126 protein-coding genes and 1 tRNA gene are annotated in these 106,673 nt (G+C 64.8%); 74 read left to right on the plus strand and 53 right to left on the minus strand.

Annotated elements, in window-relative coordinates; all coding sequences use genetic code 11:
- From C0V78_RS00005 to C0V78_RS00015, 3 genes are all read right to left on the minus strand, one after another.
- Positions 1 to 538: transposase (locus C0V78_RS00005; RefSeq protein WP_101795851.1), on the minus strand; the 538-nt coding region annotated here is incomplete at its 3' end.
- Between the two features lie 55 nt (positions 539 to 593).
- Positions 594 to 1,565 carry a PD-(D/E)XK nuclease family protein gene (locus C0V78_RS00010; protein ID WP_101795852.1) on the minus strand — a complete coding sequence of 324 codons (972 nt, stop codon included), beginning with the start codon at positions 1,563 to 1,565 and terminating at the stop codon, positions 594 to 596.
- A gap of 97 nt (positions 1,566 to 1,662) precedes the next feature.
- Entirely contained in the window at positions 1,663 to 2,304 is a 642-nt protein-coding gene (locus tag C0V78_RS00015; protein ID WP_144039809.1) for a hypothetical protein, read from the minus strand.
- A gap of 139 nt (positions 2,305 to 2,443) precedes the next feature.
- Between C0V78_RS00015 and C0V78_RS00020 the strand changes: the two genes are divergently transcribed.
- Entirely contained in the window at positions 2,444 to 2,656 is a 213-nt protein-coding gene (locus C0V78_RS00020) for a helix-turn-helix domain-containing protein (RefSeq protein WP_101795854.1), read from the plus strand.
- 3 nt (positions 2,657 to 2,659) lie between these two features.
- Here C0V78_RS00020 and C0V78_RS00025 read toward each other — a convergent pair whose 3' ends face one another.
- From C0V78_RS00025 to C0V78_RS14820, 6 genes are all read right to left on the minus strand, one after another.
- Positions 2,660 to 3,037, minus strand: a complete 378-nt coding sequence (locus C0V78_RS00025; protein ID WP_101798104.1) for a DUF3768 domain-containing protein — start codon at positions 3,035 to 3,037, stop codon at positions 2,660 to 2,662.
- Between the two features lie 91 nt (positions 3,038 to 3,128).
- Complete coding sequence (locus tag C0V78_RS00030; protein WP_101795855.1) at positions 3,129 to 3,743, minus strand: hypothetical protein; 615 nt, start codon at positions 3,741 to 3,743, stop codon at positions 3,129 to 3,131.
- On the minus strand, positions 3,740 to 4,318 hold the full coding sequence (locus C0V78_RS00035; RefSeq protein ID WP_101795856.1) for a site-specific integrase: 579 nt from the start codon (positions 4,316 to 4,318) through the stop codon (positions 3,740 to 3,742). Before C0V78_RS00035 ends, C0V78_RS00030 begins: the two co-directional genes overlap by 4 nt.
- 89 nt (positions 4,319 to 4,407) lie before the next feature.
- Positions 4,408 to 5,622, minus strand: a complete 1,215-nt coding sequence (locus tag C0V78_RS00040; RefSeq protein WP_101795857.1) for an integrase arm-type DNA-binding domain-containing protein — start codon at positions 5,620 to 5,622, stop codon at positions 4,408 to 4,410.
- A 167-nt stretch (positions 5,623 to 5,789) separates the two neighbouring features.
- Positions 5,790 to 5,876, minus strand: a tRNA-Leu gene (locus C0V78_RS00045).
- Between the two features lie 326 nt (positions 5,877 to 6,202).
- A complete protein-coding gene (locus C0V78_RS14820; protein WP_158241441.1) occupies positions 6,203 to 6,376 on the minus strand; it encodes a hypothetical protein in 174 nt (57 codons plus the stop codon).
- Between the two features lie 320 nt (positions 6,377 to 6,696).
- Between C0V78_RS14820 and rpsL the strand changes: the two genes are divergently transcribed.
- From rpsL to rpmD, 25 genes are all read left to right on the plus strand, one after another.
- Positions 6,697 to 7,068: a 30S ribosomal protein S12 gene (rpsL, locus tag C0V78_RS00055; RefSeq protein ID WP_028639302.1), complete on the plus strand. Its 372-nt coding sequence runs from the start codon at positions 6,697 to 6,699 to the stop codon at positions 7,066 to 7,068.
- 139 nt (positions 7,069 to 7,207) lie between these two features.
- Positions 7,208 to 7,678, plus strand: a complete 471-nt coding sequence (rpsG, locus tag C0V78_RS00060) for a 30S ribosomal protein S7 (protein ID WP_101795859.1) — start codon at positions 7,208 to 7,210, stop codon at positions 7,676 to 7,678.
- A gap of 78 nt (positions 7,679 to 7,756) precedes the next feature.
- Entirely contained in the window at positions 7,757 to 9,829 is a 2,073-nt protein-coding gene (gene fusA / locus C0V78_RS00065; protein ID WP_101795860.1) for an elongation factor G, read from the plus strand.
- Between the two features lie 90 nt (positions 9,830 to 9,919).
- Positions 9,920 to 11,110, plus strand: coding sequence for an elongation factor Tu (tuf, locus tag C0V78_RS00070; RefSeq protein ID WP_101795861.1), 1,191 nt, complete (start codon positions 9,920 to 9,922; stop codon positions 11,108 to 11,110).
- 86 nt (positions 11,111 to 11,196) lie between these two features.
- Positions 11,197 to 11,547: a hypothetical protein gene (locus C0V78_RS00075; protein WP_101795862.1), complete on the plus strand. Its 351-nt coding sequence runs from the start codon at positions 11,197 to 11,199 to the stop codon at positions 11,545 to 11,547.
- Between the two features lie 219 nt (positions 11,548 to 11,766).
- Positions 11,767 to 12,078 (plus strand): 30S ribosomal protein S10, encoded by a 312-nt coding sequence (gene rpsJ, locus C0V78_RS00080; protein WP_101795863.1) that lies wholly within the window; start codon positions 11,767 to 11,769, stop codon positions 12,076 to 12,078.
- A 236-nt stretch (positions 12,079 to 12,314) separates the two neighbouring features.
- Entirely contained in the window at positions 12,315 to 13,070 is a 756-nt protein-coding gene (rplC, locus tag C0V78_RS00085) for a 50S ribosomal protein L3 (RefSeq protein WP_101795864.1), read from the plus strand.
- Positions 13,071 to 13,073: 3 nt separating this feature from the next.
- Entirely contained in the window at positions 13,074 to 13,700 is a 627-nt protein-coding gene (gene rplD / locus C0V78_RS00090; RefSeq protein ID WP_101795865.1) for a 50S ribosomal protein L4, read from the plus strand.
- Positions 13,693 to 13,998 carry a 50S ribosomal protein L23 gene (locus C0V78_RS00095; RefSeq protein ID WP_101795866.1) on the plus strand — a complete coding sequence of 102 codons (306 nt, stop codon included), beginning with the start codon at positions 13,693 to 13,695 and terminating at the stop codon, positions 13,996 to 13,998. The genes rplD and C0V78_RS00095 overlap by 8 nt, the downstream gene beginning before the upstream one ends.
- A gap of 11 nt (positions 13,999 to 14,009) precedes the next feature.
- Positions 14,010 to 14,846, plus strand: coding sequence for a 50S ribosomal protein L2 (gene rplB / locus C0V78_RS00100; protein WP_101795867.1), 837 nt, complete (start codon positions 14,010 to 14,012; stop codon positions 14,844 to 14,846).
- Between the two features lie 6 nt (positions 14,847 to 14,852).
- Positions 14,853 to 15,131, plus strand: coding sequence for a 30S ribosomal protein S19 (gene rpsS / locus C0V78_RS00105; RefSeq protein WP_101795868.1), 279 nt, complete (start codon positions 14,853 to 14,855; stop codon positions 15,129 to 15,131).
- Positions 15,131 to 15,508 carry a 50S ribosomal protein L22 gene (rplV, locus tag C0V78_RS00110; RefSeq protein WP_101795869.1) on the plus strand — a complete coding sequence of 126 codons (378 nt, stop codon included), beginning with the start codon at positions 15,131 to 15,133 and terminating at the stop codon, positions 15,506 to 15,508. Before rpsS ends, rplV begins: the two co-directional genes overlap by 1 nt.
- Positions 15,509 to 15,511: 3 nt before the next feature.
- A complete protein-coding gene (rpsC, locus tag C0V78_RS00115; protein ID WP_101795870.1) occupies positions 15,512 to 16,222 on the plus strand; it encodes a 30S ribosomal protein S3 in 711 nt (236 codons plus the stop codon).
- Positions 16,223 to 16,225: 3 nt separating this feature from the next.
- Entirely contained in the window at positions 16,226 to 16,660 is a 435-nt protein-coding gene (gene rplP, locus C0V78_RS00120) for a 50S ribosomal protein L16 (protein WP_101795871.1), read from the plus strand.
- Positions 16,657 to 16,878: a 50S ribosomal protein L29 gene (gene rpmC / locus C0V78_RS00125; protein ID WP_371514407.1), complete on the plus strand. Its 222-nt coding sequence runs from the start codon at positions 16,657 to 16,659 to the stop codon at positions 16,876 to 16,878. Before rplP ends, rpmC begins: the two co-directional genes overlap by 4 nt.
- Positions 16,879 to 16,890: 12 nt before the next feature.
- Positions 16,891 to 17,160, plus strand: coding sequence for a 30S ribosomal protein S17 (gene rpsQ / locus C0V78_RS00130; protein ID WP_101795872.1), 270 nt, complete (start codon positions 16,891 to 16,893; stop codon positions 17,158 to 17,160).
- Positions 17,161 to 17,220: 60 nt separating this feature from the next.
- Positions 17,221 to 17,589 carry a 50S ribosomal protein L14 gene (gene rplN, locus C0V78_RS00135; RefSeq protein ID WP_101795873.1) on the plus strand — a complete coding sequence of 123 codons (369 nt, stop codon included), beginning with the start codon at positions 17,221 to 17,223 and terminating at the stop codon, positions 17,587 to 17,589.
- Positions 17,589 to 17,903: a 50S ribosomal protein L24 gene (rplX, locus tag C0V78_RS00140; protein ID WP_101795874.1), complete on the plus strand. Its 315-nt coding sequence runs from the start codon at positions 17,589 to 17,591 to the stop codon at positions 17,901 to 17,903. Before rplN ends, rplX begins: the two co-directional genes overlap by 1 nt.
- A complete protein-coding gene (gene rplE / locus C0V78_RS00145) occupies positions 17,896 to 18,477 on the plus strand; it encodes a 50S ribosomal protein L5 (protein ID WP_101795875.1) in 582 nt (193 codons plus the stop codon). Before rplX ends, rplE begins: the two co-directional genes overlap by 8 nt.
- 20 nt (positions 18,478 to 18,497) lie before the next feature.
- Positions 18,498 to 18,803, plus strand: coding sequence for a 30S ribosomal protein S14 (gene rpsN / locus C0V78_RS00150; RefSeq protein WP_101795876.1), 306 nt, complete (start codon positions 18,498 to 18,500; stop codon positions 18,801 to 18,803).
- Between the two features lie 12 nt (positions 18,804 to 18,815).
- Entirely contained in the window at positions 18,816 to 19,211 is a 396-nt protein-coding gene (gene rpsH / locus C0V78_RS00155; protein WP_101795877.1) for a 30S ribosomal protein S8, read from the plus strand.
- Entirely contained in the window at positions 19,211 to 19,744 is a 534-nt protein-coding gene (rplF, locus tag C0V78_RS00160) for a 50S ribosomal protein L6 (protein WP_101795878.1), read from the plus strand. The genes rpsH and rplF overlap by 1 nt, the downstream gene beginning before the upstream one ends.
- A complete protein-coding gene (gene rplR / locus C0V78_RS00165) occupies positions 19,744 to 20,094 on the plus strand; it encodes a 50S ribosomal protein L18 (RefSeq protein ID WP_101795879.1) in 351 nt (116 codons plus the stop codon). Before rplF ends, rplR begins: the two co-directional genes overlap by 1 nt.
- 2 nt (positions 20,095 to 20,096) lie before the next feature.
- Complete coding sequence (gene rpsE / locus C0V78_RS00170; RefSeq protein ID WP_101795880.1) at positions 20,097 to 20,819, plus strand: 30S ribosomal protein S5; 723 nt, start codon at positions 20,097 to 20,099, stop codon at positions 20,817 to 20,819.
- Positions 20,820 to 20,824: 5 nt separating this feature from the next.
- Entirely contained in the window at positions 20,825 to 21,001 is a 177-nt protein-coding gene (gene rpmD, locus C0V78_RS00175) for a 50S ribosomal protein L30 (protein ID WP_101795881.1), read from the plus strand.
- A gap of 179 nt (positions 21,002 to 21,180) precedes the next feature.
- Here the strand turns inward: rpmD and C0V78_RS00180 are convergent, their stop codons facing one another.
- The gene (locus tag C0V78_RS00180) at positions 21,181 to 21,867 is read right to left on the minus strand and encodes an O-methyltransferase (RefSeq protein WP_101795882.1); all 687 of its coding nucleotides are present in this window, start codon (positions 21,865 to 21,867) and stop codon (positions 21,181 to 21,183) included.
- A gap of 203 nt (positions 21,868 to 22,070) precedes the next feature.
- On the opposite strand from C0V78_RS00180, the gene rplO reads away from it, so the two are divergent.
- The 9 genes from rplO (at position 22,071) to C0V78_RS00225 (ending at position 30,533) form a co-directional block, all read left to right on the plus strand.
- Positions 22,071 to 22,550, plus strand: coding sequence for a 50S ribosomal protein L15 (gene rplO, locus C0V78_RS00185; protein ID WP_101795883.1), 480 nt, complete (start codon positions 22,071 to 22,073; stop codon positions 22,548 to 22,550).
- Between the two features lie 119 nt (positions 22,551 to 22,669).
- Positions 22,670 to 24,019: a preprotein translocase subunit SecY gene (gene secY / locus C0V78_RS00190; RefSeq protein ID WP_101795884.1), complete on the plus strand. Its 1,350-nt coding sequence runs from the start codon at positions 22,670 to 22,672 to the stop codon at positions 24,017 to 24,019.
- 25 nt (positions 24,020 to 24,044) lie between these two features.
- Complete coding sequence (locus C0V78_RS00195) at positions 24,045 to 24,692, plus strand: adenylate kinase (RefSeq protein WP_101795885.1); 648 nt, start codon at positions 24,045 to 24,047, stop codon at positions 24,690 to 24,692.
- 69 nt (positions 24,693 to 24,761) lie between these two features.
- Positions 24,762 to 25,505, plus strand: a complete 744-nt coding sequence (locus C0V78_RS00200; RefSeq protein ID WP_101795886.1) for a hypothetical protein — start codon at positions 24,762 to 24,764, stop codon at positions 25,503 to 25,505.
- Positions 25,506 to 25,763: 258 nt separating this feature from the next.
- Entirely contained in the window at positions 25,764 to 26,132 is a 369-nt protein-coding gene (gene rpsM, locus C0V78_RS00205) for a 30S ribosomal protein S13 (protein WP_101795887.1), read from the plus strand.
- Between the two features lie 57 nt (positions 26,133 to 26,189).
- A complete protein-coding gene (gene rpsK / locus C0V78_RS00210) occupies positions 26,190 to 26,579 on the plus strand; it encodes a 30S ribosomal protein S11 (RefSeq protein ID WP_007011846.1) in 390 nt (129 codons plus the stop codon).
- A gap of 107 nt (positions 26,580 to 26,686) precedes the next feature.
- Positions 26,687 to 27,745 carry a DNA-directed RNA polymerase subunit alpha gene (locus C0V78_RS00215; RefSeq protein ID WP_101795888.1) on the plus strand — a complete coding sequence of 353 codons (1,059 nt, stop codon included), beginning with the start codon at positions 26,687 to 26,689 and terminating at the stop codon, positions 27,743 to 27,745.
- A 109-nt stretch (positions 27,746 to 27,854) separates the two neighbouring features.
- A complete protein-coding gene (gene rplQ / locus C0V78_RS00220) occupies positions 27,855 to 28,271 on the plus strand; it encodes a 50S ribosomal protein L17 (protein ID WP_101795889.1) in 417 nt (138 codons plus the stop codon).
- A 108-nt stretch (positions 28,272 to 28,379) separates the two neighbouring features.
- Positions 28,380 to 30,533: a prolyl oligopeptidase family protein gene (locus tag C0V78_RS00225; RefSeq protein WP_101795890.1), complete on the plus strand. Its 2,154-nt coding sequence runs from the start codon at positions 28,380 to 28,382 to the stop codon at positions 30,531 to 30,533.
- A 7-nt stretch (positions 30,534 to 30,540) separates the two neighbouring features.
- On the opposite strand, the gene C0V78_RS00230 is transcribed toward C0V78_RS00225, so the two are convergent.
- Complete coding sequence (locus C0V78_RS00230; protein WP_101795891.1) at positions 30,541 to 31,299, minus strand: sterol desaturase family protein; 759 nt, start codon at positions 31,297 to 31,299, stop codon at positions 30,541 to 30,543.
- Positions 31,300 to 31,473: 174 nt separating this feature from the next.
- On the opposite strand from C0V78_RS00230, the gene C0V78_RS00235 reads away from it, so the two are divergent.
- Positions 31,474 to 32,064: a hypothetical protein gene (locus C0V78_RS00235; protein WP_101795892.1), complete on the plus strand. Its 591-nt coding sequence runs from the start codon at positions 31,474 to 31,476 to the stop codon at positions 32,062 to 32,064.
- 69 nt (positions 32,065 to 32,133) lie between these two features.
- Here the strand turns inward: C0V78_RS00235 and rnhA are convergent, their stop codons facing one another.
- The 3 genes from rnhA to ispH are packed head-to-tail and all read right to left on the minus strand — an operon-like array spanning position 32,134 to position 34,516.
- The gene (gene rnhA / locus C0V78_RS00240) at positions 32,134 to 32,577 is read right to left on the minus strand and encodes a ribonuclease HI (RefSeq protein ID WP_101795893.1); all 444 of its coding nucleotides are present in this window, start codon (positions 32,575 to 32,577) and stop codon (positions 32,134 to 32,136) included.
- Positions 32,574 to 33,551 carry a homoserine kinase gene (thrB, locus tag C0V78_RS00245; RefSeq protein WP_101795894.1) on the minus strand — a complete coding sequence of 326 codons (978 nt, stop codon included), beginning with the start codon at positions 33,549 to 33,551 and terminating at the stop codon, positions 32,574 to 32,576. Before thrB ends, rnhA begins: the two co-directional genes overlap by 4 nt.
- 2 nt (positions 33,552 to 33,553) lie before the next feature.
- Positions 33,554 to 34,516 carry a 4-hydroxy-3-methylbut-2-enyl diphosphate reductase gene (gene ispH, locus C0V78_RS00250; protein ID WP_101795895.1) on the minus strand — a complete coding sequence of 321 codons (963 nt, stop codon included), beginning with the start codon at positions 34,514 to 34,516 and terminating at the stop codon, positions 33,554 to 33,556.
- 71 nt (positions 34,517 to 34,587) lie between these two features.
- Here ispH and C0V78_RS00255 point away from each other — a divergent pair, with 71 nt between their 5' ends.
- From C0V78_RS00255 to tatC, 9 genes are all read left to right on the plus strand, one after another.
- Complete coding sequence (locus C0V78_RS00255) at positions 34,588 to 35,238, plus strand: hypothetical protein (RefSeq protein ID WP_101795896.1); 651 nt, start codon at positions 34,588 to 34,590, stop codon at positions 35,236 to 35,238.
- Positions 35,239 to 35,300: 62 nt separating this feature from the next.
- Complete coding sequence (argS, locus tag C0V78_RS00260) at positions 35,301 to 37,046, plus strand: arginine--tRNA ligase (protein ID WP_101795897.1); 1,746 nt, start codon at positions 35,301 to 35,303, stop codon at positions 37,044 to 37,046.
- Positions 37,047 to 37,076: 30 nt separating this feature from the next.
- Positions 37,077 to 37,790, plus strand: coding sequence for an SPOR domain-containing protein (locus C0V78_RS00265; RefSeq protein WP_101795898.1), 714 nt, complete (start codon positions 37,077 to 37,079; stop codon positions 37,788 to 37,790).
- 64 nt (positions 37,791 to 37,854) lie between these two features.
- Positions 37,855 to 38,877, plus strand: coding sequence for a beta-N-acetylhexosaminidase (gene nagZ, locus C0V78_RS00270; RefSeq protein ID WP_101795899.1), 1,023 nt, complete (start codon positions 37,855 to 37,857; stop codon positions 38,875 to 38,877).
- Between the two features lie 32 nt (positions 38,878 to 38,909).
- A complete protein-coding gene (locus C0V78_RS00275) occupies positions 38,910 to 39,680 on the plus strand; it encodes a ScpA family protein (protein WP_254049919.1) in 771 nt (256 codons plus the stop codon).
- On the plus strand, positions 39,677 to 40,306 hold the full coding sequence (gene scpB / locus C0V78_RS00280; protein WP_101795900.1) for an SMC-Scp complex subunit ScpB: 630 nt from the start codon (positions 39,677 to 39,679) through the stop codon (positions 40,304 to 40,306). Before C0V78_RS00275 ends, scpB begins: the two co-directional genes overlap by 4 nt.
- Before the next feature lie 55 nt (positions 40,307 to 40,361).
- Positions 40,362 to 40,595 carry a twin-arginine translocase TatA/TatE family subunit gene (locus C0V78_RS00285; protein ID WP_101795901.1) on the plus strand — a complete coding sequence of 78 codons (234 nt, stop codon included), beginning with the start codon at positions 40,362 to 40,364 and terminating at the stop codon, positions 40,593 to 40,595.
- A 15-nt stretch (positions 40,596 to 40,610) separates the two neighbouring features.
- Positions 40,611 to 40,985 (plus strand): Sec-independent protein translocase protein TatB, encoded by a 375-nt coding sequence (gene tatB, locus C0V78_RS00290; RefSeq protein ID WP_101795902.1) that lies wholly within the window; start codon positions 40,611 to 40,613, stop codon positions 40,983 to 40,985.
- 13 nt (positions 40,986 to 40,998) lie between these two features.
- The gene (gene tatC / locus C0V78_RS00295) at positions 40,999 to 41,826 is read left to right on the plus strand and encodes a twin-arginine translocase subunit TatC (RefSeq protein WP_101795903.1); all 828 of its coding nucleotides are present in this window, start codon (positions 40,999 to 41,001) and stop codon (positions 41,824 to 41,826) included.
- Positions 41,827 to 42,010: 184 nt separating this feature from the next.
- Here tatC and C0V78_RS00300 read toward each other — a convergent pair whose 3' ends face one another.
- The 3 genes from C0V78_RS00300 to C0V78_RS00310 all read right to left on the minus strand — a co-directional run bounded on the left by C0V78_RS00300 (position 42,011) and on the right by C0V78_RS00310 (position 45,079).
- Positions 42,011 to 42,229 carry a hypothetical protein gene (locus C0V78_RS00300; protein WP_144039810.1) on the minus strand — a complete coding sequence of 73 codons (219 nt, stop codon included), beginning with the start codon at positions 42,227 to 42,229 and terminating at the stop codon, positions 42,011 to 42,013.
- 283 nt (positions 42,230 to 42,512) lie between these two features.
- The gene (locus C0V78_RS00305) at positions 42,513 to 44,183 is read right to left on the minus strand and encodes an amidohydrolase (RefSeq protein WP_101795905.1); all 1,671 of its coding nucleotides are present in this window, start codon (positions 44,181 to 44,183) and stop codon (positions 42,513 to 42,515) included.
- Complete coding sequence (locus tag C0V78_RS00310; RefSeq protein WP_101795906.1) at positions 44,180 to 45,079, minus strand: NAD(P)-dependent oxidoreductase; 900 nt, start codon at positions 45,077 to 45,079, stop codon at positions 44,180 to 44,182. The genes C0V78_RS00305 and C0V78_RS00310 overlap by 4 nt, the downstream gene beginning before the upstream one ends.
- 57 nt (positions 45,080 to 45,136) lie before the next feature.
- Between C0V78_RS00310 and C0V78_RS00315 the strand changes: the two genes are divergently transcribed.
- From C0V78_RS00315 to C0V78_RS00330, 4 genes are all read left to right on the plus strand, one after another.
- Entirely contained in the window at positions 45,137 to 45,502 is a 366-nt protein-coding gene (locus C0V78_RS00315) for a hypothetical protein (protein ID WP_101795907.1), read from the plus strand.
- 42 nt (positions 45,503 to 45,544) lie between these two features.
- A complete protein-coding gene (locus tag C0V78_RS00320) occupies positions 45,545 to 46,792 on the plus strand; it encodes a threonine ammonia-lyase (RefSeq protein WP_101795908.1) in 1,248 nt (415 codons plus the stop codon).
- Between the two features lie 94 nt (positions 46,793 to 46,886).
- Positions 46,887 to 47,753, plus strand: a complete 867-nt coding sequence (locus C0V78_RS00325) for a TauD/TfdA family dioxygenase (RefSeq protein WP_101795909.1) — start codon at positions 46,887 to 46,889, stop codon at positions 47,751 to 47,753.
- 117 nt (positions 47,754 to 47,870) lie between these two features.
- On the plus strand, positions 47,871 to 48,719 hold the full coding sequence (locus C0V78_RS00330) for a TauD/TfdA family dioxygenase (protein WP_101795910.1): 849 nt from the start codon (positions 47,871 to 47,873) through the stop codon (positions 48,717 to 48,719).
- An 11-nt stretch (positions 48,720 to 48,730) separates the two neighbouring features.
- Here the strand turns inward: C0V78_RS00330 and C0V78_RS00335 are convergent, their stop codons facing one another.
- Positions 48,731 to 50,266 (minus strand): DHA2 family efflux MFS transporter permease subunit, encoded by a 1,536-nt coding sequence (locus C0V78_RS00335; protein WP_101795911.1) that lies wholly within the window; start codon positions 50,264 to 50,266, stop codon positions 48,731 to 48,733.
- Positions 50,267 to 50,424: 158 nt separating this feature from the next.
- Here C0V78_RS00335 and C0V78_RS00340 point away from each other — a divergent pair, with 158 nt between their 5' ends.
- Both C0V78_RS00340 and C0V78_RS00345 read left to right on the plus strand, forming a co-directional pair.
- Positions 50,425 to 51,678, plus strand: a complete 1,254-nt coding sequence (locus C0V78_RS00340) for an MFS transporter (RefSeq protein WP_101795912.1) — start codon at positions 50,425 to 50,427, stop codon at positions 51,676 to 51,678.
- Entirely contained in the window at positions 51,671 to 52,522 is an 852-nt protein-coding gene (locus C0V78_RS00345) for an SMP-30/gluconolactonase/LRE family protein (protein WP_101795913.1), read from the plus strand. Before C0V78_RS00340 ends, C0V78_RS00345 begins: the two co-directional genes overlap by 8 nt.
- A gap of 6 nt (positions 52,523 to 52,528) precedes the next feature.
- On the opposite strand, the gene C0V78_RS00350 is transcribed toward C0V78_RS00345, so the two are convergent.
- Positions 52,529 to 53,083 carry a nuclear transport factor 2 family protein gene (locus tag C0V78_RS00350; protein ID WP_101795914.1) on the minus strand — a complete coding sequence of 185 codons (555 nt, stop codon included), beginning with the start codon at positions 53,081 to 53,083 and terminating at the stop codon, positions 52,529 to 52,531.
- Positions 53,061 to 54,371, minus strand: coding sequence for an MFS transporter (locus tag C0V78_RS00355; protein ID WP_101795915.1), 1,311 nt, complete (start codon positions 54,369 to 54,371; stop codon positions 53,061 to 53,063). Before C0V78_RS00355 ends, C0V78_RS00350 begins: the two co-directional genes overlap by 23 nt.
- 177 nt (positions 54,372 to 54,548) lie before the next feature.
- Between C0V78_RS00355 and C0V78_RS00360 the strand changes: the two genes are divergently transcribed.
- The 6 genes from C0V78_RS00360 (at position 54,549) to ligA (ending at position 62,479) form a co-directional block, all read left to right on the plus strand.
- Positions 54,549 to 55,343, plus strand: a complete 795-nt coding sequence (locus C0V78_RS00360; protein WP_101795916.1) for an outer membrane protein assembly factor BamD — start codon at positions 54,549 to 54,551, stop codon at positions 55,341 to 55,343.
- Between the two features lie 72 nt (positions 55,344 to 55,415).
- Positions 55,416 to 55,862: an Rrf2 family transcriptional regulator gene (locus C0V78_RS00365; RefSeq protein WP_101795917.1), complete on the plus strand. Its 447-nt coding sequence runs from the start codon at positions 55,416 to 55,418 to the stop codon at positions 55,860 to 55,862.
- 99 nt (positions 55,863 to 55,961) lie between these two features.
- Entirely contained in the window at positions 55,962 to 56,141 is a 180-nt protein-coding gene (locus C0V78_RS00370; protein WP_101795918.1) for a YezD family protein, read from the plus strand.
- A gap of 107 nt (positions 56,142 to 56,248) precedes the next feature.
- Positions 56,249 to 58,696 (plus strand): TonB-dependent receptor, encoded by a 2,448-nt coding sequence (locus C0V78_RS00375; protein ID WP_101795919.1) that lies wholly within the window; start codon positions 56,249 to 56,251, stop codon positions 58,694 to 58,696.
- A 64-nt stretch (positions 58,697 to 58,760) separates the two neighbouring features.
- Positions 58,761 to 60,425, plus strand: coding sequence for a DNA repair protein RecN (recN, locus tag C0V78_RS00380; RefSeq protein ID WP_101795920.1), 1,665 nt, complete (start codon positions 58,761 to 58,763; stop codon positions 60,423 to 60,425).
- Positions 60,422 to 62,479 carry an NAD-dependent DNA ligase LigA gene (ligA, locus tag C0V78_RS00385; protein ID WP_101795921.1) on the plus strand — a complete coding sequence of 686 codons (2,058 nt, stop codon included), beginning with the start codon at positions 60,422 to 60,424 and terminating at the stop codon, positions 62,477 to 62,479. Before recN ends, ligA begins: the two co-directional genes overlap by 4 nt.
- A gap of 13 nt (positions 62,480 to 62,492) precedes the next feature.
- Here the strand turns inward: ligA and C0V78_RS00390 are convergent, their stop codons facing one another.
- Genes C0V78_RS00390 through C0V78_RS00400 form a run of 3 tightly spaced genes read right to left on the minus strand, consistent with a single transcriptional unit; the run spans position 62,493 to position 65,087 of the window.
- Complete coding sequence (locus C0V78_RS00390) at positions 62,493 to 63,449, minus strand: 50S ribosomal protein L11 methyltransferase (RefSeq protein ID WP_101795922.1); 957 nt, start codon at positions 63,447 to 63,449, stop codon at positions 62,493 to 62,495.
- Entirely contained in the window at positions 63,446 to 64,375 is a 930-nt protein-coding gene (bla, locus tag C0V78_RS00395) for a subclass B3 metallo-beta-lactamase (RefSeq protein ID WP_254049763.1), read from the minus strand. Before bla ends, C0V78_RS00390 begins: the two co-directional genes overlap by 4 nt.
- Positions 64,365 to 65,087 carry an SDR family NAD(P)-dependent oxidoreductase gene (locus C0V78_RS00400; RefSeq protein WP_101795924.1) on the minus strand — a complete coding sequence of 241 codons (723 nt, stop codon included), beginning with the start codon at positions 65,085 to 65,087 and terminating at the stop codon, positions 64,365 to 64,367. Before C0V78_RS00400 ends, bla begins: the two co-directional genes overlap by 11 nt.
- A gap of 136 nt (positions 65,088 to 65,223) precedes the next feature.
- On the opposite strand from C0V78_RS00400, the gene C0V78_RS00405 reads away from it, so the two are divergent.
- The 5 genes from C0V78_RS00405 (at position 65,224) to creD (ending at position 71,311) form a co-directional block, all read left to right on the plus strand.
- Positions 65,224 to 66,900, plus strand: a complete 1,677-nt coding sequence (locus tag C0V78_RS00405) for a tannase/feruloyl esterase family alpha/beta hydrolase (protein ID WP_144039811.1) — start codon at positions 65,224 to 65,226, stop codon at positions 66,898 to 66,900.
- 122 nt (positions 66,901 to 67,022) lie between these two features.
- Complete coding sequence (gene sdhC / locus C0V78_RS00410) at positions 67,023 to 67,466, plus strand: succinate dehydrogenase, cytochrome b556 subunit (protein WP_101795926.1); 444 nt, start codon at positions 67,023 to 67,025, stop codon at positions 67,464 to 67,466.
- Between the two features lie 12 nt (positions 67,467 to 67,478).
- Positions 67,479 to 67,862, plus strand: a complete 384-nt coding sequence (gene sdhD, locus C0V78_RS00415) for a succinate dehydrogenase, hydrophobic membrane anchor protein (RefSeq protein WP_101795927.1) — start codon at positions 67,479 to 67,481, stop codon at positions 67,860 to 67,862.
- Position 67,863: 1 nt separating this feature from the next.
- The gene (gene sdhA, locus C0V78_RS00420; protein WP_101795928.1) at positions 67,864 to 69,672 is read left to right on the plus strand and encodes a succinate dehydrogenase flavoprotein subunit; all 1,809 of its coding nucleotides are present in this window, start codon (positions 67,864 to 67,866) and stop codon (positions 69,670 to 69,672) included.
- 184 nt (positions 69,673 to 69,856) lie between these two features.
- Positions 69,857 to 71,311, plus strand: a complete 1,455-nt coding sequence (gene creD / locus C0V78_RS00425; RefSeq protein WP_101795929.1) for a cell envelope integrity protein CreD — start codon at positions 69,857 to 69,859, stop codon at positions 71,309 to 71,311.
- A 30-nt stretch (positions 71,312 to 71,341) separates the two neighbouring features.
- On the opposite strand, the gene C0V78_RS00430 is transcribed toward creD, so the two are convergent.
- Genes C0V78_RS00430 through C0V78_RS00440 form a run of 3 tightly spaced genes read right to left on the minus strand, consistent with a single transcriptional unit; the run spans position 71,342 to position 74,169 of the window.
- Complete coding sequence (locus C0V78_RS00430; protein WP_101795930.1) at positions 71,342 to 72,490, minus strand: alpha-hydroxy acid oxidase; 1,149 nt, start codon at positions 72,488 to 72,490, stop codon at positions 71,342 to 71,344.
- A gap of 50 nt (positions 72,491 to 72,540) precedes the next feature.
- A complete protein-coding gene (locus C0V78_RS00435) occupies positions 72,541 to 73,209 on the minus strand; it encodes a hypothetical protein (RefSeq protein ID WP_216822149.1) in 669 nt (222 codons plus the stop codon).
- Positions 73,210 to 73,260: 51 nt separating this feature from the next.
- Positions 73,261 to 74,169, minus strand: coding sequence for a neutral zinc metallopeptidase (locus tag C0V78_RS00440; protein ID WP_101795931.1), 909 nt, complete (start codon positions 74,167 to 74,169; stop codon positions 73,261 to 73,263).
- 90 nt (positions 74,170 to 74,259) lie between these two features.
- On the opposite strand from C0V78_RS00440, the gene C0V78_RS00445 reads away from it, so the two are divergent.
- Complete coding sequence (locus C0V78_RS00445; RefSeq protein WP_101795932.1) at positions 74,260 to 75,015, plus strand: 3-hydroxybutyrate dehydrogenase; 756 nt, start codon at positions 74,260 to 74,262, stop codon at positions 75,013 to 75,015.
- 100 nt (positions 75,016 to 75,115) lie between these two features.
- Positions 75,116 to 76,600, plus strand: a complete 1,485-nt coding sequence (locus C0V78_RS00450; protein ID WP_101795933.1) for a M20/M25/M40 family metallo-hydrolase — start codon at positions 75,116 to 75,118, stop codon at positions 76,598 to 76,600.
- On the opposite strand, the gene C0V78_RS00455 is transcribed toward C0V78_RS00450, so the two are convergent.
- Genes C0V78_RS00455 through C0V78_RS00465 form a run of 3 tightly spaced genes read right to left on the minus strand, consistent with a single transcriptional unit; the run spans position 76,593 to position 78,645 of the window.
- Positions 76,593 to 77,477, minus strand: a complete 885-nt coding sequence (locus tag C0V78_RS00455; RefSeq protein WP_101795934.1) for an alpha/beta fold hydrolase — start codon at positions 77,475 to 77,477, stop codon at positions 76,593 to 76,595. The two genes, C0V78_RS00450 and C0V78_RS00455, sit on opposite strands and share 8 nt — an antisense overlap.
- The gene (locus C0V78_RS00460; protein ID WP_101795935.1) at positions 77,474 to 78,370 is read right to left on the minus strand and encodes a pirin family protein; all 897 of its coding nucleotides are present in this window, start codon (positions 78,368 to 78,370) and stop codon (positions 77,474 to 77,476) included. The genes C0V78_RS00455 and C0V78_RS00460 overlap by 4 nt, the downstream gene beginning before the upstream one ends.
- Positions 78,367 to 78,645: a BolA family transcriptional regulator gene (locus C0V78_RS00465; RefSeq protein ID WP_101795936.1), complete on the minus strand. Its 279-nt coding sequence runs from the start codon at positions 78,643 to 78,645 to the stop codon at positions 78,367 to 78,369. Before C0V78_RS00465 ends, C0V78_RS00460 begins: the two co-directional genes overlap by 4 nt.
- Positions 78,646 to 78,684: 39 nt before the next feature.
- On the opposite strand from C0V78_RS00465, the gene C0V78_RS00470 reads away from it, so the two are divergent.
- Positions 78,685 to 79,263, plus strand: coding sequence for a J domain-containing protein (locus C0V78_RS00470; RefSeq protein WP_254049764.1), 579 nt, complete (start codon positions 78,685 to 78,687; stop codon positions 79,261 to 79,263).
- Here the strand turns inward: C0V78_RS00470 and C0V78_RS00475 are convergent.
- From C0V78_RS00475 to C0V78_RS00510, 8 genes are read right to left on the minus strand one after another with little or no spacing between them, the layout of a single operon-like run.
- Positions 79,260 to 79,700 carry an SRPBCC domain-containing protein gene (locus C0V78_RS00475; RefSeq protein ID WP_101795938.1) on the minus strand — a complete coding sequence of 147 codons (441 nt, stop codon included), beginning with the start codon at positions 79,698 to 79,700 and terminating at the stop codon, positions 79,260 to 79,262. The two genes, C0V78_RS00470 and C0V78_RS00475, sit on opposite strands and share 4 nt — an antisense overlap.
- A 22-nt stretch (positions 79,701 to 79,722) precedes the next feature.
- Positions 79,723 to 80,382 (minus strand): glutathione S-transferase family protein, encoded by a 660-nt coding sequence (locus C0V78_RS00480; protein WP_371514408.1) that lies wholly within the window; start codon positions 80,380 to 80,382, stop codon positions 79,723 to 79,725.
- Positions 80,382 to 80,858 (minus strand): VOC family protein, encoded by a 477-nt coding sequence (locus tag C0V78_RS00485; protein WP_101795939.1) that lies wholly within the window; start codon positions 80,856 to 80,858, stop codon positions 80,382 to 80,384. The genes C0V78_RS00480 and C0V78_RS00485 overlap by 1 nt, the downstream gene beginning before the upstream one ends.
- Positions 80,855 to 81,481 (minus strand): glutathione S-transferase family protein, encoded by a 627-nt coding sequence (locus C0V78_RS00490; protein ID WP_101795940.1) that lies wholly within the window; start codon positions 81,479 to 81,481, stop codon positions 80,855 to 80,857. Before C0V78_RS00490 ends, C0V78_RS00485 begins: the two co-directional genes overlap by 4 nt.
- A 57-nt stretch (positions 81,482 to 81,538) precedes the next feature.
- Positions 81,539 to 82,321: a VOC family protein gene (locus C0V78_RS00495; RefSeq protein ID WP_101795941.1), complete on the minus strand. Its 783-nt coding sequence runs from the start codon at positions 82,319 to 82,321 to the stop codon at positions 81,539 to 81,541.
- Positions 82,322 to 82,332: 11 nt separating this feature from the next.
- Positions 82,333 to 82,692 carry a DUF1428 domain-containing protein gene (locus C0V78_RS00500; protein ID WP_101795942.1) on the minus strand — a complete coding sequence of 120 codons (360 nt, stop codon included), beginning with the start codon at positions 82,690 to 82,692 and terminating at the stop codon, positions 82,333 to 82,335.
- A 3-nt stretch (positions 82,693 to 82,695) separates the two neighbouring features.
- Complete coding sequence (locus C0V78_RS00505; RefSeq protein WP_101795943.1) at positions 82,696 to 83,136, minus strand: VOC family protein; 441 nt, start codon at positions 83,134 to 83,136, stop codon at positions 82,696 to 82,698.
- Positions 83,133 to 83,777 (minus strand): TetR/AcrR family transcriptional regulator, encoded by a 645-nt coding sequence (locus tag C0V78_RS00510; protein WP_101798108.1) that lies wholly within the window; start codon positions 83,775 to 83,777, stop codon positions 83,133 to 83,135. Before C0V78_RS00510 ends, C0V78_RS00505 begins: the two co-directional genes overlap by 4 nt.
- A gap of 185 nt (positions 83,778 to 83,962) precedes the next feature.
- On the opposite strand from C0V78_RS00510, the gene C0V78_RS00515 reads away from it, so the two are divergent.
- A complete protein-coding gene (locus tag C0V78_RS00515; RefSeq protein ID WP_101795944.1) occupies positions 83,963 to 84,955 on the plus strand; it encodes an AAA family ATPase in 993 nt (330 codons plus the stop codon).
- Positions 84,952 to 85,485, plus strand: a complete 534-nt coding sequence (locus tag C0V78_RS00520; protein WP_158241442.1) for a co-chaperone YbbN — start codon at positions 84,952 to 84,954, stop codon at positions 85,483 to 85,485. The genes C0V78_RS00515 and C0V78_RS00520 overlap by 4 nt, the downstream gene beginning before the upstream one ends.
- Here C0V78_RS00520 and C0V78_RS00525 read toward each other — a convergent pair.
- Complete coding sequence (locus C0V78_RS00525; RefSeq protein WP_101795946.1) at positions 85,482 to 87,317, minus strand: tetratricopeptide repeat protein; 1,836 nt, start codon at positions 87,315 to 87,317, stop codon at positions 85,482 to 85,484. The genes C0V78_RS00520 and C0V78_RS00525 overlap by 4 nt on opposite strands.
- Before the next feature lie 258 nt (positions 87,318 to 87,575).
- Between C0V78_RS00525 and C0V78_RS00530 the strand changes: the two genes are divergently transcribed.
- Positions 87,576 to 89,342, plus strand: a complete 1,767-nt coding sequence (locus C0V78_RS00530) for a DUF3604 domain-containing protein (protein WP_158241443.1) — start codon at positions 87,576 to 87,578, stop codon at positions 89,340 to 89,342.
- Positions 89,343 to 89,346: 4 nt separating this feature from the next.
- On the opposite strand, the gene C0V78_RS00535 is transcribed toward C0V78_RS00530, so the two are convergent.
- The 3 genes from C0V78_RS00535 to fmt all read right to left on the minus strand — a co-directional run bounded on the left by C0V78_RS00535 (position 89,347) and on the right by fmt (position 92,193).
- A complete protein-coding gene (locus tag C0V78_RS00535; protein WP_101795948.1) occupies positions 89,347 to 90,456 on the minus strand; it encodes an alcohol dehydrogenase catalytic domain-containing protein in 1,110 nt (369 codons plus the stop codon).
- Between the two features lie 91 nt (positions 90,457 to 90,547).
- On the minus strand, positions 90,548 to 91,294 hold the full coding sequence (gene truA / locus C0V78_RS00540; protein ID WP_101795949.1) for a tRNA pseudouridine(38-40) synthase TruA: 747 nt from the start codon (positions 91,292 to 91,294) through the stop codon (positions 90,548 to 90,550).
- Positions 91,291 to 92,193: a methionyl-tRNA formyltransferase gene (fmt, locus tag C0V78_RS00545; RefSeq protein WP_101795950.1), complete on the minus strand. Its 903-nt coding sequence runs from the start codon at positions 92,191 to 92,193 to the stop codon at positions 91,291 to 91,293. The genes truA and fmt overlap by 4 nt, the downstream gene beginning before the upstream one ends.
- Positions 92,194 to 92,235: 42 nt before the next feature.
- Between fmt and recR the strand changes: the two genes are divergently transcribed.
- The gene (gene recR, locus C0V78_RS00550; RefSeq protein ID WP_101795951.1) at positions 92,236 to 92,832 is read left to right on the plus strand and encodes a recombination mediator RecR; all 597 of its coding nucleotides are present in this window, start codon (positions 92,236 to 92,238) and stop codon (positions 92,830 to 92,832) included.
- A gap of 31 nt (positions 92,833 to 92,863) precedes the next feature.
- Positions 92,864 to 93,433, plus strand: coding sequence for a peptide deformylase (def, locus tag C0V78_RS00555; protein WP_101795952.1), 570 nt, complete (start codon positions 92,864 to 92,866; stop codon positions 93,431 to 93,433).
- A gap of 7 nt (positions 93,434 to 93,440) precedes the next feature.
- Here the strand turns inward: def and C0V78_RS00560 are convergent, their stop codons facing one another.
- Positions 93,441 to 93,851 (minus strand): four-helix bundle copper-binding protein, encoded by a 411-nt coding sequence (locus C0V78_RS00560; protein WP_101795953.1) that lies wholly within the window; start codon positions 93,849 to 93,851, stop codon positions 93,441 to 93,443.
- A 107-nt stretch (positions 93,852 to 93,958) separates the two neighbouring features.
- Between C0V78_RS00560 and rmuC the strand changes: the two genes are divergently transcribed.
- Positions 93,959 to 95,314 (plus strand): DNA recombination protein RmuC, encoded by a 1,356-nt coding sequence (gene rmuC / locus C0V78_RS00565; RefSeq protein WP_101795954.1) that lies wholly within the window; start codon positions 93,959 to 93,961, stop codon positions 95,312 to 95,314.
- Here rmuC and C0V78_RS00570 read toward each other — a convergent pair.
- The 8 genes from C0V78_RS00570 to C0V78_RS00605 form a co-directional block, all read right to left on the minus strand.
- A complete protein-coding gene (locus C0V78_RS00570) occupies positions 95,311 to 95,718 on the minus strand; it encodes an META domain-containing protein (protein ID WP_101795955.1) in 408 nt (135 codons plus the stop codon). The two genes, rmuC and C0V78_RS00570, sit on opposite strands and share 4 nt — an antisense overlap.
- Positions 95,719 to 95,766: 48 nt before the next feature.
- Entirely contained in the window at positions 95,767 to 96,567 is an 801-nt protein-coding gene (locus tag C0V78_RS00575; protein ID WP_254049765.1) for an RNA methyltransferase, read from the minus strand.
- Between the two features lie 4 nt (positions 96,568 to 96,571).
- Positions 96,572 to 96,850 carry an HPr family phosphocarrier protein gene (locus C0V78_RS00580; protein ID WP_101795957.1) on the minus strand — a complete coding sequence of 93 codons (279 nt, stop codon included), beginning with the start codon at positions 96,848 to 96,850 and terminating at the stop codon, positions 96,572 to 96,574.
- A gap of 5 nt (positions 96,851 to 96,855) precedes the next feature.
- On the minus strand, positions 96,856 to 97,260 hold the full coding sequence (locus tag C0V78_RS00585; protein ID WP_101795958.1) for a PTS sugar transporter subunit IIA: 405 nt from the start codon (positions 97,258 to 97,260) through the stop codon (positions 96,856 to 96,858).
- Between the two features lie 64 nt (positions 97,261 to 97,324).
- Positions 97,325 to 98,266: an RNase adapter RapZ gene (gene rapZ / locus C0V78_RS00590; RefSeq protein WP_101795959.1), complete on the minus strand. Its 942-nt coding sequence runs from the start codon at positions 98,264 to 98,266 to the stop codon at positions 97,325 to 97,327.
- A 66-nt stretch (positions 98,267 to 98,332) separates the two neighbouring features.
- Entirely contained in the window at positions 98,333 to 98,752 is a 420-nt protein-coding gene (locus tag C0V78_RS00595; protein WP_101795960.1) for an HPr kinase/phosphorylase, read from the minus strand.
- Positions 98,749 to 100,254: an ATP-binding protein gene (locus C0V78_RS00600; protein WP_101798109.1), complete on the minus strand. Its 1,506-nt coding sequence runs from the start codon at positions 100,252 to 100,254 to the stop codon at positions 98,749 to 98,751. Before C0V78_RS00600 ends, C0V78_RS00595 begins: the two co-directional genes overlap by 4 nt.
- A gap of 46 nt (positions 100,255 to 100,300) precedes the next feature.
- Positions 100,301 to 101,032, minus strand: coding sequence for a response regulator transcription factor (locus tag C0V78_RS00605; RefSeq protein ID WP_101795961.1), 732 nt, complete (start codon positions 101,030 to 101,032; stop codon positions 100,301 to 100,303).
- Between the two features lie 205 nt (positions 101,033 to 101,237).
- Between C0V78_RS00605 and C0V78_RS00610 the strand changes: the two genes are divergently transcribed.
- Positions 101,238 to 102,833, plus strand: a complete 1,596-nt coding sequence (locus tag C0V78_RS00610; protein WP_101795962.1) for a phosphoenolpyruvate carboxykinase — start codon at positions 101,238 to 101,240, stop codon at positions 102,831 to 102,833.
- A gap of 120 nt (positions 102,834 to 102,953) precedes the next feature.
- Positions 102,954 to 103,316, plus strand: coding sequence for a hypothetical protein (locus C0V78_RS00615; protein ID WP_101795963.1), 363 nt, complete (start codon positions 102,954 to 102,956; stop codon positions 103,314 to 103,316).
- A gap of 90 nt (positions 103,317 to 103,406) precedes the next feature.
- On the opposite strand, the gene C0V78_RS00620 is transcribed toward C0V78_RS00615, so the two are convergent.
- Both C0V78_RS00620 and C0V78_RS00625 read right to left on the minus strand, forming a co-directional pair.
- On the minus strand, positions 103,407 to 105,242 hold the full coding sequence (locus C0V78_RS00620; protein WP_101795964.1) for a DUF885 family protein: 1,836 nt from the start codon (positions 105,240 to 105,242) through the stop codon (positions 103,407 to 103,409).
- Positions 105,243 to 105,340: 98 nt separating this feature from the next.
- Positions 105,341 to 105,640 carry a hypothetical protein gene (locus tag C0V78_RS00625; protein ID WP_101795965.1) on the minus strand — a complete coding sequence of 100 codons (300 nt, stop codon included), beginning with the start codon at positions 105,638 to 105,640 and terminating at the stop codon, positions 105,341 to 105,343.
- 117 nt (positions 105,641 to 105,757) lie between these two features.
- On the opposite strand from C0V78_RS00625, the gene C0V78_RS00630 reads away from it, so the two are divergent.
- On the plus strand, positions 105,758 to 105,955 hold the full coding sequence (locus C0V78_RS00630) for a hypothetical protein (RefSeq protein WP_371514409.1): 198 nt from the start codon (positions 105,758 to 105,760) through the stop codon (positions 105,953 to 105,955).
- 22 nt (positions 105,956 to 105,977) lie between these two features.
- Here C0V78_RS00630 and C0V78_RS00635 read toward each other — a convergent pair whose 3' ends face one another.
- A complete protein-coding gene (locus C0V78_RS00635) occupies positions 105,978 to 106,634 on the minus strand; it encodes an alpha/beta hydrolase (RefSeq protein WP_101795966.1) in 657 nt (218 codons plus the stop codon).
- Positions 106,635 to 106,673 lie beyond the last annotated feature (39 nt).

A 106,673-nucleotide genomic window follows, 5' to 3' on the forward strand; every position in this document is an offset into this window, starting at 1 on the left:
CGAGCACGGCATTGCTGGTGAGTTCGGTGCCATTATCGCTAACGATCATGCCCGGCTTGCCCCGCTGGGCGATCAACTGGGTCAGCTCACGCACGACACGGTGCCCCGAGATCGAGGTATCCGGTACCGCCGCCAGGCACTCCCTAGTCACGTCATCGACCACGTTGAGGACCCGGAACCGTCTGCCAGAAGCCATCTGATCATGGACGAAGTCCAAGCTCCAGCGCTGGTTCGGCAGTGCCAGCACCGGAGCAGGTGCTCTGGTCCCGACAGCACGCCTGCGGCTGCGCCGCCGCCTCACCGCCAGACCTTCCTCCTTATAGAGCCGCTGGGTCTTCTTGCGGTTGATCATCACGCCCTCAAGCTCCCGCAAACGCCGGGCCTCGGACACCTCCAACCCGCCATACTTGGCCTTCCAGTTATAGATCGTCGCTTCCGATACACCGTGACGCCGGGCTAGATCAGCGGTCTTCGCGCCCGCCTCCGCCTCCTTCAGCACCCCGATAATCTGCTCTTCTGAAAACCTTGCACGCTTCATCGTCTGTCCTTCCTTCAGGCCAGACTCTAATCGCTCGTGGAGGAAAATCAGGGGGTCACGTCACGCGCATTGTATCGACCTCGATATCGAAGAAAAGCTCAACCTCGGAGCGGGGCAAAGACACCACGCCTGTCAGCATCGGCTGAGCATCCGGGTCGGTGAGAAGGCGCGCGCGCAAATGGAATTTTCGTAACCGGTCGGGGCCGATCCCACTAAAGACGGTTTTCTTGCCAACTACGAAAGCCTCAGGATCACATAGGGCAAATTCTCCAACGCTGCCGATGGTATCAACCATGACATCGCGCAACGCCCGGCCGAGTTGCGGAATTAGGGTCAGGTCGTCACTCGACTTGAGTTCCATCGAGCAGGCACTACGCCAATGGCACTCTTTGCATTTGGCGGACAGCGCGCCACGGCACAGTCCTCCGCTTGCGACAATCCGCCGAGCCTCGGTCAGTCGGTCAAGGTACTCTTCCCAGATGGTCTGTTTGCCCTTCGGGCCGCGCGGCGCGTCAAGGTCGTAGAGTACCTCTTCACCGCGTACGTCGTAAATCCAGGCCTGTCGTCCGGCCGAATATCCAAGCCGTTCGAGCACATCGACGTAAAGGCATAGCTGAACAGCATATGGCAGTTTCGGCTTTTCGTCGTCGTCATCGCCGCCGCCTTCTTTGCCAGTGCCGGACTTGATGTCGATTGGTACGTAGCCACCGACTACCTTGCGCAAAAGATCGGGAATTCCGACCAGGTCATCGGCGCTGATACGGCCGGCATAAATAAGCGCCTCGCCGCGCTTCATCGCTTCAAGGGTCAATCTCTCTTTCTCTTGGCCTTCAAAGGCACTTAGATCGAGCGCCTGATGGGCACCTGATGCCATGACCTTCTGTTCATAGGCGGCACCTTGCTCCCACAGGAGTTGGACGAAAGAGCTAACTTCGTCGCGGATGGAAGGATCGCCGAAAAGGTCCAATGCCACTCGTTTGGGGCATTGGACCAGATTGTATAGCATCGAGGCGCTGATCGGCATCATCTGACTGAGAATAGCTCAGATCGTGCCATCCACGCACCACTTTGATTCTCCGCCTGGATGGAGTTTTCCAAAAGATGCTCGATGCTTCGAGAGCGTGCTATTGAGCGAAGGGCGGCCGTTGGCTCTTATCCTCGCCCCAGATGTCGGCGTTTATTTTCTCCCGCTGCCTAGCTACGCTCGCTTTTGCTTCCGCATCTATAGCCTCTCCGCATTCATCGAGGGCAACGCCTGCTTTGGTCATATCGCCCGCATTAAAGACCAGCGGATGCCCAAATCCTTTGCTTTCGATACGGATGGTGCTCGCGCCCTTCATGTAACGGCTGATCCAGAACCCGTTCGTGTTGATCACATGAAGCGCGGTAGCGGACGGGTCCTCCGAGTAGTCGATGTTCGCGGGGAATTGCTCTAGGCCTATTGTCAGCGCGACAATGCGCGGGATGCCGCGGAAATCAATTGGGGTTCCCCAGTCAATTGTGAAGCCGCCGATGTCTCGACCTCGGAACGCACTCAGTTTCACGTTTCCATCCGGACCGCGAAACGACCCGATCTCTACAACGCACTTACCGTCGTTGCGCGAAACTTCTGCCGGACTGCGCTTCACCAACACCCAACCAGTTGCCTGCGCTTTGCCTCCCTGAGCCTCTGACTTGCAGGCGGTGACGAGCAGGACGAGTCCGAAGGCTGTGGCGGCAGTGCTGCTAAGTGATCGAAAATTTGCTAAGCGAGAATTCTTGGTCATTCCTGTTCTCCGGTGATCTAAGTTGCTGGAATAGCGCGCTCTACTGGCCATCGCCTCTTTCGCAGTCAGCCCTAGAGCACTTCACGAATAATGACTATAGTCCCTAGAGTAATCAGGCCGGTGCCGGTCCAGTCCGGTGATGGAATGGAACGAGATCGTTGCTGCGAATGTGCGGAGGCTGCGGGCTGGTAAGCAGCTGACGCAGGAGCAGTTGGCGCTCGATGCTCAGCTTGACCTGACTTACATTGGCGGGATCGAACGCGGTCGCCGCAATCCAACCGTGAAGGTGTTGGGCCAGATTGCGGCGGCGCTCGATGTTGCCCCTGCGGACCTGCTGCGGCCCATCAACTGACTTTCAGTACTCGCTGGTCAACATGACCGTCAGCACGCGGGTGGTTTTGGCAGGGTCGGCCGGGTCGTCCGAACCGTAAGTCATCGTCTGATCGTAGTAGTCGATCTTCCAAAACATATCCGCGCCGAACAGGGCGAAGTCCCCAAAGTCGCGTTCGCCGTGCGGATCGTTGTCGGGATCGAAGCCATCATAGCTGGCCAGCGCCGCAGCCAGCTCGCCCGCATCATAGCCCGGCAAGGCTTCGACGCCCTGGGTGATTAAGTACCTTCCGCCCTTGGCGCCGATCGCGCTGCGGTCGCCGCGTCGCAGCGCATCGTTAAGCTGGGCAATGGCTTCAGCCCGCGGAACCCGGGCGCACGTTTCCTGTTGCTGGATCTGCATGTGCATTCCTTTCGTTTGAGTTTGGCAATTTTCAGGGGGTGTCGCGCCGCGAGGAGCGGCTAGACGTGTGGCGCGCCGCTCATGGCGCTGATCAGATGCGGCTTAGGAACCGCTTGGGTTTAAATCCGGCTTTCCAGCCACGGGCCTCGTAGGCCGTGGAATCGAGCAGGCCGTCCGCGCAGGCCCGCCACAGCACGGTATCGATAGTGGCGATGCGGTATCCGGTCTGGCGGGAGAGACGGGCGCATAACCTGTGCGTGTCAGTCCGATCCCGGCGTGCCAAGCGTTCCATGTGAACGTCCGGCTTGGCAACATCCGCCCCCAAGTTCTTGGCTAAGTGAAAGCTGGTGATGTCACCAACCCAAGGCAGGCTGCGTAGGAACGCGATTTTGTCCGCTTCGGTCAGGTATGAAGCGAACAGTTTTTCCCGCTCAGCCCAGATCCGGTCAATGGCCGTTGCCTTGCCGGGATGGCCGTAGACAGTCGTTGAGGACAGCCCTTGGCGCAGCGCCACCATGCAGCGATTGAAGATCGGCTCAGCCACTCGGTTCATCATGCCCGAATTGCAGATTACATAGACAGCCTGCTCTGCGAATGCGTCGGCATTGGCTGGCTTCGGAATCGCTTCCGACCATTCGATGATGTGGCCATAGCCAGCTGCCCGCATCACCGCCTCGATCCGGCGGAAGCGCTTCAGGGTAATCACAGCAGGCGTATCAGCTTGCGCTGTGCCTCCCGGTCTCCTTCGATGTAACGCTCGGTCGTGGTCAGGCACGAATGCCCGGCCAGCTCCTGGATGTCTTTGAGCGATCCGCCCGCCCTGAAGATCAGCCGGGCAGAGCGTGTGATGAACGTGCGCCGGCCTGAGTGCGATGAGCAGCCTTCATAGCCGAGCTCGTCATAAAGCTGTGCGAACCAGTTCACGATCGAGCGCGGAGTCATGTGCCCGCCGCGCAGCGAGCGGATTACCGGGCCGCTCGTCGGTCGGCCTTCCGCCCTGTGCAGACCGCGCAAAGCCAGCACGAGCTGCGGGTGAAGCGGAATGGTACGTTGTCGACCGTTTTTGGCGATGCTGCCGCTTATCGCTATCTGATTACCGATCCGGCCACGGGTTGTGGCCAGCATCGGCCATTCCAAGCCCGCTATTTCGCAGGCCCGGAGGCCGGCTTGGAAACTCAGAAGAATGATTACGGAATTGCGTTCTGCTGCGCGCCATTCGCCGACGTGAAACAGCATTCGCTGCACGTCGCCAGGCGCCAGCACCCGTGCTGACGTTGCCATGAATCCACCATGTTAGCTGAAAGCAGCGCAAACGCGCGCTGCGCAGCAAGTGTAGCGGATTTTTCATGAATTGTCAAATTAGGTCTAAATTACAGTATTTTAGACGAATGTGCGGAAGCCTGAATTTTAAGCTCGTCGAGATGGTCTGACCACCACTGCGCCATCCTCACGCGCTCATCCCAATGCTGCCCTCTATGATAGGTGCCGCGCACGGAATTGCTCGTGTCATGAGCAAGAGCGCGCTCAATGGCGTCCGGGTTCCATTTGCCGCTTTCGTTCAAGAGTGTTGAAGCCATCGCTCGGAATCCATGTGCGGTCATATCGGAATTCGAATAGCCAAGGCGTCGAAGCGCGGCATTGATCGTGTTTTCGGACATTGGCCGCAGTCCGGTATGGAGGGACGAAAACACGTACTTCTGACGCGAGCTGAGCACCTGAGCGCTCTTTAGGATTGCGACAGCCTGACGCGACAAGGGCACAACGTGCGGCTGACGCATTTTCATTTTTTCGGCCGGTATCGTCCAGGTCGCCGCATCCAAATCGAATTCAGTCCATTCGGCACGGCGCAGTTCGCCTGGCCTAACGAACACGTGTGGCGTCAGCTTCAACGCCAGCGCTGTCAGCGGGTAGCCAGTGAATTCTTCAATCGCATTAAGCAGTTGCCCGACAGCTTTTGGTTCGATGATTGCGCTGTGATGTTTGACCTTGGGCGAAGCTAGCGCGCCGCGAAGTAGCGCCGTTGGATCCGATGATGCGCGTGAGGTCGCAACAGCATATCGGAAAACTCGGCTGGCGAGGGATCGCATCCGACGCGCAGTTTCTAGGTGGCCCTTGGCCTCGATCGCTTGAAACGCCTTGAGCAGCTCGGCGGGAGTTAGATCGGCGATAGGGCGGTGACCAATGGCTGGGATCATTAGCGACAAGAGCCACTTCGACTTGTTGATCGTTACCGCTTCGCGCTTATCGCGCGACATTTTCTCGAGATACTCGTTTCCGACCGCTTCGAATGAATTAGAAGCATTGAGCGCTGCGGCGAGTGCGACCTGTTTTTTCTCCTCGCCTGGATCAGTGCCCATGGCGAGCGTTTGGCGCGCTTCATCGCGCCGCCTGCGGGCCTCTTTGAGTGACACGTCAGGATAGCGCCCTAGGCCGAGCTTCTTTTCCTTGCCGTTGAAGCGGTACTTGAAGCGCCACAGTTTTCCGCCGGACGGTTGCAAGAGCAGGAACAGGCCTTTCTCGTCCGCTTTTTTGATCGGCTTATTGCCATGAACCAGCGCGCGAATCGAAATGTCTGTCAATGCCATCGTGTGGGGGCCACTTCCTGCTAGGATTTTGCGTGGCCACCACCCTGGCCCCCAAAACGTCGCGACTGATGGCGAACGGAAGCGAACCACGGCGGTTGCCGTAGCTCTGTTTTTAGCGGATTTCTGCGGTTTTTTCAAGCTCCGGCGAACATGCGCGGAGCGGTAAATGGTGCCCAGAAGAGGACTCGAACCTCCACGCCGTTGCCAGCGCCGCCACCTGAAGACGGTGCGTCTACCAATTCCGCCATCTGGGCACGGAGCGGAGGGCCGAAGCGCCGTCCGCCGGGTAGGAGCGCGCCACTAGCCGGGGGGGCGCGGGGTGTCAACCGGGGTTTGTCGGGTTGCTTGCGGATTTTCACGCCGCCGCCTGATAGGCGGGCGGGCGGGACAGGGGAGGAAAACCGCTGCGCCGCCCGCCAGACCGGGCATCAATGCCGATTGCTGTCGCTGCCGGTGCGGCTTGCGTCGCGACCGCGTCCGTCGTCCTTGCTATCCTGGTTGCTGCGCGGGGCAGGGGACGGCGGGGCGGCCTCGTGCCGGCGATCGGGCGGCAATTCGCCGCGCTTGCGGTTCCGGTCGGTCACAGGCGATTCTCCTGCGATCCGCCCTTGCGGCCTTCCCGGTCGCGCGCGCCGGAGCGATTCGGGCTTTCCGACTTTGCCGACTGGCGGGCGGCATTATCGCCCGAGCTGCCGTTCGCTTCCTTGCCGGCCTTCGTATTGCCGGACTTGCCCTTGTTCTTCTGCATGGCCATGACCATTCTCCTTCTGGTGGAAGGCTGCAAAGTGCGCCTGGGCGCGTAAGGTTGCGGCAAAGCTTGACCCTTGCGACGAATGGCCCTAAGGGCGCGCGCTTCCGAGGCGTCATGCGTGGCGTCCGGTTGAGCTGAACATTGGCGGGGCGAGTCCATCCGGGCCTAAACCGTCAAAGTAACCCGGCCCTTTCGACCGGGTGGAGCGTTTTCGGCTCGTGATGTGATCGGCGGGGTTTTCGCCCGCGCCCATTTCGCATTCGCGGGTTCCGCATTCCCTTCACCTTTTCGGCACGGCCAAGAACCAAGGTGAAGAGTACTTCATGCCCACTATCAACCAGCTGGTCCGCAAGGGCCGCGTTCCGCAGAAGGCCAAGAGCAAGGTCCCTGCGATGGAGCAGAACCCGCAGAAGCGTGGCGTTTGCACCCGCGTTTACACCACGACCCCGAAGAAGCCGAACTCGGCGCTTCGCAAGGTTGCCAAGATCCGCCTGACGAACTCGCGCGAAGTGATTTCGTACATTCCGGGTGAAGGCCACAACCTGCAGGAGCACTCGGTGGTGCTGATCCGCGGCGGCCGTGTGCGCGACCTTCCCGGCGTGCGCTATCACGTGCTGCGCGGCGTGCTCGACACCCAGGGTGTCAAGGACCGCAAGCAGAGCCGCTCGAAGTACGGCGCCAAGCGTCCGAAGTAAGGTTTCACGCGGCTGAACCTGACGGGTGGCCGGGCCCGACAGAAATCTTCGCATTTTTGTCAAACCTGGAAACGCGAATGGGCCGGAGCCGCAAGGAAAGCCTGGATAGGCTTTCCGCACTCCGAAGGAGTTAAACAAGATGTCACGTCGTCGTCGTCCCGAGAAGCGGGAAATCCTGCCTGATCCGAAGTTCGGTGATCAGGTCCTGTCGAAGTTCATGAACAACCTCATGCTCGATGGTAAGAAGTCGGTTGCCGAAAGCATCGTTTACGGTGCCCTCGACACCATGGAGACCAAGGCCAAGGCCGATCCGGTCCAGCTGTTCCACGATGCCCTGAACAACGTGAAGCCGCAGATCGAAGTCCGCAGCCGCCGCGTTGGTGGTGCGACTTACCAGGTCCCCGTCGAGGTTCGCCCCGAGCGCGCCCAGGCGCTGGCCATCCGCTGGCTGATCACCGCTGCGCGCAACCGCAGCGAGACCACCATGGCTGCCCGCCTTTCGGGCGAGCTGCTGGATGCCGCCAACAACCGCGGCAACGCGGTGAAGAAGCGCGAAGACACCCATCGCATGGCCGACGCCAACCGCGCGTTCAGCCACTACCGCTGGTAAGTCATCCGGCTGTCACAGAACTGACCCAAGGGCGGGTCGGCGCAAAGCGATCCGCCCCCACGCAAGGAAACACAGACAATGGCACGCAGCCATCCGCTCGAAAAATACCGGAACTTCGGTATTATGGCGCACATCGACGCTGGCAAGACCACGACGACCGAGCGCATCCTCTATTACACCGGCAAGTCCTACAAGATCGGCGAAGTCCATGACGGCGCCGCCACGATGGACTGGATGGAACAGGAACAGGAACGCGGCATCACGATCACGTCGGCCGCGACGACCTGCTTCTGGAACGATCACCGCCTGAACATCATCGACACCCCCGGCCACGTCGACTTCACCATCGAAGTCGAACGTTCGCTGCGCGTGCTCGACGGTGCCGTTGCTGCTTTCGACGGCGTTGCCGGCGTTGAGCCGCAGTCGGAAACGGTGTGGCGCCAGGCTGACAAGTACGGCGTTCCGCGCATGTGCTTCATCAACAAGCTCGACCGTACCGGCGCGAACTTCTACTACTGCGTCCAGACGATCATCGACCGTCTCGGTGCCAAGCCGGCGGTGCTTTACCTGCCGATCGGCGCCGAAGCCGATTTCAAAGGCCTCGTCGACCTGGTCAACGAGCGCGCGATCATCTGGAAGGACGAGAGCCTTGGCGCCGAGTTCTTCTACGAGGAAATCCCGGCTGACATGGCCGACAAGGCCGCCGAATACCGCGAAAAGCTGATCGAGCTTGCCGTCGAGCAGGACGACGAGGCGATGGAAGCCTATCTCGAAGGCAACCTGCCCGACGCCGCCCAGCTCAAGGCGCTGATCCGCAAGGGCACGCTCAACCAGTCGTTCGTGCCGGTGCTGTGCGGCTCGGCGTTCAAGAACAAGGGCGTCCAGACCCTGCTTGACGCCGTGGTCGACTTCCTGCCTTCGCCTCTCGACATTCCTGACGTCCAGGGCGTCAAGGTCGACAGCGACGAGAAGGACAGCCGTCCCGCGAGCGACGAAGCTCCGTTCAGCGCGCTTGCCTTCAAGGTCATGAACGACCCGTTCGTCGGCAGCCTCACCTTCATCCGCATCTACTCGGGTACGCTCAGCAAGGGCACCTACCTGAACTCGGTGAAGGGCAAGAAGGAAAAGGTCGGCCGCATCCTCGAAATGCACGCCAACGACCGCAAGGACATCGAAGAAGCCTATGCGGGCGACATCGTGGCGCTTGCCGGCATGAAGGAAACCACCACGGGCGATACGCTCTGCGTCGAAAAGACGCCGATCGTTCTCGAACGCATGGAATTCCCCGAGCCGGTCATCGAGCTGTCGGTCGAACCGAAGACCAAGGCCGACCAGGAAAAGATGGGCGTTGCGCTCCATCGCCTGTCTGCCGAGGATCCTTCGTTCCGCGTCTCGACCGATCACGAATCGGGCCAGACCATCATCAAGGGCATGGGCGAACTGCACCTCGACATCATCGTTGACCGCATGAAGCGCGAGTTCAAGGTGGAAGCGAACGTCGGTGCGCCGCAGGTGGCCTATCGCGAATACCTCGCGAAGCCGGTGGACATCGATTACACCCACAAGAAGCAGTCGGGTGGTACGGGTCAGTTCGGTCGCGTGAAGGTCAAGGTCACGCCGGGCGAACGCGGTTCGGGCATCGTCTTCAAGGACGAGATCAAGGGCGGTAACATTCCGAAGGAATACATCCCCGCGATCGAAAAGGGCATGCGCGAAACGGCCGAGACCGGCAGCCTCATCGGCTTCCCGATCATCGACTTCGAAATCCTGCTTTACGACGGTGCCTACCACGACGTCGACTCGAGCGCCCTGGCGTTCGAAATCGCCGGCCGCGGTGCAATGCGCGAAGTAGCCCAGAAGTCGGGCATCAAGGTGCTCGAGCCTATCATGAAGGTCGAGGTCGTGACCCCTGACGATTACCTCGGTGACGTCATCGGCGACCTCAACAGCCGTCGTGGCCAGATCCAGGGCACCGACAGCCGCGGCAATGCCCAGGCGGTTGAAGCCATGGTGCCGCTGGCAAACATGTTCGGCTACGTGAACCAGCTGCGCTCGTTCACCCAGGGCCGCGCCCAGTACAGCATGCAGTTCTCGCACTATGACGAGGTCCCGGCCAATGTCGCGACCGAACTCAAGGCGAAGCTTGCATAACGGAACGGATGATACTAACGGCGGCGCCTGATTCAGCGGGCGCCGTCCAAACCCCGCAGATTCATTTTTAGCGAAAGAAGGTTTGAGACAATGGCGAAGGCAAAATTCGAGCGGAACAAGCCGCACTGCAACATCGGCACCATCGGTCACGTTGACCATGGCAAGACCACGCTGACCGCTGCGATCACCAAGATCATGGCCGAAATCAACGGCGGCGAAGCTGTTGACTTCGCCAACATCGACAAGGCTCCGGAAGAGCGCGAGCGCGGCATCACCATTTCGACCGCTCACGTCGAATACGAAACCGCTGCGCGTCACTATGCGCACGTCGACTGCCCGGGTCACGCTGACTACGTGAAGAACATGATCACGGGTGCGGCGCAGATGGACGGCGCCATCCTCGTGGTGAACGCCGCTGACGGCCCGATGCCGCAGACCCGCGAACACATCCTGCTCGCCCGCCAGGTCGGCGTGCCGGCTCTGGTCGTGTACATGAACAAGGTCGACCAGGTCGACGATCCGGAAATCCTCGAGCTCGTCGAACTCGAAATCCGCGAACTGCTCTCGAGCTACGGCTTCGACGGCGACAGCATCCCCGTGATCCCGGGTTCGGCTCTGGCCGCTCTCGAAGGTCGTGACGAGGAAATCGGCAAGAACTCGATCGTCGCCCTGATGAACGCTGTCGACACCGCGATCCCGCAGCCGCCGCGTCCGACCGACAAGCCGTTCCTGATGCCGGTCGAAGACGTGTTCTCGATCTCGGGTCGTGGTACGGTTGTCACCGGCCGCGTCGAAACCGGTATCGTCAAGGTTGGCGACGAAGTCGAAGTCGTCGGCCTCAAGGACACCCAGAAGACCGTGGTCACCGGCGTCGAAATGTTCCGCAAGCTGCTCGACCAGGGTGAAGCCGGCGACAACATCGGCGCGCTGGTTCGTGGTCTGAAGCGTGAAGACGTCGAGCGCGGCCAGGTTCTGGCCAAGCCCGGTTCGGTCACGCCGCACACCGAATTCGCCGCCGAAGTCTACGTGCTGTCGAAGGATGAAGGTGGCCGTCACACGCCGTTCTTCGCCAACTACCGTCCGCAGTTCTACTTCCGCACCACCGACGTGACCGGCGAAGTGATCCTTCCCGAAGGCACCGAAATGGTCATGCCGGGCGACAACATTGCCCTGTCGGTCAAGCTGATCGCTCCGATCGCCATGGACGAAGGTCTCCGCTTCGCTATCCGCGAAGGTGGCCGCACCGTCGGTTCGGGCGTCGTTTCGAAGATCACGAAGTAATTCGCTGATCCTCGGGCAACCGAGACAAGAAAGGCCCGGCTTCCGAGAGGAGGCCGGGCTTTTTCTTTGCGAAGGGAAGGGGAGTGATGGCCCGCAAGTATTCGAAACATGGACCTCGCGAGGACCTCTGGCGCGAGGACGACGATGCCGCCGAGGCTCCACCGCCGCCCGATTGCTGGCTGTGCGAAAGGCCCTGCGGCGAAACGGTGATCTGGCACCATCCCGTGCCCAAGAGCCGCGGCGGGCGCGAAACCGTGCCGATGCACCCGATCTGCCAGAACATGCTGATCACCACCTTCACCAACTCCGAGCTGCAGCGCTATGGCCTTGACGCCAGCCTGCTGCGGCTCGAGCCGCGCGTGGAGAAGTTCATCAGCTGGGTTGCCAACAAGGACCCGGACTTCAACGCAGCGCTGGGCAAGAAGAAGCAGCGCTGAGGCGACGTAGCGCCTGCAGGGCGGCAGGTGTTCTGTTTCGTGAACGGCTTGGTCAGCGTTATTATCTTGCGCAAGGGTGCGGGAAGGGACCAGCCCACCGGGAACCGCGAAATTCCGCACGAAAAGGGGCTTGCGCGAATCCCGACCCCCGTGTAGGGGCGCGGCTCGAATTCAGTCGGGGCGCCATGCCCCTTTGCTCTTTCTCATCGGTAGGACACAATGGAAGCTCAGAATATTCGCATTCGTCTCAAGGCATTCGATCACCGCGTGCTTGACCAGGCGACCGGCGAAATTGCGGATACCGCCCGCCGCACCGGCGCGCTGATCCGGGGCCCCATTCCTCTGCCGACGAGAATCGAAAAGTTCTGCGTCAACCGCGGACCGCACATCGACAAGAAGTCGCGTGAGCAGTTCGAAGTTCGCACCTACAAGCGGCTGCTCGACATCGTGCAGCCCAACGCCACCACCGTGGACGCGCTGATGAAGCTCGACCTGGCCGCTGGCGTAAACGTCGAGATCAAGCTGGCCTAAGGCCGCTCGGCGCAAGTTTCGGCCTTCGGGCCACTTTCCTTCCGGCTTCGGCCGGTTTCGCAGGCCAAGGCCTGCGCGGACATAGGGATACCTCCGGGGCTTGCTCCGGGAATGCGTCCCCCGTCTAGCTCCTTCTTCAGGGAAGGGGCATTCAGCCCGGACGGGGCTCGTATCACATCTTGGGCTGAGCATGCCTGTGGGGATGGTCCTCACAGGCCTCTGTAGGAGAATGGATCATGCGCACAGGCGTGATCGCAAGGAAGGTGGGGATGACCCGCCTTTTCCAGGACGACGGACGGCACGTGCCGGTTACCGTCCTGTCGCTGGAAAATTGCCAGGTGGTTTCGGTTCGCACCGCTGACCGCGACGGTTACGTCGCCGTTCAGCTGGGCGCAGGTGAAGCCAAGCAGAAGAACGTTGCCAAGCCGCAGCGCGAGCACTTCGCCAAGGCGCAGGTGCCCCTGAAGGCCGAAGTGGTCGAATTCCGCGTCGCGGACGACGCTCTGCTCGAAGTCGGTTCGACGATCGCTGCCTCGCACTTCGTGCCGGGCCAGCTGGTCGATGTTGCCGGCCACACGCAGGGCAAGGGCTTCGCCGGCGCCATGAAGCGCTGGGGCTTCGGCGGTATGCGTGCCACGCACGGCGTGTCGATCAGCCACCGTGCTCACGGTTCGACGGGTAACCGCCAGGATCCGGGCCGCGTCTTCAAGAACAAGAAGATGGCCGGTCACATGGGCGATCGCCAGCGCACCCAGCAGAACCTCGAAGTCGTCCGCGTGGATGACGAGCGCGGTCTCATTTTCGTCAAGGGTTCGGTCCCGGGTTCCAAGAACGCCTGGCTGACCGTCAAGGATTCGGTGAAGGTCTCGCGCCACGCCGAAGCGCCCTATCCGGCCGGCCTTAAGAGCGCCGCCAACAATAACCAGGCTCCCGCCGAAACCCCCGCCGAGGTGGTTGAAGCTCCGGAAGCCGGTGAAGGCCAGGAGGGCTAAGTCGTGAAGGTGAAGCTTTCCAACCTCGATGGTAGCGCCGGCAAGGGCGACATCGAACTCAACGACGCCGTTTTCGGTCTCGAACCGCGCGCCGACATCCTCCACCGCGTTGTCACCTGGCAGCTCGAAAACCGTCGCGGCATTGCCCGTGGCGCCCGCGAGCGTTCGGACGTTGCCCGTACCGGCAAGAAGTTCGGTCGCCAGAAGGGCGGCGGTACCGCCCGTCACGGTGACCGCAAGGCACCGATCTTCATCGGTGGCGGCAAGGCTCACGGTCCCCGCGTTCGCGAGTTCAACATCTCGCTGAACAAGAAGATCCGTGCGCTCGGTCTGAAGATGGCGCTCTCGTCGAAAGCCCAGGGCGGTCTCGTCGTGGTCGACACGCTGGACATCAAGGATGCCAAGACCAAGGCCATTGCCGCTCAGCTCGCCAAGGCGAACTGGGGCAAGAAGGTGCTGGTCGTCGATGGCGAGCAGGTGAACGAGGGCTTCGCCCGCGCCACCCGCAACCTCGTTGGGGTCAACGTGCTCCCCGCTGTCGGCGCCAATGTCTACGACATCCTGAAGCATGATACGCTGGTGCTGACGCGCGCCGCGGTCGAAAAGCTGGAGGCGCGTTTCAATGGCTAAGGCAGCAATCGATACGCGTCACTATGACGTGATCGTGGGTCCCCACATCACCGAAAAGTCGACGCTGCTCAGCGAAGCTAACGCTGTCGTCTTCAAGGTCGCCGACAGCGCGACCAAGCCGCAGATCAAGGCGGCCGTCGAAGCTCTCTTCGACGTGAAGGTGGTGGGCGTGAACACGCTGACCCAGAAGGGCAAGACGAAGCGGTGGAAGGGCAAGCCCTATCGCCGTTCGGATTTCAAGAAGGCCGTTGTTCGCCTGGCTGAAGGCCAGTCGATCGACGTGACCTCCGGTATCTGAGGGCGCGGACAATGGCACTCAAGAACTACAACCCGACCAGCCCCGCCCGGCGCGGCCTGATCCTCGTCGACAAGTCGTCGCTGTGGAAGGGCAAGCCGGTCAAGGCTCTCACCGAAGGCAAGCGCAAGACCGGTGGCCGTAACAACAAGGGCCACGTTACCTCGCGCGGTATCGCCGGCGGTCACAAGCAGAAGTACCGCTACATCGACTTCAAGCGTCGCAAGTGGGATGCTCCGGCTACCGTCGAACGCCTGGAATACGACCCGAACCGTACGGCGTTCATCGCGCTCATCAAGTATGAGGACGGCGAACAGGCCTACATCATCGCGCCGCAGCGTCTCGCCGCAGGCGACACGGTGGTGGCCGGTGAAAAGACCGACGTTAAGCCGGGCAACGCGATGCTGCTCAGCCAGATGCCGGTTGGCACCATCTGCCACAACGTGGAGATGAAGCCTGGCAAGGGCGGCCAGATCGCCCGTTCGGCAGGCACCTACGTCCAGGTCGTCGGTCGTGACCGCGGCATGGTCATCGTCCGCCTGAACTCGGGCGAGCAGCGCTACCTGCGCGGCGATTGCATGGGCACGGTTGGCGCGGTTTCGAACCCCGACAACCAGAACCAGCACCTCGCCAAGGCCGGTCGCAACCGCTGGAAGGGCATCCGCCCGCTGACCCGCGGTGTCGCCAAGAACCCGGTCGACCACCCGCACGGTGGTGGTGAAGGCCGCACCTCGGGTGGCCGTCATCCGGTTACCCCGTGGGGCAAGCCGACCAAGGGTGCCCGTACCCGCCACAACAAGCGCACCGATGGCATGATCATCCGTTCGCGCCACGCGAAGAAGAAGAGGTAATCGACCATGGCACGTTCCGTCTGGAAGGGCCCCTTCGTCGACCTGCACCTGCTGAAGAAGGCGGAAGCCGCGCAGGATGCTGGCTCGCGCGCCGGTCCGATCAAGACCTGGTCGCGGCGTTCGACGATCCTGCCGCAGTTCGTCGGCCTGACGTTCAACGTCTACAACGGCCACAAGTTCATCCCCGTTTCCGTCTCGGAAGAGATGGTCGGCCACAAGCTTGGCGAGTTTGCGCCCACGCGCAGCTTCCCGGGTCACGCCGCTGACAAGAAGGGCAAGCGCTGATGAGCAAGCAGAAAGCCCCCCGCCGCGTTGGCGACAACGAGGCACTCTCGGTCGGCACGCAGATCCGCGGCTCGGCCCAGAAGCTGAACCTCGTTGCCGGTCTGATCCGCGGCAAGAAGGCCGAAGAGGCCATGAACATCCTCGCCTTCTCGAAGAAGGCGATGGCGGTTGATGCCCGCAAGGTTCTCGCTTCGGCGATCGCCAACGCGGAAAACAACCACAACCTGGATGTCGACGCGCTCGTCGTGGCGGAAGCCTCGGTCGGCAAGTCGATCACCATGAAGCGCTTCCACACCCGTGGTCGCGGCAAGTCGACCCGCATCCTCAAGCCGTTCAGCCGGCTGCGGATCGTGGTCCGCCAAGTCGAGGAGGCCTGATCCATGGGTCATAAGAGCAACCCGATCGGCCTGCGCCTCCAGATCAACCGGACCTGGGACAGCCGCTGGTACGCCGAGGGCAAGAACTACGGCAAGCTGCTTGAGGAAGACCTCAAGATGCGCAAGTTCATCGTCGAGACCCTGCCGCAGGCAGCGATCTCGAAGGTGGTGATCGAGCGTCCGGCCAAGACCTGCCGCGTGTCGATCTATGCCGCCCGTCCGGGCGTCATCATCGGCAAGAAGGGTGCGGACATCGAAAAGCTGCGCTCGCAGCTTGCCAAGATGACCGACGGCGACGTCAAGCTGAACATCGTCGAGATCCGCAAGCCGGAAATCGATGCCAAGCTCGTCGCCCAGGGCATTGCCGACCAGCTGATCCGCCGCGTGGCTTTCCGCCGTGCGATGAAGCGCGCCGTGCAGTCCGCTCTCCGTCTTGGCGCCGAAGGCATCAAGATCACGTGCGGTGGACGTCTCGGCGGTGCGGAAATCGCCCGCGTCGAATGGTACCGTGAAGGCCGCGTGCCGCTGCACACGCTTCGCGCCAACATCGACTATGCCGAAGCCGAAGCGCTGACCGCCTATGGCATCATCGGCATCAAGACCTGGATCTTCAAGGGTGAAATCCTTGGCCACGATCCCATGGCGCAGGACCGCCTGATGATGGAAGCCCAGACCTCTGGCGTCCGTCCGGCGCGTGAAGACCGCAGGAACTAAGTCATGCTGCAACCGAAGAAAATGAAGTTCCGCAAGGCGTTCAAGGGCCGTATTCACGGCAACGCCAAGGGCGGCACCGAGCTGAACTTCGGCTCCTACGGCCTCAAGGCCCTCGAGCCGGAGCGTATCACCGCTCGCCAGATCGAAGCGGCTCGCCGCGCGATCACGCGCCACATCAAGCGTCAGGGACGCCTGTGGATCCGCGTGTTCCCGGACGTTCCGGTTTCGAAGAAGCCTGCCGAAGTCCGTCAGGGCAAGGGCAAGGGCTCGATCGAATACTGGGCCGCCCGCGTGAAACCGGGTCGCATCCTGTTCGAGCTCGACGGCGTTGCCGGCCCGCTGGCCGCCGAAGCCTTCAGCCGCGCTGCGATGAAGCTGCCGATCAAGACCAAGGTCGTTGCCCGTCTGGGTGACACCACGCACCTGGGAGCCGAATGATGGCCGCCAAGAACAAGACCAATCGCGTCGAGGACCTGCGGACCAAGACCGACGACCAGCTGGGCGAACAGCTGCATGACCTGAAGCGCGAGGCCTTCAACCTGCGCTTCCAGGCTGCAACGAACCAGCTCGAGCGTCCGGCGCGCATCAAGGAAGTGCGTCGCGACATCGCCCGCATCAAGACGCTGCAGGGCGAACGCGCCCGCGTGGCCAAGTAAGGAGCCAGACGTATGCCCAAGCGTATTCTGATCGGCACCGTCGTCTCCGACAAGACCGACAAGACCGTCGTGGTCAAGGTTGAGCGCAAGGAAAAGCACCCGCTTTACGGGAAGATCATCCGCCGCTCGAAGAAGTACCACGCGCACGATGAAGACAACGCCTTCAAGGCCGGCGAAGTCGTCCGCATCGAGGAAACCGCTCCCATCTCCAAGTTGAAGACCTGGAAGGTGATCGAGCGCGTGACCGCGGGCAAGACCGCTGCCGTCGAAGCCGACGTCTAAGTCAAAACTTTTGGAACTGCCGGACTGGTTTCGGCAAGCCGTTGAGAAGGAACCGGATCAATGATCCAGATGCAATCCAACCTCGACGTCGCGGACAACAGCGGCGCGAAGCGCGTCCAGTGCATCAAGGTGCTGGGTGGCTCTAAGCGTCGTACCGCAGGCGTCGGCGACATCATCGTGGTGTCGGTGAAGGAAGCGCAGCCGCGCACCAAGGTGAAGAAGGGCGACGTACACCGTGCCGTGATCGTCCGCACCCGCAAGGACGTCCGTCGTCCCGACGGTTCGGTGATCCGCTTCGACAGCAACGCCGCCGTGCTCGTCGGCAAGAACGAAGAGCCGATCGGCACCCGTATCTTCGGCCCCGTGGTCCGCGAACTGCGCGCCAAGGGCTTCATGAAGATCATTTCGCTCGCTCCGGAGGTGCTGTAATGGCTGGCGCGAAGATCAAGAAGGGTGACCAGGTTGTCGTCCGCTCGGGCAAGAGCAAGGGCCATGTCGGCACCGTGCTCCAGGTCCTGCCGAAGGACGGCAAGGTCGTCGTTTCGGGTGCGAACGTGATCACCCGTCACCGCAAGCCGACGCAGCTCAACCCGCAGGGCGGTATCGAGCGCCGCGAAGCGCCGATGGCGATCAGCAAGGTCGGTATCGCCGTGGACGGCAAGGCCAGCCGCGTCCGTTTCGAAACCAAGGACGGCAAGAAGGTCCGCGTGGCCGTCAAGTCCGGGGAGAAGATCGATGGCTGACAAGTACGTCCCGCGTCTGCGCACGAAGTATGATGAGCAGATCGCCAAGGCCATGACCGAGAAGTTCGGCTACAAGAACGCTCTTGAAGTGCCGAAGATCGAAAAGATCACGCTCAACATGGGCGTTGGCGAAGGCACCCAGGACCGCAAGAAGGTTACGACTGCGGTTGAGGAAATGGAAAAGATCGCCGGCCAGAAGGCTGTCGTCACCCGTGCCAAGAAGTCGATCGCGCAGTTCAAGCTGCGTGAAGGCATGGCGATCGGCTGCAAGGTTACCCTGCGCCGTGAACGCATGTACGAATTCCTCGATCGCCTGATCACCGTTGCGATGCCCCGCATCCGCGACTTCCGTGGCCTCAACCCGAAGTCGTTCGACGGCCGTGGCAACTATGCCATGGGCCTGAAGGAGCAGATCATCTTCCCGGAGATCAGCTACGATCAGATCGACAAGGTGCGTGGCATGGACATCATCGTCACCACCACTGCCAAGACCGACGACGAAGCGCGCGAGCTGCTTCGCCTGTTCGGCTTCCCGTTCCCCCAGGATGCTGCTGAACAGCAGCAGGCTGCCTGAGATAAAGAGAGCTTAAGTCCATGGCGAAACTGAGTTCCGTAAACAAGAACGAGCGTCGCAAGAAGCTCGTTGCCAAGTTCGCGGCCAAGTATGCCGCGCTCAAGGCCAAGGCTGACGACGAGTCGCTGGATGAGACCGAACGTCTCATCGCGCGCCTCAAGATGGCCGAGCTTCCGCGCAATGCGAACCCAACCCGCGTTCGCAACCGTTGCGTCACCACCGGCCGCCCGCGCGGCTACTATCGCAAGTTCGGCCTTTGCCGCGTTGAGCTTCGTGATCTTGCCAACAAGGGCATGATCCCGGGCGTGACGAAGTCGAGCTGGTAAGGAATCCGAGCGATGGCATTGACCGATCCCCTGGGTGACCTGCTCACCCGCATCCGCAACGGCCAGCGTGCGAAGAAGGACTCCGTCCTTTCGCCGGCTTCGAAGCTGCGCGCCCGCGTGCTCGAAGTTCTGCAGCGCGAAGGCTACATCCGTGGCTATACGGAGGACGCCACCGGCGCCCACCCGCAGCTGCGCATCGAGCTGAAGTACTTCGAAGGCGAACCCGCCATCAAGCACGTTGCTCGTGTCTCCAAGCCCGGCCGCCGCGTCTACTCGGGTTCGAAGGAACTCCCGGTTGTGCGCAATGGCCTTGGCATCACCATCGTCTCGACGCCCCGCGGCGTGCTTTCGGATGCCGAAGCACGCGCCCAGAACGTCGGCGGCGAAGTGCTGGCGGAGGTGTTCTGATGAGCCGCATTGGCAAACGTCCGGTTGCTATCCCGAGCGGCGTCACCGCCGACATCGCGGATGGCGTCCTTTCCGTGAAGGGGCCCAAGGGCACCCTGACCCTGACCCTGCACGACGAGATCTCGTACAAGATCGAAGACGGCAGCATCTCGGTCCAGCCGGCGAACGACAGCAAGTCGGCTCGTGCCTTCTGGGGCATGCAGCGCACGCTGGTTGACAATCTCGTTACCGGTGTGACCCAGGGTTACACCAAGGTCCTCGAGATCACCGGTGTCGGCTATCGTGCAACGGCTCAGGGCAAGAACCTGAAGCTGCAGCTCGGCTACAGCCACGACGTCGATTTCGCCGTGCCGGAAGGCATCGAGATCAAGACGCCTGACAACACCACGGTCGAGATCTCCGGTATCGACAAGCAGAAGGTCGGCCAGGTTGCGGCCGAGATCCGTCGCTGGCGCAAGCCCGAACCCTACAAGGGCAAGGGTATCAAGTACCGCGGCGAGTACATCTTCCGCAAGGAAGGGAAGAAGAAGTAATGGCCAAGCTGTCCCTCTTCGAGCGCCGTCGTCGGCGCGTTCGCACCGCCCTCAAGGCTCGTGCCGGTGGCCGTCCGCGGCTTTCGGTGCACCGCTCGGGCCGTCACATCTACGCCCAGATCATCGACGATGCCGCTGGCAAGACCCTGGCTTCGGCCAGCACCCTTACCAAGGGTTCGAAGGGTCCCGGCGCCAATGTCGAGGCTGCTGCCAAGGTCGGTGCCGATCTTGCTGCCGCTGCCAAGAAGGCCGGCGTCACCACCGTCGTGTTCGATCGCGGCGGCTTCCTTTTCCATGGCCGCGTCAAGGCGCTGGCCGATGCCGCGCGTGAAGGCGGGCTGGAGTTCTGAGCATGGCTGACGAAACCAACAATGAAGCCGAAGTCGCTGTCGAAGCGGCAACCGCACCCGAAGGCGGCGAGCGCGAAGGCGGCCGTGGCCGTGGTCGCGGTCGTGGCGGAAACGATCGTGGCGGTGACCGCGGCGGTCGTGGTCGCGGTCGTGACGATCGTCGCGGACGCGGCGGTGACGAGGACGGCGGCGAAGAGCTGATCGAGAAGCTCGTCCACATCAACCGCGTGTCGAAGACCGTGAAGGGCGGCAAGCGCTTCGGTTTCGCCGCGCTGGTCGTGGTGGGCGACGGCAAGGGCCGTGTCGGCTTCGGTCATGGCAAGGCGCGCGAAGTGCCGGAAGCCATCACCAAGGCTACCGCTTCTGCCAAGAAGAAGATGGTCCGCGTTCCGCTCAAGGAAGGCCGCACCCTGCACCACGATGGCAAGGGCCGTTTCGGCGCCGGCAAGGTCAACGTCCGTTCGGCTCCGGCCGGTACCGGCATCATCGCCGGCGGTCCGATGCGCGCCGTTTTCGAAAGCCTGGGCGTTTCGGACGTGGTGACCAAGTCGGTCGGTACCTCGAACCCCTACAACATGATCCGCGCCACTTTCGACGCGCTCGTCAACCAGACTTCGCCGAAGTCGGTTGCCCAGCGTCGCGGCAAGAAGGTTGCTGACCTTCTGGGTCGCGGTGGCGCCAGCGCAGCCGAGGCGGAAGCCGAAGCCGCTGCGATCACGGAGTAAGCATCATGGCGAAGATCAAGATCAAGCAGATCGGTTCGCCGATCCGTCGCCCGGAAAGCCAGAAGAAGATCCTGGTTGGCCTGGGCCTTGGCAAGATGCACCGCGTCGTGGAAGTGGAAGACACTCCCGAAGTGCGCGGCGCCATCGCCAAGCTGCCGCACATGGTGGCCGTGGTCGACTGACCCGGCTGCCCGCGAGGCAAATGAAGAAGGCCCCGGTTTTCCGGGGCCTTTTCTTTTGCGCCAAACCCCCTGCGGTCGGCGTGAGGTGTGGAGAGACACCGTCGGACGCCCCCCGGCGTAGCGAGGACGGGCTCAGCGTTCCGAGGCTTCTGGCTTCATATCGCTAAAGAGGTCGCAAGTCAGAAATTCCGGAAGTAGTTGTGCTCGGGTTCCCAGCTGTCCACCTTGCGGAAGTAGCGATCCTGGTTTGAGCGCCGGGTGATGGTCCGCACGAGGGTGACAAGCGGATTGGCACCGCGGTAGTCAGGCCGAAGGCCAACGTCGATCTCTTCGTAATGCCGATGCTTCTGGAAATATTTCAGGAATTTGTGAATTGATCTGAAGCCGCAATCATTGAATGCGACCACGCCGCCGGGACGAACAAGCTTGTCGGCATAGAATGCGTCAAGTGCGACGTAGTCGAAGGTATGCATGCCGTCGATGTAGACGAGGTCAGGTTGGATGTTTTGCGCCAGCAACTCGGGCAGGGCCACGTAATCAGGCTTTTCAATCAGCACATGCTGGCTGGCGCGGTTTGACTGCTCGACCAGGCTCTTGCCCACGCCTTTGTAATCGGTGCTCTGGAAGGGATCGATGGAGATGAGCCTGGCATCAGCATCCAGCGCGGAGAGGATGGCAAGTGACGATGCACCCAGCGCCATGCCAACCTCGACGACGAGCTTCGGCTTTTCCCGGGCTACGAACCCGCCGAGCGCTTGGGCAAAGGCCGGGCTGATAACCGAATGCGTATCGCCTACAGACCGCCCGTCGGCATATGTGGCCTTGCCAGCGAAAAGTTCGGCCAATAGCGCACCCGGCTCTTTCATGAATTCTTCTGCCCCCTGATTGGATTGCAATCACTATCCCATAACAGCCGGATATCGCGGGCCGGGCTTTGGCGCCACGCATTTTTGCGTAGCCACCATCGTCTTGTCCGCCAGTGGGATTCAGGGGGTGACAAAGCGCCGCGGGTCGATTAAGGGCGCCGCTTCCCATCAAGCGCGACTAAAAGCGAAAGCGAGTGCAACACATGAAACTGAATGACATCCGTGACAATGCAGGTGCCCGCAAGGGGCGCATGCGCGTGGGCCGTGGTATCGGTTCGGGCAAGGGCAAGACCGCAGGTCGCGGCCAGAAGGGTGCCAAGGCACGTTCGGGCGTCTCGATCGCTGGCTTCGAAGGCGGCCAGATGCCGCTTCACATGCGCCTGCCGAAGCGCGGCTTCAACAACAAGAAGTTCGCCAAGGACTATGCGGAAGTGAACCTGGGCCTGATCCAGAAGGCGATCGACGCCGGCAAGCTGGACATCAAGGCGACCATCGATCACGCCGCGCTCAAGGCAGCCGGTCTTGCCCGTGGCGGCAAGGATGGCGTGCGTCTGCTGGGCAAGGGCGAATTCTCCGCCAAGGCCAGCTTCGTGGTTGCCGGCGTTTCGGCCGGTGCCAAGGCTGCCGTCGAAAAGGCTGGCGGTTCGGTTGAAGTTCCCGCGGCAAAGGCTGCTGCGGAATAATACCCCTTTTGCACGGGGCAGGGCTTTTGCATCCTGCCCCGCGCACTATATGGTCCTGAACCGATAGAGGGGGAGGGCCGGATCGGCTTTCCGGCTCCCAGAAAAGGCGATCCCGATCCATGGCATCACGCGCCGACAATGTTGCGAGCACTCTGAGCCTCGCCAATTTTTCCAAGGCCACCGAGCTGAAGAACCGCATCTGGTTCACGCTGGGCGCGCTGATCGTTTTCCGCTTCCTGAGCTTCGTGCCGCTGCCGGGTATCGATCCCGTGCGGCTGCAGGATTTCATGAACCGGAATTCGGGCGGGATACTCGACTTCTTCAACATGTTTTCGGGTGGCGCGCTTGAGCGCTACTCGCTGATCTCGCTTGGCGTCATGCCCTACATCACGGCGTCGATCGTGGTGCAGCTGGCCGCCTCGCTGCATCCCTCGCTCGCGGCCCTGAAGAAGGAAGGCGAAAGCGGACGGCGCAAGCTCAACCAGTACAGCCGTTATGGCGCTGTCGCCCTCGCTCTCGTCCAGGGCTACGCTGCCCTGAAGAACGCCGACGTGCAGGGCCTGGCGGTCGATCCCGGCCCGTTGTTCTACATTGCCGGCCTGATCTCGCTGGTGGGCGGCACCATGTTCCTGCTGTGGCTGGGTGAACAGATCACCTCGCGCGGGATCGGCAATGGGACCTCGCTGATCATCATGGCGGGCATCGTCGCCGGCATGCCCACCTTTGTCGTCAACCTGTTCGAAGGTGGCCGCACCGGCTCGATCAGCGGCACGACGATCGCCCTGTTGGTCATCATCCTGATCGCCATGGTGCTGTTCATCTGCTTCATGGAGCGCGCCACGCGCCGCCTGCTGATCCAGTATCCCAAGCGGGCCACCCAGCGCGGCATGATGCAGGCCGATCGCAGCCACCTGCCGCTGAAGCTCAACACCTCGGGCGTGATCCCGCCGATCTTCGCCAGCTCGCTGCTGCTGCTGCCGCTGACCATCACCCAGTTTGCCGGCAACTCGATCGCCACCGATTCCACGCTCGGTTCGATCCTGGTCACGGTGAACAACTACCTTGGCCACGGCAAGCCGGCCTACATGGCGCTCTATGCCGCGGGCATCATCTTCTTCAGCTTCTTCTACACCGCGGTGGTGTTCAACCCCGAGGAGACGGCCGACAACCTGAAGCGCAATGGCGGCTTCATCCCCGGCATCCGTCCCGGCAAGAACACCGCGACCTACCTCGATTACGTGCTGACTCGCATCACGGTGATCGGCGCGGCCTATCTCACCATCGTCTGCCTGTTCCCCGAATGGATCATCGCGCAGACCGGCGTTACCGCCGCGTTCTTCGGCGGCACCTCGCTGCTGATCGTGGTCAACGTCACGGTGGACACCATCACCCAGATCCAGTCCCACCTGCTGGCGCACCAGTACGGGGACCTGATCAAGAAGGCGAAACTCAAGGGCCGCATCCGCTGACCCATAGATCCGGGGGTAATACCGCGTGAACATCATCCTGCTTGGCCCGCCGGGAGCGGGCAAGGGCACCCAGGCCCAGCGCCTTGTCGAGCGGCACGGCATGCGCCAGCTCTCGACCGGCGACATGCTGCGTGCAGCGGTCAAGGCGGGAACGCCGGTCGGCCTGCAGGCCAAGGCAGTGATGGAGCGCGGCGAACTGGTATCGGACGAGATCGTTTCGGCCCTGATCGGCGAAGAGCTTGACTCGATGGGTGCCGAAGCCGGCGCCATCTTCGATGGATACCCGCGCACTGCGGCCCAGGCGGAATCGCTCGACGGCATCCTTGCTGCACGCGGTCGCACGCTCGATCACGTCATCGAGCTTAACGTTGACGAGGACGCGCTGGTCGAACGCATCACCGGCCGTTTCACCTGCGCCAATTGCGGCAAGGGCTATCACGACACGTTCGAGCAGCCGAAGATCCCGGGCACCTGCGACAAGTGCGGGTCTACCGAGTTCAAGCGCCGGCCCGACGACAACGAGGAAACGGTGCGCACCCGCATGGCCGAGTATCGCGCCAAGACCGCACCGATCCTGCCGATCTATGAAGCGCGTGGCATCGTCTCGCGCGTGAACGGCATGGCCGAACTCGATCACGTGACCGCCGCGATCGAAAAGGCTCTCGCTTCCTGATCGACGGGGCAGGGGATTGCGCCCTTGGCGCTTTCGGCTAGCCTGCGCGCAATGAGGAGGACCGATCCGATGCGCCGTCTGCTGTTTCCCCTGCTGTTTGCCGCAGCCGCTCCGGCTCATGCCGAAGTGGTCGAAAAGTCGGACAACGGCTTTCTGATCCGTCATGCGGTGGAACTGCCGGTCGACCAGTGGGAAGCCTGGAAGACGCTGATTGCGCCTGCCAAGTGGTGGAGCGCGGAGCACACCTGGTCCGGCAAGGCGGAAAACCTATACCTCGACAGCCAGGCGACCGGCTGTTTCTGCGAGCTCATGCCTGTGCCGGATGGCGCACCGGAAGGCACGCGTCGCGGGTCGGTCGAACACATGCGCCTTATCCACGTGAACCCGGGCCGGGTGCTGCGCATGAAGGGCGCACTCGGGCCGCTGCAGAGCGAGCCGGTGCAGGGGGTGATGACCATCACCCTCAAGCCCCAGGGCAAGGGCACGCGGTTGCTGCTCGAATATGCCGTCGGCGGCACGATGCGCTACAAGGTGGACGAGATCGGGCCCGCAGTGGACAAGGTGCTCGGCCAGCAGGTTGCAAGCCTCGGGAAGCTGCTGGGCGTTGTGGAGAAACAGGCTGAGGACCCGAAGGCAGAGGACAAGCCGGCTGCGGCAGGCGATCAGCCCGCCGGGGCCGAAGCCGCGCGTGCTGCCGAAGGGGATGTCGCCGCCGAGTTCGATGCCTCGATCAAGCAGCCGGCCAAGCCCAAGGCGAAGGTGCAGCCAAAGCCGGCGGCCAAGCCCGCCGTGAAGAAACCTGCGGCGGATTGAGCGCGGGGGTTTTGACGCAGGCTCTCTGCCCGGCTATGGGTTTGTACAGGGCAGGGCTCTTGACCTTGCCGACTGTCGCCAAGCGTTGACAGTCGGGCCGAATCGGCCTAAGCGCGCCCATCACTCGACAAAAACGGGTCAGTCCGGAAGGCAACCGCCTGCGCGCGTGCCAACCGGGCTTTTCGCCGTTTCGGCCGGGTGAAGCGTTGAGATAGGAGGCGCCGCAAGGCTGGCCTTCTGTGGAGCATGGAGAATTAAGTGGCTCGTATTGCCGGGGTAAACATCCCCACCAACAAGCGTGTTATCATCGCGCTCACCTACATTCATGGTATCGGCCCCTTCAAGGCCAAGCAGATCGTCGACAAGCTGGGCATCGACTATGCCCGTCGCGTTTCGGACCTGAGCGATCAGGAAGTCCTGCACATCCGTGAAACCATCGATGCCGAACACACGGTCGAGGGTGACCTCCGCCGCGAGACGGCGATGAACATCAAGCGGCTCATGGACCTGGCGTGCTATCGCGGCCTGCGTCACCGCAAGGGCCTTCCGGTCCGCGGTCAGCGCACCCACACGAACGCCCGCACCCGCAAGGGCAAGGCCAAGCCGATCGCCGGCAAGAAGAAGTAAGGTCGCGCCGCAAGGCCGTCCGTCCTTACCTCACCGAGACACGACAGGAATTTCATTATGGCACGCGAACCCCAGCGCATTAAGCGCCGCGAGCGCAAGAACATCACCAGCGGCATCGCCCATGTGAATGCCAGCTTCAACAACACCATGGTCACCATCACCGATGCCCAGGGCAACGCCATTTCGTGGTCGTCTGCCGGCATGATGGGCTTCAAGGGCAGCCGCAAGTCGACCCCCTATGCCGCACAGGTTGCGGCCGACGATGCCGGCAAGAAGGCCGCCGAACACGGCGTCCGCACCCTCGAAGTCGAAGTCAAGGGCCCCGGTTCGGGCCGCGAAAGCGCGCTGCGTGCGCTGCAGGCGGTTGGTTTCACGATCACTTCGATCCGTGACGTCACGCCGATCCCGCACAACGGCGTCCGCCCGTCGAAGCGCCGCCGCGTCTGATTGAGTCCTGCGTGGCGGAAGGTACCTCCGCCGCGCTTTCCCAGATCGGCGGCGGGGACCTTCCGGTTCCGCCGCCGTCCCGCCAGATAGAACCCTAGGGGAAGTCCATGTCCGTCAATATCAAGAACTGGCAGGAACTGAAGAAGCCCAACAGCCTCGAGGTGAAGCCCGGCAACGATCCGAAGCGCCGCGCCACCTTCATCGCTGAACCGCTCGAGCGTGGCTTCGGCCTGACGCTGGGCAACGCGCTGCGTCGCGTGCTGCTCTCCTCGCTACAGGGCGCCGCGATCACCTCGATCAAGATCGAAAACGTGCTGCACGAGTTCTCGTCGCTTTCCGGCGTGCGCGAAGACGTCACCGACATCGTGCTCAACGTGAAGCAGATCGCGCTCAAGATGCAGGGCGAAGGCCCGAAGCGTCTCCAGCTTTCGGCAACCGGCCCGGCTGAAGTCAAGGCTGGCGACATCGCCGTGACCGGCGACATCGAGGTGATGAACAAGGATCTCGTGATCTGTCATCTCGACGAAGGCGCGACGCTGAACATGGAACTGACCGCCGACACCGGCAAGGGCTATGTCCCGGCCGTGTCGAACCGCCCGGTCGATGCGCCGATCGGCCTGATTCCGGTCGACTCGCTCTACTCGCCGGTCCGCCAGGTCAGCTACAAGGTCGACAACGCCCGTATTGGCCAGGAGCTTGACTACGACAAGCTGAGCCTGACGATCGAAACCGACGGCACCGTGACCCCCGAAGACGCCGTGGCCTATGCCGCGCGCATCCTGCAGGACCAGCTCTCGCTGTTCGTCCACTTCGAGGACATCGCCCCCGTCGGCCAGTCGCCGATGATCGGCATCGCTGCCGCTCCGGCGGAAGACGGCGACACCAACCAGCTCAACCGTTACCTGCTCAAGAAGGTGGACGAGCTGGAACTGTCGGTCCGTTCGGCCAACTGCCTCAAGAACGACAACATCATCTACATCGGCGACCTGGTCCAGAAGACCGAAGCCGAGATGCTGCGTACGCCGAACTTCGGCCGCAAGTCGCTCAACGAGATCAAGGAAGTCCTCAGCTCGATGGGCCTGCGCCTGGGCATGGACATCCCCGGCTGGCCGCCCGAGAACATCGAAGAAATGGCCAAGAAGCTCGAACAAGAGCTGCTGGGCTAAGCCTTTTACGGGGTGCTTCGCGGCACCCCGCACGGCCACGGCGGGCGCCGCAAGGCCTGCCAGGACCGGGGTACCTTGAACGGCCCCCTTACGAACGAAGGAAAGAAAAATGCGTCACAAGGTTGGACATCGCAAGCTCCAGCGCACCTCCTCGCACCGCGCCGCCCTGCTGCGCAACATGGCGGCCGCGCTGATCAAGCACGAACAGATCACCACCACGCTCGCCAAGGCTCGCGAACTGCGTCCCTACGCCGAAAAGCTGATCACGCTGGCCAAGCGCGGCGGCCTTTCCAACCGTCGTCTGGCGCATGCCCGCCTGCTCGACGATGCGCAGCTGGTGAAGCTGTTCGACGTTCTGGCCGCGCGTTATGCCGGTCGTGACGGTGGCTACACCCGCATCATCAAGGCCGGTTTCCGCGCTTCTGACGCCGCTCCGATTGCCGTGATCGAGCTGGTTGACCGCGACACCTCGGCCAAGGGCCAGGATTCGGGTCCGGTGATGGTCGAGGAAGAGCTGGAAGCCTGATCGCTTTCGGCAGGGCCTGATTGGCCCTTCGTCGATCCACGAATTGAAAAGGCGGTTGCAGACGTTACGGTCTGCACCGCCTTTTTCATTTCGGGGGACTATCCGACAATGCGCGCACTGGGTCGCAACGCACTGACTGCATCGCTGGTTTCACTGTTCATGTCCAATTCCGCCATCGCAGCGCCGCCGCCGGCTCCGGCCTATCCGGAAACGCGCAAGGTCGATCTTGTCGAAACGCAGTTCGGCGAACAGGTGGCCGATCCCTATCGCTGGCTGGAAAACGACGTTCGCAACGACAAGGAGGTTGCCGACTGGGTTGCGCGCCAGAACAAGGTGACCGACGCCTATCTTGCCCAGCTTCCCCAGCGCGCGTGGTTCGCCAAGCGAATCCGCGAGCTGATGGATTACGAGCGCTTCGGCCTGCCGCTGAAGGCGGGCAACCGCTATTTCTACATGCGCAATTCCGGCCTGCAGAACCAGTCGCAGCTGTTCGTCCGCACTGGCCTGAACGGCGCGCCGCGCCTGCTGATCGACCCCAACGCCTGGGCCAAGGACGGCGCGACGGCCCTGGCTGACTGGGCACCGTCAAAGAACGGCAAGCTGCTGGCCTATGCCATCCAGGATGGCGGGTCGGACTGGCGCACGATCCGGGTGATGGACACCACCACCGGCAAGGTTCTGTCGGACGAGATCAAGTGGGCCAAGTTCACCGGCATCGCCTGGATCGGCTCCAAGGGCTTCCTCTATTCGCGCTTCCCCGAGCCGAAGCCGGGCGAGGCCTTCCAGCAGCTCAACAAGAACCAGGCGGTCTATTTCCACCGCATCGGCACGCCCCAGTCGGCAGACGAGCTGGTCTATGCCACGCCCGACCAGCCCGAGCTGGGCCACTCCGCGGAAGTGACCTGGGATGACCGCTGGGTGCTGCTGACCACGGCGCGGGGCACTGACAACAAGTACGAAGTGCATGGCATTGCGCTGAACAAGCGCAAGCCCGGAAGCTGGAAGGCGCAGCCGATCGTCAAGGGGCTGGAGCATGACTGGCGCCTGATCGAGGGCATGGGCGACACGCTCTATTTCGTTACCAACAAGGGCGCACCGAAGCTCAAGGTCGTCAAGGCCGCGGCAGGGCGCGATGGCCAGTGGGGCTTCACCGACATCATCGCCGAGCGGCCCGAAACGCTGGCCCGCGCGCAGATCGTCGGCCAGCGCATGGTGCTGTCCTATATGAAGGATGCCGCGACGCGCGCCGAGATGGTGACGCTGGAGGGCAAGCCGGTGCAGGCGATCAGCCTGAACGCCATCGGCACGGCATCGGGCTTTTCGGGGCATCCGGGCGATCCGGAGACGTTCTACAACTTCTCCAGCTTCAACCAGCCTTCGGCCGTGTTCCGGTTCGACAGCCAGACCGGCCAGTCCACGCCCTTTGCCCTGCCCAAGGTGACCTTCAATCCGGCCGATTACGATGTCGACCAGCAGTTCTACACCTCGAAGGACGGTACGCGGGTGCCGATGTTCATCGTGCGCAAGAAGTCGCTCGTGCAGGCGGGCAAGGCCGCGCCGACACTGCTTTACGGCTATGGCGGGTTCGACGTGTCGCAGGTTCCCGGTTTCTCGGCCACGCGCATGGCCTGGCTCGAAGCAGGCGGTGTCTTCGCACTGGCCAACATTCGCGGCGGCGGCGAATATGGCAAGGCATGGCACGATGCCGGCCGCCTGGCGAACAAGCAGAACGTGTTCGACGATTTCATCGCGGCGGGTGAATACCTGATCGCGAAGGGCATCACCCCGCGCGATGGCCTGACCGTGCAGGGCGGATCGAACGGCGGCCTGCTTGTCGGCGCGGTGGTCAACCAGCGGCCGGACCTGTTCGCCGCGGGCAATGCCGCAGTGGGCGTGATGGACATGCTGCGCTTCGACAAGTTCACTGCCGGGCGCTATTGGGTCGATGACTATGGCTATCCCTCGAAGGAAGCCGACTGGAAGGTGCTGCGCGCCTATTCGCCCTATCACAACATCAAGCCGGGCGTGGCCTATCCGCCGGTGCTGGTGACGACTGCCGATACCGACGACCGCGTCGTGCCGGGCCATTCGTTCAAGTATACGGCGGCGCTGCAGGCGGCGAACCCCAAGGGCAAGCCGCACCTGATCCGCATCGAGACGCGCGCCGGCCACGGGGCAGGCAAGCCGACCGACAAGGTGATCCAGGAAAGCGCCGACGTGCTTGGCTTCCTCGCCGCGTGGAGCGGGCTTGAGGTGAAGTGAGCCGGGTTCAGGCCGTCGCCGGTCTAGCGGCGGCGGCCTGTTCTTCCTCGTCCACCCGGCTTTCGAAGTGCGGCCAGGAAACCAGCTCGCGGAAGCTGCGCGGGGTGGTGGCCTGTCCGGTCGGCGGCCAGCCCTCGGCGCGGCGATAGGTGCCGAAGATCACGTCGAAGATCGGCAGCATGGCGGCGAAGTTGGTGTTGTAGTGCTCCGGCAGCCTGGAATGGTGCAGGCGGTGATAGGCCGGGCAGTTCAGCACCCATGACCACTTGCCGTAATCCACCTTCAGGTTGGCGTGGATGAAGTAGTTGTACAGCGTGGCCACCGCATAGACGAGCAGCATGGTCTCGGTCTGGCTGATGATGACCGAGGTCAGCGGCCAGATCGTCAGCGCCTTGATCAGCTGGTCGCCCCAGAAGTGGCGGTTGGTGGTCAGCGCGGACATTTCCGGGTCGGAATGGTGCAGCGAATGCATCTTCCACAGGAAGCCAACCTTGTGCTGCAACACGTGGAAGGCAAACTCGCTGCCATCGCGCACCACAAGGAAGATCAGGAAAGCGACGATGAACGGCAATTGCGCGCCGTCGATCAGCGATTGCCCGGACCAATCGTTAAAGAACGGCAGCACCAGGAAGGCCACGCCCAGGTCCAGCGCCCAGCACTGGATGTTTCGCAGCCAGTCCGTCGGGACCGGATTCCGCCACCTTTCCAGCAGCGTAATCCCTCCGATGATGAGCACCTGGGCGGCGAGGAAGTAGAATGCGAGCATGGTGCAAACCAGTAACCTGTCACGGTTAACGAATTACCCACACCCTCGTTCATCCAGTGAGCCAGTTTTCTGAACAATGCCTGTCAGGCGGGTTCAGTCTCGTCTCAGCAGCGATTCGCTAGACGGTATCTCGCAAGGCCGGGAATTGTCCCGGTCGGAGACGAGGAACGACCGATGAAGACCTATACCAAAGCTCTGGCCAAGGGCGCATTCGCGACGGTTGCGGCCGGCGCGATGGTGGCTTCGGCAGTAACTCCGGCCGCCGCGCGTGACCGTCATGACCGTGACGAGATCAGTGCCGGCGAAGTCATTGCCGGTGCACTGGTGATCGGGGGCATTGCCGCCATGGCATCTGCGGCCAGCAACCGCGACTACAACTATGATCGCGCCGGCTATGACCCGCGCTGGAATCGCAATCGTGGCTACGGCTACGGTAACAACTACGGCAATCCGCGCCAGGCCGTGCAGATGTGTGTCCAGGCAGCCGAACGGGCCGCCAGCCGGTATTCCTATGGCCGGGCGGACGTGACCGACGTGCGCGATATCGATCGCAACGCCCGCGGCTACACGGTGCGCGGCCGCATCGCGGTCAACGCGATGGGACGGGGCTGGAACCGCGGCGATCCGTACTACGGCCGTGGCTGGGACAACGACTATCGCGGGTGGAACAGCAACCTGCGCGGTTACGACAGCGGCTCGTTCAAGTGCCGGGTCGAATATGGCCGGGTGGTCGATATCGACTTCAGCGGCATTCGCGGCCTCTGAGACCCCCTCCTGAGGAAAAGCGATGGCCCCCCGTCTCGAAAGAGGCGGGGGGTTCGCTTTGCCGGTAGCTCAGCGCCCCGGGCGCGCGGCCTCGGCGGCATCGCTGGCCAGCGTGTCGGCCCGTTCGTTTTCCGGGTGGCCATCGTGCCCCTTCACCCAGATCCATTCGATCTTGTGCGGGCGCGTGGCGAGCAGCAGGTCCTGCCACAGGTCGGCATTGGCGACAGGCTTCTTTGCCGCGTTCTTCCAGCCGTTCTTCTGCCAGCCGAAAACCCAGCCGGTGATCCCGTCGATCACATAGCGGCTGTCGGTATGAAGCGAGACCTTGCACGGCTCCTTCAGCGCGCCGAGCGCCCGGATCACCGCCATCAGTTCCATGCGGTTGTTGGTCGTCGCCGGATCGCCGCCGGACATTTCCTTTTCATGGTCCCCCATGCGCAGGATCGCCCCCCAGCCGCCGGGGCCGGGATTGCCCTTGCAGGCGCCATCGGTGAAAATCTCGACGTGCTTCACGCAAAGATGCCGGCGTTGGCCGGATCGGCGTAGAATTCCAGTCGCCGGGCGAAGGCCATCGGGTCCTTGCGCGTCACCAGTGCATCGGCGGGCGTGTTGAGCCAGTCATAGGCGCGCGTGGCAAGAAAGCGCATGGCCGCACCGCGCGCCAGCAGGGGCAGGGCGCTGCATTCCTCGCCGGAAAGCGGGCGGACCGATTCGTAGCCGGCGATCAGCGCCTGCGACAGGTCGGGCAGGAATTCCCGCCCGGCGCTGTCGAAGCACCAGGCCGCGTGAGTCACCGCCACGTCGTAGGCCAGCATGTCGGTGCAGGCGAAGTAGAAGTCGATAAGGCCGGTAACCTCGTTGCCGAGCATCAGCACGTTATCGGGGAACAAGTCGGCGTGAATCACCCCGCGCGGCAGGCCGTCCGGCCAGGCGGCGACCAGCGCCGGCAATTCGCGCCCGACCAGCGCGGCAAGCTGCGGGTCGATCGTGGCGAGCCCGTCCTGGCCGCAGGCTCCCAGCAGGCGCTGCCATTCGGCCGGGCCCATGCCGTTTTCGCGCTTGGCGGCAAAGTCGCCCGCAGCAAGATGCACCTGCGCCAGGGCCGCGCCCACCGCCCGCCCCTGCGCCGGGGTGGGGTGGCTCAGCGTGAAGCCGGGCAGGAATTCGATGAAGGCCAGCGCCTTGCCATGGTGCAGGCGAAAGGCATTTCCGGCCTTGTCGTGGATGGTCGCCGGCACCGGGCAGCCCTTGGCCGCAAGGTGATCGAGCAGGCCGAGGAAGAAGGGCAGGTCGGCCACATCGGTGCGCTCTTCATAGATCGTCACGATGTGGCGGGTCGCCTTGCCATCGGGCAGGGCGGTTTCGACGATGAAATTGCTGTTCGAGACGCCTTCGGCAATGCCCTTGTAAAGCGTCAGCTCCCCAAGCCCGAATTCCCCTACAAGGTAGTGGAAATCGCTGTCGTCGAGATGGGTGTAGACCGCCATCCCTAGGCCTTCGCGTCCATCAGCTGGCGGGGCAGCTTGAACACCATCTTCTCCTCGGCGGTGACGACGGTTTCCTCTTCCAGCGGGCGGATCGCGGCGATGCAGCCCACGACTTCGCGGACCAGTTCCTCGGGCGCGGAAGCACCGGCGGTAAGGCCCACCGTGTTCACGCCTGCAAACCAGGCCGGATCGATGTCCGATCCGCGCTGGACCAGCCGGGCCGGGGTGCCGCAGCGTTCGGCCACTTCGACGAGGCGCACCGAATTGGAGCTGTTGGGCGCGCCGATCACCAGAACCAGGTCGCAATCGGGCGCAATCTGCTTCACCGCCGCCTGCCGGTTGGACGTGGCGTAGCAGATATCCTCTGCCTTGGGGCCGGCGATCTGCGGATAGCGGGCGCGCAGGGCGGCGACGACAGCGGCGGTATCGTCGACCGAAAGCGTCGTCTGGGTAAGGAAGGCGAGGGGCGCATCTTCGGCAAAGGAGAGCGCCTCGACATCGGCAACCGTCTCGACCAGCGTGATCGTGCCGTCGGGAACCTGGCCCAGCGTGCCGATGACTTCGGGATGGCCGCGATGGCCGATGAAGACGATGTGCCGCCCGGCTTCGATCTGGCGTTCCGCCTGCCGGTGGACCTTGCTGACCAGCGGGCAGGTGGCATCGAGCCATTCCAGCCCGCGCGATGTTGCCTCTGCCGGCACCGATTTCGGCACGCCATGGGCGCTGAAGATCACCGGCACGCCATCGGGCACCTCGTCCAGCTCCTCGACGAAGATGGCCCCCTTGGCCTTCAGGCTGTCGACGACGAAGCGGTTGTGGACGATTTCGTGCCGGACATAGACCGGCGGGCCATAGCGCTTCAGCGCAAGCTCGACGATATCGATCGCCCGGTCCACCCCGGCGCAGAACCCGCGCGGGGCGGCAATGATGAGTCGCAAGGGAGCGGCGGATAATGCGGCGTTCATTTCGTGCCCCCTAGCGCTTCGTGCGCCCAGCCGCTAGGGCAGCGAAACGATTTTGAAGGAACCGGATTGCGATGACTGCCCGCACTCGCCTGATTGCCGCTACTGCCCTCGTTGCCGCGCTGGCCGGATGCCGGGGAAGCGGCGATATCGTCGTTGACGAAGGCGTGGGCATCACCGCTGTCCGCACCGCCTGCCCGGCGGTGGGCATTCCCGACTACACCGGCGATATCACCACCTTCCGCACGCCCGGCGCAACCGATGCCGGCTCTATCGACGTGACGGCGGCCATCACCAACCTGCGCACCCAGTGCAACGAGGCGGGCGAGAAGGTCTATTCGACCTCCACCTTCGATGTCGTTGCCCGACGTGCCGACGTACGCGGCGCGCGCACGGTGCAGCTGCCCTATTTCGTCACCGTGCTGCGCGGCCGCTCGGCCGTGGTTTCCAAGCGGCTGGGCACCGTGACGCTGAACTTCGCCGATGGCCAGGAACGGGCACAGGCACGCGGGCAGGGCGCTGCCTATATCGACAAGGCCGAAGCGACCCTTGCCGAGGAAATCCGCCGCGAGATCACCCGCAAGCGCAAGGCCGGCGATGCCGATGCGGCGACCGATCCGCTCTCGCGCCCGGAAATCCGCGCCGCGGTCAACCGCGCGACCTTCGAGGTACTGGTCGGCTTCCAGCTTGACCAGAACCAGCTGAGCTACAACGCCACCCGCTGATCTTCGCAGGCCTGAAAGGTCGAAGGTTTCCAAGCGGCGTCAAACCCGCTACCGGCGCAGCCATGTCTGACACCAGGACCCTGTACGCCGCCTATTCCGGCCACCTTTCCGCCGCTCTCGATGCGCTTGAGCAGGCGGGCGTGCTGCCTGCCGGTCTTTCGCGCGGTGCCGTGACGGTAGAGCCGCCCCGCGATCCCAGCCATGGTGACCTTGCCACCAATGCCGCCATGGTGCTGGCCAAAGGCGCGGGCACCAATCCGCGCGCCCTGGCAGAGGCGCTGGTGGCGGAACTGGTCAAGGTTCCCGGCGTTACCAGCGCCGAGATTGCCGGGCCGGGCTTCATCAACCTGCGGCTGGCCGACGCCGCCTGGATTGCCGAACTGCGCGCCATCGCCTCGCTGGCGGGCGATTACGGCCGTTCGCAAGCTGGCGGCGGGTCGACGGTGAACGTCGAATATGTCTCGGCCAATCCGACCGGCCCGATGCACATGGGCCACTGCCGCGGCGCGGTGGTCGGCGATGCGCTTGCCTCGCTGCTCGAATGGTCGGGCCACAAGGTCATCCGCGAATACTACGTCAACGATGCCGGCGCGCAGGTCGATGTCCTCGCCCGCTCGGTGCACCTGCGTTACCGCGAGGCGCTGGGCGAGGCCGTGGGAGAGATTCCCGAAGGGCTCTATCCCGGCGATTACCTCGTGCCCGTGGGGCAGGAACTCGCCCGCGAGTTCGGCAACAAGTACGCGGGTGCGCCTGACAGCGAATGGCTTGTCCTGTTCCGCACCCGTGCGGTTGCCGCCATGCTGGCGATGATCAAGGACGATCTCGCGCTGCTGGGCATCCACCATGACCTGTTCTCGTCCGAGGCGGAGCTGCAGGCTGCCGGCAAGCCTGCCGATGCCGAAAAGTGGCTGCGCGCGCACGATCTGGTTTACGATGGCCAGCTCGAAGCGCCCAAGGGCAAGACGCCCGAGGACTGGGAACCGGTGGAACTGCCGCTGTTCCGCTCGACGAAGTTCGGCGACGATCAGGACCGTCCGATCAAGAAATCGTCGGGTGAATGGACCTATTTCGGTGCCGACCTCGCCTATCACTTCCAGAAGGCGCAGAGCGCCGACGCGCTGGTTGATATCTGGGGCGCGGACCACGCCGGCACGGTAAAGCGCATCAAGGCCGCAGTTGCCGCCATGACCGGCGCTGACGGATCGCCGACCCCCTTCGAGGTCAAGCTGGTGCAGATGGTCCAGCTGATGAAGGGCGGCCAGCCGTTCAAGATGTCGAAGCGCGCCGGCAATTTCGTCACGCTGGCCGATGTGGTCGAAATGGTGGGCAAGGACGTTGTCCGCTTCACCATGCTCACCCGCAAGCCCGACGCGCAGATGGACTTCGATTTCGACAAGGTGGTCGAAGCCTCGAAGGACAATCCCGTCTTCTACGTGCAATATGCCCATGCCCGCATCCGTTCCACCCTGCGCAAGGCGGCGGGGGAAGGCTTCGCGCCTTCGGATGCGGCGCTGGAGCGGCTGGGCGAGGAAGAGCTGGGGCTGGTCAAGCTGGCCGCGCAGTTCCCCCGCCTGGTAGAGGCCGCCGCTGCGGCGCGCGAACCGCACCGGGTGGCCTTCTACCTCTATGATCTGGCCGCTGCGTTCCATGCATACTGGAACGTGGGCAATGACAGGCCGGAAAAGCGGTTCATTGTGGCACAGGATCAAGAGGTTACGGGGGCAAGGCTTTTCCTTGCCACGCAAATCGGGCAACTGGTACGAAACGGCCTCGCCATTCTTGGCGTGGAGGCTGTCGAAGAAATGTAAGCGCTGCCTTGGGCAGCTGCGGAGGGCGCGATGATCGAAGGTGCAGGGCGGGACCCGGAAGACTACGGCGAAGGGATCGAGGAAACGGTAGAGGCTACCGCCTATGAGGCGGACCAGCCGGCCGAACTGGATCTCGACGCGGACGATCGCCTGCCCTGGCTGGAATCGTCGGACGACGATTATGACGAGGAAGGCGTCGACGGCACCCGCGTCGCGGCTTTCGTCGTTGGTGGCCTCGCGGCGCTGGCGGCGCTGGTCTATGCCATCTGGTGGTTCAGCCACCGCACGCCCGATCCGGCGCTGGTGGCCGATGGCAGCACCATTTCCGCACCCTCGGAGCCCTACAAGGAAGCGCCCAAGGACCCGGGCGGCAAATCGTTCACCGGCCAGGGCGATACGTCCTATTCGGTTGCCCAGGGCAAGGACAGCCAGCCCAAGCTGGCCGGCGGCGGCGAAGCGCCCAAGCCCACGATCGATGCCGGAACGGCACCGGCGGCGGCAACCAGCGGCGGTGTCGGCGTGCAGGTCGGCGCCTATGGCAGCCGCGAGAAGGCGGAGCAGGCATGGTCGGCCCTCGTCGGTCGCAGCGCCGCGCTGAAGGGCGTGAACCACCGCGTGGTCGAAGGCACGGCCGATATCGGCAAGGTCTATCGCCTGCAGGCAGTGGCTGGCGACGCGGCTGCGGCCGAGGCGCTGTGCTCGCAGCTGAAGGCCGGCGGCATCACCTGCCAGGTCAAGCGCTAGATTTCCCCATTTCCGGGCCTTCGCGCGCTTGCATTGCGGCGCTGCGAAGGCCACGTTCCGCGCCATGGTCCCCGCGATTTTCGGCATATCAGGACTGGCGCTCAGCGCCGACGAGCGCGCCTTTTTCGCTGACGCCGATCCGGCTGGCTACATCCTGTTCGGTCGCAACGTCGAAAGTCGCGAGCAGCTGCGCGCGCTCACCGATTCGCTGCGTTCGATCCACGGCCGTGATCGCCTGCTCATCACGATTGACCAGGAAGGCGGCCGGGTCGCCCGGATGAAGCCGCCGGTCTGGCCGGCCTATCCCCCCGGTGCCGTGTTCGACAGCCTTTATGACCTTGCCCCCGCCAGCGCGATCGAGGCAGCACGCGCCAATGCCGAAGCGCTGGCCATCGACCTTGCCGAGGTAGGGATCAGCTGCACCCATGCGCCGGTGCTCGATGTCCGGGCGCAAGGCGCACACGATGTGATCGGCGACCGGGCCTATGGTTTCGAGCCGATGCGCGTTGCTGCAATCGGGCGGGCCGTGCTCGACGGGCTGGCCCGCGGCGGCGTTGCCGGAACCATCAAGCATATCCCCGGCCACGGCCGCGCCTGTGCCGACAGTCACAAGGAACTGCCCACCGTTACCGCCAGCGAGGAAGAGCTGGAACGCGACATGGCACCGTTCCGCGCGCTCGCTTCTGCGGCCATGGGGATGACGGCGCACGTGCGCTATACCGCTTGGGATACTGACAATCCCGGCACGCTCTCGCCCTTCGTGGTGGGCGAGATCATCCGCAAGCGCATCGGCTTCGATGGCCTGCTGCTGACCGACGATATCGACATGCAGGCGCTGACCGGCCCGATTCCGGATAATGCCGCGCGGGCCCTTGCCGCGGGGTGCGATATTGCGCTCAACTGCTGGGCGAAGATGGACGACATGGTGGGAATCGCCCGGGCCTGCCCGACGATGCGGCCCGAAAGCGCCGAGCGGCTGGAGCGCGCGCTTGCTCCCACCTGCGTGCCGGCCGATCGCACGGCAGACCAGGCGGCGCTGTTCGCCCGGCGCGATGCGCTGCTGGCGCTGGACGAGGCGCGGGCGTGACGCAGGAGGTGTTCGACCTTCCCGGCGGCTCCATCGCCGATCCGGCGGACTGGAGCGGCCCCGGCGCAGCCGCCACGGCGGACGAGGCGCTTTATCTTGAACTCGATGGCTGGGAAGGGCCGCTTGACCTGCTGCTCGATCTCGCGCGGCGGCAGAAGGTCGATCTGAGGACGATCTCGATCCTCGGGCTGGTGGACCAGTACCTCGACTATATCGAACGGGCCGAGGCGCTGCGGCTGGAACTGGCCGCCGATTACCTCGTCATGGCGGCGTGGCTGGCCTACCTCAAATCCGCCCTCCTGCTGCCCCGCGAAGCGCAGGAAGAACCCAGCGCCGAGGAGCTGGCGCTGCGCCTGCAACTGCGGCTCCAGCGCCTTGCCGCCATGCGCGATGCCGCAGCGCGGCTGATGGGGCGTGACCGGCTGGGCCGCGACGTGTTCCTGCGCGGCGCACCCGAAGGCCTGCGGGTCGACCGCAAGAACCGCTGGCAGTGCGACTGGTTCGAACTTGTCCAGGCCTATGGGCAGGTCAAGGCGCGCACCGCGCCGGTGGTGCACATGGTGCGCGACCGCATGGTGATGACGCTGGACAGCGCGCTCAGCCGCGTATCCTCGATGCTCGGCGTGACGCTTGACTGGATGGAGCTGCGCGAATTCCTGCCACCCCATGCCGACCCGCGCCTGCGCCGTTCCGCCCTGGCATCCAGCTTTGTCGCCGCGCTGGAACTGGCGCGGCTGGGCAAGGCGGAAATGACGCAGGACGAAACCTTCGGCCCCTTGCGCCTGCGACGGGTGGCGGCATGACGCGGCCCGACGATCTTGTCCGCGCGGTGGAGGCCACCCTGTTTGCCGCCGATGGCCCGATGACGGCCGAGGCGATCTCGACCCACCTTGGCGGGGCGGATGTGCGCCCCGCGCTGAAAGAGCTGGCCGCGCATTACGACGGGCGCGGCATCGCGGTGGTCGAGCGCGGCGGGCGCTGGCATTTCCAGACTGCGCCCGATCTTGCCCACCTGCTGCGCCGCGAGCGCGAGGAAGTGCGCCGCCTTTCGCGCGCGGCGACCGAGACGCTCGCCATCGTCGCCTATCACGAACCTGTCAGCCGGGCCGAGATCGAGGCAATTCGCGGCGTGCAGACCGCCAAGGGCACGCTCGATGTGCTACTTGAGGCGGGCTGGGTGCGGATTGCCGGGCGCCGCGAAGTGCCGGGCCGGCCGGTCATTTATGCCACAACGCCCGAATTTCTCGCCCATTTCGGGCTGACCTCGCGCCGCGACCTGCCGGGTATCGACGAGCTCAAGGCCGCCGGCTTGCTCGATCCGGTCGAAGACGCGCTGGAAGCGGCGATGAACGCCCCGGCACCTGAGGAAAACGACGGGTCGAACGAAAATCCGCCGGATGCACTGGCAAGCGAGGATGAAAGTGCCTAGATAGGCGCCGACAGGGGCCGACAGGCAGCGGTCCTGCCCGAAAGTGGAGTTGGATATGGGTGCTTGGGGTATTGGGCACTGGATCGTGGTGCTGGTCGTCGTTCTCGTGCTGTTTGGCCGTGGACGCGTGGCAGACGTGATGGGCGAATTCGGCAAGGGCCTGAAGAGCTTCAAGCAGGGCATGGCGGACGAGGACAACAAGCCCGTTCCCCCGCCGCCGGCGCAGATCCCCGCGCCTGACGCCGCCCCTGCGGCCTCTGCCAGCGAAAAGACCAAGACCGGCGAATAAGCCGGCCTTCGCGCAATGTTCGATATCGGCTTCGATGAAATGCTGCTGGTCGCCATCGTGGCGATCGTCGTCATCGGGCCGAAGGACTTGCCGATGGCCCTGCGCACGGTTGGCCGCTGGGTGGCGAAGGTTCGCCGCGTTTCCGGCCATTTCCGCGCCGGCGTGGAGAACATGATCCGCGAGGCGGAGCTTGAGGAGATGGAGAAGAAGTGGCGTGAACAGAACGCCGCAATTCTTGCCGCCCATCCCGATCCCGGCCCCGATGCAGAAGCACGGGCTGCCGCCGCTGCGGCCGAGGGCGATGCGGCCATGCTGCCGCTGACCCCGGCGGACAAGCCGGCAAGCACCGACGATGCCACGCCCGAGCTTCCGCTCGCGCCTTCGCGCTGAGAGGGCAGGGGCCATGGTGTTCAAGATCAAGGAAATCGACGAGACACAGGCGCCGCTGCTCGATCACCTGATCGAACTTCGTACGCGCCTGATGCGCTGCATCCTGGCGCTGGTGCTGACCTTTGGCGTGGGCATCTATTTCGCCAAGGACATCCTTGGCTTCCTGGTGCAGCCGCTGGTCGATGCCGGACAGACGCGGCTGGTGTTCACCAAGCTTTACGGCCAGTTCTTCGTCGAATTGAAAGTGGCGGTCTTTGCCGCCTTCTTCGCCAGCTTCCCGATCATCGCCAACCAGCTCTGGGCCTTCATTGCGCCCGGGCTCTACGCCAAGGAGAAGAAGGCCTTCCTGCCCTTCCTGCTCCTGACGCCGGTGCTGTTCATCGGCGGCGGTGCTCTGGCCTATTACGTGGTGATGCCCACGGCCTTCAAATGGTTCCTTGGTTTCCAGGGCGTGCAGGGTGGCCTTGAGATCGATGCCATGCCGAGCTCGGAAGATTACCTTGGGCTGGTCATGCAATTCATCCTGGCATTCGGTTTCAGCTTCCTGCTGCCGGTGCTGCTGTTGCTGCTCAACACTGCCGGAATCGTTAGCCGCGCCCAGCTGGTCAACGCGCGGCGCTATGTGATCGTCGGCATCACGATCGTGGCTGCCGTCATTACCCCGCCCGACGTATTGTCGCAGCTCATGCTGGCGATCCCGCTCGTGCTGCTGTTCGAAGGGGCGCTGCTGATCATGTGGTTTACTGAGCGCAAGCGCGCTCGCGAAGCGGCTGCCGAAGCGGCGCAGGGAACCGACGTGGTGCCGGCATCGGACACGGCCAGCGCCGGTCCGGCCGAGTAGGACTCCAGGACAAGTCTCTAAGCAGCTGCTGGTGTATGCCGGTGACGCGCCCGTGCGTGTGTGCCTGCGCTTCGGTTGCTCAGACGTCTGTTGCCTTGATTTCGGCTCATCACACGAATCACGCAGGCAACAAAAAAGCGGGGTCGAAACCCCGCTTTCCGTATCTTTCGATGTACCGTTGAGCTTACGGGCTCGACGGACGATCGTCGTTGTTGCCGGCGAACAGCGCAACGCCGACACCGATCAGAAGCACTGCCAGGATCAGCAGGATGGTCGAGTCGCCACCGAACTGGCTGGCATCTGCAACCCGAGTCGAAACACGACCGACTTCCGCATTCTGCGCAAGGGCCGGAGCCGAAACCATCAGAGCTGCGGCAGTTGCAGCCAGATCACGAAACTTCATCGAGTCTCTCCTTTTGAGCTCTTCGCCACTCGCTTAACCGAACAACGAATGACGCACAAGCACTAACTTAACCACGCTTCGACGCTTCAGTTCCCTGAGGAACAAGGCAAAACGGGGGGCAAGCACCTGTTGGAACAGCCCTTTAACCCGCCGACCGATTCGCGCAACCCCGATTTGGCGGTGGAAGAGGCGAACCGTTCGCTTTTGACGCCTAGGTGAGGATATTTAACAACAGGTTACGGCGGAGGCTGCGAATGGTCCCGAACACGCGCCCACGCGCAAGTCAGCGCCCCTCGGAGCCGCCCGGTGCGGGCGCTGACCAGACCTTTCGGCCGCCCACCCAGGTCTCGAGCACCCGGGTCTGGGCAAGTTCTGACGGGCTGGAAAGCAGGGGATCGCGGTCAACCAGCAGGAAGTCTGCCCGCATTCCCGGGGCCAGCCTGCCAAAGCGCGTTTCGGCCAGTCCGGCATAGGCGCCGCCGGTGGTGAAGCCCGCCAGCGCCGCCTCGCGCGAGAGGCGTTCCTGCGGTTGCCAGCCGCCGAAAGGCTGGCCGTCCGGTCCCTGCCGGCTGATTGCTGCCGCCAGCCCGGCAAAAGGCTCGGGCGATTCGACCGGGGCATCCGAACCGAGCGCCAGGACCCCTCCCGAGGCGGCAATCGACTTCCAGGAATAGGCGCCCGACAGGCGGGACGGACCCAGCCGCGCCTCGGCCATCAGCCGGTCGGAGGTCTGGTGCACCGGCTGCATCGAGGCGATGACGCCAAGCTTGCCGAATCGCGCAAGGTCGGCCGGATCGACAACCTGTGCGTGTTCGATCCGCCAGCGGCGATCGCCCTTGTAGGTCTCGTTAAGCTCGGACACGGCGTCGAGCACCTGCGCGTTGGCATCATCGCCAATGGCGTGCACGGCCACCTGGAACCCGTCCATCGCCGCGCGGCTCATCAGGTTGCGCACCTGTGCGGGGCTGAGCAGGGACAGCCCCCTGTTGCCCGGAGCATCGGCATAGGGTGCCTTCAGCGCGGCTCCGCGCGATCCCAGCGCCCCGTCCATGTAGAGCTTGACGCCATTGAGCCGCAGCCTGTCGTCATAAAGCCACGGGCCCGGAGCCGACCCGCCGATCAGCGCCATGGCATCGATCCCGGCGGCATAGGACATTACGCGGATGCGCAGCCGCCCGCTGTCCCCGGCCCGGCGCAGCGCCTGCCAGTCCTCGATCGTGGTCCCCATGTCGGCAACCGCGGTAACGCCCTTGCTGGCAAGCAGGTCCTGCGCCTTGTCGAGCGCAAGGTCGCGCTCGGCCGGGCGGGGCTTTGGCACCTGGCGGTCGACCAGCGCCATGGCATTGTCCACCAGCACGCCCGAGGGTTGCCCTGCGGCACCGCGTTCGATGCGCCCGCCCGCGGGATCCTTTGTAGCTGCCGTCACGCCAGCCGCCGCCAGCGCCGCGCTGTTGGCCCAGCCGGCATGGCCATCGACGCGGCCCAGCCAGACGGGACGATCCTTGACCACGGAATCGAGCTCGGCGGCGGTGGGAAACCGGCCCAGCTTCCACTGCTCCTGGTTCCAGCCCCGCCCGATGATCCACTTGCGCTCGGGATGCTGGGCGGCGAACCGGGCGATGGCGGCCTGCGCCTCGGCCAGCGATTTCGTGCCGGACAGGTCCAGCGTCATCGCGGCGATGCCGATATCCATCACGTGGACATGGGCGTCGATCAGGCCGGGCATCAGCACGCGGCCCTTGCCGTCGATGTAGTAATCGGTGCGGGCAGGGCGCTTGTCGCCGCGTTTGAGCACCTGGACGATCCTGCCATCAGCAGAAAAGACGATGCCCGTCAGCCGCTGCACCTGGCCCTTTTCATCGAGGGTGAGGCCATCGACATTGTCGAGCAGGGTATCGGCAAGGGCGGGGCCGGCGAAGAGCAGCGCCGCAAGAGCGATAGCCGCCCGCTTCACTTGCGCTTGCCCGGCAGCGGCAGGCGGCGGACGAGGGCGGAGGTATCGAGCCGCCCGCCGCCGATGGCCTGCACTTCGGCATAGAACTGGTTGACCAGCGCGGTGATCGGCAGCGAAACGCCAAGGCCCCGGCCTTCGTCCATCGCCAGGCCAAGATCCTTGCGCATCCAGTCCACGGCAAAGCCGAAGTCGAATTCGTCGGCGGCCATGGTCTTCCAGCGGTTGTCCATCTGCCAGCTTTGTGCCGCCCCGCCCGAGATCGCTTCATAGACCTTGTCGGTATCGAGATGGCTTGCCTGGGCAAAGCGCATGGCTTCCGAAAGCCCGGCAACGATGCCGGCGATGCAGATCTGGTTGGCCATCTTCGCCGTCTGTCCCGCCCCGGCGCGGCCGATGTGGACGACGCGGCGGGTATAGGCTTCGAACACCGGCATGGCCATGGCGATGGCATCGGGACGTCCGCCGCACATCAGGGTGAGCCGGCCTTCCTCTGCGCCGATCTGGCTGCCGGTCATCGGGGCATCGACGCAGTGCACCTGCAGGTCGCGGGCTTCCACGGCGATCTGGCGGGCGATGCGGGCCGATGCAGTCGTATGGTCAATGAACAGGCCGCCGCGCTTCAGGGTGCGGAACACGCCATTGGGGCCGAGCACCACGTCCGAGAGATCATCATCGTTGCCGACGCAGGTAATTACCACATCGGCACCCTCGGCCGCCTCGGCGGGGCTGGTGGCGATGCGCACGGCAAGGTCGGGATTGTCCGCCTGCCAGCGTTCGCGCCGTTCAGGCGACCGGTTGTAGATCGTCATGTCATGCCCGGCGCGGGCGAGGTGGCGGGCGATGGGGCCACCCATCACGCCGAGGCCGAGGAAGGAAATCTTGCGTCTGTCGCTCATGACGCACCTGTTAGCGCCAATTGCGCGCGGTGCCAGCCCCCGGTATGGCCTTTGTCCATGCAAATGCTCCGCAATCCGCGCCTTGTCCGCCTGAGCCTGCTGGCCTTCTGGGGCGTGGCGACCTTCTCGGTGATCATGGCCCTGCTGCCGCAGCCGCCCGAGATGCCGAGCGACCGCTATGGCGACAAGGTGAACCACATCCTTGCCTTTGCGACCATGGCCGCGCTTGCCCTGCTGGCCTATCCGCGCGCCTCGCGCTGGCGGGTGGTGGAGCGGCTTTCGTTCCTGGGCGCGATGATCGAAGTGGCGCAATCGATCCCGGCGCTGGGGCGGCAGTGCGACATTCGCGACTGGATCGCCGATACTGCTGCCGTGGCGGTTGTCGTCGGGTTCGCCGCGCTGGTGCGGTTCGCACGGCATTAGCGGTTTGCAAGCAATCGCCTTTGCCGTTACGGCGCGGGCACCATGGATAGTACCGCCACCAAGCCCGTTGCAGCGCGAGACCTGCTGACCATCGCCGATGTTCGTGCGGCGGCGGAGCGAATTGCCGGCGCGGTGGTGCGCACGTCTACCGACTATTCCCGCACGCTCAGCGCCATTGCCGGCTGCGATGTCTGGCTGAAGTTCGAGAACCTTCAGTTCACCGCTGCCTACAAGGAACGCGGCGCGCTCAATGCCCTGCTGCAGCTTTCAGACCAGCAGCGCTCGCGCGGGGTGATCGCCGCTTCGGCGGGCAACCATGCGCAGGGTCTTTCCTATCACGGCACCCGGCTGGGCGTGCCGGTAACGATCGTCATGCCGCGCACCACGCCGACGGTGAAGGTGATGCAGACCGAGCAGGTCGGCGGCAAGGTGGTGCTTGAGGGCGAGACCTTCGACGAAGCCTATGCCCACGCGCGCCGGCTGGAAGCGGAACTGGGCCTGGCCTTCGTCCACCCCTTCGACGATCCGGCAGTGGCGGCCGGGCAGGGCACCGTGGCGCTGGAAATGCTTGAGGACGTGCCCGAGCTCGACATGCTGGTGATCCCCGTCGGTGGCGGCGGGCTTGCCTCGGGCATGGGCACGGCGGCCCGTGCCATCAAGCCGGAGATCGGCCTGATCGGCGTGGAGGCGGAGCTGTTCCCCTCGATGTACAACGTGCTCAAGGGCACGCAGTACCCCTGCGGCGGCGATACGCTGGCCGAAGGCATCGCGGTGAAGGAGCCCGGCCTCTTTACCTCGAAGGTGCTGGCAGACCTGCTCGACGATTTCCTGCTGGTCGGCGAAAGCGACATGGAAGGCGCGCTGGCGCTGCTGCTGCAGATCGAAAAGACCGTGGTCGAAGGTGCCGGTGCCGCCGGACTTGCCGCCGTTCTGGCCAACCCGGACAAGTTCAAGGGCCGCAAGGTCGGCATCGTGCTTTCGGGCGGCAATATCGATACGCGCCTGCTGGCCAACGTCCTGCTTCGCGACCTTGCCCGCTCTGGCCGCCTCGCGCGCCTGCGGCTTACCTTGCAGGACCGTCCCGGTGCCCTGTTCAAGGTGATGGAAGAGTTCAACAAGCACAACATCAACATCATCGAGATCTGGCACCAGCGCATCTTCACGCACCTGCCGGCAAAGGGCCTGATCACCGACATCGAGTGCGAGGCGCGCGACAAGGACCAGCTCGACGCCCTCGTCGCATCGCTGCGGGCCAAGGGCTATGATGTCAGCCAGGTGGAACTGAACTAGCCATCGCTGCGGCGCAGGTGCTGCTGCTTGCCCGCGGAACGGTCAGGCTGTACGTCTGTTCAACAGAACAGATCACCTGAGCGGGAGACTATCGATGGCTACAGCCGCCAAGACCGGCCTCGAGCTGCGTTACGAGAAGATCAAGGACAAGATCGGCGCGCGCGTTCTCAACCCCAAGGAAGAGCTGCTGACCGGCGAGCTTTCGCCCGCGATCCTCGACCTGATGGAAGAAGTAGGCGTCGTGGTGTTCCCCGAACTCCACCTGACCGATGCCGAGCAGGTGCAGTTCTCCAACTCGCTTGGCGGCAATGCCGATGAACTGGCCGGGCAGAACCAGGACCAGGTCTTCAAGGTCTCGCTCGATGAGGGCAAGCAGCAGAAGAACGTCGTCGAATACCTCAAGGGTTCGCTGTTCTGGCACATCGACGGCACGATGAACCCGATCCCGATCCGCGCCTCGATGCTCAGCGCGCAGGTGCTGGCGCCCGAGGGCGGCGATACCCTGTTCGCCAACACGGCTTCCTCCTATGCCGACCTGCCCGAGGACAGAAAGGCGAAGCTGGAAGGCCTGCGGGTGGTTCACTCGCTGTGGTGCTCGGGCTTTTACCACACCCCCGAACCGACGCTTGAACAGCTTGAGGACTGGCAGTCCAAGGGCGAGGCGGAGATTCCGCTCGTCGTCACCACAGCGGCGGGCAAGAAGAGCCTCGTGCTCGGCAACACGGCGCATTACATCCCCGGCATGGACATGAAGGAAAGCCAGCGCATCCTTCACGGTCTGCGCGACTTCGCCACCAGCGAACCCTATGTCTATCGCCACGTCTGGAAGGTCGGCGATACGGTGATGTGGGACAACCGCACCTCGCTTCACAAAGCGACGCCCTATGATCCCTATTGCGGCCGCATGATGCACCGCACGATCATCAAGGGGGGCGAGGCCTGGGAAGTAAAGAAGGGCTGACGACCGCCGAATAATCGGGTCTTCCGATCCGACTGATCGCCCCGGCGCGCTTCAACGCACCGGGGCGTTTCCTTATATGGGCGGCAGCAACCCCCAGCCCCCAAGGGAGAATACGCCATGGCGACCGCCGCCGACATCACCCTGAAACAAGAAGCGATCAAGCCGCAGATCGGCAGCCGTGTGCTCAATTCCAAGGAAGACCTGCTTTCGGGCAAGCTCTCCGCCGAGATTCGCGACCTGCTGGAACAGCGCGGCGTTCTCGTCTTCCCGAAGATCAGCTTCACCGATGAAGAGCAGATCGCCTTCACCAAGACCCTGGGCAAGTTCGCGCCGGAACGCGCGGGCGGCGATGAAGTGATCAGCAAGATCACGCTCGACCCGAACGAGGCGGGCGAAAGCGCCGAATACCTCAAGGGGTCGCTTTACTGGCACATCGACGGCACCCGCAACGACGTGCCGATCCTGGCTTCGCTGCTGTCGTGCAAGGTGCCGAGCCCCAAGGGCACCGGCAACACCGGCTTCGCCAACTGCTATGCCGCGTTCGATGCGCTGCCCGAAGAGGACAAGGCAAAGTACGATGGCCTGCAGGTGCTTCACGCACCCTGGGCCTCGGTGTTCTATCACGAACCCGAACCCAGCCTTGCCAAGCTGCAGGCCTATGTCCGCATCGGCGAGAACGAGCTGCCGCTGGTCTGGACGCACAAGTCCGGCCGCAAAAGCCTGGTCCTGGGCAACACCGCAGCCTGGGTCGTCGGCAAGAGCCCGTCCGAAAGCGCGCTGATCCTGCATGGCCTGCGTGATTGGGCGACGTCGGAACAGTTCACCTACAGCCACGAATGGGAAGTAGGCGACCTGGTGATCTGGGACAACACCGGCACGCTGCACCGCGCCGAATGGTACGATCCCGATTGCGGCCGCATGATGCACCGCACCAAGCTGGAAGGCGAGGAGCCCTGGGGCCAGTAAGGCCTGTCCGGTCAGTGATCTACAGGAGGGGGCGGGGCTGCGGTTCCTCCCCCTCCGAGTTTCTGGCCGCGCATCAGGAATATCACCGGGATGGTCGCCACGGCGACAAGGCAGGCCATCCAGAAGGTATCGACCGTCGCCACCATGGCGGCGTGGCGGGCAATCTCTCCGCCCGCGCGGGCAAGGGCCACCTGATCGCCGAAGTCCATCGCCGGGCGCGCCCATTGCAGCGTGGGGTTGTCAGGCCGGACCCCCTCTGCAAGCCGCGAGGAGACCTGCGCCGAGGCATGGATCGACATCAGCTGCATGGCCGAAATGCCGATCGAATTGCCCAGGTTGCGCACCAGGGCAAAGATCGCGGCGCCCTCGTTGCGGAAGCGCGGGGCCAGTGTGGCGAATGCCAGCGCGGAAAGCGGTGAAATCAGCATGCCGCCGGAAAAGCCCTGGAACGCGCCAGCGACCATGATCGGAAACTCGTCGGTCTCCAGGTTCATGCCGGAAAACATGTTCAGCGCGATGACCGAAAGCACCATGCCGGTCACCAGCAGCACCCGGGGATCGACGCGCCGGATCAGCCGCGTGACGATCAGCAGGCCGATGATCGTACCCACGGCCCGCGGCATGTTGACCAGGCCGAACTTGAAGGCCGAATAGCCAAGCAGGTTTTCCGTATACAGCACCAGCATCGGGCTGGATGCGAAGATGACGATGCCGATCACCGTCGATACCACCGTGCCGATGGCGAAGTTGCGATCGGCGAACAGTTCGACACGCAGGAAGGTGTCGCGCCGCGTGAACATGTGGACGGCAAGCAGGTAAAGCGCGAGCGCGACCACCCCGGCGGTGATGCAGGTTTCCGTCGATTCGAACCAGTCGAGCTGCTCGCCGCGATCGAGGAACAGCTGGGACCCGCCCACCACGGCGGTGATCGCCAGGAAGCCGGTCCAGTCGAACGGCGCCAGTTGCTTGTCGCGCACCTCCATGTGCGCAAGCATGCCGATGGCGGCGATGATGCCGATCGGCAGGTTGATCAGGAAAACCCAGTGCCAGGAATAGTTGTCGGTCAGCCAGCCGCCCAGCGTCGGCCCCACCAGCGGCCCGATCATCGCGCCAAGCCCGGCATAGGCCATGGCGGTGGGCTGCTTTTCGGGGGGATTGATGTCCAGCAGCGTCGCCTGTCCCAGCGGGATCAGGCCCGCACCGCCAATCCCTTGCGCCACGCGCGCCAGCACCATCAGCTCTATGCTGCGGGCCGATCCGCAGACGACCGAGGCGATGGTGAAGGTGATGACCGAAACCGTCATCACCAGCTTGCGCCCGAAGCGGCTGGCGAGCCAGCTGGACAGCGGCATCATCACCGCGCTGGCGATCAGGTAGGAAGTCAGCACCCAGGCGATCTGGTCCGGCCCGGCGGAAAGGTCCGCCATCATCTTGGGCACCGCAACCACGGTAATCGTCATGTCGATGGTCACGATCAGCGTCGTGATCATGACCGATGCCGTGATCAGCGCCCTGCGTGCGGGGGAGGGGTAAAGCAGCTGGGCCATTCAAGGCATGGCGATAATAAGCCATGCTAGTAATGGCAAGCGCAGCGCATCGCCCCTGCGCGCGGCGGTCTGCTTGACCGCACTTTGGCGCATGGCATAGTCGCCCCGTGCAGCGGGGGCCGGTTCATCACCTTTCCGGCCCGTACCGGGGAGAGGACATGAGCGGAACTACCGAAGGCGCGCTGGCCGAATGGCGGCGGTATGGCATCCTGCCGATTGCGGCGGCGCTGGGCTATGCCACCTGCGTCATCCATATCTACGGCCTTGGCGTGTTCATCGAGCCGATTTCCAAGGAATTCGGCTGGAGCCGCACGGCAACGACCATCGGCCTCACGCTCTCCACGGTGATCCAGGCGCTCTGCGCGATCCCGATCGGCATGGCGGTTGACCGGTTCGGCCCGCGCAAGCTGGCGATTGTCGGCACGCTGCTGACCTGCGTGGCCTTTGCCAACCTGTCCAACGCCACCGGCGGGATGACGAACTGGTACGTCATCTGGATCATCATGTCGCTGGCCTCGCTGCCAATCCAGGCGACGATCTGGACCAGCGCCGTGGCATCGCGGTTCCACCATTCGCGCGGCATAGCCCTGGCGGTAACGCTGTGCGGGGCATCCGTGGCGCTGATCGTGTTCCCCTTCCTGGGTGCGGAACTGATCCAGATGTACGGCTGGCGCGATGCCATGCGGATCGAGGCGCTGATCTGGCTGGCGATTGCCTGGCCGATCGTCATCTTCCTGTTTCGCGGCGCACAGGACGAGAAGCGCAAGCCCGAAGCGGCAGGAGCGCCCGCCGCCCAGCCGCTTTCCGGGATTTCGCTGCTCGAAGGGCTCAAGTCCACGATCTTCCTGCGCCTGCTGATCGTGGCGCTGCTGTTCACCTTCGCCATGATCGGCCTCAACGTGCACTTCCCGCTGATGGTCAAGGCAAACGGCTTCACTCCGGTGGAGGCGGCCGCGCTGGCCTCGCTGATCGGCTGGTTCTCGATCCCGGGGCGCATCGTCACCGGCTTCATGCTTGACCGCCTGCGGGCATCGCTGGTCGGTGCGGTCGCCTTCCTGCTGCCGGCAATCGCCTGCGCCATCCTGCTGTTCGGCGGCGGCAGCGCGCTGAGCATTGGGGTGGCTGCGGCCTTCATCGGCTTCACCCTGGGGGCAGAGGTGGACGTGCTGGTCTATCTCACCACCCGCTATTTCGGCCTGCGCAATTTCGGCGGGCTCTACGGCGGCATCCTTGCGGCGCTTTCGGTCGGTACGGCATTCGGCCCGCTTGCCGCATCGCGTGTGTTCGATGTGTGGGCCAGCTACGATCCCTTCCTCACCGTCACGCTGGGCATGATGGCCTTCTCCAGCCTGCTGCTCGCCAGCCTGCCGCGTCCGAAGGCGGAATTCCAGGAGGTGCGCAGCGATGGCTGATTGGACCGAACTGACGCGCGGCTTCTATCTTGAAGGGCTGCTGGTCGATGGGCCGGATATCTGGTTCACCGATGTCACGCGGGGCGGGGTGCACAACCTGCGCACGGGGCAGACCGTGCTGCCCGAGCGGACCATGGTCGGCGGCCTGCTGCTCAATGCCGATGGCAAGCTGCTGGTCGCCGGCGGCGGCGGGGTGGACTGGGTCGATCCCGCAAGCGGCGCAAGCGGCACGCTGCTGACCGTCGAGGATGGCGTCAACGAGATGCGCTCCGACGGCGCGGGCGGACTGCTGTTCGGCACTATCGACCTGCCTTCGATCCTCAAGGGCGAGAAGCCCGGGCCCAGCTCGATCCGCCGCCTGTCGACAGATGGCACGATGAGCGTGCTGCGCGATGGCCTGGCCTTTGCCAACGGCCTTTCGCTCAGTCCCGACGGACAGGTGCTCTATTTCAACGAGAGCTTTGTCGCCTCGCGCCGCTTCCCGGTGGGCGAGGGCTTCGTGCTCGGCGAAATGGAGACCTTCCGCGACATGGCGGACTGCGATGGCATGGCGCTCGACGTTGGGGGCAATATCTGGCTCTGCGGCTTCGCCAGCGACCATCTCGTCTGCATGTCACCGCGGGGCGAGGAAATTGGCCGCCTGCAACTGCCCGGTCCGGCCTGCACCAACGTCCGCTTCGGGGGAGAGGACATGCGCGACCTGTTCGTGACCGTCGTCGACACTGCCGATGCGCAGAAGCTTGCCGATGGCGTGCCGATCAAGGCGCAGAATTCGGCAATGTACCGCACCCGGGCCGAAGTGGCGGGCGCCCCGATCGCCCGCACCGCCTTCCGGCTGGGCTGAGCCAACCTACCAGCGGTCGCCGTCGGTGCCGACCTCGATCGGACGCTGGTAGCTCTTGTCTTCGTTGCTCCAGACCGAGCGGAGGAAGCCCTTGCACATCGGGCCGTTCACCCATTCGGCCGAGCCATCCATCGACATTTCCACCGTGCAGCGGCGATAGAGGATGCGCCATTCCCCGTCCCGCTTTTCCAGCCGGTCGAAATAGCGACCGGGGGCGATCTTCATCTCCTGCTTGTCGGGGGAGAGCATGGTGCCGATGACATAGGTTTCGCAGTGCGCGGTATCGCCGTCGATCTCGCAGTTGTGCGTCGTCAGGTTGTGCATGGTGGCGGAAAAGAACCGTGCGTGGCCGGCATTGGCGCGCGCTGGATAGTCGGGCGCGTGCATGATCATCGGGCCGTGTTCATCAATTCCCTCGGGCCACCAGCACGATGCGATGATCTCCTCGTCCTGCCGGTCGCGCCCGCGCGATTCGCGGTGGATCACGTCGATGATGTCCTGCCGGTCCTTGAGATAGCGGACGGTGCGGGCAAGCTCTTCAAATTCCGACGGGTTGCTCATCTGTGGTCAGATCCTCGATATGGGAGACGGGGCGGGCCATGCGCACGCCAAGCCAGGTTGCCAGACCACCTAGCACGAGCAGCGATCCGGTCCAGTTGGGATAACCGGCGGCGATGATCTGGGTTGCCACCAGCGGCAGCAATGCGCCGCCGATCATCCCGCCGACGTTGAAGGCGAGGCTGGTGCCGGTATAGCGCAGCCGCACCGGGAACAGGCTGGCGAGCCATGGGCCAAGCGTCGAGTTGTTGTAGCCCAGGATCAGCATGGTCAGCGAAAGCGTAACTGCTGCCAGCTCCAGCGAGCCGATGGCCAGCCCCGGGCCGAAGCCAAGCCCGCAGACCGCCAGCCCCAGCGCACCCATGGCAATGGTCTCGCCCGGATTGGTCCGGTCGGCCCGGCGCGCCCCGGCAACGATGCCGGCGGCATAGAAGAACGGCGGGATCAGCTGGATGGCCAGGAACGATTGCCGGTCATAGCCAAGCTGCGTGGTCGCCTGGGCAAGCGCGAAGGCGGTGGTCATGTAAAAGGCGGCGAAGGTGGCGATGGCCCCGGCGCTGCCCCAGACGAAGGCACCGGTCTTTTCGCGGAAGATTGTCGCCAGCGGCACCGAAGGGGCGTGCCCCTTGGCCATCGCCTCGCGGAATTCGGGCGTCTCGGATATCCGCAGCCGCACCCACAGCCCCAGCACGACCAGCGCGGCGGACAGCAGGAAGGGCAGGCGCCAGCCCCAGGAGGTGAAGTCTTCCTTGCTCAGCATGGTGCTGAGCAGCAGGAACAGACCGTTCGCCAGTACCAGTCCGATGGGCGCGCCAAGCTGGGGCGCGGCGCCGAAGCGGGCGCGCCAGCCGGGCGGGGCATTCTCCACCGCCAGCAGCGCCGCGCCGCCCCATTCGCCGCCAAGGCCAAGCCCCTGCCCGAAGCGCAGCAGGCAGAGCAGCGCTGGCGCGATCCACCCGGCCTGGGCATAGGTGGGAAGCAGGGCGATGGCCGTGGTGGAAACGCCCATCAGCAGCAGGGCGACAACCAGCGTTGCCTTGCGGCCCACCCGGTCGCCGAAATGGCCGAAGGCCACGGCACCGACCGGCCGCGCGACGAAGGCGATCCCGAAGCTCATCAGTGAAAGCAGCGTTTGCGCCGCAACCGATTCCGAAGGGAAGAACAGCGGCCCGAAGACCAGCGCGGCGGCCGTGCCGTAAATGAAGAAGTCGTAATACTCGATGGTCGAACCGACCATGGCCGCAGCCAGCACGCGGCTGTTTTCCGCTATCGGTGATTGCCCCTTGGCCATGCACGCTCTCCCCTCCTGCGGGAGGTATCTGGCCCGGCGGGCGATGGTCAAGGGGGAGGGGGGATCGAATGCCGTTCACCTGCCGCGCGGGGCCTGTCACCGGGATCGCCGCCGCCATCGGGAAAAGCGCTGCGCTTTCACTTGGCGTTCAGGCCCATGCTGGTTATAGACCCGCCCATGCTGAAGCACTCGCCGACCAAGCTCGCCGTCCTCGCACTCGCCTCAACGGCCCTGCTGCTCACTTCGGGCTGCGGCGGCGGGCGCAAGAATCGCGATACCGCCTATGTCGCGCGCGATGTGGAAACGCTCTACACCGCGGCAAAGGACCAGCTCGATCGTGGCGATACGCGCATTGCCGCGGCGCTGTTCGACGAGGTGGAGCGCCAGCATCCCTATTCGCCCTGGGCCCGCCGCGCCCAGCTGATGAGCGCCTTTTCCTATTATGCCGGGCGTGACTACACGAAGTCGATCCAGGCGGCGCAGCGCTTCCTGTCGATCCATCCGGGCAACAAGGACGCGCCTTACGCCTATTACCTGATCGCGCTGTGCTATTACGAGCAGATCAGCGACGTGACGCGCGACCAGAAGGCGACGCAGCAGGCGCTCGATGCGATGAACGAAGTGGTCCGCCGCTTCCCGTCCACGCGCTATGCCACCGATGCCCAGCTCAAGCTTGACCTGATCAACGATCACCTTGCCGGCAAGGAGATGGAGATCGGCCGGTTCTATGAGCGGTCGGGCAGGTGGCTTGCCGCGCAGCTGCGGTTCCGCACTGTGGTGGAAAAGTACCAGACCACCAGCCACACGCCCGAGGCCCTGTTCCGCATGGTGGAAACCAGCCTCGTGCTCGGCCTGCCGAGCGAGGCGCAGAAGGCGGCGGCGGTGCTGGGTGCCAACTATCCCGGCAGCGAATGGTACCAGCGGGCTTTCAAGCTGATGGAAAAGCACGCACCGGGCGCGCAGGCGATCTGATTTCCTGCCGGACTGCACCGGCTTTCTACCTGCCAAGTTGACATTTGCGGGCAAGCGGCCTTTGGTGAGGCCATGCTTTCGCAGAAGACCCGCTATACCATCCGCGCGCTCCAGCACCTGTCCGACACCTGGCAGCAAGGGCCGGTGCGACTCGATGCGATTGCCGAGGCGCAGAACATCCCCCGCAAGTTCCTCACCGTCATCCTGGCGGAAATGGTGCGCGAAGGTCTGGTCATCTCGCACCGCGGACGCGACGGCGGCTATGAGCTGGGCCTGCCGCCGGTGGATATCCGCTATGGCGACATCATCCGCCTGACGCGCGGCAGCCTGGCACTGGTGCCCTGCGCCAGCCGCAACGCGCACGAGCATTGCCAGAACTGCCTGCCGGAAAGCGAATGCCGCCTGCGCGGCCTGATGCTTACCCTTCGCGACGAGATGGCGGCCATGCTCGACAAGGTAACGCTGGCCGATCCCATCGTGGTCGAACCGCCCTTCGCCGATGAGCCCGAAGCGGGCTAACCGCCTGTCGCAGCAAAGTAGCACTTTGTCGCAGGCAATACTTTCTTCTATTGTCTATGCAATCGGTAGAGATAAGATCATGGGCACAGGAGGCCCACGATGGAATCGAACCGCGATGATCGCAGCAAGGCTGCCACACAGGCCGCAGGGCAGGGCACAAGCCCGCTCGAGGCCGTGGCAGAAGCTGTTTCGCGGCTGCGTTACGGGGCGATCGAGCTGACGGTCCACGATGGCCGTGTCGTCCAGCTCGACGTGACGGAGCGCCGCCGCTTCAACTGACACCCTTCTCTCCCGGCCGGGCGGCTTCCATCAGGCCATGCCCGGCGAACCCCCGATGCAGACCGGACCGCCGGATGCATCCATTCCCTTGAACCAAAGGATTGGAAATGCATTCGTTCGTCCGCAGCGGCCTGCTGGCCGCAACCGCCGTTGGTGCCCTGATTTCGGCACCTGTCCACGCCCAGACCACCGCTGCCGCCGCCACTCCGGCCGATCCGCAGGCGGAAGAAGACGTCAGCCGCGGCGAGGTGATCATCGTCACCGCCCGCCGCCGGCAGGAAACCGCGCAGAAGGTTCCGCTGGCGATCTCCGTCATCAAGGCGGATTCGATTGAATCGACCGGCAACTTCAACGTCACCAAGCTGCCGCAGCTTGCGCCCACGCTGCAGGTCTATACCTCGAACCCGCGCAACACCTCGGTCAACATCCGCGGCATCGGCGTCCCCTTCGGCCTCACCAGCGACGGCTTCGAACAGGGCGTCGGCATCTATGTCGACGATGTCTACAACTCGCGCGTTGCCGCGGCGACCTTCGATTTCCTCGATGTCCAGCAGGTCGAAGTCCTGCGCGGTCCGCAAGGCACGCTTTACGGCAAGAACACGACAGCCGGCGCGATCAACATCACCACCAACGCGCCGACCTTCGAGTTCGAGGGGCGCGGCGAGCTGACGCTGGGCAACCTTTCCTTCCGCCAGGCCAAGGCGGCCGTTTCCGGGCCGCTTTCGGATACGGTCGCGGTGCGGCTGGCAGGCAGCTTCACCAACCGCCGTGGCACGATCTATAACGTGACCTCGAAGCAGTGGATCAACGAGCAGGACAACCTGGGCCTGCGCGCGCAGGTGCTGTTCAAGCCCAGCGAGGACCTGTCGATCACGCTTTCGGGCGACTATTCGGCGCAGGATCCCGAATGCTGCGGCACGGTTTACGTCCGCACCGGCCTGACGCAGCGTGCTTTGTCGCGCCAGTACGAGGCACTGGCCGCGGCGCAGGGCTATACGGTGGTCAGCCGCAATCCCTTTGCCCGCCTGACCGATCTCGATGCCCCGCTCGATGCCGGGAACAAGATCGGCGGCGCTTCGGTGAAGGTGAAGTGGGACATCGGCGCGGGCACGCTGACCTCGGTCTCGGCCTGGCGCTTCTGGGACTGGAAGCCGAAGAACGACCGCGACTTCACCGGGCTGTCGGTGGTCTCCGCTTCCAACAACCCTTCGCAGCAGGACCAGTATAGCCAGGAGCTGCGCTACAACTATTCGGGTGACAGGCTCGATTTCGTGGTCGGCGCATTCGGTTTCCACCAGCGGATCGACACGCAGGGGATCGAGCAGCAGGGCATCAATGCCAGCAAGTGGAACCTGACCGGGGCGCTGTCGAACGATCCGTCCGTCCTCTCGGGCCTTACCGCGCGCAACACCCAGTGGCTGAAGGCAACGAGCGCTGCGCTCTATGGCCAGCTCAGCTACAAGCTGACCGACAGGCTGACCGTCCAGCCCGGGCTTCGCCTCAACTATGACAAGAAGTCCGGCTTCTACCAGCGCCGGGTGTTTAACGGTGCGGGCACGGAAATCTCGTGCTTCAACCCGGCCCCGGCTTCGGGCACCGTCCTGGCGGCGCAGTGCGGCATCTATTCGCCGCAGGTCAGCGCGCCCTCGGCAAGTGACTGGAACTTCAGCTACGATTTCAACCTGAACTACCGCTTCTCGCCCGATGTGCTGGCCTATGCGACCTATGCCAAGAGCTTCAAGACCATCGGCATCAACCAGAACGGGCTGCCCACCGACAGCGCGGGCAATCCGATCACGGCAGCAGGCACGGTGAAGCCGGAATCGGTCAATCACTTCGAGATTGGCCTCAAGACCCAGTTCTGGAACCGGCTGGCCACGTTCAACCTTGCGGCGTTCCACACGTCGATCGCCAATTATCAGGTGACGGTCAGCAATGGCCAGTTCGGCGTGCTGCGCGGCTATCTGGCCAATGCCGGCAAGGTCCGTACGCAGGGCATCGAGGCAGACTTCAAGATCCGGCCGAGCGACCGCTTCTCCGCCTATGCCAACGCCGCCTATACCGATGCCCGCTACGTCAGGTTCGTCGATGCCCCGTGCCCGCCCGAGCTGGCCGGTGGCACCACCGCGACCGCAGGCCAGACGCCCAGCGCGCCCGGCAGGCCCGGCGGCATCAGCCCGGCCAATTGCGACATCTCCGGCCAGCGCCTGCCCGGCGTTTCGAAGTGGGCCTTCTCCTACGGGGCAGAGGCCAATTTTCCCGCCCGCCTGCTGGACAAGGAAGGGCAGGTCTACCTTGGCGTGGACGGCAGCTACCGCTCGGGCTTTTCGTCAAACCCGTCGGAATCGGTCTATACCAACATCGAAGGCTATGCGCTCACCAACCTGCGCCTGGGCTTCCGGTCGGAAGGCTTCGATATCTACGGCTGGGTCAGGAACGTGTTTGACGTCAATTACTTCGAACTCCTCCAGGTCGCGCCGGGCAATGTCGGCCTGATCGCCGGCCAGCCGGGAGACCCGCGCACCTTCGGGGCAACGGTAAAATTCGGGTTTTGAGGTAGCGAGTGGTGGTTTAGCCGGGTGACTTGCCCGCCAGCGTTCGCTAGAACGATGCGCGAACATGATCACCCGGCTATCCATCCGCAACATCGTCCTGATCGAAGCGCTCGACCTCGATTTCGCGCGCGGGCTGGGCGTGCTGACCGGGGAGACGGGCGCGGGCAAGTCGATCCTGCTCGATGCGCTGGGGCTGGTGCTGGGCGACCGCGCCGATTCCGGGCTGGTCCGCGCCGGTGAAGACAAGGCCAGCGTTGCCGCCACCTTCGAATTTGCCGTGCTTCCGCCCGCGCTGGCGCAGGTTCTGGCCGATGCCGATGTGGAAATCGAGCCCGGCGAAGCGCTCGTCATCAAGCGGCAGGTCAAGGCAGACGGGGGTTCCAAGGCCTCGATCAACGACCAGCCGGTGGGCGTCGCCCTGCTGCGCGAGATTGCCCCGATGCTGGTCGAACTGCACGGCCAGCATGATGATCGCGGACTGGTCAACCCGCGTGGCCACCGGGCGCTGCTCGATCGCTATGCGCGTGGCGATGTGGCCGGCGTGGAGGCCGCGTGGAAGGCCTGGCGCACCGCCGAGGATGCGCTGGCATCGGCCCGCGCCGCCATAGATCAGGCCAGCGCCGACCGTGACCTGCTGCTCGCCCACCTTGCCGAACTGACTGAACTCGCCCCCGAAGAGGGTGAGGAGGAACAGCTCGCCGGTGCCCGCGCCGACATGCAGAAGGGGGAGCGACTTTCCGGCGACCTTGCCGAACTGCAGCACTTGTGGGCCGGTTCCGATTCCGCGCTCGCTTCGCTGCGCAGCGCCGCCCGCCGGCTTGATCGCATTGCCGGCGAGCATCCGCTGCTCGGCGAAGCGCTGGCCGCGCTTGACCGCGCAGTGATCGAAGCGAGCGAGGCGGAAGACCGGATTGCCCGTGCGGCGGAGGCTTTGTCGCACGATCCGATGATGCTTGACCGGATCGAGACGCGCCTGTTCGACCTGCGCGCCGCAGCCCGCAAGCATGGCTGCCAGGTGGATGACCTGCCGGCAAAGGCGCGCGAAATGCGGGCTGCGCTCGATGCCATCGAAGGTGGGGAGGCGGAAATCGGTGCGCTTGAGGCGCGCGCGCACGAGGCAGGGCTGAATTACCAGGCGCTCGCAGAAACACTGTCGATCACGCGCTACGAGGCCTCGCAACGGCTGGACCGGGCCGTGGCAGAGGAACTTGCCCCGCTCAAGCTCGATGCCGCGCGGTTCAAGACGCAGATCCTGCGCCTGCCGGAAGACCGCTGGGGGCCGGGCGGCATGGATGCGGTGGAATTCCTGATCGCCACGAACCCCGGCGCGCCTTTCGCCCCGCTGGGCAAGATCGCCTCGGGCGGCGAGCTTTCGCGCTTCATCCTGGCGCTGAAGGTGGCGCTGGCCGAAGAGGGCGGCGCGGCAACGGTGATCTTCGACGAGATCGACCGCGGCGTTGGCGGTGCGGTTGCCTCCGCGATTGGCGAGCGGCTGGCGCGGCTGGCGGCGGCGGGTCAGCTGCTTGCCGTCACCCATTCGCCGCAGGTCGCCGCGCGGGGCGGGACGCATTACGTCATCGCCAAGTCGAGCGAAGGCACCGTGACACGAACCTCCGTCCACCTGCTCGACGCGGCAGGTCGGCAGGAGGAAATCGCCCGCATGCTCTCGGGCGCCGAAATCACCGCCGAGGCCCGGGCCCAGGCTGATCGCTTGCTGGAAGGCGTATGATGGATCTGGGCGAAGCCGACGCCGCCAACGAGCTGATGCGCCTTGCCCGCGCAATCGCGCGGCACAACCGGCTCTATCATGCCGAGGATTCGCCCGAGATTTCCGACGCGGAATACGATGCGCTGGTGCGCCGCAATGCCGAGCTGGAGGCCGCCTATCCGCACCTCGTCCGCGAGGACAGCCCCAGCCGGAAGGTGGGGCATGAGGTAGCCGCATCGCCGCTGTCGAAGGTCACGCACGAGGTTCGCATGATGAGCCTCGACAATGCGTTCTCGGACGAGGATGCGGCCGAATTCGTCGCTCGCGTGCGCCGGTTCCTGAACCTGCCGAACGATGCGCCGGTCGCCATGACAGCAGAGGACAAGATCGACGGGCTGTCCTGTTCGCTGCGCTATGAAGCCGGGCGGCTCGTCCGTGCGGCAACCCGCGGCGACGGGCAGGTGGGTGAGGACGTGACGGCGAATGTCGCCACGATTTCCGATATTCCCCAGATACTTGCCGGTGAAGTTCCAGACGTTTTCGAGATTCGGGGCGAGGTCTTCATGGCCAAGGCGGATTTCGTTGCGCTCAATGCGCGGCAGGAAGCGGCGGGCGACAAGATCTTTGCCAATCCGCGTAATGCCGCCGCCGGGTCGCTGCGGCAGAAGGATGCTGCGATCACCGCCAGCCGGCCCTTGCGCTTCCTGGCCCACGGCTGGGGTGCGGCAAGCGCCGTTCCCGCGGAGAGCCAGTTCGCCATGATGCAGCGCATTGCCGCCTGGGGTGTGCCGGTCTCGCCATTGCTGGTGCGCTGCGAAAGTCTTGACCAAATGCTCGCGCATTATCGCAGCATTGAGCATCAACGTGCTGATCTGCCTTACGATATCGATGGCGTCGTCTACAAGGTTGACCGGCTGGACTGGCAAGAGCGGCTGGGCTTCGTCGCCAAGGCGCCGCGCTGGGGCATGGCGCACAAGTTTCCCGCTGAACGGGCAGAGACGACGCTGGAGGCCATCGACATCCAGGTCGGGCGGACCGGCAAGCTGACCCCGGTGGGCCGGCTCAAGCCGGTGACGGTGGGCGGGGTCGTCGTCCAGAACGTCACCCTGCACAACCGTGACGAGATTAGCCGGCTGGGCCTGCGGGTAGGGGACCGGGTGGTGCTGCAGCGCGCCGGTGACGTCATTCCGCAAGTCGTCGAGAACCTGACGCGCGACGATCCCCGCGCCGCCTATGCCTTTCCCGACCATTGCCCGGAATGCGACAGCGAGGCGGTTGCCGAGGAGGGGGAGGTTGACGTGCGCTGCACCGGCGGGCTGATCTGCCCGGCGCAGCGGACCGAACGGCTCAAGCATTTCGTTTCGCGCGCGGCGCTGGACATCGAAGGGCTTGGCGAGAAGACGATCGACAAGTTCTTCGCGCTCGGCTGGCTGGAAAGCCCGGCGGATATCTTCCGGCTGCGCGCGCGCCGCTCTGCCATTCTCGAGCGCGAGGGGTGGAAGGAAAAGTCGGTCGACAACCTCCTCGCCGCGATCGAGGCAAAGCGCGCGCCCGATGCGGCCCGTCTGCTTTTCGGCCTTGGCATCCGCCATGTCGGCGCGGTGACGGCGCGCGACCTGCTCAAGCGATTCACCACGCTGCCCGCGCTGCGCTCGGCGGCTGAGGCGGCGCATGGCGGAGACGGTGACGCGCTTGCCGAGCTGGCATCCATTGACGGGATCGGCCCTGCCGTGATCGAGGCGCTGGGCGATTTCTTCCACGAACCGCACAATGTCGCGGTGTGGGAAGACCTGCTCAGCGAGGTTTCGCCGCCGGACTATGTGGTGGAGACAAAGGCCAGCGCCGTTTCGGGCAAGACGGTGGTATTCACCGGCAAGCTGGAAACCATGAGCCGCGACGAGGCCAAGGCGCAGGCCGAAAGGCTGGGCGCCAAGGCCGCCGGTTCGGTCAGCGCCAAGACGGACCTTGTCGTCGCCGGGCCGGGCGCAGGATCGAAGCTGAAGCAGGCGGCGGCGCTGGGCATCGAGGTGATCGACGAGGCCGCCTGGGCCGAAATCGTCAGGGCCGCGGGCTAGCGCCGAGGTTCTGTTACCAGCGCTGCGCCCACTCGGCGAGTGCACCGGTGCGGGCCTTGCGCCCGCGAATGCCGACGCGCTTCCGCAGCCAGAGGATCGACCAGTCCCCGTTCACCAGCCGGGCCGCCAGCCGCAGACCGGCGAGGCGGCAGGCACGCCGCACCTGGGCTTCCTGCGATTCGAGCAGGCCCGCCAGCAGCAGGTGCCCGCCGGGGATCAGCGCCTTGGCGAAGTCCGGCGCAAGGCCGATCAGCGGGCCGGCAAGGATATTGGCAATGACCAGGTCATAGGGCCCGCGCGCTTCGAGCAGGGGGTGTTCCATGCCGTCTGCTACCAGCATGGTCACTTCGCCCGGAGCCGCGCCCATGGCCACGCCGTTGAGTTCGGCATTATCCTCGACCACACCGACGCAGACCGCGTCGATATCGCTCGCCGTGGCCAGCGCACGTGGCCACAGGTGCAGCGCGGCAAAGGCCAGCAGGCCGGTGCCCGTGCCGATATCGGCAAGATTGCGAACCACCACGCCCTGCACCTTCATATGGGTCAGCATGGCAAGGCAGCCGGCCGTGGTCGCGTGCTGGCCGGTGCCGAAGGCCTGGCTGGCGGGAATGCAGTAATCCCTGATCCCGCCCTCGCTGAGGGCTGGGTGATCGGGGGTGTGGACGTGAAACACCCCGGCGCGGATCGGCTCCAGCCCTTGCTGGCTCTGCGTCAGCCAATCGACATCGGGCAGCTTCTCGATCTCGAAGGGCGGCGGCGAACCGCCGAACAGTCCGGCAAGCGCGGCCTTGTCGGCCTTGCCCGGCTTGCGCGGCAGCCATGCTTCCAGCTGCCAGTCATCGGGCTTGTCTTCGGCAATCTCGCTGCCGGAAATGACGATATCGGGATCCCAGTCCCAGGCATCCTCATGCGCCAGCAGCGCGCCCTCGATTACCGGGCGGCGGGCAAATGCCGTGATTTTCCAGCTCATTTCGCGGCCGATACCGGGCGTGTTTCGGAAGCGAGCCGTTCCTCGAACCGCTTGAGCGCGGCATCGGCATAGGTGCGGCATGAACCGGGCAGGGCGAGCGGCTTGATCCCGGACATGCGCGGGAACAGGCCGCTCGACGATGGGTGGGGCGTAACGATGATGTCGCAGGGCAGGGCGGCAATCTTCGCGATGCCGGATCGGACTTCGCCCACCCGCTTGGGGTTGTCGGCAAAGCGATAGCCGTCCGCCGATATGGTCGTCGCGCTGTCGGCATAGGCGATGGTGCGGCACACCGCGCCTTCGCATTCGCGCCAGGTCCAGCTGGTCGATCCCGGGGAATGGGCAGGCGTGGCATGGGCGGTGAAAACCACCGAGCCGGCATTAAGTGTGCCGTTGTTGCGCACCGCATAGGCGACCTGCAGCGGCTGCATCGGTTCCTTTTCCAGCAGCGGTGCCTGCGGGTCTTCAGGCGAGGGCTTGCCGCTGGACAGGATATCCGACTGGAACGGCCCGGCGATCACCCGCGCGCCGGTCTCCCGCTGGATGGCGGCAACCGCACCGGCATGGTCGTAATGTTCGTGGCTGATGACGATCCAGCGCACCATGCGCGGCGAAAAGCCGAGGCGGCGGATGTTTTCCAGCACCAGCGGGGCGGCTTCCGGCACACCCGCATCGAGCAGGACCAGCCCGGCCCTGGTTTCCACAAGCAGGGCCGTGATGCCGCAGGTGCCGACATAATAGGTGCGCCCGAACAGCCGCGCCGGCGGTGCCGGCTGCGCCCAGCCATCCTTTCCGGCGCAGGCCGCGGCGATGTTGCGCGTCTCGCCGGGGCGCGGCGGCAGCGGCTGCGCGGCAGACGGCGCGGCAAGCCCGGTGGCGAGGATTGCGGCGGCGAGAACGCCTGCAGCGGCGGGCCTAGCGGACATAGCTTGCTCCATTGGCATCGAGTGTCGCCCCGGTCATGCTTTCGGGCGCATCGAGCGCGCAGAACACGGCGATGGTGGCGATTTCCTGCGGCGTGGCGACCCGGCCGAGCGGAATGTCCGCAAGGATGCCCGCGCCGCCCCGGCTGGCGAGATAGTCTCCCGCCATGGCCGTATCGGTAAAGCCCGGCGTCACCGCATAGCTCATGATGCCGTGGCCGGCATATTGCCGGGCGATGGTCTTGTGCAGGGCCAGCATGCCGCCCTTTGCAGCGGCATAGTGCCAGTGATCGGGCGAATCGCCGCGGTGCCCGGCGCGGCTGGCGATATGGACCACGCGCCCGCCGATATCCTCTGCCAGCCAGTGACGCACGGCAAAGCGCGCCAGCTGCGCCGCCGAGGTGAGGTTGATGCGCAGCGTGTCTTCCCACGAATCGAGCCACTGGATGTCGGAAACGTCGATCGGGTTCGCCTCGAACAGGCCGGCATTGTTGACCAGCAGGTCGATGTGGCCATCGGCGCGGTCCATGGCTTCTTCCCAGAGCAGCTGGGGCGCCGAAGGCTCGGAGAGGTCGGCGGCGATGGTATCGGCATCGACCGCGCGCGTCGCATGGCCGATCACCCGCACGCCGCGTTGCCTGAGCCCGGCGGCGATGGCCGCACCGATCCCGCGGGAAGAGCCGGTGACAAGGGCGGTGACGGCTGGAGTGGTCATGGGTGACTAGTGAAACAACCCGTAGCCTCTGTCGAGGGGCCGAGTGCGACAGATTGTTACTTGCCGCGCCCCGGAATGCAGTGTGACTCTCCATGCCTGACGATCCGGCAAAAGGGTCGCACAGGAGGGGTTGGACATGGCTGGACCGGAATCGCTGCGCAGTCGCCTGGTCACTATTTCGCGGGCGGCATTGCTTGCCAGTCTGGGAACCCTTGCAAGCGCATCGGCGGCGGGCGGCCCCCAAGCCACCGCCGGTGCGGTCACCTGCGACGTGGCCGCCATCCAGAAGGTTGCACCGTCCGATACCCGCATCGTCGAGGCGCGATGGCTGGATGCGCCGGTCCGGCACTGCCGGGTCGACGGCTATGTCACAACGGAAAACCCGGGGCCCAACCGCAACAACTTCCGGTTGCAGCTACCGGAAAAGAGCCTCTGGGCCGGGCGCTTCTTCTTTATCGGCCTTGGCGGTTCGGGAGGAGCCGTTCCGACCGAGGCACAGGTTCCGCGCGGCAATCCGCTCGTAAAAGGATTTGCCGTGGCGGGCACGGACAAGGGCCACCAGTCGGACCCGCTCGACTGGAGCTTCGCCAGCGATCCGGCCAAGGCGCTCGATAATGCGCATCGCGGCGGACATGTGACGACCGGGGCAGCGCAGGCTATCACGAGGGCCTTCTACGGCGTCAGGAAGATGCATCGCTATCACACCGGCTGTTCGGGCGGTGGCGACATGGGCATGCGGGCGATGCAGTATCACCCCGATGACTATGACGGGGTCCTGCTGGGGTGGATCGGCGGCCCCTATCCGGGTGATCCGCGCAAGACGATGACGGCATGGAACTATTCCGTCGTCATGCGCGAAATGGTGCGCGAGCCGGGGTCATGGATTTCGCCGGCGAAGCGGCAATTCCTTCAGGACAAGGCACTGGCCCTGTGCGACGCGGCAGATGGCGCGAAGGACGAAATGATCTGGGACTCGCGCCAGTGCAAGCTGGACCTGTCGCGCCTGGCCTGCACGGGCGGGGACAGGCCGGACTGCCTTTCCGGGCCAGAGATCACTTCCGTGACCAACATCGTCAGGGACACCGTCTGGCCGATCTCCAACATCAGCAGCTGGAGCACCTACATGGGATCGGTCCCGCCGCCGTGGGATCCTTCGCCCTCGCGCGAGAACGCGGCGAAAACCGCCATGGGCTATGTGATCCTCAACAACTGGGCGCGCACCCACTTGCGCCAGCCCGATCGCGATGTCCTGAAGCAGCCGCTGACCGAGGCAGAGGTCGAGCAGATCTACAAAGGCCAGCTTGGCGCATTTGTCTGGCCCGGCGGCGCGTGGGACCTGGCGGCGTTCGAGAAAGGGGGCGGAAAGTCCATCTTCTATGTCGGGGTAGGGGACCCGGCATTTCCGCACGATGGCCTTGAAAACTGGTTCAGGATCCTGACCGAAAAGGTTGGCGCAAGCCGCCGGGATGGATTTGCCAGGCTTTACCAGGTCCCCGGCTGGGGCCACTGCGGCGGCGGCACCGGGCCCGATGATGGCGCCGATGTCATGCTCGAAGCCCTGGTCAACTGGGTCGAGAAGGGAACGCCGCCCCGGGGCCTCGAAATGCACCGGGGTGCCGATCGCGCCCGGTTCCAGTTTGCCAGCGCAACACCTGGCCGGATCGGTGTCGACGTAGGCTCTGCCAGCGGCCGCCCCCGCGATTTCCTGGTCTGCCCCTATCCCTACCGGTCCGTCTTCGATCGATCGAAGGCATCGGACCCTGCTGCGGTTTACGATGCCCGGAACTGGTCCTGCCGCAAGGCGGACAAGTAGATCGGCTGCCATCGCCCCCGCAATCCCCCACGCCCCGGCTTGCACGCTCCCGCATTTTGGCTAAGGGGGTCCGGCAAGGCGCTTCGCGCGCGAGTCAGCAAGTCACAGGGGAAGCACGCCCGATGGCCAAGGCCTCAAAACGTCCAACGTCACCGCACCTGCAAATCTGGCGCTGGGGGCCCGGAATGGCCCTTTCGATCCTGCACCGTATCACGGGCGTCGGCCTGGGCCTGTTCGGCCTTGGCCTGCTGCTGTGGTGGCTGGGTGCACTGGCGTCGGGGCCGGATGCCTATGCCACTTTCGCCGACTGGGCCTGGGCAGACCTGTCCACCCTGTCGTGGAGCGGCGGTGCCATCATTGCCAGCATCGTCAAGGTGCTGATCAAGGTGGTCATGATCGGCCTGACCTGGGCCTTCTTCCAGCACCTGGTTTCGGGCCTGCGCCACTTCGTGCTGGATACCGGCGCGGGGTACGAGCTGGACGCCAACAACCGCTGGGCCTCGATGTCGATCGTGCTCGGCCCCCTGCTTACCGCCCTGTTCTGGGCGCTTCTCCTGTTCGTCTGAGGAACCTGTTCGATGGGTAACGGAACGTCTATCGGCCGCGTGCGGGGCCTCGGCTCTGCCAAGAGCGGCGCGCGCACCTGGATTGCCGAGCGCGGCACGGGCATGGCGACGCTGGTCGTCTGGGCCTATTTCGTGGTCTCGATGCTGCTGCTCCCCAGCTTCGGTTACAACACCGTGCATGACTGGATGAGCCGCCCGCTTTCGGCCACGGCCATGGTCCTGCTGGTGATCGGCACCTTCTGGCACACCCATCTGGGCCTGCGCGTGGTGATCGAGGACTATGTCCACACCGAAGCCAACAAGATCGCCTGCCTGATCGCGCTGAACGGCGCGGTCTGGGGCGGCGCCGCATTCGGCGTCATTTCCATCATTCGTATCGCGCTGGGAGGCGCCTGAGATGTCCGCTCCTGCGTACAAGATCATCGATCACGTCTATGACACCGTCGTCGTCGGCGCGGGTGGCTCGGGCCTCCGCGCTACCATGGGCTCGGCCGAAGCCGGCCTGAAGACGGCCTGCATCACCAAGGTGTTCCCCACCCGCAGCCACACCGTTGCGGCGCAGGGCGGCATCGCGGCCAGCTTGCAGAACAATACGCCCGATCACTGGACCTGGCACATGTACGACACCGTCAAGGGGTCTGACTGGCTGGGTGACCAGGACGCCATCGAATACATGGTGCGCGAAGCCCCGCAGGCGGTTTACGAGCTGGAGCACGCCGGCGTGCCCTTCAGCCGCAACGCCGACGGCACGATCTACCAGCGCCCGTTCGGCGGCCACATGCAGAACATGGGCGAAGGCCCGCCGGTGCAGCGCACCTGCGCCGCGGCTGACCGTACCGGCCACGCCATGCTTCACGCGCTCTACCAGCAGAGCCTGAAGTACGATGCGGACTTCTTCATCGAATACTTCGCCATCGATCTCATCATGGATCAGGGCAAGTGCGTCGGCGTTATCGCGATCTGCATGGACGATGGCTCGATCCACCGTTTCCGCAGCCACGCCGTGGTGCTGGCGACCGGCGGCTATGGCCGCTGCTATTACACCGCCACTTCGGCCCACACCTGCACGGGTGACGGCGGCGGCATGGTGCTGCGCGCCGGCCTGCCGCTGCAGGACATGGAATTCGTCCAGTTCCACCCGACCGGCATCTACGGTGCCGGCGTGCTCATCACCGAAGGTGCGCGCGGCGAAGGCGGCTATCTCACCAACTCCGAAGGCGAGCGCTTCATGGAGCGCTATGCCCCCTCGGCCAAGGATCTTGCCAGCCGTGACGTCGTCTCGCGCTCGATGGCGATGGAAATCCGCGAAGGCCGCGGCGTCGGTCCGCACAAGGACCACATCTACCTGCACCTCGATCACATCGATCCGAAGGTGCTGGCCGAGCGCCTGCCGGGCATCACCGAAAGCGGCAAGATCTTTGCCGGTGTCGACCTGACCCGCCAGCCGCTCCCGGTCGTGCCGACCGTCCACTACAACATGGGCGGCATCCCGACGAACTATCACGGCGAAGTCGTGACCATCGGTGCCGACGGCAACCCCGAAACGGTCGTCCCCGGCCTGTTCGCGGTGGGCGAGGCTGCCTGCGTCTCGGTCCATGGCGCAAACCGCCTGGGCTCGAACTCGCTGATCGACCTCGTGGTCTTCGGCCGCGCCGCCGGCCATCGCCTCAAGGAACTGATCAAGCCCGACAGCCCGAAGCCGGAACTGCCCAAGGATTCGGCGGACATGGCGCTTACCCGCCTCGATCACTTCCGCCACGCCAACGGCGGTTCCTCGACCGCGGAAATCCGCGACGAAATGCAGCGCACGATGAGCCTGCACGCCGCCGTGTTCCGCAACGACGAACTGATGGTCGAAGGCAAGGCCAAGCTCGCCAAGACCTATGAGCGGATGCAGGACATCAAGGTCACCGACCGCTCGCTGATCTGGAACTCGGACCTGATCGAGACGCTGGAGCTGGACAACCTGATCAGCCAGGCCACCGTCACGCTTCACGGCGCGCAGAACCGCAAGGAATCGCGCGGCGCCCACGCGCACGAGGATTTCCCGGATCGCAACGATGCCGAATGGATGAAGCACACCGCCACCTGGTTCGAAGGCTGGGGCGGCAAGGGCGGCCAGGTCCGCATCGACTATCGTCCGGTCCACGAGTTCACGCTGACCGACGACGTGGACTACATCAAGCCGAAGAAGCGCGTTTACTAAGCCGCTTCAAAGGCAGGAAAACGAAGGGCCGGGGCGGAAACGCTCCGGCCTTTTCGATTGCCGCCTGAATCGAGTGCGATGCGCCCTGCCGGGGGCCGTGACCGCCGCCGCACATCAACAAGTCCCTTTCCATTAGACGGGCTTGGTCTAAGTTGGCGCTTCCGTTTGGCGAGGGAGCCGCATCATGTCCATACTGCCGCGCCGCGAGCGAAGCCCGGCAATCAAGCTGCTGCTGGTCAGCCTGATTGCCTTCGTGCTGATCGTGCCCCTGATGGTGGTCTATGCGCTGGTCTATGACCGGCAGGGCCAGGCCCAGACGGCGCAGGCGGCAATCAACGAGGGCTGGGGCGGGCACCAGGTGATTTCCGGGCCGATCATTGTCGTCCCCTTCCGCACCACGCAGACGCAGAACGAGACGGTCGATGGCCGCTCGGTGAGCAAGGTCGTCGAGGTGGAGAAGCTGTTCTACATCTCGCCTGTCTCCAACGCAGTGACGACGCGCGTCGATCCCGAGGAGCGCAAGAAATCCATCTACCGCTCGGTGCTCTATTCGGCTCAGATCAAGGGCGCGGCAAAATTTGCCCTGCCGCCCGATCTGGAACGCTTCGGCGTCACGCGCGAGCGGCTGATGTGGGACCGTGCCGAACTGCGCATGGGTGCCAGCGACGCCCGCGGGCTGACCACGGGTGGCCGGTTTACCGCCAATGGCGCGGCGCTCAACGTCCAGCCGGGCAAGGGGCCGGCGGCATCGGACGGGCAGGGCTTTTTCGCCTTCCTAGACTGGAAGGGCGAGGGCGAACTGGCGGTCGACTACGAATTCGGCCTGCGTGGCGCGCGCGGGATCAGCCTGGTCCCGCGCGGCGGGACGACGAGTTGGGATGTAAGCTCCACCTGGGCCAGCCCCAGTTTCAACGGTGCCTTCCTGCCCGAAAAGCCGCAGGTTTCGGACAAGGGCTTCACTGCGAAATATGTGATCGACAAGCTGGCGCTCGGCCAGCCGCCGGTGGGCATGGAGGATTATGGCGCGCCCTATATCCCTGATGAAGTCCGCGCCACCGTCGCTCCCGTGAAGAGCATGGAATATGCCGCGGCCGAAGCCCCCAGCGCCGGCAACATTTCCGCCGGCGGGGCGCAGGAAGTGGTCACCGGGCAGAGCCTTTCGGTCAACGTCAACCTGATCGAGCCGGTGAACCTCTATTCCAAGGTCGAACGCTCGGTGAAATACGGCTTCCTGTTCATCGGCTTCACCTTCCTCACCTTCCTGCTGTTCGACATCGTCGGCGGGGCGCGGGTGGCAGCGGCGGAATACCTGCTGACCGGCGCCGGGCTGGTGCTGTTCTTCGTGCTGCTGCTCGCCTTTGCCGAGGTCATCGGCTTCACCTGGGCCTACCTGCTGGCCAGCGGTGCGATCGTCGGCCTGCTTTCCGCCTATAGCGCCGCCGTGCTGAAAAGCTGGAGGCGTGGTCGCTTCATCGCCGCGCTGCTGGTCGGTCTCTATGCCCTGCTGTTCGTGCTGCTGAACCTCGAGGCATGGTCGCTGGTCATCGGTTCGGTGCTGCTCTTCGTGGCGCTTGCCGGGGTGATGTACGCCACGCGCAACATCGACTGGGGCGCGGTCGGGCAAAGGGAGGCTGAATGATCGGGGGAGCCGCTTCGCAGCGGCTCTCGATCACCGCCAGCGCAGCTTGTCGCGGGTAAGCTGGTCAAGCCGCGAGACGCCCATCAGGCGCATGCCGCGCTCGATCTCGTCCTTCAGCAGGGCCACGGCGCGGTCAACGCCCGCTTCGCCGGCGGCGGCCAGGGCATAGAGGTAAAGCCGTCCGCCGCTGGCGCAATTGGCCCCTGCCGAAAGGGCCTTGAGCACATGGGTGCCGCGTCGCACGCCGCCATCGCAGATGATCTCGATCTGTCCGCCCACGGCGTCGACGATCTCCGGCAGGTGGTCAAAGCTAGACCGGCTGCCATCCAGCTGGCGACCGCCGTGGTTGGACACCATGATCGCGTCCGCCCCGATCTCCACGGCCCGGCGAGCGTCTTCGGCGCTCATCACGCCCTTGAGGCAGAAGGTGCCGCCCCAGTCCTGCCGCAGCCTGGCCGCCGTATCCCAGGTCATGGTGGGATCGAGCATTTCGGTGAAATATTCCTGGATCGAAACCGCCTTGCCGGTGCCCTGCTTCACGTGATCGTCCAGCTGGGGCAGGCGGAACTTCTCGCGGAAGACATAGTCCGTCGCCCAGCGCGGGCGCGTGGCGTAGGAGATCAGCGAGGACAGGGTGAAGGTGGGCGGCGACTTGAAGCCCGAACGCAGGCAGCGCTCACGCTTGCCGGAAACGATGGTGTCCACCGTCAGCGCGATGGCATCGAACTTCGATGCCTGGCAGCGCTGGATCATCGAGGCGTTCAGCCCCTGGTCGCGATGGTAGTAGAACTGGAACATCTTGGGGCTTGAGACCATCGCCGCGATCTCTTCGATCGAGACAGTGGCGAGGCTCGATATGCCGAACCACAGCCCATACTTCTGCGCCACGCGGGCGACCGCGCGTTCGCCCTGCCAGTGGAAGATGCGCTGCAGGGCAGTAGGCGAAAGGATCAGCGGCAATTCGCTGCGCTTGCCCATGATGGTCAGCGAGGTATCGATTTCCGGTGCGCCGGCCAGCACGTTGGGCACCAGGTCAACGGCATCGAAGGCCGCGGTGTTGCGCTCTTTCGTGCGCTCGTCATCGGCGGCGCCGTCAATGTAGTCGAACACCGGCCAGGGCAGGCGGCGGCGGGCGAGTTCGCGGAAATCGGCGATATTGTGGCAATCGGACAGTCGCATGGAAAGGCGCGTTAGCGCCAAATCGTCCGGCAGGACAGCACTGATTGGCCTTACCGCTTTCGCCGGCGCTGCTTCTTTGCCGGGCTTGCCAGCTGTGCCTTTGCCGCTTCGTCCGCCGCCATGCGCGCGGCGGCCTGCTTGTCCTTGTCCTTGGGATCGGCGGCAGCGATCTGAGCCAGCCGCATGGCCGCGATCTGCGGCGTGGCCGGCCGTGCCGGATAGCGGCAGCGCCTTTGCAGGCCCACGCCCTTGAGGAACGAGCGCCGCGCCATGCCGGCACGGATGGCGATCTGCAGCCGCCGTTCCTGCGAATTGGCACCCGAAACCTCGCGGATCACCCCGCGAAAGGGAATGAAGGCGCCCACCACCGACTGCGCCAGCTTGCCGGTGCTGGTCGATCCCGAGGAATCGACGATGTCGATATCCTCGCCCAGCAGGACATCGAGCTCGCCCACGGCAGCGGCGATGTTCTGGCAGCGGCTCATCCCGGCAAGGTCGTAGGGCCGGTTCTGCGCGGCGATAAGCTGGGGCGGAATTTCACCCTTCTTGAGGTTGAGGTCGCTGAGCGGCGTGGTCGCTACGTCGCCGGCGGTAACTTCCGGATCGGTTACCGGGCGATCCTGATCGGCCATTTTCGCCGCCGGCTGCTGCTGCCCCCGCGCGAGGGCAGGAGCGCTTGCCAGCAGCACGGCGGTAAGGACGAGTGAGAGACTGCGCATGATTTCCGTTCCATCAACAGCCCCCCGTTAACGAACCCCCGTTTGGCCTGGTTAACGCTTGAGATCGGCAAAGGTGTCGCAAGCGTCCTCGTTGCCGGTTTCCATGCCCTTGCGCAGCCACTGCATGCGCTGCGCGCTGGATCCGTGCGTGAAGGCTTCTTCCACCGGGCGGCGTCCGGCATTGGCCATCAGCGTGTCATCGCCGATGCTCTTGGCTGCGTTCAGCCCGCTTTCCATGTCGCCCGGTTCCAGCCGGTCGGCGTTCTTCGCGGCCCAGACCCCGGCGTAGCAATCGGCCTGCAGTTCCAGCCGCACCGAAAGCGGATTGGCCGAACGGGGATTGCGTTCCTGCAGCTGGCGGACCTGCTTCGAGGTGCCAAGCTCGTTCTGGATATGATGGCCATATTCGTGAGCGATCACATAAAGCCGGGCGAACTGGCCCTTGGCACCCAGTTCGCGGTCCATCTGCTTGTAGAAGTCGGTGTCGAGGTAGATGCCTTCGTCGCTGGGGCAATAGAACGGCCCCATGGCGCTCTGCGCTGCGCCGCAGCCCGATTGCCCGCTTTGCGAATAGAAGTGCAGCGTCGGCCGGTCGAAGGGGATGCTGGCCTGGCGGAACAGCGGCTCCCAGGTGCGGTTGAGCATTTGCAGCGCCTGGCAGCTTTCCATGCTGGCTTGGTCGATCTTGCAGCTTTCGCTGGCGTTGGAGCTGCCTTCGACCTGCGCCTGCTGCTGGCCGGGCAGGGTGCCGCCGGTTTCGCCCATGCCGCCGAACATCCGCCCGATATCTCCCTGGAACACGAAGGCCAGGACGATCAGCAGCAGGATCGTGCCGCAGCCCATCTTGCCGCCGCCGATCGGCAGGGGAAATCCTCCGCCACCCAAGCCGGGAAAGCCGCCGCCCCGGCCGCGCTGATCGTCGATATCGACTTGATTCGGGTCCAGATCGTCAAGACGCATTGCCAAAACTCCTCTTCCGGCTGGACAGGCGCGACCCCGCGCAGCAATGGCGTTTTCTGCTTCTGCTGCAACAATCCACCGGAGTCGATAATGTTTCTGAACGGCAAGCGTGCACTGGTTACCGGTTCGACTTCGGGCATCGGCCTTGCCGTTGCGCGGGCGCTGAAGGCAGAGGGTGCAGAGGTTGTCCTGTGCGGGCTGGGCGAGCCCGATGCCATCGCGGCGCTGTGCGATGAACTGGGGGCCACCCACGTTGCGGGCGACCTTTCCCGGCGCGACGGGGTTGAGGCCGTGATGGCCGGGGCCGGTCCGATCGACGTGCTGGTCAACAATGCCGGGATGCAGCACGTGGCACCGGTCGAGGAGTTCCCGGTCGACAAGTGGGACAAGATCATCGCGCTTAACCTGACGGCCGCCTTCGATACCTGCCGCCTTGCCGTGCCGCACATGAAGGCGGCGGGCTGGGGCCGCATCATCCAGGTGGCCAGCGCCCATTCGCTGACCGCATCGCCGTTCAAGTCGGCCTATGTCGCGGCCAAGCACGGGCTGGCGGGGCTGACCAAGACGCTGGCGCTGGAACTGGCGCAGCACAACATCACCGCCAACTGCATCAGCCCGGGCTATGTCTGGACGCCGCTGGTGGAAAACCAGATTCCCGACACGATGAAAGCGCGCGGCATGACGCGCGAACAGGTGATCGAAGAGGTGATGCTGGTCCGCCAGCCGACGCGCAAGTTCGTGCAGCCGGCAGACATCGGCGCCATGGCCGTGTTCCTCTGCCGCGACGAGGCGAACAACATGAACGGCGCGAACATCTCGATGGATGGCGGCTGGACGGCGGAGTAATCCGGCCCCTTCGGGCGCGACCGTTACCTTCCTGCCACAAGCCCGGAATATCGTCGGCCGCCGCTTGCCTGTTGCAGGGGTCACCCGCATATCTCGGGCGATGAGCCGCCGCCTGAGCACGATGAGTCGACTTACGCTATATTGCGTCGCGCTGGCTTGCACCGTTTCGCCTGTCAATGCCGCATCGCGCGATCGTGGGCTGGAATCGGCCCTGCGCCAGCATATCAATGTGCTGGCCAGCAATGACTTCGGCGGACGCGAACCGGGCACAGATGGCGAGGAGAAGACGCTTCGCTACCTTGCCCGCCAGTGGTTCGAGATGGGGCTTACCTCTGGCACCAACGATCCCGGCCACGAATGGTTCAAGCCGGTGCGGTTGGTGGCGCGCGAACCCGCGGCTTCGGCGGCGATCTTCACCCGCAAGGGCCGTCCGCTGCCGATCGCGCAGACCGAGATTCTGATGCTCACGTCGGGCAAGCGCGCGCTGGTGGAAAGCGCCCCGCTGCTGTTCGTCGGCAATGGCGGCGGCACCCATTCGCGCGGCGAGCTGGCAGGCCGCGTTGCCGTGCTGCTTTCCGGCCCTGAAGACGATGGCAAGCGGCAGGATGCGCTGCTCAAGGCGGGGGCAGGCGCGGTGCTGACCGTGCTTGATGGCGAGCGGACGATTGCCGAGGTTTCGGCACGTCGCAAGCGTTCGGGCTATGCGCTGGCGAGCGACAAGCTGGGCGGCGACCTTGAAGGCTTCATCACTGACGAGGCGTTCAACCGCCTGCTCGCCACGGGCGGGCAATCGCTCGACGGGCTGGAGCAGGAGGCGCGGCAAGCGGCCTTCAAGCCGCGCCCGCTGGACATTTCCGCGACGCTTGAGGCGACCACGCGCGAAACCACGATCCGTACCCACAACCTGATCGGCAAGCTTCCCGGACGCCGGCCAGAGGCGGGCGCCGTGCTGTTCCTGGCCCATTGGGACCACTTCGGCGAATGCGGTGATGGCGGCGCGGGCAATGTCATCTGCAACGGCGCGATCGACAATGCCAGCGGCCTTGCCGCCCTGACCGAAACGGCGCGGCGGCTGGTAAAGAGCCCGCAGCTTGACCGCGACATCTATTTCCTCGCAACGACCGCCGAGGAACTGGGCCTGCTGGGCGCGCAGGCCTTTGCGGAAAATCCCCCGATCCCGCTCAAGTCCTTCGTGGCCGCTTTCAACATGGATTCGGTTGCCATCGCCCCGGCCAACACGCCGCTCGCAACGGTGGGCTATGGCATGACCAAGCTCGATCCGCTGATCGCGCAGGTGGCCAAGCAGGAAAAGCGCAAGATCGTCAGCGGCGAGGCGGCCAATGCCTATGTGAAGCGGCAGGATGGCTGGGCGCTGTTGCAGCACGACGTGCCTGCCGTGATGGTATCCAGCGCCTATGGCGATATCTCGCGCATCGAGAAGTTCTTCGATACCGATTACCACCGGCCTACCGATCAGGCGAAGGCGGGGATCGAGCTGGGTGGTGCGGCGCAGGACGTGCAGTTCCACGTCGCGCTCGGCCGGTTCTTCGGCGATGTCCGCAAGGTGCCTGCGACCGTCAGGTAGAGGCGAGGAATGCGTCCATTGCCGCGTTGACCGCCTGCGGATCTTCCCAGGGCACGAAGTGGCCGCAGCCATGCACCGGACAAAGCGTCAGGCTGGGAATGATCGCGTCCATGCCATCGAGGTTGCAGGGCGGCAGGGCGAGATCGTCCATGGCCCAGATCACCAGCGTCGGGATCTCCAGCGGCGGCAGCGGCGGTTCCTGCCAGTCATCCGGCAGGGCAAGCGGCTCGTCCAGTGCCGGTACCACGATGGGCGAGGCGCGATACCAGTTGAGCATGGCAAAGGCGGCGTCGCGATCCTGCCAGTCGGCGAACTGGGCATCGCGCACTTCAGGTTCCAGCTTTTGCGAGCGTTCCCACTTCACCGCCTTCAGCAGCAGGCCGCCAAGCCCGTGTTCGCGCACAAGCGCATCATTCGCCGGATCGCGGAATTCGCGCATGTACTGGCTGGCGGCGCGCTGCACCGGATCGATGTAGAGCAGCTTCTGGAAGAGCGCCGGATGCGGCGCGTTGGCGATCACCGCGCGGGTCACGCGGGTGCCCTGGCCCAGCAGGGCGACGCCCCAGGCGATGGCTCCGCCCCAATCGTGGCCGACCACGGTGAACTGGCCGATCCCCAGCGCATCGGCGAGCTGGAACACATCGCCGATCAGCTTGTCCGGCGTATAGCTGGCCACATCCTGCGGTTTCGAGGATCCGCGATAGCCGCGCTGGTCGGGGGCAATGCAGCGGAACCGGTCGGAAAAATGGGCGACCTGATGGCGCCAGGTGCGATGGCTTTCCGGGAAGCCGTGGAGGAAGATCAGCGCCGGTGCATCGGCCGGTCCGCAATCGAGGACGTCCAGTTGCGTGCCGTTGGCCAGCGCCACCCGCTTCATGGATAGCTTACCGTCTTGGGCTGTTCGGGGATGGGTATCCATTCCTGTTCGTCTCCCGGAACCTTGGGAAAGCGGCCTTCGCGCCAGTCCGCCTTGGCCTGTTCGATGCGTTCGCGGCGGGAACTGACGAAGTTCCACCAGACATGGCGGCGGGTGGCAAAGGCCTCTCCGCCCAGCAGCATGATCCTGCCGCCCTTGTCGGACGCCAGCCGCATAGCCGCACCCGGCGTGAGGATGGTCAGGACAAAGGGCTCAAGCGCCTGTCCATCGAGGCCGGCTTCGCCGCCGACCAGCATCACCGCGCGTTCGTCGGCCTCGGCGTCGATGGGCAGGGTGCCAGACGGTGCCAGCACGATCTCGGCATAGATTGTCGCGGCGTGGCAGGTCGTTGGTGCCGTGACGCCCCACAGGCTGCCCATGATGACCCGTGCAGAGGCGCAGGCATCTTCCACCAGCGGCAGGTCGGTGCGCGCTTCGAAGGCCGGGGCGATCTCTTCGAGTGCATCGGGAAGGGCCAGCCATGTCTGCATCCCGTAAAGCCGGGGGCCAGCCGAGCGTTCTTCTGCCGGTGAGCGCTCGGAATGGACGATGCCGCTGCCGGCGGTCATCAGGTTGACCTGCCCGGGACGGATCGTGGCGAAAGTGCCCAGGCTGTCGCGGTGGTCGATCGCGCCGGCAAATTCGCCGTCGAACAGCCAGGTCACTGTGGCAAGGTTGATATGCGGGTGCGGGCGCACGTCCATCGCCTGGCCAAGGGCAAGCTGCGCCGGGCCGAACTCGTCGACGAAGATGAACGGGCCGACCATCGTCCGCCCGCGCGAAGGAAGCACGCGGCGGACCCGCAATGCTCCCAGGTCATGCGTGACCGGGGCGATGGTCTCCAGCGGGGTCAAGTCGCTTCGCCGGGGGCCCGGGCCTTGATGGCAAGGGCATGGACGCGCTGGCCGGGAATGTCGCCCAGCGCCTTGTTGACCATGCGCTGGCGCAACACGCGCGATACGCCGGTGAAGGCCTCGCTCTCGATCTCCACGGTGAAGTGCGATTCGCCCGATCCGTCATCTCCGGCATGGCCGCTGTGGCGGCCCGAGTCGTTGATCACGGCAAGGCGGGAAGGGGCGAAGGCTGCGGTGAGCAGTGCTTCGATTTCGGTCTGGACGGTTCCGGGCATGGCTTCCTTTCTAACGCATCGCGGGCCATTAGGAAGGGTGTGAAACAGGAAAGGTTCCATGGACGAATCGGCGGCTCGCACCGCCGCTGTGACTGGCGCGGTTGTACCGAGGCCGGAGAATTCCGCGCGCCCGGTGCCAAACCCTCGGGGTTCGACGGCCCGGGGGACTATCGCTGGTTCTGCCTTGAGCACGTGCGCGCCTTCAATGCCGCCTACGATGCCTTTGCCGGCATGACCGCCGAGGAAATCTGGCAGGCGCAGTCGCCAATCGCCGGTTGGGAGCGCGAAACGCGTGCTTTCCGCCCTACGGCAGGCATCGATTCCGCACCGCGCTGGGCTGATTTCGCCGATCCGCTAGAGGCGATTTCCGGCCGGGCGAGGGCGCGCAGGCCTGCCCAGCGCAAGGATGGCCGCGCCGTTTCCCCCGAAGAGCGGCAGGCGCTCGACACGCTGGGGCTTGAGATCGACGCCGACCGCAAGGCGCTGCGCAACCGCTATTCGGAGCTTGTCCGCCAGTATCATCCGGACCGCAACGGCGGTGACCGGTCGATGGAAAAACGGCTGCAATCGGTGGTTGAGGCCTACCAGCTGCTGCGCAAGGCGACGGTCTTCGCCTAGCTGCCCTCGGCCAGCGCCTTGAGCTGGTCGGCACAGGCGCCCCAGCCTTCCTCGAAACCCATTTCCGCATGGCGCTGGCTGTCCGCCTCGGTCCAGTGGCGCGCACGGGCGGTATAGCGGGTGCCGTTTCCTTCCGGCTCGATGGACCAGACGCCGATCATGAAGGGACCGGCCGGTTCCAGATCGCCGACGATGGCATCGGTAAAGGCAAAGCGCCGGCCTTCCTCCCAGGCGAGCACCGTGCCGGGATGGGGATGCACTTCGCCATCGGGGCCATACATGGTGCAGTTGGCGGCACCCCCGGCGCGGCGTTCCAGCCGGTCGAACTCCGCGCGCCAGGGGCGGGGACACCACCATTCCTCTATCCGGTTGGCCATGACGTCCCAGACGCGGACCGGCGGCGCATCGATGAAGCGGGTGACAGACAGTTCGTGCATGGGCGTTCTCCCGTGATTGCGATCAGTCCCGGTCCGGCGCGCCGAGCGGGAAGAGGGGGCGGAAGCGCCGCGCCGCCTCGATGCAGCGGGCCACTTCGGGCAAGCGGTTCAGCTGCGCGCGCCATGCCTTCAGGCGGGGATAGCGGTCCTCGGCGATCGGCTCGACCCAGTCGGCATAGAACAGGCTTGGCGCGGCGGCGCATTCGATCAGGGTAATGCGATTGCCCCCGTGGTAGCCGTGCTCCAGCCACTGTTCCAGCCAGCGATAGGAGCGGTGCAGGCGGTTGCGGACGTCCGCGACAATCGCCGGGTCCGGCCCTTCGGGATGGACGATGTATTCGTTCACGGTGCGCTGCATCACGTTCATCACGTGGTTATCGAACACGCGGTCCATCATCCGCACCCCCAGCGCCGCCTCCGGGTCTGACGGGATCAGCGGCCAGCCGGCGGGGTGATGCAGGTTGAGGTATTCGATGATCGAGGTCGCCTCGAAGATCGTCCGCGCGCCATCGACCAGAACCGGGAACTGCCCCTGCGGCCCTGCTCGGGTGGCCATGAACTCGCCATGTTCGGGGTGATCGGCGTCGAGCACGCGGAACTCGTAATCAAGCATCTGGGCGTGCAGCGCGATCTGCGCCTTCCACGTGTAGGAAGAAAAAGGGTGGCCGTAGAGTGCCAGCATCAGCCGCGCACCGCAGCTTCGATTGCGGCGTGATCGATCTTGTGCATCGTCATCATGGCGGCGAAGACGCGCTGGCGCACCGCAGCATCGGGATGCGCCATGCCTTCTGTCAGCACGCGCGGGGTGATCTGCCAGGAAAGGCCCCACTTGTCCTTGCACCAGCCGCAGGCGCTTTCCTGCCCGCCATTGCCGACGATGGCATTCCAGTAGCGGTCTGTTTCTTCCTGGCTGTCGGTTGCGACCTGAAACGAGAAGGCTTCGCTGTGCGGGAATATCGGCCCGCCGTTCAGCCCGACGCACTTGATGCCCAGAACGGTGAATTCCACAGTCAGCTCGTCTCCCGCCTTGCCGCCGGGGAAATCCCCCGGAGCGACATGCACGGCATCGAGCGAACTGTCGGGAAAGGTATCGGCATAGAAGGCAGCCGCATCGCGCGCGGTGCCATCGTACCACAGGCAAAGGGTGACGCCGGTCACTTGCGCGTCTCCTCTATCAGGTCGTTGTCGATGCCCTTGGCCTGCTTGTAGGCGGCGCGGGCCTGGAGCCTTTCGGCATAGGCGACGAATTCGGGATCGGGCGGGATCGAGCCGAAGGTCAGCCCCCAATCGATCTGGCTGCCGACATAGACATCGGCCATGGTGAAGCGCGCGCCGCAGACGAAGGCGTTGCCGGAAAAATGCCCGCGAAGCGCGGCGAGTGTGCGATCGAAGCTGCCGAAGCCGACCATGCCCTCGCGCTCCTTGGGCACTTCCCAGCCCATCGACTTGCCGACGATGGCCTGTTCCAGCGGCCCGGCGGCGAAGAACAGCCAGCGGTAATAGTCCGCCAGCTCCGCATCGGAGGGCAGCAGGCCCGCTTCGGGGTGCATCTCGGCAAGATAGGCACAGACTGCGGCGCATTCGCTCACCACGCGGTCCCCGGTCTCGGAGTGGTGGACCAGGGTGGGCACCTTGCCCATCGGATTGGCGGCGAGCAGCCCGGCAGGTTTTGCCTTCCAGTCGACCAGCACCTGCTCATAGTCTGCGGCCACTTCGTGCAAGGCCCAGCGGGCGATCTGGCCGCGGCTCATCGGATTGGTGAAGAAGGTGTATTCGGCCATGGCATCAGGCCCTTTCGCTGGGAGGGAACGGGGAGGCGCCGGGCGCGGGCAGGGCGATCATGCGCCGCCAACCAGGCTGAACATGGCACCCTGCGGATCGATGCCCTGGATGATCCAGTCATCGCCGGGGACCTGCATGGGGCCGTTGATTACCTGCCCGCCATGCGCCTCGATCGCCGCCTTGGCCGCCTCAACGCCGGGAACGCGGAAATAGTGGTTCCACATCGGCTGCGGCACCTGCGGCAGCTTCTGCATGATCGCGCCGATCGGCGTGCCTTCGTGTTCGATGAACTGGTACTTGCCCAGCGGCCCCATATCCATCGCCTCGGGCATGTCCCAGCTGAACAGGCCGGTGTAGAAGGCAACCGCGCGGTCGACATCGCCGGCCATCAGTTCGTTCCAGCCACATCGGCCGGGCAGGCTGGTGGAAAAGGCCGTGCTTTCGCCGCCACCCGGCGGGGGGGTGGGCGTCATCACATAGAAGGGCGCGCCGCAGCAGTCGGCCACCATGGCGATCCGGCCGGCCATGGGCACGTCGCGCGCCGGCATCAGCACCTTGCCGCCCGCGCGGGTGATCGCCGGCAGTGCGGCATCGACATCGTCCACACCGATGTAGCCGAGCCAGCAGGGGCGCGCCACTGCGGTGATCATTTCGGGCGTCAGCGCAAGCAGTCCGCCGGTCATCCCGCCATCGGCATTGGCGATAAAGCCATAGCCGCCGGCCTCGTCGGTTCCCGGTTGGATGCGCCAGCCGACCACGGCTTCATAGAACGCGCGGGCTCCTGCCGGATCGGTGGTAATCAATTCGTACCAGATCCAGCTTCCCTGCAGCTTCGGCATGGACGCGCTCCCTACTTGCGGGCTTCGAGGATCGGCACGAAGCCGCTGAAGATCATCCGCTTGCCATCGAACACGTCGATCGCCTCCATGCCGGCGAAGCGTTCGTCCTCCATCGCTGCCTTGTTGCCGGCGTCGCGCGTTTCCTTGTCGGGCCACTTGATCCAGCTGAACACCACGTTCTCTGCCTCGGTGGCCATGACCGCCATGTAGAAGTCCGTGGACTTGCCGCGCATCAGGTCATCGCCCCAGCATTCCACCACCTCGATGGCGCCGTGGTCCATGAAGACCGGGGCGGCCATCTCGGCAAGCTGGCGATAGTCCTCGCGCCGGTCGTGCGGCACGGGGATGAGGAATCCGTCGATGTAGCTCATGGCTCAGACCTCCTGCTGGCTGGCTTGCGAAACGTGGGCGTCGCCGTCGGCAACGGCGGGATCCATCCAGAACGGCTCCCACACGTGGCCGTCGGGATCGAGCACCGTGCGCTGGTACATGAAGCCGTGGTCTTCGGGCGGGTTGACGTCTGCCGTGCCGCCACGGGCCGCGCCGGCGAGCACCAGCCGGTCAACCTCGAAGCGGTCCTTGCAGGTCAGCGCCAGCGAAACCTCGCTCGATCCGGTGTCGGGGATCGGCCGCTTGGTGAAACTGCGCCACTTCTCGTGCGTCAGCAGCATGACGTAGATCGCGTCCGACAGCACCATGCAGGCGGCGGTCTCGTCGGTGAAACGTGGCTCGTTGGTAAAACCCAGTCCTTCGTAGAAGTCCATCGAGCGCTTCAGGTCGGCCACGGGCAGGTTGACGAAGATCATCCGGGTCATGCGCTGGACTCCTTTCCATCGGCGCGGAACAGCAGAAAGAAATAATGCCGCAGCAGCCCAAGCTGTTCCCGCGCCAGCTTCGCTGCGTCTTCTCCCGCCTGCGTCTTGGCGAGAACGAAGGCCCCCTGGATCACCGCCTGGACATGGCGGGCGAGGCTTTCCGGGCTGATCCCGGTCACCCCGCGCTGCTGCATGGCCAGGCTGATGTCTGCCACCAGCGCGCCGGCGTTGCCCATGATGCTGGCCCCGCAGGCCTCGCGGATCGGGTCCGACGTGCGGAAGGCTTCCTGCACCATGGTCCCGGCAACGCAGGTGAAGGTTTCCACCGGCCCCGAAATCAGCGCGATGCGGAAGTCGATATAGCCGAGCAGGCGGTCCACCGGATCGTCGCGGAAATGATAGGGCGCAGCCGCGAAAAAGCCCGAGGTGCTGGCAGACCAGTACTCCGCCACGGCAACGCCCAGCGCTTCCTTGCTGGGGAAGTGGTGGAAGAAGGCACCCTTGGTAACCCCCGCCTCGCGGCACAGGTCATCGACGCTGGTGGCCGTGTATCCCGCGCATCGCACCAGCTTGACCGCCGCTTCGAGCAGCTTGTCGCGCGCGTTGGCCGGGGCAGGCCTGAAGGGGCGATTCGACACCATGGCAGCAAACATACCAACCAGTCGGTATGTCGTCAAACGAAGGCAGGGCGGCGCAGTGTTCGCCCACTGCCCTGACCCGGCGGGGAGCGAACCGGCAGGCGCGGTCCGTCGCGCCACCGATTTCCGCATGGCGGCTCCACGGCGGGCTTGCGGGGCGCGGCGCGCGCGTCTAGGCAACCCCGGTCATGACCGATTTGCCCAACATTTCCGCCGGAACCGGCGGCACGACCGTCCTCGAAGCGCCCGATATCGAACTCGACGTGCGCGAGACCTTCGGCATCGATATCGACATGAAGGTGCCTGCCTTCAGCCAGCCGGACGAGCGCACGCCTGATACCGACGAGGCCTATGTCTTCGATCCGGACACCACGCTGGCGATCCTGGCGGGCTTTGCCTTCAACCGCCGCGTGATCGTGCAGGGCTATCACGGCACCGGCAAATCGACTCACATCGAGCAGGTTGCGGCGCGGCTCAACTGGCCCTGCGTGCGCATCAACCTCGATGCTCACATCAGCCGCATCGACCTGATCGGCCGCGATGCCATTGTCCTGCGCGATGGCCTGCAGGTCACCGAATTCCGCGAAGGCCTGCTGCCCTGGGCGCTGCAGCACCCGGTGGCGCTGGTGTTCGACGAATACGACGCCGGCCGCCCCGACGTGATGTTCGTGATCCAGCGCGTGCTGGAAACCGAAGGCAAGCTGACCCTGCTTGACCAGAACCGGGTGATCCGCCCCAACAAGTTCTTCCGCCTGTTTGCCACGGCCAACACGGTGGGTCTTGGCGATACCTCGGGCCTCTATCACGGCACCCAGGCGATCAACCAGGCGCAGATGGACCGCTGGAACATCGTCGTCCAGCTCAACTACCTGCCGGCGCAGGTGGAGAGCGAGATCGTGCTGAAGAAGGTGACCGACGCCGCGCCCGAGATGGTCGCCAACATGGTCAAGGTTGCTGATCTTACCCGCGCCGGCTTCATCAACGGCGATATCTCCACCGTGATGAGCCCGCGCACCGTCATCACCTGGGCGCAGAACACCGCGATCTTCAAGGATCCGGGCTTTGCCTTCCGCCTGTCGTTCCTCAACAAGTGCGACGATACGGAACGCATGCTGGTGGCCGAATACTACCAGCGCGTGTTCGGCACCGACCTGCCGGAAAGCGTGGTCGGCAAGGGGTGATCCTGCGCCCGGCCTTGCTGGCGCTGGCGGCGATCCCGCTCGCCGCGCCGGCCAGTGCCGCCAGTGAACCCGCCACTGTCGTGGCAGCGCGCGGCGATTTCTTTCCCGCGACGGAAGACGGCGCGTTCGCGCTTGAAACCGCCATCGCCGAAGCGCGGGCCAGCGATCGTTTGGCCGTGATCGTCTTCGGGGCCGACTGGTGCCACGACAGCCGCACCCTGGCCCGTGTGCTGACCTCCCCGGAATTTACCGAACGGTTCGGCCAGCGCTTTACCGTCACCTTCATCAACGTTGGCGAGCCGCAGACCGGCAAGGGCCGCAACCTTGATCTGGTGGCCGGGCTGGGGCTGCGGAACCTGCGCTCGACGCCCGCCCTCTTCGTGCTCTCCGGCAAGGGCAAGGTCCTGAACACCACCGCCGATGCGCGGTCGTGGCGCAATGCGGACAGCCGGGGCCAGGAGAAGATCCTTGGCTGGTTCGAAAGGTTCCTTTCCTCTCGCCCGCCGCTGATGCGCCGCCGCGGCGGTTAGCAGAAGGCCTGGGTATCCAGCGGGTTCGCGCCGTTCCCCGGGCAGTAGAACCTCTTCTGGTTTTCGCGCCGCGTCCGCTCGTCGTCACCGGTGGAGCGCTGCATGGCCGCGCTTTGGCGGGCGTGTGCGAGGGCGACCGAGCGGGCAGAAGGTGAACGCCAGACGCCGCCCTGCACATTGAAGGTTGCGGTCTCCGTCACGCCCGCCTTGCCGGGGGATTTCATCGGGCTGCCAAACACATAGACCGTATTCGTCACCCACAGCTTGTAGGTGCAGCGGTAAAGGCCCTTGCCCTGGGCCGAGCAGGTGGGATTGGCCACGGCATAGGCTGAATGCATGCCGGTGTTCCAGAAGCCGTTCGAGGTGAAGCCCTGATCGTAATTCACCTGCGCCATCGGGCCGAGAACAGCAGTTGCCCATTCGCGCATCAGCGCCGCTCGGATGTCATAGGCGTTGGGCGGGCCCGAAAGACCTGCCGAGCGCTGCGTGGTTGCGGGCAGGGCGCGCGCCGCCTGCGCCTCGCTGGCCAGCCTCTGCCGCATGTCTGACAGGCTTTTTGCTGCCGTGGGCGATCCTGCCGCGATGGCCAGCTTGTACTCGCTCTCCGCCGCAGCCGGATTGCGCGCAACGTGGATGCCGAAGTCATACATCCGGGCAAGGTTGACATGCCCGCTGACACTGCCCTGCGCGGCGGCGCGGCGGTAATAGTCAAAGGCGGTGCCAAGGCTGGTCGGCACCAGCTTGCCCAGTTCATAGGCAACGCCCATGTCGTTCAGTGCCTCGCGGTCGCCCAGCGCAACGGCCTTTTCCAGCATGATCATGGCCTGCGCGCGTTCTTCGGGACTGGCAGTCGCGCGGCCGTATTCATGGTGCAGGTTGCGATAGGCCCAGGGATCGCCAGCCTTTGCGGCGCGCTGGAAATAGGAAACGGCAAGGGTCCTGTCGCGGGAAACGATAACACCGTCGCGGTAGATGATGCCCAGTTCATTCAGGGCACCCCGATCGCCCAGATCGCCGCCCTTTTTCATCAGCGCGAGGCCCTGGGGAATATCCTTGGCCATGCCCAGTCCGTAAATCAGGACCCTGCCCAGTTCGGACGTCCCCCGCGCATTCCCCAAATCCGCTGCCTGCCGCAGCAGGCCAATTCCCTCGGCCTTGCGCGATTCGCCGAAGGCACCCGAGACGAGGACGCTGCCGTAACTGGCCATGCCTTCGAGATGTCCGTTGCGCGCACTGCGAGAGAATAGTTGCTCGGCACGATTGAGGTCGCGCTTGCCGATGGGGTCGCTCATGATCATCCAGGCAAGCTGGGTCATGGCCGAAAAATCGCCAAGCGCGGCGGCGTTAGCCCAGTATTCGCGCGCCAGTTGGCGGTCCACCGTTCGCCCTTCGCCCCAGTACGCCGCCGTGGCAATTGCCGACATGGCTATAGGAACCTGCGCCAGCCGGGGCGAGGAATAGATCCGGTAGGCTCCAGCCTTGTCTCCCTTGAGCGCAAGAATGTTGCCCTGAAGGACCAGGGCGCGCAGATCGCCGCTGGCATGTGCCTTGCGGGCAAGATCTTCTCCCACTTCGACGCTGTAGGTGCCGCAGACCCGGTTCAGGATCGCAGAGCTCATCACTGTCTGCGCGCGCGCCACGCCTGCTTGGGCGGCGGCATCGAATTCGCCGCAGCGCTGCGGCAGGTTCAGCCGCTTTCGCAGGACGTCGCCCGGAAGGGCCAGCCATTCGCCGGATGGGATCGCGGCAATATCGGTTGCGGCATCGGCGGCATAAGCAGTGGTCGATGCCATGAAGGTGGTAAGAAACAATCCGGCGAAAACAGCTTTCATGATGAACAGATCCGAATCCCGACTTGCACCAATATTTCCGCATTATCATCTGCTTGCGCCGAAATTGTCCAGATATTCGATCCGCATGGCAATCCTTGCCGGGTGTCATGCGCATGAGCCGGCGGAAAATACGGCTCGTCATGCCGCGGATCGCCGATCCGCCCCGACGCTTTGCGACGCAGCACTGGCAGCAGGGCTTGCTTCGCGCAGGGCAATCGCGGAAGCTGGCGGCAGAGGATGACAAGAGGGGTGAGGGGCATGCGCAAGGCATTGGTGGCAGCGGCGCTGGCGGGGCTTTCGGCCCTTGCGCTTTCGGCGGGTCTTACGGCTGGGGAGCCGCAGAAGCCCGTCCTCACCCAATCCGCCGCAGCCCCTGCAAGGGCAGACTGTGCGGCAAACCCCGATCGGCAGGCCTTCTTTGGCGATCTGCACCTGCACACCGCGCTCAGCTTCGATGCCTATACGCTGATGTCATCGCGCGTCGGGCCGGAAGATGCCTATCGCTTCGCCCGGGGTGAGACGATCCTCTATTACGGCGATCCCGTCCGTCGCCGGGTGCCGTTCGATTTCCTGGCGGTCACCGACCATGCCGAGAACATGGGGGTGTTCAACCAGCTGGAAGACCCGGACAGCGTGCTTTCGCAGACCGAGGTGGGCAAGATGGCGCGGCTGGGCGGAACGGAGAACTTCTTCAAGGCCATGGCGCTGATGGCGCGGGGCGCGACGATCGGCGACAATGCTCCGGCGGTGATCCGCGCGACCTGGCAGCGGCAGGTCGATGCCGCCAACGCCCATTACCGGCCGTGCACCTTCACCACGTTCATCGGCTATGAATGGACGGTCAACCCGGACAACCAGAACCTGCACCGCAACGTGATCTTCCGGGGCGACAGCGCGCCGCTGCCCTTCACCCGCTTCGATTCGGACAAGGTGGAGGCGCTGTGGTCGTGGCTCGCCACCTTGCGCGGGCAGGGGGTGGAGGCGCTGGCGATCCCGCATAACGCCAATGTCTCCAACGGCCTGATGTACAACATGCTGAAGTCGGACGGCTCGCCGGTCGATGCCGAATGGGGCCGGCTGCGGCAGGCGAACGAGCCGCTGGCCGAGATCGTCCAGAACAAGGGAACCAGCGAGACGCATCCCCTCCTTTCCCCGAACGACGAATTCGCCGGGTTCGAGCTTTCGCCCTGGCTGCTTGCGGGCAAGCCCATTCGCGGCAAGGTGCCCGGATCGTTCTGGCGCGATGCGCTGGGTCGCGGGCTTGAGGTGGAGCGGCGCACCGGCGTCAATCCCTACAAGGACGGAGCCGTGGGCGCGGGCGACCTGCACGGCGGCCTGTCAGTCTCCAGCGAGGCGGACTATGGCGGGGTCGGGCGCGGCCACATGGGCGGGGGCAAGCCTTCGGCAGAGGCCATGCTGCGCATTTTCGCCGATGCCGCCAAGCGCGATGTCCAGAACACCGATGTCGTCGCCAGTTCCGCGGGCCTGACGGGCGTCTGGGCAGAGGCGAACACGCGCGACGCGATCTACGCTGCCCTGCGCCGCAAGGAGACCTTCGCCACTTCGGGCACGCGCATCCGGGTGCGCCTGTTCGCCGGCGATCTTCCCGCCAACCTGCTTGCCAATCGGGACTGGGTGCGCCGGGCCTATGCGCAGGGCGTGCCGATGGGGGCCGACCTGCAGGCCCGCTCAGCGCCCGTCTTTGCCTATGAAGCGCTGAAGGACCCGGATGGCCAGAGGTTGCAGCGGGTCCAGATCGTCAAGGTGTGGATCGACGACAAGGGCCGCCATGAACAGGTGTACGATGCCGCCGTCGCGCCCGCAGGCGCGGTGCAGTTCAAGGGCCTGTGGCGCGACCCTTCGTTCCGCAAGGGGCAGGCGGCGGTCTATTACGCCCGCGTGATCGAATTGCCGAGCCCGCGCTGGACCACGCTGCGCGCGCGCGAGTACAAGCTCAAGCTGCCCGAGGGTCTGCCAGAGACCATCCAGGAACGCGCCTGGACCTCACCGATCTGGGTTCGCTAGCCTCTCACGGCGTGACGAGGTATTTCTCGCCCGTCGCCTTGGCGTTGTAGGCCATGGCGACATCGCGGGTCAGCATTTCGGCCAGCCCGATTTTCGCCTTGTAGTGGCTGGCGAAGGTCGTCGTCAGCCCGCCGATGACCTTGGCGGCAAGGCGCATCTGGCCTTCCACCCCCTGCTTGGCGAGGAAGGGGATCAGCAGCCAGCCCGATACGTCCCAGGCAAAACCCAGCGCGCCGCGGTTCAGCACGATGGGGCCCAGGTCCAGCGCGCCGTAGATGAAGACCTTCTTGGGCACGCTGGAGCCATAGCGGCTGTATTCCGCGCCGCGCGACGCCACCTGCTCCATCGCGCCCAGGATTGTGCTGGCCATGGTGCCGCCGCCGATTGCATCGAAACCCAGCATCGCGCCGGTTGCCTCGATCGCGGCGACGAGGCTCGGCATGAAATCGTCCTTCGAGCTGTCGACCACGTATTGCGCGCCGATGCCCCGCAGGATTTCTGCCTGCGCCTCTGACCGGACCACGTTGACCAGCGGAATGCCTTCGGCCGCGCACAGCTTCACCAGCATCTGGCCAAGGTTCGATGCCGCGGCGGTGTGGACGATGCCGGTATAGCCATCAGCGCGCATGGTTTCGACAAAGCCCAGCGCGGTCAGCGGGTTGACGAAGGCGCCCGCGCCCTGCTCGGCGGTGATGTGATCGGGCAGAGGGATGCAGGCGCGCGAATCGGTAAGCGTGTGCGTTGCGTAAAGCGCCCCCGAGCGGCAGGCGACGCGCTTGCCGATCAGGCTTTGCGCATAGGCATCCTCACCCGCGGCGATCACCGTTCCGCAGCCTTCGGCGCCAACGTCCATCTTTTGCCCGACGCGCGCGGCCATGCCCTTCATGGCGATGGCGGGCATTTCTGCGACCAGTTTGCCGGGCGAATAGTCTGCACCCGCAAGGTCGGCCATGCCGAACAGCAGGGCAAGGTCCGAAGGGTTGATCGGTGCGGCTTCCACCTTCACCAGAACTTCGGTGCCGGTAGGATCGGCAAAGGTCCGATCCTCTACCGCGACCGTCAGCTTGCCGTCTGAACCGAGTGTGGTGGTGACCTGCTGGCCCGAAGTGGTCATCTGTGTCCTCCCCGCGGCTGGCCAAGGCGGCGCCGCTCAATAGCGCCAGATTGCTTCCTCGCCGCGTTCGCCGCAATGGAGAAAATTGCCCCTATTCGTCGGGATAGACGGCCCTGACGAAATAGAGCCCCTCGGGCGGGGCATTGAGCCCCAGCGCCGTGCGATCCCTGGCTGCAAGCGCCTCGGCAACCTGCTCCTCCTGCCAGCGCCCCATCCCGACGAGGACCAGGCAGCCGACCATCGAGCGGACCTGGTGGTGCAGGAAGCTGCGCGCGGCGGCGTCGATCATCACGTGATCGCCCTCGCGCCGCACGTCCAGCCGGTCCAGCGTTTTGAGCGGCGACTGCGCCTGGCAATGGACCGAGCGGAAGGTGGTGAAATCGTGCCGCCCGACCAGCGCCTGCGCGGCCCGGTGCATCGCCGCCGCATCGAGCGGTTGCGGCACTTGCCAGGCGTGGTTGCGTTCCAGCGTCAGCGGGGCGCGGCGATTGGCGATGCGATAGACATAGGCCCTGCCGGTGCAGGAAAACCGGGCGTGCCAGTCATCCGGCTTGACCTCGCAGGCCGTGACCGCGACCCGCGCCGGACGCATCAGCGCGTTCAGCGCTTCCATCAGGCGGAACGGCGCGATGTCCTTGGCGATATCGACATGGGCGCGCATGGCCACGGCGTGAACGCCGGCATCGGTGCGGCCGGCAGCATGCATCGTCACCGCCTCGCCGGTTACGGCTCGGGCGGCATCTTCCACCGTCTGCTGCACCGATGGCCCGTGCGCCTGCCGCTGCAGGCCCATGAACTCGGTGCCGTCGAATTCGAGGGTCAGGGCGAAGCGGGTCAATCGATCCTCGTGCCCGCAGGGATGGGGCGTCCGCGCAGCAGGTCGGCGGTGGGCATGGCGGGCCGTCCGGCGCGCTGGATCAGGGTGGGGCGCAGCGCCCCGAAATTGCAGGCGATGGTCAGCGCGTCATCCAGCGTGGTGCCGGCTGCGCCTGCGCGATTGACCACTTCGGCCGCGAGCACACGATAGCGTTCGCCATCCAGTTCGAACCAGGCCAGCGGGTGGAAGGCGCGCACCTGCCGCTCGGCGAATTCGGCATCATGGTGGAAATCGAGTCGGGTTTCGGCCTTGTCGATCTTCCTGGCATAGGTGACGCCCTCGGCGGGTTGGGCGCGGGGCGGGTGGCCCGGAAGGTCCGCCAGCACCTCCACCATCAGCCGGGCACCGATCTCAGACAGTTCGGCAAGCAGTTCCGGCCCGGTCTTGCCATCGACATCGGTCTTCGCCTCGGCCATCACGGGGCCGGTATCCAGCCCGGCCTCCATCTGCATAATGCCGACGCCCGTCACCAGGTCCCCCGCCAGGATCGCGCGTTGCACCGGCGCCGCGCCGCGCCAGCGCGGCAGGATCGAGCCATGGACGTTGAGGCAGCCGTGCTTCGGCGCATCGAGCACTGCCTGCGGCAGGATCAGGCCATAGGCGGCGACAACGGCGACGTCCGCCGCCAGCGCGGCAAAGTCTGCCTGCGCCTGCTCGTCGCGCAGGGAGAGGGGGGTGCGCACCTCGATCCCCAGTTCTTCGGCGACCTTGTGGACGGGGGAAGGCGTCAATTCCTTGCCCCGGCGGCCACCCGGTCGGGGCGGCTGGCTGTAGGCGGCGATCACCTCATGCCCTGCTGAAACCAGCGCCTTCAGCACCGGAACGGCAAAATCGGGGGTTCCCATGAAGATGATACGCATGTGCTCTTTCCGTTCCCTGGCAAACGCCCTAAGCCTCGGCGCATGGCATCGCAAGAGATCGAGGCACTGAGTTCCGCACTCGCCCGGCTTCCCGGGCTGGGGCCGCGTTCTGCGCGGCGCGCGGTGCTGTGGCTGGTAAAACGGCGCGAAACCGCGCTGGTGCAATTGCTGAAAGCGCTGGGCGACGTGCAGGAGCGGCTGGTGGAATGCTCCACCTGCGGCAATGTCGATACCTGCAACCCCTGCGGCATCTGCGGCGATCCCCGGCGCGATGCGCGCTCGCTCTGCGTGGTGGAGGACGTGGCAGACCTTTGGGCGCTTGATCGCGCGCGGCTGTTCACCGGCCGCTACCATGTGCTGGGCGGGCGGCTTTCGGCGCTGGAAGGCGTGCGGCCGGAAGACCTGTCGATCGGCAAGCTGCTCGAACGGGTCGAAGCGGGCGGCATCGACGAGGTAGTCCTTGCGATGAACGCCACCCTCGAAGGCCAGACCACCGCGCATTACATCGCCGAAAGGCTGGAAGGCATGCCCGTGCGCATCACCCAGCTGGCCCATGGCCTGCCGGTGGGGGGCGAGCTTGACTACCTGGACGAGGGCACTTTGGCCCAGGCGCTCAGGGCAAGGCGTCCTGTGGGTTGATTGCGCGCGCTTGCGGCCCTATCTGGCGCCCATGGCCATTCTCCCGATCCGCGAAATCCCCGATCCCATCCTCAAGCAGGTGTCCGTGCCGGTCGATACCTTCGACGACCAGCTCAAGATCCTCGTCGCCGACATGTTCGAGACGATGTACGATGCCCCCGGCATCGGCCTTGCCGCCGTGCAGGTGGGCGTGCCGATCCGCCTGCTCGTGATCGACCTTCAGCCCGAGGACCCGGATGCGGAGCCGGAAGTCTGCACCGCCCACGGCGGGCACGAACACACGCACCAGCCGCTCAAGAAAGAGCCGCGGGTGTTCATCAATCCCGAAATTCTCGAAGCTTCGGAAGAGCATACGGTCTATTCCGAAGGCTGTCTCTCGGTTCCCGAGATCTACGCCGATGTCGAGCGGCCCAGCCGCATCCGCGCGCGCTGGCAGGATCTTGATGGCAAGGTCCATGAAGAGGAGATGGAAGGCTTGCTTGCCATCTGCCTGCAGCACGAGATGGATCACCTGGAAGGCGTGGTCTTCATCGACCATCTTAGCCGCCTGAAGCGGCAGATGGCGATCAAGAAGCTGGAAAAGCTGCGCAAGGCCGCCTGACGGCCGCTCAGCTTTCTGCGTGAACCTCGCGGTTAAGCGCGGTCAGCGCGGCGCGGCAGGCTTCCTCGCATTCGCGGCACATCTGCGCGCAGCGGCGGCAGTGCGGGTTGTTGTGCTGCGCGCATTCCATGCCGCAGACGGTGCAGGCCTCGATGCAGACCGCCAGGATGGAACGGATCAGGTTGCGGTCGTGCCCGGTGCGGCGCATCCCGGCGCGGGCCATCAGCGTGCAGACATCCGAGCAATCGAGGCACAGGCGGATGCACTGGCTCATGTCCATGGCTTCGGCCAGGCAGGCATCGGCGCAGGAATTGCAGATGGCGGCGCAATCGACGGCGTGCTTGACCGCCGTGCCAAGCGTGGAGTTGTAATCGCTCCCGACCTGCGGGTGTTCGGAAATCATGGCTTCGATGGACATGGGGCGGACTCCTGTGGGGGAGGGCAAACCGGTGAACGCCACGCGCGTTCCACAGCTTGCTGCAACCTCCCCTTGCACGCGGCGGCGTTCGGTATATGTTCCGGCGAATGGACATTCCTTCGCTTGTCGCCATCATTGCCTGTCTCGCCATCGGCCTGGCGCTCGGCTGGTTCCTTGGAGGCCGCCCGGCCGCAGACCTGCGCGCGCGGCTGGCCGATGCCGAACAGGCGGCAAAATCGCGCGAGGAGGAATTCCGCCGCGCGATCAAGGAACTGGGCGATGCCTCGATCCGCGTCGCGACGCTTGAGGCCAACGCCGCCGCCTTCGAGGAAACCAAGCGCTCGCTGATCGAGGCGCAGGAGAACCTCAAGAGGGAGTTCGAGGCGGCAGGGGCGAAGATCCTGGGGCAGGCGCAGGCCGCGCTGCTTGAGCGCGCCGAACAGCGCTTTACCGAAAGCGAGAAGCAGAGCGCGGAACGGCTCAAGGCGCTGCTGGCGCCGGTGGACCAGCGTCTGCGTTCCTACGAAGAACAGGTGGGCGCGCTGGAAAAGCAGCGAGTCGATGCCTTCGGCCATCTTTTCGGCCAGATCGAGCAGCTGCGCATGGGGCAGGAAAAGGTGCGCGAGGAAGCCGCGCGGCTCGGCAATTCACTGCGCAATGCCCCCAAGGCGCGCGGTCGCTGGGGCGAACAGCAGCTGAAGAACCTGCTCGAACAGTGCGGGCTGTCGGAACATACCGACTTTGTGACCGAGCACTCGGTCGATACTGCCGAAGGCCGCCTGCGGCCCGATGCAGTGGTGCGTATCCCGGGACAGAAGAGCCTGATCATCGACGCCAAGGTCTCGCTCAATGCATACCAGGATGCCTTCGCCGCCGATAATGAGGATGATCGCATCCGCTTCCTCGCTGCCCATGCGGCTTCGATGCGCAACCATGTGCAGCAGCTTGGCGCCAAGGCCTATCACGCGCAGTTCGAAGAAGCGCCCGACTATGTGGTGATGTTTGTGCCGGGCGAACATTTCGTCGCCGCCGCGCTCGAACACGATCCGGACCTGTGGAATTTCGCGTTCGATCGCCGGGTGCTGCTGGCCACGCCGACCAACCTTGTCGCCATTGCCCGCACGGTCGCCATGGTCTGGACGCAGGACAAGCTGGCGCAGGAGGCGATGGAGATCGGGCGACTGGGGACCGAGATCTACGAACGGATCGCCACGGCCGGCGAACACCTGAAGGGCGTCGGCGCCGGGCTGGACCGCGCCGTGCGCAAGTACAACGATTTCGTCGGCTCGTTCGAGCGCAACGTCCAAAGTTCGGCCCGCAAGCTGCGCGACAAGGGCGTGGCGATCGGCAAGCGCGAGGTTGAGGACGTGCCGCTGGTGGAAGCCCAGCCGCGCCATGGCGAGGTTACCGAAGCGGCCGCGCTGCCGCCTGCCGGTGCCGCCAATGACGAGGCTGCGGCCTAGTCAGCCGGCGGCGTTCCGGCGCGGGTGAATACCGCGTTGTGGCCAGCACCGGTGATGGTCAGGCGGTGGTGCAGCACGGCCATGCGCGGGCGCGAGGTGAGCAGGGTGGACAGCGCCTGTTCCTGCGCCATCAGCCCTTCGCAGTACATCCGCGTGCCGACCAGCCCGTCGACCACCAGCTTGCCGCCTTCCAGCTTCCATTCGCTGCCCATGCCGTTGCAGCCGACCGAGGCGCTGAGGCGGTTGCCGGAAAACGACAGGCGGGCGCGATCGTTGCTGACCTTTGCCCCGTCGAGCGTGGTTAGCTGCCAGCTGGTATCGCGCAGACGCGCAACTGTGGCGCTGGGCGGCGGTGCGCAGGCGATGAGCACGGGCAGGGCGAGCAGGAAGGCCTTGATCTTCATGGCGGCAGGTTGTGCGCGCGCACCTGATCGCAGGCTGAACGGGCTGGCTCAGCGGTCGAGCGCGTCAAGCACCTCGTAAGCCAGCACGGCTCCGGCGACCGCCGCGTTAAGGCTGTCGGCGCGGCCCTTCATCGGCATGGTCACGCGCAGGTCGCAGGCCAGTTCGTATTCCTCTGGCAGGCCGCGCGATTCGTTGCCGATCAGGATGAAGCAGGGCGCGGCATAGGGCGCGCCGCGATAGGGCACGGCATCGCGCAGGCTGGCTGCGACCAGCTGGCCGGGGCCGGCGCGCAGCCAGGCGATGAACTCGTCCCAGCGGGCCTGCGCCACCTTCTGCGTGAACACCGCACCCATGCTGGCGCGCACGGCTTCGACCGAGAAGGGATCGGCGCAGTCGTCGATCAGGATCAGGCCGCCGGCACCCACGGCATCGCCGGTACGCAGCATGGTGCCCAGGTTGCCCGGATCGCGCAGCGCCTGCGCGACCAGCCAGATCTTCGCGCTGTCGCGTTCGATGCTCTCGATCCGGGTGTCGAATTCGGCAAAGACCCCGGCCACGGCCTGCGGGTTGTCCTTGCCGGTGATCTTGCCGAGGATGTCCTCGCTCGTTTCGATAACCTCGCCGCCCGCAGCCACGACATCGGACTCCAGCGCGGAGAGCAGCGGGTGGGGATCGCGCCGCTCGGCCATGACCAGGATTTCCGGCAGGTGGCCGCATTCGCGCGCGTCGGTCAGCAGCCGCAGGCCCTCGGCCAGGAACTTGCCAGCGGCCTTGCGGTGCTTCTTTTCGCGCAGCGAGCGCAGGAACTTGACCGTGGGATTGGAAAATCCGGTGATCTGGCGACGCAAGCGGTCAGTCCTCGCCGAAGCCGTCCAGCACCAGGCCGACCAGCTTGGGCATGATGGTTTCCGCACCATCGCCGCGCGCGACGATCTCGATCGTATCGCCCTTGGCCGCGCCCAGCATCATCAGGCCGAGGATGGAGGCGCCGTTCGCTTCGTTGCCGTCCTTGTGCACCGATACGGAAACGGCCGGCGGCAGCTTTGCCACGAAGTTGACGAACTTGGCGCTCGCCCGGGCGTGCAGGCCACGCTGGTTGACGATTTCTACCGTCTCGCGAAGTTCCCCCATTCGCTTCAGGCCTCCTGCCCCAGAAATTCGGAAGCAACCGTGATGTAGTTACGCCCCGCCTCACGCGCGGCGGCAACCGCGCCGACCACGTCCATCGTCTTGCGCGCACCGGCCAGGCGGATGAGCATCGGCAGGTTGATCCCGGCGATCACTTCGACTTCGCCCGCGCGCAGCAGCGAGATGGCAAGGTTGGAAGGGGTGCCGCCGAACAGGTCGGTGAGGATGATCACCCCGCTGCCGGAATCGACCTTGCGGACGGCATCGGCAATGTCCTTGCGGCGCTTTTCCATGTCGTCATTGGGTGCGATGCAGATCGTCGCCACGGCTTCCTGCCGCCCGACAACGTGTTCCATCGCATAGACGAATTCGACCGCGAGGGCGCCGTGGGTAACCAGAATCAGCCCGATCATGTGAGGTCCCAAACGCGAATTGACGGGCGCAAATGGGCTTGTTCAGATCGAAATTCAATAGGCTTCATGGCCGATTGCCACCGCCTTCCACGATATTCGCCGCGCGCGAGCCGAGATTGCGGTGGTGCAGGGTGGGGGCATAGCCCGCGCGGCGCAGCGCCTCGCCGATCTGCTCGGCGGTGAACACCGAGCGGTGCCGCCCGCCGGTGCAGCCGAAGGCGATGTGGACATAGGCCTTGCCCTGCGCTTCGTAGCGCGGGATCAGCGTCAGCAGCAGGTCGCGCATCTGGGCAAAGGCCGTGTCGAAAGCGGGATCCTGGCGGATGTGTGCGCCCACCGCCTCGTCCTTGCCGGTCAGCGGGCGCAGCGATTCCACCCAGTGCGGATTGTCGAGGAAACGCATGTCGAACACCAGGTCGGCCACGGGGGGCATCCCGCGCGAGAAGCCGAAGCTGGAGACGGTAATCGTCATGCCCTGATCGGAGACAGGCGCGAAGCGCTCGCGCACCTGCTGCTGCAGGTCGTTGGTCGACATGTCGGTGGTCACGATCACCATGTCCGCCCAGCGGCGCAGCGGCTCCATCAGCTCGCGCTCGGCGGCGATGCCCGATGCGGCGGGCATGTCGGCGGCCAGAGGGTGGCGGCGGCGGGTTTCGTTGTAGCGCCGTTCCAGTTCCTGCCCCGAACAGTCGAGGAACAGCGTGCTCACCTCAAGATCGGTGCGGTCGGCCAGGCGCTTCACCCGGTCGATGATGGCGTGCGGATCGAAGCCGCGGGTGCGCGAATCGAACCCGATGGCCAGTGGCGGGCGCAGCCCTTCGGCGGTCTCAGCCGGTTTGCCGATCAGCTGGCCGAGCATGCGGATCGGGAAATTGTCGATCGTTTCCCAGCCAAGGTCTTCCAGGACGCGCAGGGCCGTGGTCTTGCCCGCGCCAAGCAGGCCCGTGACAAGCAGCACGCGCTGGCGGCTTTCCGGTGATTCGGCGGCAGTCTGGCGATTGGGCATGGGACATGCTGTTTGCGCGCGGGCGCGTGGCTTGTCCACTGTCCAACGGGTCAGGGGGCAGGTCGATCAGCCGAGCCCGTACTTCTCCAGCGCCAGTTCCGCGCGCAGGGGGAGGACCGGGCTTTCCGGCCAGAGGCGCACGAGGGGGAGCGCGGCACCGCCACGCTCGCAGGGCTCGGCCGCGTCGATAAAGCGCGGCGCTTCAGGATCGAGCACGATCACCAGCGCGACGGGAACATCGGCAGTGCAGGGCATCTCGACCAGCCCGACATTGCGCACCTCGATCAGGCCGGCAATGGCCGGGGCGGGGCTGGCGAACAGGCGGTCGTCACGCCGGGCAAGGGCAATGCCGTCATCGCCCACCAGCTGCGCCCCCCGGTCAATCAGCGCGAGCGCGAGGCTGGACTTGCCCGAGCCCGGTGCGCCTTCAATCAGCACGCCGCGGCCACCGATGCCGACGCAGCTCGCCTGGTGCAGCGCACTCACGCCAGCGCCTCGGGCAGTTCCAGCATCAGGCAGGCCCCCGGCTTGCCATCGGGCCGGTCGCAGGCGGCCAGGGTGCCTTCGTGAGCATCGACGATGGTCCGCGCAATGGCGAGGCCAAGCCCGGAATGGCTGCCGAAATCCTCGCCATCGGGGCGAACCGAATGAAAGCGTTCGAATACCTTTTCGCGCGCTTCCGCCGGAATGCCCGGGCCGGCATCGCTGACGGTCAGGCGGATGCGGCCTTCGCTGCGCGTCAGTTGCACGTCGATCCGGCCACCGGGGGGAGAGAAGGATACGGCATTGTCGAGCAGGTTGTGCAGCACGCGTTCCAGCCGCGCGGCATCGCCCATCACCATGGCGCGTCCCTTGCCAAGCTTGAGCACCAGTTCGCGTCCGGCATCGGCACCGCGTTGTGCGCGCTCGCCCGCCAGCGCCCGGACCAGAGCCGCGATGTCGAGCGGCTCGAAGGCGGTGCGCGAAAGTTCGGCGTCGATACGGCTGGCATCGGAAATCTCGGTCACCAGCCGGTCGATGCGGCGCACATCATGCGCGGCGATCTCGGTCAGCTGGCGGCGGAGGGCGGGATCTTCGACCTTTTCGAGCGATTCGATGGCGCTGCGCAGGCTGGCCAGCGGGTTCTTTAGCTCATGCGCGACATCGGCGGCGAAGCTTTCGGTGGCGTCGATGCGCTGGCGCAGGGCGGCGGTCATGTCGGAAAAGGCGCGGGCGAGCATGCCGATCTCGTCGCCGCGCTCCGGCAGGCGGGGCACCACAACCTCGCGGTCGCGCCCCAGCCGCACGCGGACTGCGGCGCGCACCAGCGCCTTCAAGGGCAGGACGATGGTGCGGGCAAGGAACAGCGACAGCAGGATCGAAAAGGCGAGCGCGATCCCCACGACGATCGCCAGCGTCTGGCGCGCATCGCGCACCTTCTGGGTAATGTCGGTGGCATTGCGCGTGGTCAGCAGCATTTCCCCGCGCTCGCCCACCGGCGTGGCTGCGGTGAAAACCGGGGTGTCATCGGGCGCATGACGCTGGCGGACGATTGCCTCGCCGCGTTTTTGCGCCTCGGCTACTTCGGGCCAGGCATCGGCCGTCGGGATAGCCGCCTCGACATAGCGGGCCACCTCGGGCGCACCCACGGCGAAGTTCATGCTGCGATCGAGCAGGCGCGCCGCATCCTGCAGCCAGGGTTCGCGCGTCGGATCCTTGAAGGTGAAGCTGGGGTCGGCCAGCAGGAAGGAGTCGGCGATCTGGTGGCCGCGCGCATCGTAGAGGCGCAGGCGCAGCTGCTGCTCGGTGCCGATGCGGGCAAGCAGCGGCGGGCGCTCGGCGCGAGGCGTTTCGGCAAGCGCGTCGGCAATGATCAGGGCTTCGGACCGGGCCAGTTTCGATCGCTCGGACAAAAGCTGGTTGCGATAGGAATCGAGGTAGAACAGGCTGCCTGCGACCAGCGTGATGGCAACGATGTTCACCGCCAGGATGCGCGTGGTCAGCGACATGCGCCGCGACCAGTAGAGCCGGTCGGGCTCGTCCTGGCTGGCCTCCTCAAGCCTCGGCAAAGCTGTAGCCCGCGCCGTAAAGCGTCTCGATGCCGGAAAATTCGGCGTCGACTTCGCGGAACTTGCGCCGCAGCCGCTTGATGTGGCTGTCGATGGTGCGATCGTCGACGAAGATGTCGTCGCTGTAGGCCGCGTCCATCAGCTGGTTGCGGCTTTTGACCACGCCGGGGCGCGAGGCGAGCGCCTCGAGGATGAGGAACTCGGTAACGGTCAGCGAAACCGCCTTGCCATCCCAGGTCACGCGGTGGCGCGCAGGGTCCATCTCGAGCCGGCCACGGCGGACCGGTTCGGGCATGTCTTCCTCCTGCCCTTCATCGGGATGGCTGCGCACGAAATCGCTGCGCCGCAGGATCGCCTTGATCCGCGCGGTGAGCAGGCGCTGGCTGAAAGGCTTGGCGATGTAGTCGTCCGCCCCCATCGCCAGGCCCAGCGCCTCGTCCGGCTCGCCGTCCTTGCTGGTCAGGAAGATCACCGGCAGGTCGGATTTATCGCGCAGGCGTTGAAGCAGTTCGAGGCCGTCCATCCGCGGCATCTTGATGTCGAAGATGGCAAGGTCCGGGGGATTTTCCAGCAGCGCCTTCAGCGCCGTCTGCCCGTCGGTATAGACCCGCGTGGCGAAACCTTCCGCCTGCAGCGCGATTGACACCGTTGTCAGGATATTCCGGTCATCATCGACCAGCGCGATGACCTTTGGTTCGGAGGGCGGGGTTTCTGCCATGGACACGGGTTAGCCGCTTGCGCGCTGACTGACAATTCATCGTGCAAACAGGTCAGACCAATTGGATTTCTGCGGTTTTTGCCCCCTCTCCAATTTGACGGGACCCCCTTGGTGGACTATGCGCCGCCCCGAATCCAGCCGCACGCAATAGTGGTCTGACCGCCTGAATTCGGGCTGTCCGGCCACAAGGGAGCCAGACCAGACCATGACCCTTGCCTATTCGCTCGACAAACAGGGCCTCACCACCGGCGCAACCCTCCATGCCAACCTTGGCACGGCCCCGCTGGTTGAACATGCACTGCGCAAGGGCGAAGGCCGCCTCACCAAGAACGGCGCCCTGCTGGTCGATACCGGCAAGTTCACCGGCCGTTCGGTGAAGGACAAGTTCGTGGTCCGCGATGCCACCACCGAAGACTCGATCAACTGGGGCAAGATCAACCAGCCCATGTCGGTCGATCACTGGGCGAACCTCAAGGCAGACTTCCTCGAAGCGCTGAAGGGCCAGAACGAGCTTTACGTTGCCGACCTGTTCGGCGGCAGCCAGCCGGAATACCGCGTCAACGTGCGCGTCATCACCCAGATGGCATGGCACAGCCTGTTCGTGCGCACCCTGCTGGTCCGTCCGACGGCGGACGAACTGGCGAACTTCGCGCCCGAATACACCATCATCAACCTGCCCAGCTTCAAGGCGAACCCGGAACGCCACGGCTGCCGCAGCGACACGGTGATCGCGGTCAACTTCACCGAGAAGCTGATCCTGATCGGCAACACCGAATATTCGGGCGAAATGAAGAAGGGCGTGTTCGGCCTGCTGAACTACCTGCTTCCCGCACAGGGCGTGATGCCGATGCACTGTTCGGCCAACATCGGCGCCGACGGCACCAGCGCAATCTTCTTCGGCCTTTCGGGCACGGGTAAGACCACGCTTTCGGCCGACGCCAGCCGCACCCTGATCGGCGATGACGAACATGGCTGGTCCGACCAGGCCGTGTTCAACTTCGAAGGCGGCTGCTACGCCAAGATGATCAACCTTTCGGCCGAAGGCGAGCCGGAAATCTACGCGACGACCAAGATGTTCGGCACGATCCTCGAGAACGTGGCGATGGACGAGGAAACCCGCGAGCTGGACTTCACCGATGCCAGCAAGACGGAAAACACCCGCGGCGCCTATCCGATCGAGTTCATCCCGAACACCAGCGAGAAGAACCTCGGCCCGCCGCCGTCGAACATCATCTTCCTCACCGCCGATGCCTTCGGCGTGCTGCCTCCGATCGCACGTCTAACGCCGGAACAGGCGATGTACCACTTCCTGTCGGGCTACACCGCCAAGGTGGCCGGCACCGAAATCGGCGTGACCGAGCCGGAAGCCACCTTCAGCACCTGCTTCGGCGCTGCCTTCATGCCGCGTCACCCGTCGGTCTATGGCAACCTGCTCAAGGAGCGCATCGCCAAGGGCGGCGCGCAGTGCTGGCTGGTCAACACCGGCTGGTCGGGCGGCAAGGCCACGATGCCGGGGATCAAGCGCATGCCGATCAAGGCCACCCGCGCCCTGCTCAACGCCGCGCTCGACGGCAGCCTGAACAATGTCGAATTCCGCAAGGACCCCAACTTCGGTTTCGAAGTGCCGGTTTCGGTTCCGGGCGTCGACACCAAGCTGCTCGATCCGCGCGGCGCCTGGGCCGATGCGGCGGAATACGACAAGACCGCAGCCGATCTGGTTCGCCTGTTCGCCGATAACTTCGCTCAGTTCGAAGACTATGTGGACGAAAAGGTGAAGGCCGCAGCGCTCGTCGCCGCCTGATCCGGCACTGAAACGGCCTGGGCCGGCTGCCTTGCCGGCCCGGGTGTTTCCCCGAATTTACTTTTATTTCCGGGTGATCCGGCGCAGACTCCCACGCTTGTTGCAGTGGGAGTTTTTGCAATGGGTCTGCTTGATGGAATCCTTGGCCAGCTGGGTGGCGATGTCGATATCGGCTCCATCGCCGAGAAGTTCGGCATCGATCCGGCCATGGCCGAAAAGGCGGTTGCGGCGCTTGGCGCAAGCCATGCCGAGCCGGGCGACACGATCGAAGGCGCTGCCGCCAGGACCGGTCTTGATGCCGGCACGCTGAACGAGATCGTTGGCAGCCTGGGTGGCGAGGGCGGCGTTGGCCAGCTTTCCGAACTGCTCAAGGGCAATTCCGCACTGTCCGGCCTTTCCGGGATCCTGGACCGCGATGGCGATGGCAATCCGCTCGACGATCTGGCCGGGCTTGCGGGCGGCTTGCTTGGCGGCAAGTCCTGAGGCGGATTTTCCAGCCTGAACAAAAGGCCGCGGCACCTGGTGGTGTCGCGGCCTTTTTCCTTTTCGGCACTCGTCGGCAGGGCAGGTCGATCAGGCCCTTGCCCCGGCGACATAGCGATCGACATTGAGCGCCAGCACGTCGAGCGGCACGTTGCCGCCATCGACCACCGCCTGGTTGAAATCGCGCAGGTCATACTTGCCGCCTAATGCGCCCCGCGCGCGGTCGCGCTGGCGGTTGATCTCGGTGTGGCCCATCTTGTAGCCGCAGGCCTGTCCGGGCCACGAGCAATAGCGATCGATTTCCGGTGCCAGTTCCGCCAGGCCCGAACCGTTCGCCTCGGCAAACCAGTGCAGCGCCTTGTCGCGGCTCCAGCCCATGGCGTGGATGCCGGTATCGACGACGAGGCGGCAGCAGCGAAAGGCGATGCCCTGCAGGTAGCCAAGCCGGCCGACGGGATCATCGTCATAGGCGCCCAGTTCGTCCGCCAGCTGCTGGGCATAGAGCGCCCAGCCTTCGGAATAGGCGTTGAACGCCAGCAATGAGCGGATCAGCGGCAACTGGTTGGAATATTCGCCCTGCCAGACGTGGCCGGGGATGCCTTCGTGGAACACCAGGTCCGGCACCGAGAAGCGGCTGTGGCGGTCCGTGCTCGAAAGGTTGACCCAGACCTTGCCCGGGATGGTGCCATCGATCGATCCCGCCCCGCCATAGGCGTTGGGCGCGCCGGCTTCTTCTGCCGGTGGCAGGCGGCGGATCTCGATGCGGCCGGGCATGACCTTGCGGAAGGCGAGCGGCATCTTGCCGCGGATGAAGGCGATCTTGTCCTCCATCAGCTTGATGATTTCCCGGCGGCCTTCGTCATTGTTGGGGAACTGGTATTCCGGTGCTTCGCCCAGCGCCTTCATCCGCTCGCCCACGGTGCCGCGGGTATGGCCAAGCTTTTGCAGGATAGGTTCCATCCGGGCCTGCAGTTCGGCCAGTTGGGCCTTGCCGATCTCGTGGATTTCCTTCGGGCTGAGGCGCGTAGTGGTGGAAGCGCGAAGTCCCCAGGCGTACCATTCCTCGCCATGCGGGCGGTGAAGCATGCCCGCCTCGGACGTGGCGCGGGTACGCTGCTTCTTCAGCTCCTCAAGCTGGCGCTGGAGCGCGGGCAGGACCGAGGCGCTGACCATGCCCTGTGCCCGCTTCTCCCAGTCGCCGGGGAACATCCGCGTGCGGCTGACCAGCGATTGCACCATGCCGCTGTTGCCGCTGCCGGCATCGGCGATCGAGCGTTCCATCTGGGCGATCGCCTTGTCGAGCAGGAAATCGGGCGCGACCAGCCCCTTCGATCCGGCATCCTTCAGGCGCTCCAGCTCGCCATCGAGCACCGAGCCCATGCTGGAGAGGCGCTTGAGGTAGGCCTCGGCATCCTCGGCATTGCGGACCGGGTGATCGCCATCGAGGAAGCGCGGCGTATCGAGATAGGCGCCGACGTTCTGGATCACCACATAGGGCGTGTTGCGCCAGCCGCCGATGGCGACATCGCCATAGGGCAGGGCAAAGCCGTCCAGCGCGGTCCTGAAAGCGCTGGTGACAACGGCGAGGCTGGTGCGGGTCGAGGCATCGACCTTGTTCACCGGGATCGCGGAAACCTGCCGCAGCGAGCTGCGCAGCAGGTCTGCCCGGGCCTTCACGCCCGCAGGCGAGCGATCCTCAAGCTGCGATCGCAGCGCGGCATGGGCGCCGGTATCGATGCCCAGCGAAGTTGCGCCCTCGGGCGAAAGCTTCAGCAGGCCCCAGGCAATGTCATCGAGCAGCTTCGTCGCGCGCGCCTGCACGGTGGCCTTGGGCGCGGCGAGGGCCGATGCGGGAAGGGTGAAGGCAGCCGAGGCGGCGGCGATGCCGCCCAGCGCCTGGCGTCGGGTAAGGGACTGGTTGCTCATGCAACGATGTCTGGAAAGCTGCGCGGGCGCTGTCAAATGCAAATCCGTTTTGATAAACGAAAGGCTATTCGTATGTGCGGATGAATTGATTATCGACGTCAATCAAACGCATCTATACGGGTTTGCTTGGAAGCTTCCTCGCGGAGGACCTTTGCTCGTCGCCAAGCGAAGACTCCAATGATCAACAAGCCTGGAAGGTAAATCAATGCCCCGTCCGGACGCCATGCCCCGCCATCAGCAGAGCCAAAGCCGAAGAGGACGACTGCGGTAAGGTATCCTGCAACAGTACTGAACAATTTTCCTTTCATGGGATCATTGGCAAGCCGCATAAAGACCAGCTTTTCCCAAATCAGCTGGAGAATATAGACAGCAAGAATGCCTCCAACAACTTGACCCATTTTGCATAACCTATTGATTAAATAAATTAAAGTTTGAAATTAGCAGTCGCTCTGCAATTCGGCAAGCCTTGCAATGTCCTGCTTTGCCTTGAGAATGTTGGGTGATACGGAGCCGCCATGCTGAACACTGCACTCTCGCTCATGATGCTGGCGATCATCGCGCTGGTCCTTGGCGCCGTTTACCTGCTGCGCCGGGGCGGCGCGAAGAAGCAGGCACTGCTCATGCTGTTCCTGGCGATGGTGCTGGGCGTCAATGTCGGCATCTGGACGCTGCCCGACAGCTCCGGCAAGGCGCCGGTCGACCAGTCGAAATAGGCCGCGCCGGGCCGGTACCCGATCAGCGGATCGGGCAATCCGGCGAAAGGCGGAAGTCCAGGTACTTGTCCACGGCGAGCATCATGTCGTCCATTTCGTTTTCGTAGAAATGGTTGGCCCGCGGGATTTCGTCGTGGTGGATGGTGATGTGCTTCTGGGTGCGCAGCTTGTCCACCAGCTTCTGCGTGGCGTTGGGCGTTGCCACCGTATCGGCCGCACCCTGGACGATGATGCCCGAAGCCGGGCAGGGCGCCAGGAAGCTGAAATCGTACATGTTCGCCGGCGGCGAGATGGAGATGAAGCCGCGGATTTCCGGGCGGCGCATCAGCAGCTGCATGCCGATCAGCGCGCCGAACGAATAGCCCGCGATCCAGGTGGTGCTGGCTTCGGGGTGGATCGACTGCACCCAGTCAAGCGCGGCGGCGGCGTCGGACAGTTCGCCGATGCCGTTGTCGAAGCTGCCCTGGCTGCGGCCGACGCCGCGGAAGTTGAAGCGCAGAACGGCGAAACCGCGGGCCACGAAGGTCTTGTACATGGCCATCGTGATGCGGTCGTTCATCGTGCCGCCCGCCTGCGGGTGCGGGTGAAGGATCATGGCGACCGGCGCGCGGGGGCGGCTGGCAGGCTGGAAACGGCCTTCGAGACGACCTTCGGGGCCGGGGAAAATCACGGCTGGCATAGCGCTGTCACCTTGCGTTAGGGGCCCTTTGCGCGGCGT

The organism is Novosphingobium sp. TH158, from assembly GCF_002855555.1.
Classification (GTDB): domain Bacteria; phylum Pseudomonadota; class Alphaproteobacteria; order Sphingomonadales; family Sphingomonadaceae; genus Novosphingobium.

What these genes read in the sequence shown, in the direction of transcription:
- C0V78_RS00400 (WP_101795924.1), bottom strand. Translation starts at nt 65,087, where the DNA reads ATGACCACTCCAGCCGTCACCGCCCTTGTCACCGGCTCTTCCCGCGGG.
- fmt (WP_101795950.1), bottom strand. Translation starts at nt 92,193, where the DNA reads ATGCGTATCATCTTCATGGGAACCCCCGATTTTGCCGTTCCGGTGCTG.
- C0V78_RS00510 (WP_101798108.1), bottom strand. Translation starts at nt 83,777, where the DNA reads ATGGTGTCGAATCGCCCCTTCAGGCCTGCCCCGGCCAACGCGCGCGAC.
- sdhC (WP_101795926.1), top strand. Translation starts at nt 67,023, where the DNA reads ATGGCCAAGGCCTCAAAACGTCCAACGTCACCGCACCTGCAAATCTGG.
- rpsJ (WP_101795863.1), top strand. Translation starts at nt 11,767, where the DNA reads ATGGAAGCTCAGAATATTCGCATTCGTCTCAAGGCATTCGATCACCGC.
- C0V78_RS00495 (WP_101795941.1), bottom strand. Translation starts at nt 82,321, where the DNA reads ATGCCGAAGCTGCAGGGAAGCTGGATCTGGTACGAATTGATTACCACC.
- C0V78_RS00340 (WP_101795912.1), top strand. Translation starts at nt 50,425, where the DNA reads ATGAGCGGAACTACCGAAGGCGCGCTGGCCGAATGGCGGCGGTATGGC.
- ispH (WP_101795895.1), bottom strand. Translation starts at nt 34,516, where the DNA reads ATGAACGCCGCATTATCCGCCGCTCCCTTGCGACTCATCATTGCCGCC.
- C0V78_RS00300 (WP_144039810.1), bottom strand. Translation starts at nt 42,229, where the DNA reads ATGAAGTTTCGTGATCTGGCTGCAACTGCCGCAGCTCTGATGGTTTCG.
- C0V78_RS00535 (WP_101795948.1), bottom strand. Translation starts at nt 90,456, where the DNA reads ATGACCACTTCGGGCCAGCAGGTCACCACCACACTCGGTTCAGACGGC.
- C0V78_RS00610 (WP_101795962.1), top strand. Translation starts at nt 101,238, where the DNA reads ATGACCCTTGCCTATTCGCTCGACAAACAGGGCCTCACCACCGGCGCA.
- sdhA (WP_101795928.1), top strand. Translation starts at nt 67,864, where the DNA reads ATGTCCGCTCCTGCGTACAAGATCATCGATCACGTCTATGACACCGTC.
- thrB (WP_101795894.1), bottom strand. Translation starts at nt 33,551, where the DNA reads ATGGCGGTCTACACCCATCTCGACGACAGCGATTTCCACTACCTTGTA.
- C0V78_RS00215 (WP_101795888.1), top strand. Translation starts at nt 26,687, where the DNA reads ATGTCCGTCAATATCAAGAACTGGCAGGAACTGAAGAAGCCCAACAGC.
- C0V78_RS00040 (WP_101795857.1), bottom strand. Translation starts at nt 5,622, where the DNA reads ATGGCATTGACAGACATTTCGATTCGCGCGCTGGTTCATGGCAATAAG.
- def (WP_101795952.1), top strand. Translation starts at nt 92,864, where the DNA reads ATGGCCATTCTCCCGATCCGCGAAATCCCCGATCCCATCCTCAAGCAG.
- C0V78_RS00515 (WP_101795944.1), top strand. Translation starts at nt 83,963, where the DNA reads ATGACCGATTTGCCCAACATTTCCGCCGGAACCGGCGGCACGACCGTC.
- C0V78_RS00285 (WP_101795901.1), top strand. Translation starts at nt 40,362, where the DNA reads ATGGGTGCTTGGGGTATTGGGCACTGGATCGTGGTGCTGGTCGTCGTT.
- bla (WP_254049763.1), bottom strand. Translation starts at nt 64,375, where the DNA reads ATGTCCGCTAGGCCCGCCGCTGCAGGCGTTCTCGCCGCCGCAATCCTC.
- C0V78_RS00360 (WP_101795916.1), top strand. Translation starts at nt 54,549, where the DNA reads ATGCTGAAGCACTCGCCGACCAAGCTCGCCGTCCTCGCACTCGCCTCA.
- C0V78_RS00630 (WP_371514409.1), top strand. Translation starts at nt 105,758, where the DNA reads ATGCTGAACACTGCACTCTCGCTCATGATGCTGGCGATCATCGCGCTG.
- C0V78_RS00430 (WP_101795930.1), bottom strand. Translation starts at nt 72,490, where the DNA reads ATGCGACTGTCCGATTGCCACAATATCGCCGATTTCCGCGAACTCGCC.
- C0V78_RS00455 (WP_101795934.1), bottom strand. Translation starts at nt 77,477, where the DNA reads ATGAAGCGGGTGGCGCTGGCCAACGGCACGCAACTGGACGTCCTCGAT.
- C0V78_RS00450 (WP_101795933.1), top strand. Translation starts at nt 75,116, where the DNA reads ATGAGCCGCCGCCTGAGCACGATGAGTCGACTTACGCTATATTGCGTC.
- C0V78_RS00405 (WP_144039811.1), top strand. Translation starts at nt 65,224, where the DNA reads ATGGCTGGACCGGAATCGCTGCGCAGTCGCCTGGTCACTATTTCGCGG.
- C0V78_RS00200 (WP_101795886.1), top strand. Translation starts at nt 24,762, where the DNA reads ATGCGCCGTCTGCTGTTTCCCCTGCTGTTTGCCGCAGCCGCTCCGGCT.
- creD (WP_101795929.1), top strand. Translation starts at nt 69,857, where the DNA reads ATGTCCATACTGCCGCGCCGCGAGCGAAGCCCGGCAATCAAGCTGCTG.
- C0V78_RS00530 (WP_158241443.1), top strand. Translation starts at nt 87,576, where the DNA reads ATGCGCAAGGCATTGGTGGCAGCGGCGCTGGCGGGGCTTTCGGCCCTT.
- rplF (WP_101795878.1), top strand. Translation starts at nt 19,211, where the DNA reads ATGAGCCGCATTGGCAAACGTCCGGTTGCTATCCCGAGCGGCGTCACC.
- C0V78_RS00635 (WP_101795966.1), bottom strand. Translation starts at nt 106,634, where the DNA reads ATGCCAGCCGTGATTTTCCCCGGCCCCGAAGGTCGTCTCGAAGGCCGT.
- rplO (WP_101795883.1), top strand. Translation starts at nt 22,071, where the DNA reads ATGAAACTGAATGACATCCGTGACAATGCAGGTGCCCGCAAGGGGCGC.
- recR (WP_101795951.1), top strand. Translation starts at nt 92,236, where the DNA reads ATGGCATCGCAAGAGATCGAGGCACTGAGTTCCGCACTCGCCCGGCTT.
- rpsL (WP_028639302.1), top strand. Translation starts at nt 6,697, where the DNA reads ATGCCCACTATCAACCAGCTGGTCCGCAAGGGCCGCGTTCCGCAGAAG.
- C0V78_RS00620 (WP_101795964.1), bottom strand. Translation starts at nt 105,242, where the DNA reads ATGAGCAACCAGTCCCTTACCCGACGCCAGGCGCTGGGCGGCATCGCC.
- rpmD (WP_101795881.1), top strand. Translation starts at nt 20,825, where the DNA reads ATGGCGAAGATCAAGATCAAGCAGATCGGTTCGCCGATCCGTCGCCCG.
- rapZ (WP_101795959.1), bottom strand. Translation starts at nt 98,266, where the DNA reads ATGCCCAATCGCCAGACTGCCGCCGAATCACCGGAAAGCCGCCAGCGC.
- C0V78_RS00615 (WP_101795963.1), top strand. Translation starts at nt 102,954, where the DNA reads ATGGGTCTGCTTGATGGAATCCTTGGCCAGCTGGGTGGCGATGTCGAT.
- C0V78_RS00225 (WP_101795890.1), top strand. Translation starts at nt 28,380, where the DNA reads ATGCGCGCACTGGGTCGCAACGCACTGACTGCATCGCTGGTTTCACTG.
- secY (WP_101795884.1), top strand. Translation starts at nt 22,670, where the DNA reads ATGGCATCACGCGCCGACAATGTTGCGAGCACTCTGAGCCTCGCCAAT.
- C0V78_RS00365 (WP_101795917.1), top strand. Translation starts at nt 55,416, where the DNA reads ATGCTTTCGCAGAAGACCCGCTATACCATCCGCGCGCTCCAGCACCTG.
- C0V78_RS00350 (WP_101795914.1), bottom strand. Translation starts at nt 53,083, where the DNA reads ATGAGCAACCCGTCGGAATTTGAAGAGCTTGCCCGCACCGTCCGCTAT.
- C0V78_RS00605 (WP_101795961.1), bottom strand. Translation starts at nt 101,032, where the DNA reads ATGGCAGAAACCCCGCCCTCCGAACCAAAGGTCATCGCGCTGGTCGAT.
- rpsN (WP_101795876.1), top strand. Translation starts at nt 18,498, where the DNA reads ATGGCGAAACTGAGTTCCGTAAACAAGAACGAGCGTCGCAAGAAGCTC.
- C0V78_RS00180 (WP_101795882.1), bottom strand. Translation starts at nt 21,867, where the DNA reads ATGAAAGAGCCGGGTGCGCTATTGGCCGAACTTTTCGCTGGCAAGGCC.
- rpsC (WP_101795870.1), top strand. Translation starts at nt 15,512, where the DNA reads ATGGGTCATAAGAGCAACCCGATCGGCCTGCGCCTCCAGATCAACCGG.
- C0V78_RS00500 (WP_101795942.1), bottom strand. Translation starts at nt 82,692, where the DNA reads ATGAGCTACATCGACGGATTCCTCATCCCCGTGCCGCACGACCGGCGC.
- C0V78_RS00490 (WP_101795940.1), bottom strand. Translation starts at nt 81,481, where the DNA reads ATGGCCGAATACACCTTCTTCACCAATCCGATGAGCCGCGGCCAGATC.
- C0V78_RS00435 (WP_216822149.1), bottom strand. Translation starts at nt 73,209, where the DNA reads ATGCGCAGTCTCTCACTCGTCCTTACCGCCGTGCTGCTGGCAAGCGCT.
- C0V78_RS00345 (WP_101795913.1), top strand. Translation starts at nt 51,671, where the DNA reads ATGGCTGATTGGACCGAACTGACGCGCGGCTTCTATCTTGAAGGGCTG.
- rplP (WP_101795871.1), top strand. Translation starts at nt 16,226, where the DNA reads ATGCTGCAACCGAAGAAAATGAAGTTCCGCAAGGCGTTCAAGGGCCGT.
- rpsS (WP_101795868.1), top strand. Translation starts at nt 14,853, where the DNA reads ATGGCACGTTCCGTCTGGAAGGGCCCCTTCGTCGACCTGCACCTGCTG.
- argS (WP_101795897.1), top strand. Translation starts at nt 35,301, where the DNA reads ATGTCTGACACCAGGACCCTGTACGCCGCCTATTCCGGCCACCTTTCC.
- C0V78_RS00480 (WP_371514408.1), bottom strand. Translation starts at nt 80,382, where the DNA reads ATGCTGGCACTCTACGGCCACCCTTTTTCTTCCTACACGTGGAAGGCG.
- tuf (WP_101795861.1), top strand. Translation starts at nt 9,920, where the DNA reads ATGGCGAAGGCAAAATTCGAGCGGAACAAGCCGCACTGCAACATCGGC.
- C0V78_RS14820 (WP_158241441.1), bottom strand. Translation starts at nt 6,376, where the DNA reads ATGGCCATGCAGAAGAACAAGGGCAAGTCCGGCAATACGAAGGCCGGC.
- tatC (WP_101795903.1), top strand. Translation starts at nt 40,999, where the DNA reads ATGGTGTTCAAGATCAAGGAAATCGACGAGACACAGGCGCCGCTGCTC.
- rpsQ (WP_101795872.1), top strand. Translation starts at nt 16,891, where the DNA reads ATGCCCAAGCGTATTCTGATCGGCACCGTCGTCTCCGACAAGACCGAC.
- rpsG (WP_101795859.1), top strand. Translation starts at nt 7,208, where the DNA reads ATGTCACGTCGTCGTCGTCCCGAGAAGCGGGAAATCCTGCCTGATCCG.
- C0V78_RS00505 (WP_101795943.1), bottom strand. Translation starts at nt 83,136, where the DNA reads ATGACCCGGATGATCTTCGTCAACCTGCCCGTGGCCGACCTGAAGCGC.
- C0V78_RS00025 (WP_101798104.1), bottom strand. Translation starts at nt 3,037, where the DNA reads ATGCAGATCCAGCAACAGGAAACGTGCGCCCGGGTTCCGCGGGCTGAA.
- rplB (WP_101795867.1), top strand. Translation starts at nt 14,010, where the DNA reads ATGGCACTCAAGAACTACAACCCGACCAGCCCCGCCCGGCGCGGCCTG.
- C0V78_RS00560 (WP_101795953.1), bottom strand. Translation starts at nt 93,851, where the DNA reads ATGTCCATCGAAGCCATGATTTCCGAACACCCGCAGGTCGGGAGCGAT.
- C0V78_RS00525 (WP_101795946.1), bottom strand. Translation starts at nt 87,317, where the DNA reads ATGAAAGCTGTTTTCGCCGGATTGTTTCTTACCACCTTCATGGCATCG.
- C0V78_RS00015 (WP_144039809.1), bottom strand. Translation starts at nt 2,304, where the DNA reads ATGACCAAGAATTCTCGCTTAGCAAATTTTCGATCACTTAGCAGCACT.
- rplC (WP_101795864.1), top strand. Translation starts at nt 12,315, where the DNA reads ATGCGCACAGGCGTGATCGCAAGGAAGGTGGGGATGACCCGCCTTTTC.
- C0V78_RS00235 (WP_101795892.1), top strand. Translation starts at nt 31,474, where the DNA reads ATGAAGACCTATACCAAAGCTCTGGCCAAGGGCGCATTCGCGACGGTT.
- rplR (WP_101795879.1), top strand. Translation starts at nt 19,744, where the DNA reads ATGGCCAAGCTGTCCCTCTTCGAGCGCCGTCGTCGGCGCGTTCGCACC.
- C0V78_RS00600 (WP_101798109.1), bottom strand. Translation starts at nt 100,254, where the DNA reads ATGTCGCTGACCACGCGCATCCTGGCGGTGAACATCGTTGCCATCACG.
- C0V78_RS00445 (WP_101795932.1), top strand. Translation starts at nt 74,260, where the DNA reads ATGTTTCTGAACGGCAAGCGTGCACTGGTTACCGGTTCGACTTCGGGC.
- C0V78_RS00570 (WP_101795955.1), bottom strand. Translation starts at nt 95,718, where the DNA reads ATGAAGATCAAGGCCTTCCTGCTCGCCCTGCCCGTGCTCATCGCCTGC.
- C0V78_RS00320 (WP_101795908.1), top strand. Translation starts at nt 45,545, where the DNA reads ATGGATAGTACCGCCACCAAGCCCGTTGCAGCGCGAGACCTGCTGACC.
- ligA (WP_101795921.1), top strand. Translation starts at nt 60,422, where the DNA reads ATGATGGATCTGGGCGAAGCCGACGCCGCCAACGAGCTGATGCGCCTT.
- rplN (WP_101795873.1), top strand. Translation starts at nt 17,221, where the DNA reads ATGATCCAGATGCAATCCAACCTCGACGTCGCGGACAACAGCGGCGCG.
- C0V78_RS00475 (WP_101795938.1), bottom strand. Translation starts at nt 79,700, where the DNA reads ATGCACGAACTGTCTGTCACCCGCTTCATCGATGCGCCGCCGGTCCGC.
- C0V78_RS00625 (WP_101795965.1), bottom strand. Translation starts at nt 105,640, where the DNA reads ATGGGTCAAGTTGTTGGAGGCATTCTTGCTGTCTATATTCTCCAGCTG.
- rplX (WP_101795874.1), top strand. Translation starts at nt 17,589, where the DNA reads ATGGCTGGCGCGAAGATCAAGAAGGGTGACCAGGTTGTCGTCCGCTCG.
- rpsH (WP_101795877.1), top strand. Translation starts at nt 18,816, where the DNA reads ATGGCATTGACCGATCCCCTGGGTGACCTGCTCACCCGCATCCGCAAC.
- C0V78_RS00230 (WP_101795891.1), bottom strand. Translation starts at nt 31,299, where the DNA reads ATGCTCGCATTCTACTTCCTCGCCGCCCAGGTGCTCATCATCGGAGGG.
- C0V78_RS00580 (WP_101795957.1), bottom strand. Translation starts at nt 96,850, where the DNA reads ATGGGGGAACTTCGCGAGACGGTAGAAATCGTCAACCAGCGTGGCCTG.
- C0V78_RS00390 (WP_101795922.1), bottom strand. Translation starts at nt 63,449, where the DNA reads ATGAGCTGGAAAATCACGGCATTTGCCCGCCGCCCGGTAATCGAGGGC.
- C0V78_RS00010 (WP_101795852.1), bottom strand. Translation starts at nt 1,565, where the DNA reads ATGATGCCGATCAGCGCCTCGATGCTATACAATCTGGTCCAATGCCCC.
- C0V78_RS00315 (WP_101795907.1), top strand. Translation starts at nt 45,137, where the DNA reads ATGCAAATGCTCCGCAATCCGCGCCTTGTCCGCCTGAGCCTGCTGGCC.
- C0V78_RS00075 (WP_101795862.1), top strand. Translation starts at nt 11,197, where the DNA reads ATGGCCCGCAAGTATTCGAAACATGGACCTCGCGAGGACCTCTGGCGC.
- scpB (WP_101795900.1), top strand. Translation starts at nt 39,677, where the DNA reads ATGACGCGGCCCGACGATCTTGTCCGCGCGGTGGAGGCCACCCTGTTT.
- C0V78_RS00440 (WP_101795931.1), bottom strand. Translation starts at nt 74,169, where the DNA reads ATGCGTCTTGACGATCTGGACCCGAATCAAGTCGATATCGACGATCAG.
- C0V78_RS00325 (WP_101795909.1), top strand. Translation starts at nt 46,887, where the DNA reads ATGGCTACAGCCGCCAAGACCGGCCTCGAGCTGCGTTACGAGAAGATC.
- C0V78_RS00375 (WP_101795919.1), top strand. Translation starts at nt 56,249, where the DNA reads ATGCATTCGTTCGTCCGCAGCGGCCTGCTGGCCGCAACCGCCGTTGGT.
- nagZ (WP_101795899.1), top strand. Translation starts at nt 37,855, where the DNA reads ATGGTCCCCGCGATTTTCGGCATATCAGGACTGGCGCTCAGCGCCGAC.
- C0V78_RS00370 (WP_101795918.1), top strand. Translation starts at nt 55,962, where the DNA reads ATGGAATCGAACCGCGATGATCGCAGCAAGGCTGCCACACAGGCCGCA.
- recN (WP_101795920.1), top strand. Translation starts at nt 58,761, where the DNA reads ATGATCACCCGGCTATCCATCCGCAACATCGTCCTGATCGAAGCGCTC.
- C0V78_RS00355 (WP_101795915.1), bottom strand. Translation starts at nt 54,371, where the DNA reads ATGGCCAAGGGGCAATCACCGATAGCGGAAAACAGCCGCGTGCTGGCT.
- rplV (WP_101795869.1), top strand. Translation starts at nt 15,131, where the DNA reads ATGAGCAAGCAGAAAGCCCCCCGCCGCGTTGGCGACAACGAGGCACTC.
- rplQ (WP_101795889.1), top strand. Translation starts at nt 27,855, where the DNA reads ATGCGTCACAAGGTTGGACATCGCAAGCTCCAGCGCACCTCCTCGCAC.
- C0V78_RS00465 (WP_101795936.1), bottom strand. Translation starts at nt 78,645, where the DNA reads ATGCCCGGAACCGTCCAGACCGAAATCGAAGCACTGCTCACCGCAGCC.
- rpsE (WP_101795880.1), top strand. Translation starts at nt 20,097, where the DNA reads ATGGCTGACGAAACCAACAATGAAGCCGAAGTCGCTGTCGAAGCGGCA.
- C0V78_RS00095 (WP_101795866.1), top strand. Translation starts at nt 13,693, where the DNA reads ATGGCTAAGGCAGCAATCGATACGCGTCACTATGACGTGATCGTGGGT.
- C0V78_RS00020 (WP_101795854.1), top strand. Translation starts at nt 2,444, where the DNA reads ATGGAATGGAACGAGATCGTTGCTGCGAATGTGCGGAGGCTGCGGGCT.
- rpmC (WP_371514407.1), top strand. Translation starts at nt 16,657, where the DNA reads ATGATGGCCGCCAAGAACAAGACCAATCGCGTCGAGGACCTGCGGACC.
- rpsK (WP_007011846.1), top strand. Translation starts at nt 26,190, where the DNA reads ATGGCACGCGAACCCCAGCGCATTAAGCGCCGCGAGCGCAAGAACATC.
- rmuC (WP_101795954.1), top strand. Translation starts at nt 93,959, where the DNA reads ATGGACATTCCTTCGCTTGTCGCCATCATTGCCTGTCTCGCCATCGGC.
- sdhD (WP_101795927.1), top strand. Translation starts at nt 67,479, where the DNA reads ATGGGTAACGGAACGTCTATCGGCCGCGTGCGGGGCCTCGGCTCTGCC.
- rplE (WP_101795875.1), top strand. Translation starts at nt 17,896, where the DNA reads ATGGCTGACAAGTACGTCCCGCGTCTGCGCACGAAGTATGATGAGCAG.
- tatB (WP_101795902.1), top strand. Translation starts at nt 40,611, where the DNA reads ATGTTCGATATCGGCTTCGATGAAATGCTGCTGGTCGCCATCGTGGCG.
- C0V78_RS00310 (WP_101795906.1), bottom strand. Translation starts at nt 45,079, where the DNA reads ATGAGCGACAGACGCAAGATTTCCTTCCTCGGCCTCGGCGTGATGGGT.
- C0V78_RS00035 (WP_101795856.1), bottom strand. Translation starts at nt 4,318, where the DNA reads ATGGCAACGTCAGCACGGGTGCTGGCGCCTGGCGACGTGCAGCGAATG.
- fusA (WP_101795860.1), top strand. Translation starts at nt 7,757, where the DNA reads ATGGCACGCAGCCATCCGCTCGAAAAATACCGGAACTTCGGTATTATG.
- C0V78_RS00265 (WP_101795898.1), top strand. Translation starts at nt 37,077, where the DNA reads ATGATCGAAGGTGCAGGGCGGGACCCGGAAGACTACGGCGAAGGGATC.
- C0V78_RS00255 (WP_101795896.1), top strand. Translation starts at nt 34,588, where the DNA reads ATGACTGCCCGCACTCGCCTGATTGCCGCTACTGCCCTCGTTGCCGCG.
- C0V78_RS00330 (WP_101795910.1), top strand. Translation starts at nt 47,871, where the DNA reads ATGGCGACCGCCGCCGACATCACCCTGAAACAAGAAGCGATCAAGCCG.
- C0V78_RS00585 (WP_101795958.1), bottom strand. Translation starts at nt 97,260, where the DNA reads ATGATCGGGCTGATTCTGGTTACCCACGGCGCCCTCGCGGTCGAATTC.
- C0V78_RS00335 (WP_101795911.1), bottom strand. Translation starts at nt 50,266, where the DNA reads ATGGCCCAGCTGCTTTACCCCTCCCCCGCACGCAGGGCGCTGATCACG.